The organism is Streptomyces sp. CY-1, assembly GCF_047218265.1.
Lineage (GTDB): Bacteria > Actinomycetota > Actinomycetes > Streptomycetales > Streptomycetaceae > Streptomyces > Streptomyces niphimycinicus.
In genome coordinates this window covers 11,141,859-11,256,012 of the sequence record NZ_CP178393.1, presented here as the reverse complement: position 1 = coordinate 11,256,012, position 114,154 = coordinate 11,141,859, and the positions used below count along the sequence as shown (strand labels likewise).

95 protein-coding genes and 12 pseudogenes (2 of these 107 only partly in view) are annotated in these 114,154 nt (G+C 69.9%); 53 read left to right on the top strand and 54 right to left on the bottom strand.

Going from position 1 to position 114,154, the window contains the following annotated elements; genetic code table 11:
• Together ACK1X7_RS47295 and ACK1X7_RS47290 are read right to left on the bottom strand one after the other, a co-directional pair.
• A pseudogene (locus ACK1X7_RS47295) lies at positions 1-52 on the bottom strand (serine hydrolase domain-containing protein); it reaches 1,068 nt to the left of the window's first position.
• A gap of 51 nt (positions 53-103) precedes the next feature.
• Positions 104-355, bottom strand: a complete 252-nt coding sequence (locus ACK1X7_RS47290; protein WP_413116772.1) for a hypothetical protein — start codon at positions 353-355, stop codon at positions 104-106.
• 78 nt (positions 356-433) lie between these two features.
• On the opposite strand from ACK1X7_RS47290, the pseudogene ACK1X7_RS47285 reads away from it, so the two are divergent.
• Together ACK1X7_RS47285 and ACK1X7_RS47280 are read left to right on the top strand one after the other, a co-directional pair.
• A pseudogene (locus ACK1X7_RS47285) lies at positions 434-1,197 on the top strand (creatininase family protein); the annotation flags it as partial.
• A 57-nt stretch (positions 1,198-1,254) separates the two neighbouring features.
• Positions 1,255-2,189: pseudogene (locus ACK1X7_RS47280) on the top strand (mandelate racemase/muconate lactonizing enzyme family protein).
• Here ACK1X7_RS47280 and ACK1X7_RS47275 read toward each other — a convergent pair.
• The 4 genes from ACK1X7_RS47275 to ACK1X7_RS47260 all read right to left on the bottom strand — a co-directional run bounded on the left by ACK1X7_RS47275 (position 2,147) and on the right by ACK1X7_RS47260 (position 6,705).
• On the bottom strand, positions 2,147-3,067 hold the full coding sequence (locus tag ACK1X7_RS47275) for a carbohydrate ABC transporter permease (RefSeq protein ID WP_385157806.1): 921 nt from the start codon (positions 3,065-3,067) through the stop codon (positions 2,147-2,149). The pseudogene ACK1X7_RS47280 and the gene ACK1X7_RS47275 sit on opposite strands and share 43 nt — an antisense overlap.
• Positions 3,064-4,050 (bottom strand): carbohydrate ABC transporter permease, encoded by a 987-nt coding sequence (locus ACK1X7_RS47270; protein WP_390792470.1) that lies wholly within the window; start codon positions 4,048-4,050, stop codon positions 3,064-3,066. The genes ACK1X7_RS47275 and ACK1X7_RS47270 overlap by 4 nt, the downstream gene beginning before the upstream one ends.
• A gap of 237 nt (positions 4,051-4,287) precedes the next feature.
• Entirely contained in the window at positions 4,288-5,532 is a 1,245-nt protein-coding gene (locus tag ACK1X7_RS47265; RefSeq protein ID WP_385158698.1) for a sugar ABC transporter substrate-binding protein, read from the bottom strand.
• 108 nt (positions 5,533-5,640) lie between these two features.
• A complete protein-coding gene (locus ACK1X7_RS47260) occupies positions 5,641-6,705 on the bottom strand; it encodes a LacI family DNA-binding transcriptional regulator (RefSeq protein ID WP_390792422.1) in 1,065 nt (354 codons plus the stop codon).
• A gap of 132 nt (positions 6,706-6,837) precedes the next feature.
• Here ACK1X7_RS47260 and ACK1X7_RS47255 point away from each other — a divergent pair, with 132 nt between their 5' ends.
• Complete coding sequence (locus ACK1X7_RS47255) at positions 6,838-8,991, top strand: glycogen debranching N-terminal domain-containing protein (RefSeq protein ID WP_413116771.1); 2,154 nt, start codon at positions 6,838-6,840, stop codon at positions 8,989-8,991.
• Positions 8,992-9,140: 149 nt separating this feature from the next.
• Here ACK1X7_RS47255 and ACK1X7_RS47250 read toward each other — a convergent pair whose 3' ends face one another.
• Positions 9,141-9,932 (bottom strand): class II aldolase/adducin family protein, encoded by a 792-nt coding sequence (locus tag ACK1X7_RS47250; protein ID WP_385153376.1) that lies wholly within the window; start codon positions 9,930-9,932, stop codon positions 9,141-9,143.
• 99 nt (positions 9,933-10,031) lie between these two features.
• On the bottom strand, positions 10,032-11,495 hold the full coding sequence (locus ACK1X7_RS47245; RefSeq protein ID WP_413116770.1) for a sodium:solute symporter: 1,464 nt from the start codon (positions 11,493-11,495) through the stop codon (positions 10,032-10,034).
• 298 nt (positions 11,496-11,793) lie between these two features.
• On the opposite strand from ACK1X7_RS47245, the gene ACK1X7_RS47240 reads away from it, so the two are divergent.
• A complete protein-coding gene (locus ACK1X7_RS47240) occupies positions 11,794-13,383 on the top strand; it encodes a PucR family transcriptional regulator (RefSeq protein ID WP_398158757.1) in 1,590 nt (529 codons plus the stop codon).
• A 70-nt stretch (positions 13,384-13,453) separates the two neighbouring features.
• Here ACK1X7_RS47240 and ACK1X7_RS47235 read toward each other — a convergent pair whose 3' ends face one another.
• The 5 genes from ACK1X7_RS47235 to ACK1X7_RS47215 form a co-directional block, all read right to left on the bottom strand.
• Positions 13,454-14,710, bottom strand: a complete 1,257-nt coding sequence (locus tag ACK1X7_RS47235) for an exo-beta-N-acetylmuramidase NamZ family protein (protein ID WP_390792418.1) — start codon at positions 14,708-14,710, stop codon at positions 13,454-13,456.
• A 94-nt stretch (positions 14,711-14,804) separates the two neighbouring features.
• On the bottom strand, positions 14,805-17,675 hold the full coding sequence (locus tag ACK1X7_RS47230; protein ID WP_413116769.1) for an FAD-binding and (Fe-S)-binding domain-containing protein: 2,871 nt from the start codon (positions 17,673-17,675) through the stop codon (positions 14,805-14,807).
• 24 nt (positions 17,676-17,699) lie between these two features.
• On the bottom strand, positions 17,700-18,869 hold the full coding sequence (locus tag ACK1X7_RS47225; protein ID WP_385153391.1) for an anhydro-N-acetylmuramic acid kinase: 1,170 nt from the start codon (positions 18,867-18,869) through the stop codon (positions 17,700-17,702).
• A gap of 136 nt (positions 18,870-19,005) precedes the next feature.
• Positions 19,006-20,571, bottom strand: a complete 1,566-nt coding sequence (locus ACK1X7_RS47220; RefSeq protein ID WP_385153394.1) for a sodium:solute symporter — start codon at positions 20,569-20,571, stop codon at positions 19,006-19,008.
• Between the two features lie 8 nt (positions 20,572-20,579).
• Positions 20,580-21,575, bottom strand: a complete 996-nt coding sequence (locus tag ACK1X7_RS47215; protein WP_390792416.1) for an N-acetylglucosamine kinase — start codon at positions 21,573-21,575, stop codon at positions 20,580-20,582.
• Between the two features lie 207 nt (positions 21,576-21,782).
• Between ACK1X7_RS47215 and ACK1X7_RS47210 the strand changes: the two genes are divergently transcribed.
• From ACK1X7_RS47210 to ACK1X7_RS47200, 3 genes are all read left to right on the top strand, one after another.
• On the top strand, positions 21,783-22,730 hold the full coding sequence (locus ACK1X7_RS47210) for a MurR/RpiR family transcriptional regulator (RefSeq protein ID WP_385154737.1): 948 nt from the start codon (positions 21,783-21,785) through the stop codon (positions 22,728-22,730).
• A 46-nt stretch (positions 22,731-22,776) separates the two neighbouring features.
• Positions 22,777-23,673: an N-acetylmuramic acid 6-phosphate etherase gene (gene murQ / locus ACK1X7_RS47205; protein WP_385154734.1), complete on the top strand. Its 897-nt coding sequence runs from the start codon at positions 22,777-22,779 to the stop codon at positions 23,671-23,673.
• Positions 23,674-23,974: 301 nt separating this feature from the next.
• The gene (locus tag ACK1X7_RS47200; protein WP_413116768.1) at positions 23,975-25,276 is read left to right on the top strand and encodes a serine hydrolase domain-containing protein; all 1,302 of its coding nucleotides are present in this window, start codon (positions 23,975-23,977) and stop codon (positions 25,274-25,276) included.
• Positions 25,277-25,322: 46 nt separating this feature from the next.
• Here ACK1X7_RS47200 and ACK1X7_RS47195 read toward each other — a convergent pair whose 3' ends face one another.
• Positions 25,323-27,041 (bottom strand): GAF domain-containing protein, encoded by a 1,719-nt coding sequence (locus ACK1X7_RS47195; protein WP_413116767.1) that lies wholly within the window; start codon positions 27,039-27,041, stop codon positions 25,323-25,325.
• A 1,042-nt stretch (positions 27,042-28,083) separates the two neighbouring features.
• On the opposite strand from ACK1X7_RS47195, the pseudogene ACK1X7_RS47190 reads away from it, so the two are divergent.
• Positions 28,084-28,221, top strand: a pseudogene (locus ACK1X7_RS47190) (hypothetical protein); the annotation flags it as partial.
• A 303-nt stretch (positions 28,222-28,524) separates the two neighbouring features.
• Here the strand turns inward: ACK1X7_RS47190 and ACK1X7_RS47185 are convergent.
• The 7 genes from ACK1X7_RS47185 to ACK1X7_RS47155 all read right to left on the bottom strand — a co-directional run bounded on the left by ACK1X7_RS47185 (position 28,525) and on the right by ACK1X7_RS47155 (position 34,218).
• On the bottom strand, positions 28,525-28,938 hold the full coding sequence (locus ACK1X7_RS47185) for a thioesterase family protein (protein ID WP_078647931.1): 414 nt from the start codon (positions 28,936-28,938) through the stop codon (positions 28,525-28,527).
• Positions 28,939-28,969: 31 nt separating this feature from the next.
• Positions 28,970-30,121 carry an acyl-CoA dehydrogenase family protein gene (locus ACK1X7_RS47180; RefSeq protein ID WP_390792414.1) on the bottom strand — a complete coding sequence of 384 codons (1,152 nt, stop codon included), beginning with the start codon at positions 30,119-30,121 and terminating at the stop codon, positions 28,970-28,972.
• 78 nt (positions 30,122-30,199) lie between these two features.
• Positions 30,200-31,480, bottom strand: a complete 1,281-nt coding sequence (locus tag ACK1X7_RS47175; protein ID WP_385154720.1) for an aminotransferase class III-fold pyridoxal phosphate-dependent enzyme — start codon at positions 31,478-31,480, stop codon at positions 30,200-30,202.
• Positions 31,481-31,615: 135 nt separating this feature from the next.
• Positions 31,616-32,596 (bottom strand): 3-oxoacyl-ACP synthase III family protein, encoded by a 981-nt coding sequence (locus ACK1X7_RS47170; RefSeq protein WP_390792413.1) that lies wholly within the window; start codon positions 32,594-32,596, stop codon positions 31,616-31,618.
• Positions 32,545-33,021 (bottom strand): beta-ketoacyl synthase N-terminal-like domain-containing protein, encoded by a 477-nt coding sequence (locus tag ACK1X7_RS47165; protein WP_413116766.1) that lies wholly within the window; start codon positions 33,019-33,021, stop codon positions 32,545-32,547. Before ACK1X7_RS47165 ends, ACK1X7_RS47170 begins: the two co-directional genes overlap by 52 nt.
• Before the next feature lie 486 nt (positions 33,022-33,507).
• Positions 33,508-33,798 (bottom strand): hypothetical protein, encoded by a 291-nt coding sequence (locus tag ACK1X7_RS47160; RefSeq protein WP_385157715.1) that lies wholly within the window; start codon positions 33,796-33,798, stop codon positions 33,508-33,510.
• A 207-nt stretch (positions 33,799-34,005) separates the two neighbouring features.
• Positions 34,006-34,218, bottom strand: a complete 213-nt coding sequence (locus tag ACK1X7_RS47155; protein WP_385157712.1) for a hypothetical protein — start codon at positions 34,216-34,218, stop codon at positions 34,006-34,008.
• A gap of 979 nt (positions 34,219-35,197) precedes the next feature.
• On the opposite strand from ACK1X7_RS47155, the gene ACK1X7_RS47150 reads away from it, so the two are divergent.
• The 11 genes and pseudogenes from ACK1X7_RS47150 to ACK1X7_RS47100 all read left to right on the top strand — a co-directional run bounded on the left by ACK1X7_RS47150 (position 35,198) and on the right by ACK1X7_RS47100 (position 49,390).
• The gene (locus ACK1X7_RS47150) at positions 35,198-36,592 is read left to right on the top strand and encodes a PucR family transcriptional regulator (protein WP_385157709.1); all 1,395 of its coding nucleotides are present in this window, start codon (positions 35,198-35,200) and stop codon (positions 36,590-36,592) included.
• A 613-nt stretch (positions 36,593-37,205) separates the two neighbouring features.
• Positions 37,206-37,462 (top strand): annotated as a pseudogene (locus ACK1X7_RS47145) (integrase); the annotation flags it as partial.
• Positions 37,463-37,580: 118 nt separating this feature from the next.
• Positions 37,581-38,272: pseudogene (locus ACK1X7_RS47140) on the top strand (integrase); the annotation flags it as partial.
• Positions 38,273-38,743: 471 nt separating this feature from the next.
• Positions 38,744-39,019 carry a beta-ketoacyl synthase N-terminal-like domain-containing protein gene (locus tag ACK1X7_RS47135; RefSeq protein WP_413116765.1) on the top strand — a complete coding sequence of 92 codons (276 nt, stop codon included), beginning with the start codon at positions 38,744-38,746 and terminating at the stop codon, positions 39,017-39,019.
• Positions 38,977-39,327 (top strand): hypothetical protein, encoded by a 351-nt coding sequence (locus tag ACK1X7_RS47130; RefSeq protein ID WP_413116966.1) that lies wholly within the window; start codon positions 38,977-38,979, stop codon positions 39,325-39,327. Before ACK1X7_RS47135 ends, ACK1X7_RS47130 begins: the two co-directional genes overlap by 43 nt.
• A gap of 193 nt (positions 39,328-39,520) precedes the next feature.
• The gene (locus ACK1X7_RS47125; RefSeq protein ID WP_385155774.1) at positions 39,521-40,558 is read left to right on the top strand and encodes a hypothetical protein; all 1,038 of its coding nucleotides are present in this window, start codon (positions 39,521-39,523) and stop codon (positions 40,556-40,558) included.
• Between the two features lie 719 nt (positions 40,559-41,277).
• On the top strand, positions 41,278-44,316 hold the full coding sequence (locus tag ACK1X7_RS47120) for an amino acid adenylation domain-containing protein (protein WP_385155771.1): 3,039 nt from the start codon (positions 41,278-41,280) through the stop codon (positions 44,314-44,316).
• 1 nt (position 44,317) lies between these two features.
• Positions 44,318-45,601, top strand: coding sequence for an ATP-grasp domain-containing protein (locus ACK1X7_RS47115; RefSeq protein WP_385155768.1), 1,284 nt, complete (start codon positions 44,318-44,320; stop codon positions 45,599-45,601).
• Positions 45,598-46,914 (top strand): ATP-grasp domain-containing protein, encoded by a 1,317-nt coding sequence (locus ACK1X7_RS47110; RefSeq protein WP_385155765.1) that lies wholly within the window; start codon positions 45,598-45,600, stop codon positions 46,912-46,914. The genes ACK1X7_RS47115 and ACK1X7_RS47110 overlap by 4 nt, the downstream gene beginning before the upstream one ends.
• The gene (locus tag ACK1X7_RS47105; RefSeq protein ID WP_385155762.1) at positions 46,911-48,215 is read left to right on the top strand and encodes an MFS transporter; all 1,305 of its coding nucleotides are present in this window, start codon (positions 46,911-46,913) and stop codon (positions 48,213-48,215) included. Before ACK1X7_RS47110 ends, ACK1X7_RS47105 begins: the two co-directional genes overlap by 4 nt.
• A gap of 5 nt (positions 48,216-48,220) precedes the next feature.
• Positions 48,221-49,390, top strand: a complete 1,170-nt coding sequence (locus tag ACK1X7_RS47100; protein WP_390792408.1) for a GNAT family N-acetyltransferase — start codon at positions 48,221-48,223, stop codon at positions 49,388-49,390.
• 283 nt (positions 49,391-49,673) lie between these two features.
• Here ACK1X7_RS47100 and ACK1X7_RS47095 read toward each other — a convergent pair whose 3' ends face one another.
• Positions 49,674-49,817, bottom strand: coding sequence for a hypothetical protein (locus ACK1X7_RS47095; protein WP_390792473.1), 144 nt, complete (start codon positions 49,815-49,817; stop codon positions 49,674-49,676).
• On the opposite strand from ACK1X7_RS47095, the pseudogene ACK1X7_RS47090 reads away from it, so the two are divergent.
• Positions 49,794-50,699, top strand: a pseudogene (locus ACK1X7_RS47090) (integrase core domain-containing protein). The gene ACK1X7_RS47095 and the pseudogene ACK1X7_RS47090 sit on opposite strands and share 24 nt — an antisense overlap.
• Positions 50,700-51,057: 358 nt before the next feature.
• Positions 51,058-51,257: pseudogene (locus ACK1X7_RS47085) on the top strand (helix-turn-helix domain-containing protein); the annotation flags it as partial.
• A gap of 4 nt (positions 51,258-51,261) precedes the next feature.
• Here the strand turns inward: ACK1X7_RS47085 and ACK1X7_RS47080 are convergent.
• Positions 51,262-52,233 (bottom strand): EamA family transporter, encoded by a 972-nt coding sequence (locus tag ACK1X7_RS47080; protein WP_390792407.1) that lies wholly within the window; start codon positions 52,231-52,233, stop codon positions 51,262-51,264.
• Positions 52,234-52,399: 166 nt separating this feature from the next.
• Between ACK1X7_RS47080 and ACK1X7_RS47075 the strand changes: the two genes are divergently transcribed.
• A complete protein-coding gene (locus ACK1X7_RS47075; RefSeq protein WP_078646839.1) occupies positions 52,400-52,954 on the top strand; it encodes a CGNR zinc finger domain-containing protein in 555 nt (184 codons plus the stop codon).
• A gap of 333 nt (positions 52,955-53,287) precedes the next feature.
• On the opposite strand, the gene ACK1X7_RS47070 is transcribed toward ACK1X7_RS47075, so the two are convergent.
• Positions 53,288-54,040: a reverse transcriptase domain-containing protein gene (locus ACK1X7_RS47070; RefSeq protein ID WP_413116965.1), complete on the bottom strand. Its 753-nt coding sequence runs from the start codon at positions 54,038-54,040 to the stop codon at positions 53,288-53,290.
• 1,006 nt (positions 54,041-55,046) lie between these two features.
• Between ACK1X7_RS47070 and ACK1X7_RS47065 the strand changes: the two genes are divergently transcribed.
• From ACK1X7_RS47065 to ACK1X7_RS47055, 3 genes are all read left to right on the top strand, one after another.
• Positions 55,047-55,544 (top strand): hypothetical protein, encoded by a 498-nt coding sequence (locus ACK1X7_RS47065; protein ID WP_256648075.1) that lies wholly within the window; start codon positions 55,047-55,049, stop codon positions 55,542-55,544.
• Positions 55,541-55,984, top strand: coding sequence for a pyridoxamine 5'-phosphate oxidase family protein (locus ACK1X7_RS47060; RefSeq protein ID WP_385153165.1), 444 nt, complete (start codon positions 55,541-55,543; stop codon positions 55,982-55,984). The genes ACK1X7_RS47065 and ACK1X7_RS47060 overlap by 4 nt, the downstream gene beginning before the upstream one ends.
• A gap of 177 nt (positions 55,985-56,161) precedes the next feature.
• Positions 56,162-56,617, top strand: a complete 456-nt coding sequence (locus ACK1X7_RS47055) for a cyclic nucleotide-binding domain-containing protein (protein ID WP_385153168.1) — start codon at positions 56,162-56,164, stop codon at positions 56,615-56,617.
• An 85-nt stretch (positions 56,618-56,702) separates the two neighbouring features.
• On the opposite strand, the gene ACK1X7_RS47050 is transcribed toward ACK1X7_RS47055, so the two are convergent.
• Positions 56,703-57,392 (bottom strand): response regulator, encoded by a 690-nt coding sequence (locus ACK1X7_RS47050; protein WP_078646836.1) that lies wholly within the window; start codon positions 57,390-57,392, stop codon positions 56,703-56,705.
• A gap of 168 nt (positions 57,393-57,560) precedes the next feature.
• On the bottom strand, positions 57,561-59,135 hold the full coding sequence (locus tag ACK1X7_RS47045) for an MFS transporter (protein ID WP_385153172.1): 1,575 nt from the start codon (positions 59,133-59,135) through the stop codon (positions 57,561-57,563).
• Positions 59,136-59,263: 128 nt separating this feature from the next.
• Here ACK1X7_RS47045 and ACK1X7_RS47040 point away from each other — a divergent pair, with 128 nt between their 5' ends.
• Positions 59,264-60,205, top strand: coding sequence for a LysR substrate-binding domain-containing protein (locus tag ACK1X7_RS47040; RefSeq protein ID WP_078646834.1), 942 nt, complete (start codon positions 59,264-59,266; stop codon positions 60,203-60,205).
• A gap of 110 nt (positions 60,206-60,315) precedes the next feature.
• Positions 60,316-61,176 carry a LysR family transcriptional regulator gene (locus tag ACK1X7_RS47035; protein WP_078646833.1) on the top strand — a complete coding sequence of 287 codons (861 nt, stop codon included), beginning with the start codon at positions 60,316-60,318 and terminating at the stop codon, positions 61,174-61,176.
• Between the two features lie 37 nt (positions 61,177-61,213).
• Here ACK1X7_RS47035 and ACK1X7_RS47030 read toward each other — a convergent pair whose 3' ends face one another.
• The gene (locus tag ACK1X7_RS47030) at positions 61,214-61,495 is read right to left on the bottom strand and encodes a TOBE domain-containing protein (RefSeq protein ID WP_413116964.1); all 282 of its coding nucleotides are present in this window, start codon (positions 61,493-61,495) and stop codon (positions 61,214-61,216) included.
• 10 nt (positions 61,496-61,505) lie between these two features.
• Between ACK1X7_RS47030 and ACK1X7_RS47025 the strand changes: the two genes are divergently transcribed.
• The 4 genes from ACK1X7_RS47025 (at position 61,506) to ACK1X7_RS47010 (ending at position 64,357) form a co-directional block, all read left to right on the top strand.
• On the top strand, positions 61,506-61,655 hold the full coding sequence (locus ACK1X7_RS47025) for a hypothetical protein (protein ID WP_413116764.1): 150 nt from the start codon (positions 61,506-61,508) through the stop codon (positions 61,653-61,655).
• Between the two features lie 135 nt (positions 61,656-61,790).
• Positions 61,791-62,678 (top strand): universal stress protein, encoded by an 888-nt coding sequence (locus tag ACK1X7_RS47020; RefSeq protein WP_385153180.1) that lies wholly within the window; start codon positions 61,791-61,793, stop codon positions 62,676-62,678.
• Between the two features lie 266 nt (positions 62,679-62,944).
• Entirely contained in the window at positions 62,945-63,820 is an 876-nt protein-coding gene (locus tag ACK1X7_RS47015) for a universal stress protein (protein WP_385153183.1), read from the top strand.
• 162 nt (positions 63,821-63,982) lie between these two features.
• Entirely contained in the window at positions 63,983-64,357 is a 375-nt protein-coding gene (locus ACK1X7_RS47010) for a hypothetical protein (RefSeq protein ID WP_413116763.1), read from the top strand.
• A 146-nt stretch (positions 64,358-64,503) separates the two neighbouring features.
• On the opposite strand, the gene ACK1X7_RS47005 is transcribed toward ACK1X7_RS47010, so the two are convergent.
• The 10 genes and pseudogenes from ACK1X7_RS47005 to ACK1X7_RS46960 form a co-directional block, all read right to left on the bottom strand.
• Complete coding sequence (locus ACK1X7_RS47005; protein WP_390792403.1) at positions 64,504-65,073, bottom strand: hypothetical protein; 570 nt, start codon at positions 65,071-65,073, stop codon at positions 64,504-64,506.
• Positions 65,074-65,133: 60 nt separating this feature from the next.
• On the bottom strand, positions 65,134-66,801 hold the full coding sequence (ctaD, locus tag ACK1X7_RS47000; protein ID WP_413116762.1) for a cytochrome c oxidase subunit I: 1,668 nt from the start codon (positions 66,799-66,801) through the stop codon (positions 65,134-65,136).
• A gap of 328 nt (positions 66,802-67,129) precedes the next feature.
• Positions 67,130-67,750, bottom strand: a complete 621-nt coding sequence (phnN, locus tag ACK1X7_RS46995) for a phosphonate metabolism protein/1,5-bisphosphokinase (PRPP-forming) PhnN (RefSeq protein ID WP_413116761.1) — start codon at positions 67,748-67,750, stop codon at positions 67,130-67,132.
• A complete protein-coding gene (locus tag ACK1X7_RS46990) occupies positions 67,747-68,922 on the bottom strand; it encodes an alpha-D-ribose 1-methylphosphonate 5-triphosphate diphosphatase (protein WP_390792400.1) in 1,176 nt (391 codons plus the stop codon). Before ACK1X7_RS46990 ends, phnN begins: the two co-directional genes overlap by 4 nt.
• Positions 68,919-69,632: a DUF1045 domain-containing protein gene (locus ACK1X7_RS46985; protein ID WP_390792399.1), complete on the bottom strand. Its 714-nt coding sequence runs from the start codon at positions 69,630-69,632 to the stop codon at positions 68,919-68,921. Before ACK1X7_RS46985 ends, ACK1X7_RS46990 begins: the two co-directional genes overlap by 4 nt.
• The gene (phnL, locus tag ACK1X7_RS46980) at positions 69,629-70,348 is read right to left on the bottom strand and encodes a phosphonate C-P lyase system protein PhnL (protein ID WP_385156112.1); all 720 of its coding nucleotides are present in this window, start codon (positions 70,346-70,348) and stop codon (positions 69,629-69,631) included. Before phnL ends, ACK1X7_RS46985 begins: the two co-directional genes overlap by 4 nt.
• 3 nt (positions 70,349-70,351) lie before the next feature.
• Positions 70,352-71,131: a phosphonate C-P lyase system protein PhnK gene (phnK, locus tag ACK1X7_RS46975; protein ID WP_398158775.1), complete on the bottom strand. Its 780-nt coding sequence runs from the start codon at positions 71,129-71,131 to the stop codon at positions 70,352-70,354.
• Complete coding sequence (locus ACK1X7_RS46970; protein ID WP_413116760.1) at positions 71,128-71,556, bottom strand: alpha-D-ribose 1-methylphosphonate 5-phosphate C-P-lyase PhnJ; 429 nt, start codon at positions 71,554-71,556, stop codon at positions 71,128-71,130. Before ACK1X7_RS46970 ends, phnK begins: the two co-directional genes overlap by 4 nt.
• A pseudogene (locus ACK1X7_RS46965) lies at positions 71,552-71,668 on the bottom strand (hypothetical protein); the annotation flags it as partial. The gene ACK1X7_RS46970 and the pseudogene ACK1X7_RS46965, both read right to left, overlap by 5 nt.
• A gap of 55 nt (positions 71,669-71,723) precedes the next feature.
• Positions 71,724-71,942 (bottom strand): annotated as a pseudogene (locus ACK1X7_RS46960) (phosphonate C-P lyase system protein PhnG); the annotation flags it as partial.
• Positions 71,943-72,034: 92 nt separating this feature from the next.
• Here ACK1X7_RS46960 and phnF point away from each other — a divergent pair.
• Positions 72,035-72,853, top strand: coding sequence for a phosphonate metabolism transcriptional regulator PhnF (gene phnF / locus ACK1X7_RS46955; protein ID WP_390792395.1), 819 nt, complete (start codon positions 72,035-72,037; stop codon positions 72,851-72,853).
• A 76-nt stretch (positions 72,854-72,929) separates the two neighbouring features.
• On the top strand, positions 72,930-73,790 hold the full coding sequence (locus tag ACK1X7_RS46950) for an endonuclease/exonuclease/phosphatase family protein (RefSeq protein ID WP_390792394.1): 861 nt from the start codon (positions 72,930-72,932) through the stop codon (positions 73,788-73,790).
• A gap of 133 nt (positions 73,791-73,923) precedes the next feature.
• Here ACK1X7_RS46950 and ACK1X7_RS46945 read toward each other — a convergent pair whose 3' ends face one another.
• The 11 genes from ACK1X7_RS46945 to ACK1X7_RS46895 all read right to left on the bottom strand — a co-directional run bounded on the left by ACK1X7_RS46945 (position 73,924) and on the right by ACK1X7_RS46895 (position 85,010).
• Complete coding sequence (locus tag ACK1X7_RS46945) at positions 73,924-74,802, bottom strand: MurR/RpiR family transcriptional regulator (protein ID WP_413116759.1); 879 nt, start codon at positions 74,800-74,802, stop codon at positions 73,924-73,926.
• A 2-nt stretch (positions 74,803-74,804) separates the two neighbouring features.
• Positions 74,805-76,016 carry an ABC transporter substrate-binding protein gene (locus ACK1X7_RS46940; protein ID WP_413116758.1) on the bottom strand — a complete coding sequence of 404 codons (1,212 nt, stop codon included), beginning with the start codon at positions 76,014-76,016 and terminating at the stop codon, positions 74,805-74,807.
• Complete coding sequence (locus ACK1X7_RS46935; RefSeq protein WP_398158778.1) at positions 75,974-76,438, bottom strand: YmdB family metallophosphoesterase; 465 nt, start codon at positions 76,436-76,438, stop codon at positions 75,974-75,976. Before ACK1X7_RS46935 ends, ACK1X7_RS46940 begins: the two co-directional genes overlap by 43 nt.
• A gap of 189 nt (positions 76,439-76,627) precedes the next feature.
• The gene (locus ACK1X7_RS46930; protein ID WP_385148482.1) at positions 76,628-77,839 is read right to left on the bottom strand and encodes an alpha/beta hydrolase; all 1,212 of its coding nucleotides are present in this window, start codon (positions 77,837-77,839) and stop codon (positions 76,628-76,630) included.
• A 206-nt stretch (positions 77,840-78,045) separates the two neighbouring features.
• Positions 78,046-78,969: a 2OG-Fe(II) oxygenase family protein gene (locus ACK1X7_RS46925; RefSeq protein WP_078646814.1), complete on the bottom strand. Its 924-nt coding sequence runs from the start codon at positions 78,967-78,969 to the stop codon at positions 78,046-78,048.
• The gene (locus tag ACK1X7_RS46920) at positions 78,966-79,859 is read right to left on the bottom strand and encodes a 2OG-Fe(II) oxygenase family protein (RefSeq protein WP_398158781.1); all 894 of its coding nucleotides are present in this window, start codon (positions 79,857-79,859) and stop codon (positions 78,966-78,968) included. Before ACK1X7_RS46920 ends, ACK1X7_RS46925 begins: the two co-directional genes overlap by 4 nt.
• A 52-nt stretch (positions 79,860-79,911) precedes the next feature.
• Complete coding sequence (locus ACK1X7_RS46915) at positions 79,912-80,853, bottom strand: 2OG-Fe(II) oxygenase family protein (protein WP_385148488.1); 942 nt, start codon at positions 80,851-80,853, stop codon at positions 79,912-79,914.
• Positions 80,850-82,367 (bottom strand): cytochrome P450, encoded by a 1,518-nt coding sequence (locus tag ACK1X7_RS46910; RefSeq protein ID WP_413116757.1) that lies wholly within the window; start codon positions 82,365-82,367, stop codon positions 80,850-80,852. The genes ACK1X7_RS46915 and ACK1X7_RS46910 overlap by 4 nt, the downstream gene beginning before the upstream one ends.
• A complete protein-coding gene (locus tag ACK1X7_RS46905; protein WP_385148494.1) occupies positions 82,364-83,257 on the bottom strand; it encodes a 2OG-Fe(II) oxygenase family protein in 894 nt (297 codons plus the stop codon). The genes ACK1X7_RS46910 and ACK1X7_RS46905 overlap by 4 nt, the downstream gene beginning before the upstream one ends.
• Before the next feature lie 11 nt (positions 83,258-83,268).
• On the bottom strand, positions 83,269-84,066 hold the full coding sequence (locus tag ACK1X7_RS46900) for a 2OG-Fe(II) oxygenase family protein (protein ID WP_385148497.1): 798 nt from the start codon (positions 84,064-84,066) through the stop codon (positions 83,269-83,271).
• Between the two features lie 197 nt (positions 84,067-84,263).
• The gene (locus ACK1X7_RS46895) at positions 84,264-85,010 is read right to left on the bottom strand and encodes a tRNA-dependent cyclodipeptide synthase (RefSeq protein WP_385148500.1); all 747 of its coding nucleotides are present in this window, start codon (positions 85,008-85,010) and stop codon (positions 84,264-84,266) included.
• A 795-nt stretch (positions 85,011-85,805) separates the two neighbouring features.
• Between ACK1X7_RS46895 and ACK1X7_RS46890 the strand changes: the two genes are divergently transcribed.
• The 3 genes from ACK1X7_RS46890 to ACK1X7_RS46880 all read left to right on the top strand — a co-directional run bounded on the left by ACK1X7_RS46890 (position 85,806) and on the right by ACK1X7_RS46880 (position 90,440).
• Positions 85,806-87,380, top strand: coding sequence for an MFS transporter (locus ACK1X7_RS46890; RefSeq protein ID WP_413116756.1), 1,575 nt, complete (start codon positions 85,806-85,808; stop codon positions 87,378-87,380).
• A 225-nt stretch (positions 87,381-87,605) separates the two neighbouring features.
• A complete protein-coding gene (locus ACK1X7_RS46885; protein ID WP_413116755.1) occupies positions 87,606-88,424 on the top strand; it encodes a 3-hydroxybutyrate dehydrogenase in 819 nt (272 codons plus the stop codon).
• An 81-nt stretch (positions 88,425-88,505) separates the two neighbouring features.
• The gene (locus ACK1X7_RS46880) at positions 88,506-90,440 is read left to right on the top strand and encodes a helix-turn-helix domain-containing protein (RefSeq protein WP_413116754.1); all 1,935 of its coding nucleotides are present in this window, start codon (positions 88,506-88,508) and stop codon (positions 90,438-90,440) included.
• Between the two features lie 58 nt (positions 90,441-90,498).
• Here the strand turns inward: ACK1X7_RS46880 and ACK1X7_RS46875 are convergent, their stop codons facing one another.
• Complete coding sequence (locus ACK1X7_RS46875; RefSeq protein WP_413116753.1) at positions 90,499-91,149, bottom strand: 3-oxoacid CoA-transferase subunit B; 651 nt, start codon at positions 91,147-91,149, stop codon at positions 90,499-90,501.
• A gap of 3 nt (positions 91,150-91,152) precedes the next feature.
• Entirely contained in the window at positions 91,153-91,914 is a 762-nt protein-coding gene (locus ACK1X7_RS46870) for a CoA transferase subunit A (RefSeq protein WP_413116752.1), read from the bottom strand.
• A 444-nt stretch (positions 91,915-92,358) separates the two neighbouring features.
• Between ACK1X7_RS46870 and ACK1X7_RS46865 the strand changes: the two genes are divergently transcribed.
• From ACK1X7_RS46865 to ACK1X7_RS46840, 6 genes are all read left to right on the top strand, one after another.
• Complete coding sequence (locus ACK1X7_RS46865; RefSeq protein WP_385148515.1) at positions 92,359-93,594, top strand: substrate-binding domain-containing protein; 1,236 nt, start codon at positions 92,359-92,361, stop codon at positions 93,592-93,594.
• Between the two features lie 4 nt (positions 93,595-93,598).
• Entirely contained in the window at positions 93,599-94,408 is an 810-nt protein-coding gene (locus ACK1X7_RS46860; RefSeq protein ID WP_385148517.1) for an ABC transporter ATP-binding protein, read from the top strand.
• Positions 94,405-95,208: an ABC transporter ATP-binding protein gene (locus ACK1X7_RS46855; protein WP_385148520.1), complete on the top strand. Its 804-nt coding sequence runs from the start codon at positions 94,405-94,407 to the stop codon at positions 95,206-95,208. Before ACK1X7_RS46860 ends, ACK1X7_RS46855 begins: the two co-directional genes overlap by 4 nt.
• Complete coding sequence (locus ACK1X7_RS46850; RefSeq protein WP_385148523.1) at positions 95,208-96,095, top strand: branched-chain amino acid ABC transporter permease; 888 nt, start codon at positions 95,208-95,210, stop codon at positions 96,093-96,095. Before ACK1X7_RS46855 ends, ACK1X7_RS46850 begins: the two co-directional genes overlap by 1 nt.
• Positions 96,092-97,225 carry a branched-chain amino acid ABC transporter permease gene (locus ACK1X7_RS46845; protein WP_385148526.1) on the top strand — a complete coding sequence of 378 codons (1,134 nt, stop codon included), beginning with the start codon at positions 96,092-96,094 and terminating at the stop codon, positions 97,223-97,225. Before ACK1X7_RS46850 ends, ACK1X7_RS46845 begins: the two co-directional genes overlap by 4 nt.
• A 541-nt stretch (positions 97,226-97,766) precedes the next feature.
• On the top strand, positions 97,767-98,063 hold the full coding sequence (locus tag ACK1X7_RS46840) for a hypothetical protein (RefSeq protein WP_385157435.1): 297 nt from the start codon (positions 97,767-97,769) through the stop codon (positions 98,061-98,063).
• Positions 98,064-98,575: 512 nt separating this feature from the next.
• On the opposite strand, the pseudogene ACK1X7_RS46835 reads toward ACK1X7_RS46840, so the two are convergent.
• Positions 98,576-98,713, bottom strand: a pseudogene (locus ACK1X7_RS46835) (ATP-binding cassette domain-containing protein); the annotation flags it as partial.
• Positions 98,714-99,630: 917 nt separating this feature from the next.
• Here ACK1X7_RS46835 and ACK1X7_RS46830 point away from each other — a divergent pair.
• The 8 genes from ACK1X7_RS46830 to ACK1X7_RS46795 all read left to right on the top strand — a co-directional run bounded on the left by ACK1X7_RS46830 (position 99,631) and on the right by ACK1X7_RS46795 (position 107,935).
• Positions 99,631-101,130, top strand: coding sequence for a PLP-dependent aminotransferase family protein (locus ACK1X7_RS46830; RefSeq protein ID WP_413116751.1), 1,500 nt, complete (start codon positions 99,631-99,633; stop codon positions 101,128-101,130).
• A gap of 20 nt (positions 101,131-101,150) precedes the next feature.
• On the top strand, positions 101,151-101,993 hold the full coding sequence (locus ACK1X7_RS46825) for a phytanoyl-CoA dioxygenase family protein (protein ID WP_385157429.1): 843 nt from the start codon (positions 101,151-101,153) through the stop codon (positions 101,991-101,993).
• On the top strand, positions 101,990-103,030 hold the full coding sequence (locus ACK1X7_RS46820) for a succinylglutamate desuccinylase/aspartoacylase family protein (RefSeq protein WP_390792385.1): 1,041 nt from the start codon (positions 101,990-101,992) through the stop codon (positions 103,028-103,030). The genes ACK1X7_RS46825 and ACK1X7_RS46820 overlap by 4 nt, the downstream gene beginning before the upstream one ends.
• 103 nt (positions 103,031-103,133) lie before the next feature.
• Positions 103,134-104,132: an ABC transporter ATP-binding protein gene (locus ACK1X7_RS46815; RefSeq protein ID WP_390792384.1), complete on the top strand. Its 999-nt coding sequence runs from the start codon at positions 103,134-103,136 to the stop codon at positions 104,130-104,132.
• A 53-nt stretch (positions 104,133-104,185) separates the two neighbouring features.
• A complete protein-coding gene (locus tag ACK1X7_RS46810; protein WP_159037973.1) occupies positions 104,186-105,043 on the top strand; it encodes a carbohydrate ABC transporter permease in 858 nt (285 codons plus the stop codon).
• Positions 105,040-105,855 carry a carbohydrate ABC transporter permease gene (locus ACK1X7_RS46805; protein WP_390792382.1) on the top strand — a complete coding sequence of 272 codons (816 nt, stop codon included), beginning with the start codon at positions 105,040-105,042 and terminating at the stop codon, positions 105,853-105,855. Before ACK1X7_RS46810 ends, ACK1X7_RS46805 begins: the two co-directional genes overlap by 4 nt.
• A gap of 41 nt (positions 105,856-105,896) precedes the next feature.
• Positions 105,897-107,162, top strand: a complete 1,266-nt coding sequence (locus ACK1X7_RS46800; protein WP_413116750.1) for an ABC transporter substrate-binding protein — start codon at positions 105,897-105,899, stop codon at positions 107,160-107,162.
• A gap of 143 nt (positions 107,163-107,305) precedes the next feature.
• Positions 107,306-107,935, top strand: a complete 630-nt coding sequence (locus ACK1X7_RS46795; protein WP_078646793.1) for a hypothetical protein — start codon at positions 107,306-107,308, stop codon at positions 107,933-107,935.
• Between the two features lie 216 nt (positions 107,936-108,151).
• Here the strand turns inward: ACK1X7_RS46795 and ACK1X7_RS46790 are convergent, their stop codons facing one another.
• The gene (locus ACK1X7_RS46790; RefSeq protein ID WP_413116749.1) at positions 108,152-109,375 is read right to left on the bottom strand and encodes a saccharopine dehydrogenase family protein; all 1,224 of its coding nucleotides are present in this window, start codon (positions 109,373-109,375) and stop codon (positions 108,152-108,154) included.
• Positions 109,376-109,508: 133 nt separating this feature from the next.
• On the opposite strand from ACK1X7_RS46790, the gene ACK1X7_RS46785 reads away from it, so the two are divergent.
• Both ACK1X7_RS46785 and ACK1X7_RS46780 read left to right on the top strand, forming a co-directional pair.
• The gene (locus ACK1X7_RS46785) at positions 109,509-110,228 is read left to right on the top strand and encodes a TetR/AcrR family transcriptional regulator (RefSeq protein WP_078646791.1); all 720 of its coding nucleotides are present in this window, start codon (positions 109,509-109,511) and stop codon (positions 110,226-110,228) included.
• 310 nt (positions 110,229-110,538) lie between these two features.
• Positions 110,539-111,243 (top strand): annotated as a pseudogene (locus ACK1X7_RS46780) (APC family permease); the annotation flags it as partial.
• 123 nt (positions 111,244-111,366) lie between these two features.
• Here ACK1X7_RS46780 and ACK1X7_RS46775 read toward each other — a convergent pair.
• On the bottom strand, positions 111,367-111,705 hold the full coding sequence (locus ACK1X7_RS46775) for a hypothetical protein (protein WP_413116748.1): 339 nt from the start codon (positions 111,703-111,705) through the stop codon (positions 111,367-111,369).
• A 567-nt stretch (positions 111,706-112,272) separates the two neighbouring features.
• On the opposite strand from ACK1X7_RS46775, the gene ACK1X7_RS46770 reads away from it, so the two are divergent.
• On the top strand, positions 112,273-112,917 hold the full coding sequence (locus ACK1X7_RS46770; RefSeq protein ID WP_390792377.1) for a hypothetical protein: 645 nt from the start codon (positions 112,273-112,275) through the stop codon (positions 112,915-112,917).
• A gap of 238 nt (positions 112,918-113,155) precedes the next feature.
• On the opposite strand, the gene ACK1X7_RS46765 is transcribed toward ACK1X7_RS46770, so the two are convergent.
• On the bottom strand, positions 113,156-114,154 hold the 3' end of the coding sequence (locus ACK1X7_RS46765; RefSeq protein WP_390792376.1) for an aminotransferase. 1,959 nt of this gene lie beyond the right edge of the window; 999 of the gene's 2,958 nt are visible here — the last part of the coding sequence; the start codon falls outside the window, past its right edge; its stop codon occupies positions 113,156-113,158.

Genomic DNA, 114,154 nt, shown 5'->3' with positions numbered 1-114,154 from the left:
CAGCCGCCAGGAGTGCCGTGAGGCGTGTCGGCCGGTCCGCCGGGGCGGGCAGGCCGTTCCCGTCCGTTCCGCCCCCTGTGGGCCCGGCCGCCCGCGGCCCCGCTCACTCCTGCCCCCGCACGATCCCCAGGGCCCCCACCCCGCCGCGCAACGCCGCCGACACCGTACCGGCGGCGGCCACCCGGACCGCGGTCAGCTCACGTCCCTCGAAGCACTCCCGGGCGGCTTGCCGCACCGCCGCGTCCACTCCGGCCGCCTCCGGCGCCGCCGGGTCGAAGCCGGCCGTGGTGCGCCGCAGCAGTTTTCCGGAGTGGTCGACCAGCGCCGCACGCACCTGTCCGGGCAGCACCTCCACCGCGCTCAGCAGCGGGCGCGACCGGGGGATCGGGCATCAGGCGGAGCCGGGGCGTCCGCCGTCGGGGCGAGTGCGGCCATGCACAGACTCTGCCACGCCATCAACCCAGGAGGTAGTACCACATTGCCGCAGCCGACCGAACTCACCTGGTGCGAGGCCCGGGCCGCGGGCGCGGATGCCATCGCCCTGCTGCCCATCGGCCCGCGGTAACAGCACGCCGCCCACCTGCCGATGGGCACCGACACGCTGCTGGTCACGGCGGTGGTGGACCGGGCGGCCGAGCTGCTGGCGGACGCCGGGCCACCGGTCGTACGGCTCCCCGCCCTGCCGTACGGGCACAGCCCACACCACCTCTTCGCGGCCGCGGTGTCACTGTCGGCGGGCCCCGGGCGGCGGTCCTCGCCGACATTCTGCGGTCCCTCACCGAGAGCGGCTTCCACCGCGTCGTGATCGTCAACGGCCACGGTGGCAATGACGAGATCATGCGCCTGGCGGTCAAGGAACACGCGCTGCGTGCCGAAGGCGCGTTCGCGGCCTGCTCCTGCTGGAGCCTCGGCGAGGCGCCGGAGGACCCCGGGCACGCCGGCCGCTACGAGACCTCACTCATGCTCGCCGCCCACCCGGACCTGGTCCGTACACCCATCGAGCCACACCGTCTCGCCGGTGCCCCGCCGCTCTTCAACCCCCCGCCGTACCCCGGCCTCACCGCCGAGCGGCACGGCGAGTGGGCACGGGTGGGCGGGATGACCGACGACCCGTCCACGGCTCGCCCCGACCCGGGCGAGCTGTCCACCCGCGCCACCGAACTGGGTCGGGCGATCCGGGCATTCGCCGAAGCAACGCCCGACCCCATCGGCACCAGCCCGTTCGCCCTGGAGTCCTTCCACCGCAAGCAGCACATGGTGCCGTTCTTCCACGGCTACCTCGGCTACGCCGCCATCGCCGCCCTGGACGTCGCCTGCTGGGACACCATGGGCAAGTCCACCGGCCACTCGCTCACCGACCTGCTAGGCGGGGCGGTACGCGGCACCATCCCGCTCACCGCACTCGTCACCCGCGCCGACGGCGCCACCCCGGAGGCCCTCGCCGAACACGCCACCCGGGTGGTGGCCGAGGGCGGCTTCCGGGCGGTCAAGCTCAAGGGCACCGGCGATGTGGACGGCGACGTCGCCAACCTCCGCGCGCTGCGTGCCGCGCTGCCGGAGACCGAGCTGCGCGTCGACCCCAACACCGCCTGGTCGAGGAGCTGGACCTGGAGTATCTGGAGGACCCGTGCCCCGGCATCGAGGGCATGAGCCAGGTGCGGACCAAGGTGCGCATCCCGCTGTGCACGAACATGTGTGCCGTCCGCTTCGAGGACTTCGCCCCGGCGGTACGGCTCGGCGCGGTGGACGTCGTCCACGGCGATGTCCACACGTGGGGCGGCATCGCACCGACCAAGGCCCTCACCGCCCCCTGCGAGACCTTCGGCCTCGGCATGAACCTGCACAGCGGCGGCGAACTCGGCATCGCCACCGCCGCCCATCTCGCCGTGGTCGCCAGCACTCCGTTGCTCAGCCGCGCCATCGACAGCATGTACTACCTGCACGCCGCTGACATCGCCGACCCGATCCCGCTCATCGACGGCCGCCGCGCCGTCCCGCAGGGCCCCGGGCCTGGGCGTGCGCGTCGACGAGGAGAACCTGCGGCACTACTCGGCGGTGAACGAACGGGAGGGCGATCTGACGGGATGACGTCTCCGCCGGGCCGAACGCGAGGCGCGGGATCGGGCAGGTCGCGAGCGGGGCGAAGCTACTCCTTGACCGCCCCCGAGTTCGCCCCCTGCACGAAGTAGCGCTGGAAGCAGAAGAACAGCGCCGCGACCGGCACGGTCGCCAGCAGGGCCGCCGCCAGCTTCAGCGGGTACTGCGTACCGCCGCCCAGCCCGCCCGAGACAAACCGCGCGAGCCCGGTCGTCAACGTCTCGTACTGGCCGGACTGCGTGGCCACCAGGAAGTGGGTGAACTCGTTCCACGAGCCCTGGAACGACAGGATCGTCAGGGTGATCAGCGCGGGCCGGGCCATCGGCAGCACCACCGACCAGAAGGTCCGGATCACCCCGGCGCCGTCCACCCGCGCGGCCTCCTCGACCTCCCGGGGGATGGACTCGAAGAACTGCTTCATGATGAAGATCCCGGCCGCGTCCACCATCAGCGGAAGGATCATGCCGGTGTAGGTGTCGAACAGCCCGAACGTGTTCAGCACCAGGAACTTCGGGATCAGCAGCGCCACCCCGGGCACCGCCATCACCCCGACGACGAAGCCGAACAGCAGCGAGCGGCCCCGGAAACGCAGCCGCGCCAGCGCGTACCCCGCCATCGAGTCGAACAGCACCCGCCCGGCGGTGACCAGGACCGCGATGAGGGTCGAGTTGCCCAGCCAGCGCAGGAACGGCACCCCGTCCCCGGCCTGGCTCAGCCCGAACAGACGCTGGTAGGCGGCGGTCGTCGGGGTGGTGGGCACCAGTCCGAGCGGATGCGCCGCCGCATCCGGGTCCGTCTTGAACCCGGTCACCAACTGGAGCGCGAACGGCAGCAGGTACAGCAGTGCGGCCCCCACCACCAGCGCGTATCCCAGCACCCGCAGCGGCAGCGGGAACCGGCCGAGCACCGGGCGCCCCCGCGCCGGGGCGGCGGCCCTGGCCTTGGGGGCAGCCGTGGCCGTGGCGTTCATCGATTCCTCCCGGGGCGGGGACCGCGCTCCCGCAGCGCCCAGCGCTGCAGGGCGGTGATGAGCAGGATCAGCGCGAGCAGGATGAAGGCGATGGCCGCGCCCTGCCCGAAGTCGGCGCCGTCGAAGGCCGTCGAGTACGACAGGAAGGCCGGCGTCAGCGTCGTGTTGCCCGGGGCGCCCTGGCCCATCACATACACCTGGTCGAAGACCTGCCAGGTGGCGATCGTCCCCAGGGTGAGGACGAGGAAGAGCACCGGCCGCAGTGCGGGCAGCGTGACGTGGCGCAGCATCTGGCGGCGGTTCACGCCCTCGATGGCGGCCGCCTCCTCCAGCTCGCGCGGGATGTCCTGGAGGGCCGCGAGGAAGATCAGCATGAAGGTGCCGGAGGTCGTCCACACGGCCAGCAGAATGATCGTGCACATCGCGACGGACGGACCGGACAGCCACTCGTACCAGGAAAGGCCCATGAAGGAGTGGTCGGCCAGCACACCCGGGGGGTGGTCGGGGTCGACGATCCCCAGGCCGCCGAGCAGCGTCGAGAGCACCCCGCGCGAGTCGGCGAACCAGTTCGGGCCCTTCACCCCGATCCAGGACAGCAGCGTGTTGACGGCACCGCTGCCCTGGAAGAGGAAGAGGAAGACGGTGGAGACCGCGATCGAGCTGGTGACCGACGGGAAGAAGAACGTGGTGCGCAGGGCGCCCCGGGCGCGCAGCAGCCGCTGGTTGACGATCAGCGCGAGCACCAGCGCGAGCCCGGTCTGCAGCGGCACGGTCAGCGCCACGTAGTAGACGTTGTTGCGCAGCGAGGTCGCGAAGAGGGTGCGGTCGAGGCCGTCCTCGGTGAGCAGCGCCCGGTAGTTGTCCAGGCCCACGAACTTCGCCTGCCCGGTGAACGGGTTGGACTGCCCGTCCCAGTCCAGCAGGCTGACCCACAGGGCCATCAGGATCGGCAGCACCAGGAACAGGCCGAGGATCAGCACCATGGGGCTGACGAACAGCCAGCCCCAGGCGCCTTCGCCGCGGCGGCGCCCCGCGGGCGGGGTGTTCGGGGTGCGGGGCGCCGCCTTGGGGCCGGACCCGCCGGGCGCGTCAGGTGCGCCCGGCGAGCCGGCCGTACGGGGGTCCCCGCCGACGGCCCCGGGGGCCGGGCGGGGACCGGACGACGCGCCACGGGGGAGGTGGCGCGCCGTGCGGTGGGTGGTGCGGAAGGGCATGACGGCTCAGTCGCCCTTCGCCATGGTCTGTTCGCCGTTGCGCTGCAGGTCGGCGAGGATCTTCTTCGGGTCCGTGGTGCGCAGCGACTGGAGTTCGGTGTTGAACTGGCTGAGCACCTTGTCGAACCCGGCGACGGTCACCGGGCCCTGCGCGTAGGTGTTGGCGTCGACCCAGGCCTTGGCGTCCGGCTCCTGCTTCGCGTACTCGGCGAGGGCGCTGGTGCGCGAGGGCATCACCCCGAATCCCTCGGCGAACTTCATCTGCCGCTCACCGGAGCTGAGGTACTTCACCAGGTCCACGGCCGCCGACCGGTGGGCGCTCTCGGCGGCCACGCCCCAGCAGTTGCTGAAGGCCAGCGTGGCCTTTCCGGCCGGTCCCGCGGGCAGCGGGACCACCTTGTACGGCACATCCGGGTAGTCGAGCTTCATGCCGCCGGTCAGCCAGTTGCCCTCGATGGTCATGGCGGCCTTGCCCTTGCCGAGGGCCTCGCCGCCCCAACTGGTGTCGAGCTGCTTTGCGTACTTCAGCGAGCCGGACCGCAGCAGCGACCTCACAAAGCCGAGCCCCTCGGCGTTCTTCGCGCTGTCGGCGGTCATCTTCGTCTGCTTCGCGTCGGTGATCCATCCGCCCGCCTGCTTCATGAAGACGCCGAGTCGCTGGTACTCGTCGCTGGTGACCAGGCCGGTGACCCCGTCGCCGGTGAGTTTCCCGGCGACCTTCCTCAGCTCGTCCCAGGAGGTGGGGTAGTCCTTCTCGGTCAGCCCCGCCTTCTTCCACAGGTCGGTGTTGATGGCGAGGGCGAGGGTGGAGGTGTCCTTGGGCAGGCACACCAGCTTCCCGTCGTAGGTGAAGGCGGTGCGCAACGGCTCGGCGAAGTCGTCCGTGTCCTTGATCTTGTCGCCGTACGGGTAGAGGGAACCGCCCTTGGCGTAGTTCGCGAACTGGTCGGAGTTGACGTAGAAGACGTCCGGCGGCCGGTGCCCCGCGAAGGACTGGGCCAACTGCTGGTTCATGTCCTTGGCGGCCTCGACGGTCACCTTGTTGCCGGACCGCTTCTCGTACGCGGCCGCGGCCTCCTTGACCGCCTTGGTCTCGGCGTCGCCCGAGGTGGCTATCAGGACCTTCAGATGCTGTTTGGCGCCGGTGTCCTGCTGCGTTTCCTTGTCGCCGCCGAAGCTCGACGAGCAGCCGGTGGCGGCCAGGAGCGCCGCGCAGGTGACGAGGGCGGCGGTGGCCGTGCGGGGGGCCATGATTCCTCCGTGGATTCGGGATGGTACGTGCGGCTCGAGGGGGGTGGAGGAGAGGTGATGTCCGGGGCGCGGCGCCTCACGGCGCCGGCGACAGGGAGCGACGGTGCGTCAGGGCGCCGGCGTGTCGGAACCGGGCGCCGGGGCGCTGTCGCGGATGACGAGGGACGGCTCCAGCAGGACGCGCTCCGGTGGCGCGGCCGGGTCGGCCATCCGGGCCAGCAGCAGCCGTACGCACTCCCTGCCGACCGCCTCCAGCGGCTGGGCGACCGTGGACAGGGAGGGCGAGAGGATCCCGGCGATCGGCGAGTCGTCGAAGCCGACCACGGCGACGTCCCGGCCCGGGACGGCGTTCCGCTCGCGCAGCGCGTGATAGCAGCCGAGCGCCAGCATGTCGCTGGCCGCGACCACGGCCGTGGCACCCGCGTCCAGTAAGGGCTTCACGGCGATCCGGGCCGCCTCGACGTCCCCGGCGCTCTCCGCGCGCCGTCCGCGCGTCGGGAGCCCGTGCCGGCGCATGGCCCGCTGCCAGCCCTCGGCACGGTCGTCACCGACGCCGGAGCCGCGCGGCCAGCCCAGGAAGGCGATCCTGCGGTGCCCGAGGGCGACCAGGTGATCCACGGCGGCGTCCGTGCCCGAGGCGCCGTCGACATCGGCCCAATCACCGATCTGCCGCCCCGACCACATCCGGCCGAAACCGACGAACGGTACGCCCCGCTTGGCCAGCCACGCCTGGCGCGGGTCCTGGCGGGCGGTGTTGCTGAGCACGAAGCCGTCGACGTCGTGTCGGCCGAGCAGCTCCTCGTACCCTTCCAGGCTCGGGCCGCCGGGCGGGCAGGCGAAGAGCAGCATCCGGTAGCCGGCCTCGTCGGCGGCCTGCGACAGGGCGTGCAGAAAACGGTCCATGACCGGGGCCGTGCCGCCGCCCGGAGCGGGCTGGATGCCGTAGCCGATCAGCTTGCTGGAGCGGGTGCGCAGGGTCTGCGCGGCACGGCTCGGGCGGTAGCCCATGTCGTCGATCGCCCCGCGGACCCGCTCCAGGGTCTCGGGGCGCAGCAGCTCCGGCGAGTTGATCGCGTTGGACACGGTCTGCGGGGAGACACCGGCCCGGCGGGCGACCATGGCGAGGGTCACCGGGCTGCCCTTGGGCGAGGGACTGCTGGTGGAGCGGGGCATACGGGTCTCCGGCGTACGAGGGTCTGAAGCTGGTCCTACGAAATTGATTTGAGCGTTCCAAAAGCATTGTCAGCGCTCTGAAGAGGCCGTTAGTGTCTTTGGATCGATCTAATGCTGAGAGGTTCTACTCCTTTGGACACCACTGTCAAGGCCCAGGACACCAACGAACCGGTCACGGCCTCCACTTCGGTGGCCGCGAACTTGCAGCCGTTCCTGCACGACGCGGTCGTCACGCTGTACGCGCCGAGCTTTGTGATCTCGCGCGCGGACGGACAGCTCCACGGGGGTGCGGATGGCTTCTACCACGGCGACGGCAGGGCGCTGTCCCACCTGACCGTCGCGGTGGAGTCGATCGACCTGGCCCCGGTCGGCGGCGGGCTCAGGGGGGCCGACCGGGCGGACTTCCGGGCGATCCTGCGCGGGCTCGGCGAGGTGACGCCCGACCCGGCGGTCGCCCTGGACCGCCGCCGCACCGTCGCCTCCGGGCGGTTGGAGGAGAGCTTCGAGGTCACCAACGCGGGCACCCGGCGGGTCGGTTTCCGGCTCACGGTCACGGCCGGCACGGACCTCGCCCTGATGGAGCGGGTGAAGTCGGGCCACGTCCTGGACCCGGTGCCGGCACGGGCCGAAGGCGCGGAAGGCGCCGAGGGCGGCGGTCTGGTGTGGTCCCGCGACGGGTTCACCGTACGCCTGGTCAGCGAGCCCGCGCCGGACGCCCTGGAGGCGCCGGAGGGCCGGCTGTCGTACGACGTGGAACTGGACCCCGGCGCTTCATGGACGGCGACGCTGCGCTGCACGGCGGCGTACGCGGACGGCGACCAGTTCCCGGCCGCCCCGGCGGACGCCGTGCCGTGGCGCGGCCCGGCCCTGCGCAGCGCGGACCGGCGCTTCGACCAGTGGCTGGACCAGTCGGTGGCCGACGCGGACCGGCTGCGCCTGATGGACCCCCGGTCCCCGGAGGGGCGCGCGGACGACGCGAGCAGGCCGGATCAGTTCCTGGCCGCCGGGGCTCCGTGGTTTCTGACCCTCTTCGGCCGTGACTCGTTGTGGGCCGCCCGCATGCTGCTCCCGCTCGGCACCGAGCTCGCGGCCGGTACGCTGCGCACGCTCGCCCGCCGCCAGGGGGCGGTGGCCGACCCCGCCACGGAGGAGCAGCCGGGGAAGATCCTGCACGAAGTGCGGCGCGGCACCCAGAACTTCACCGACACCTTCGCCGTGCCGCCGGTGTACTACGGCACGGTCGACGCGACCCCCCTGTGGATCACCCTGCTCCATGACGCCTGGCGCTGGGGTCTGGCCCCCGAGCAGGTGGAAGAGCTACTGCCGCACACCGAGTCGGCGCTCGCGTGGATACGCGACCAGGCGGCCGCGGCCGACGACGGCTTCCTCAGGTACGTCGACCGGACCGGACGGGGCCTGGCCAACCAGGGCTGGAAGGACTCCGGTGACGCCATCCGCCATCGCGACGGCCGGCTCGCCGACCCGCCGATCGCGCTGTGCGAGGTGCAGGCGTACGCGTACGAGGCGGCGCGGGGCGGAGCGGCGCTGCTGCGCGCTTTCGGGCGGCCGGGCGCGGACGCGTGGGAGGAATGGGCGGAGGCGCTCGCCACCCGCTTCCGGAAGCGCTTCTGGGTGGCGGACGCCCAGGGCCCGTACCCGGCGGTCGCGCTGGACCGTGACGGCCGGCCGGTGGACTCGGTCACCTCGGGCTTCGGGCACCTCCTCGGGACGGGCCTGCTGAACCAGGAGGAGAGCGCGGCGCTGGCGGCCCGGCTGACCGGCCCCGAACTCGACTCGGGCCACGGTCTGCGCACCCTGAGCAGCGACTCGGTGGGCTTCAACCCGTACGGCTACCACATCGGTTCCATCTGGCCGCACGACACCGCGATCGCGGTGCACGGCCTGGTCAGGGCCGGCTTCCCGGACGCGGCGGCGCCGCTGGCGGCGGGCCTGCTGACGGCGTCGGCGGGGTTCGCCGGACGCCTGCCCGAGCTGTTCGCCGGCCACGGCGCCGCGGCGGGCCCACACCCCGCCCCCTACCCCGCGTCCTGCCGCCCCCAGGCGTGGGCGGCCGCCTCCTCGGTCCAGGTGCTGCGCTCGGCACTCGGCCTGGAGGCGGACGTCCCGGGCGGCACGGTCACGGTGGCCCCCGCCTTCGCCGGTGCGTACGCACCGCTGACGGTGACGGGGCTCCAGGTGGGCGGTGCCCGGCTGGACATCACACTGGCGGCGGACGGAACGGTGCACGTGACGGCGCCGGAGGGGCTGACGGTGGTCTCGGCCTGACGCGGCGCTCCCGATGCCTCGGCGACGACCCCGTGCGGCGGCGAAACACCGAAGCGGGTCGCCCGGGCAACGTGACGAAACACGACAACGCCGCTGCCGCCGGAGGGGCTTCGGCAGCAGCTCTACGAGCTGTGCGTGAACCCGAGGCTTCAGTCCTTGTAGTCGGGGGCGATGCGCTCGACCATCCGGAGCAGTGCCGCCCAGGCGAGGTCGTACGCCTTGTCGTCCTGGAGGTCGGAGCTGTCGTCCTCGCCGGCCAGTTGGCGTGCGGTGAGTTCGCAGATGTCGGGGTGGGGGGTGATGAGCTCGGAGCCGGCGGCCGTGGCCGCGGTCTGTATCTCGCATGCCTTGTCGAGGTAGTACATGCGCAGGAAGGCTTGGGCGGGGGTTTCGCCGACGGTGAGCAGGCCGTGGTTGCGCAGGATCATCGCGGGGTGGTCGGCGAGGTCGGTGATGAGGCGGCGCTGTTCGGCGAGGTTGAGGGCGACGCCCTCGTAGTCGTGGTAGCCGACCCTGCCGTAGAACTCCATGGAGATCTGGTTGAGCGGGAGCAGACCGTCCTCCTGCGCGGCGACCGCACAGCCGGCCTTGGTGTGGGTGTGCAAGACGCAGTGGGCGTCGGGGCGGGCGGCGTGGATGGCGCTGTGGATGACGAAACCGGCCGGGTTGACGGGGTGCGGGGTGTCCTCGACGGGCCGGCCGGAGAGGTCGACCTTGACCAGGTTCGACGCGGTGATCTCCTCGAAGAGCAGGCCGTACGGGTTGATCAGGAAGTGGTGCTCGGGTCCGGGGAGCCGGACGGAGATATGCGTGAAGATCAGGTCGGTCATCCGGAAGTGGGCCACCAGGCGGTAGACGGCGGCGAGTTCGCGGCGCAGGCGGTGTTCCTCGTCGGAGGTGGTCTGGGCGGTGTGATCGGTGCGGAGTGTCACTTCGGTCATGAGTGCTCCTTCTGTCGTGGACCTGATGGCCAGCGGGGCCCCGGGCCGGTTTGCCCGGGGTCTGTGTCGGTGAGTGAGCTGCCGACGCCGTCGGTTTGATCAGGCCGCGCTGAATTCGGGGGTGCTGGTGGGCTCGCCTGCCAGGCGGCGGCGCCATGCCGCGACGACGGCTTCTTCGGTCGGCTTGGTCGCGAGGCTGACGGCCACATAGGCGATGAGGCTGGCGAGCAGGCCGTAGTAGACCGGTTCGTTGGCGAGGAGTCCGTCGATCACCATAAAAGTGATCACTGTGGCGCCGCCCGCGATCATCGAGGCCATGGCGCCGGGCAGGTTTCCGCGCCTCCAGATCAGGCCGCCGAGGATGGGTACGAGCAGGCCGCCGACGAGCAGGTTGTAGGCGACGGTGAGGGCCTCGATGACATCCCCGAGGAGGCAGGCGATGACCATGGAGGTCACGCCGAGGATCGCTATGGCCAGGCGGTTGGAGCCGATCTCGTCCTGGTCCTCCGGGCTGACGGGGGCCTCATGGCGGCCGCGGTGACGCAGCCGGGCCCAGATGTCATTGGTGGCGACGGTGGCGGAGGCGATCAGGGCGCCGCTGGCGGTGGACATCATCGCGGACAGGGCGGCGGCCAGGACCAGGCCCTTGATTCCGGTGGGCAGGGCGTGCTTGACGATGGTGGCGAATGCCTCGTCGGCGCTGGCCAGGTTGGGGTAGAGCACCTTGGTGGCCATGCCGATGAAGGCTCCGGCCAGGGCGTAGACGAGACAGTAGACGCCGGCGACGGTGCCGCCCCAGGCGGCAACCTTGTCGGTGCGGGCGGTGAAGACCCGCTGCCAGATGTCCTGCCCGATGAGCATGCCGAAGGTGTAGATCAGTACGAAGGTGAAGATGGCCTGTCCGCCGATGGAGGTCGGGGAGAGGTAGCCGTGCGGAAGACGGTCGGCCATAGCGGCGAATCCGCCGGCCTTGACCACCGCGATGGGCAGCAGCAGGACGAGGACGCCCATGCTCTTGACCACGAACTGGACCATGTCGGTGAGCGTGATGGACCACATGCCGCCGAGCGCCGAGTAGCCGACGACGATCGTGCCGCCGATGACGACCGCGACCCAGCGCGGGACGTCGAACAGGACGTCAAAGACGCTGGCGTAGGCGATGGTGGAGGTCACCACCAGCATGAGTGTGTAGATCCACATGACGATGCCGGAGACGATGCTGGCGGCGTCGCCGTAGCGCAGGGAGAGCATCTCGGCGACGGTGTAGACCCGCAGCCGGGCGATCCGGGCGGAAAAGAAGATACTCAGGGCCAGCAGCCCGAGTCCGATGGAGCAGACCATGGCGGCACCGGAGATGCCGTAGGTGTAGCCCAGGCGTACACCGCCGATGGTGGAGGCGCCGCCCAGGACGACGGCGGCCATCGTGCCGGTGTACATGAGGGGGCCCAGGCGTCTTCCGGCGACCAGGAAGTCGCTCTTGGAGGCGGCGCGTTTCTTGCCCCACCAGCCCACGCCGACGATGCCCAGCAGGTATCCGGCCATGACGAGGTAGTCGACGGTCATCAGGGTCCTCCGATTCGCCGCGGCCGGCGCCTGATACGCGAAGCCGTCAAAGGGGCTGAGGGGAAGGCAGTGGCTGCGCGCCAGGTGGGGAGGCCGGCGGCGCAGCGCTGAGGAGAAGAGAGAGGGAGGTAAGGGATGTGCACGTGGGCAAGGGCCGGGGGTGGTGCCCTGCTGGTTACACGACCGTAGCTACCGGTCGTCCTGTTGCAGAAGTGCGGGTTCTATCCAATATGGAGTCATCCGTTGGATAAAACCGGCGCTCCCGCGCAGTGCCGCCGGGCTGGGAGGATGCCTCCTCATGACCGAGACCGAGCAGCCGTCCGTTCCCCTCAGCGTGTTGCTGGCCGACCCGGAACTGGGCCTGCGCCAGGTCGCCGGACCGGCCGAGGACCGCCGTATCAGCACGGTCGGCACCACGGAGATCGAGGACCCCACGCCCTACCTCTTCGGCGGCGAACTCCTCCTGACCGCGGGCGTTCGCCTCCCGCGCTCCGCGGACGGTATCGACACCTACCTGCGGCGCGTCGTCGCCGCCGGGGTGGCCGCGCTGGGGTTCGGTGTCGCCCCTGTACACGAGGAGGTTCCACCCGAACTCGCCGCAGCCTGTGACCGCCACGGGCTGCCGCTCCTGCGGCTGCCGCCGGCCACACCGTTCGTGGCGGTCGGGCAGGCCACGTACGCCGCCATCGCCGAGGCCCGCAACCGTGAGCTGAGGGACATCTCCAAGGCTCAGTCGGCTCTCGCCTCCGCTGCCGCCCGTCCGGATGCGCTCCAGGCCGTGCTCACCCAGCTCAGCGCCCACACCGGGGCCTGGGCGGTGCTTTTCGACGCCCAGGGCAACGAGCTGTTCGGCGCCGGTCCTCGCCCCCCGGCTCCCGCACCGCGGCGCGTGCGCGACCTCGCCGTACGCACCCTCGCGCGCACCAGCCGACGTCACGCGGCGCACAGACCAGCTCCTCCCACGGCAGCAGCGGATCACCACGGAGGCATCCACCTGACCGTCCACACCCTGCCCGGCACCGACGGCGCCACCACGCCGCTGGCCCTTGCTCAGGCCACCACCACGGCCCCGACTCTGGTTCACCGCCACGTGACCAGTACGGCGACCGTCTTGCTGGCCCTGCTCACCAGCCCGCGGCATGCCCTGGGCACCGACACCCACAGCGTCGGCGCGCTGGTACGGCTGATGCTCGGGGCCACCCCCGCCCAGGTAGCCCCCGCCCTGGCCCCCGCCGGCCGAACGAGCGGCGAGCACTGGATCGTGGTCCACGGACGGCACGTCCCCAGACGCTCCACACCGGCACCGCCGACCGGTGACGATCCGGCCCAGCTCGCGACACTGGGCACCGCACTGGGCACGCCGTACCTGTACATCGACGGCCCCAGTCTGAGAGCGCTGATCCCCGGCGCACCGGACACCCGGCCCAGCGCCCCCGCACAGGCCGCCGACCTTGAGTGGATCCTGGGCTTCAGCGCGCCCGCGGCCGTCCCCGACCTGCCACAAGCCGACCGCCAGGCCGAACTGGCCCTCCAGCGCGCGATCGCCGCGGATACCCCCGCCGTCGTGCATTCCTCCGACCCGCTCAGCCTCGATGCGATCGTCGCGCCCGCCGACGCCCAAGAGCTCGCCCGGACCCGCTTCGCCCCGCTGGACCGAGCGGGCTCACCGGGCGCCACGGTCCTCCTGGACACCCTGCGGACCTGGCTGAACCTGCACGGCAGCTGGGACCGCGCCGCGGCGGCCCTGCGGGTGCACCGCAACACCGTGCGCCACCGCCTCGCCCGGGTCGCCGAACTCCTCGACGTCGACCTTCGGGACCCGGGCGTCCGCATGGAACTCTGGTTCGCCCTGCGCTGGCTGCCCGACGAGCATCGCACGCACCCTTGACCGGCGACGAGGCCTGTGCCGCGCCCTGATCGGGGGCCCAGCCAGGTCCTGGACCGGGGCGGCCGGGCTGTCAGCGGTAGTGGAGGTAGTGGCGGCGGACGCCGCGGAACACCGCCAGCTCACTCCGCCAGGCCGCCGCCACCTCGTCCGCCCCGGCGCCCGCGTCGATCATCGTGCGGACCCGCGTGCTGCCCGTCAGCCGGTCGATGCTGTGGTCGGGCCGCCAGGCGAAGTCGCTCCACACACGCTTCGCGGTCGCCAGGAGCGCCACTCCCGTGTGCACGGGGTCGTACACGTCGCGGTCGCGGACGTGGATCTGCACGCCGCCCACCGTCGTTCCCTGGAACTTCGAGAAGGTGGGGGCGAAGTACGCCTCACGGAACTCCACCCCCGGCAGGTCGAGGGCGTTCGCAGCCTCGGCCCACCGGGCGTCGATGCCCTCGGCCCCGAGCAGTTCGAAGGGACGGGCCGTGCCGCGCCCCTCCGACAGGTTGGTGCCCTCGAAGAGGCACGTCCCGGAGTAGACGAGGGCGGTGTCCGGTGTCGGCATGTTCGGGCTGGGAGGCACCCAGGGCAGACCGGAGGCGTCGTAGAAGTCCGAGCGCCGCCATCCGGTCATGGGCACCGTCTCCAGGTGCACCGGGGTCCGCAGGAACTCGCCGTTGAACAGCCGTGCCAGCTCCGCGACCGTCATGCCGTGCGCCTGGGCGATGGGCTGACGGCCGACGAAAGACGCGAACTCCTTGTGCAGCACGGGGCCGAGCGCGCTGCGTCCCGTCATCGGGTTGGGCCGGTCCAGGACCACGACGCGCTTGCCCGCGAGCTGTGCGGCCTCCATGCAGTCGTAGAGCGTCCAGATGTACGTGTAGAAGCGCGCGCCCACGTCCTGGATGTCGAACACCACGGTGTCGACGCCGGAGGCGGCGAAGATGTCGGCCAGCGGCCCGCCGTTTTTGAGATAGGTGTCGTACACCGGCAGGCCCGTCGCCGGGTCGTCGTAGCGGCCCTCCGATCCGCCCGCCTGCGCGGTTCCGCGGAAACCGTGCTCGGGTCCGAAGACGGCGACCAGGTTCACGCGGTCGTCCGCATGCATCACGTCGACGATGTGGCGTACGTCGCGGGTCACGCCCGTCGGGTTGGTGACGATGCCGACACGTTGGCCGTGGAGCGCTGCGTATCCGTCCTCGGCGAGGCGTTCGAAGCCGGTACGCAGCCGGTGGCCGTTGCCCCGAGCCGCGGCGGCCGGTGCGGCGGCGGCCGCGCCCGTGACCGTCAGGGCGCCCGCGGCGGAGCCGGCGGCCAGCAGATTGCGTCGGGACAGGTTCATGGGAGGAATCCGTTTCCTGAGGAGGGTCTGTTCGGGGATCAGGTGGGGCGGACGAAGGCCGCGTGGGCACGCGTCGCCGTCCGGCGCGTGGGGATCAGGCGGTGGCTTCGTCGAGGAGTTCCAGCACATGCCGGTAGGGGCGGCCTGTGGCACGGGTCATGCCCATCTCACAGGTGCGGTTGCAGGAGGCGTACGCGTCGTATGTCCCGGCGGTGATCTCGGCGGCCTGAGCCGCGGTGGCGACCGCTGTGACCTCCGGGTGGAGCAGACCCCGGTCCCCGGCGAAGGCGCAGCAGCCCCAGTTGTCGGGGACGGTGACCTCGTCGCCGACGGCCGCCGCCAGGGTGCGCAAGGCGCTCTCGATGCCCAGGTGCACGGTGGAGCAGGTGGGGTGCAGGGCGAGGGTGCGCAGGCGGCGGGGTTCGGGCAGGGCGGGGAGCAGGTGATCGACGGTGAAGACGACGCTGTCGACGAACTTCAGCGAGGCGAAACGGGCGCGGTCGGACTCCGGGAGCGCGTCGGGCAGTTGCTCCAGGCCGTGGGTGCAGGAGGAAGCGTCGCAGACCACGGGGAGTCTGCCGTGGCCGCTCGCCTCCCACAGCGCCTTCAGGGTGCGGGAGGCCATGGTCCGGTAACCGGTGGTGTAGCCCTTGGACTGCCAGGGAGTGCCGCAGCACAGTCCGGCCAGCTCGCCGGGCACGGTGATGGGAACGCCCGCTCGTTCGCACAACCGCAGGAAGGCGGCCGCCGAGCCCGCCGCCCCACCGGGGGCCGCCTCGGGAGCGAAGACGCTGCCGATGCAGGCGGCGAAGAACACCGCACGTGGCTCGGCCGGGCGCTGGGGAGCGGGACGGGCCGGGCCACCGCGGGGGATGTCGTCGGCCCAGGCGGGGACCAGCTCCCCCGCCCCGAGCCGGCGGGCCGCACCGGTGGCGGCGCGCAGTGCGGGGGTGGGGAGAGCGTGGGCGGTGTTCAGCGCGGCGCGCACGCCTTTGACCGCGGTCGCCCAGTGCCGGGCGGCGGCGTTCCCGGCACGTTGTGCGACGGCGCCGTGGCGTTCGGCGCGCAGGTGTTTCATGACCACGCCGGTGTCGATGGCGACCGGGCAGGCGGTGACGCACAGGCTGTCGGCGGCGCAGCTGTCGACAGCCGCGTAGGTGTAGTCGGTCTCCAGGACGCGGCGGCGTTCCTCGTCGCCGGCCACCGTGGCCAGCGCGATCTCCCGCTGGAGGGCGATGCGCTGACGGGGTGTCGTGGTGGCATCCGCGGTGGGGCAGACGGGCTCGCAGTAGCCGCACTCGACGCAGGCGTCGAGTGCGGGATCGACCTGCGGGACGCTCTTGAGGCTGCGCAGGTGGGCGGCCGGATCGTCCTCCAGGATCACGCCCGGGTTGAGCACGCCGTGCGGGTCACACAACCGCTTCAGCTCGCGCATGATGTCGTACAGGTCGTCGCCGTACTGGCGGCGGACGAAGGGGGCCATGGCGCGGCCGGTGCCGTGCTCGGCCTTCAGCGTGCCCCCGGCGTCCAGGACGAGATCGACCATATCGCCGGTGAACCGGGCGTAGCGCTCGATCTCCCGGGCGGAGTCGAAGTCCTGGGTGAGCATGAAGTGGAGGTTGCCGTCGCGGGCGTGGCCGAAGGTCACCGCGTCCTGGTAGCCGTGCCGGTCGAAGAGTCCGATGAGTCCCTCACAGGTGCGGGTCAGCCGTTCCATCGGCACCGCGATGTCCTCCAGGAGCGCTGTGGTTCCGGGACGGCGCGCACCCGCGACCGCGGTGTACAGGCCCTTGCGCAGGTGCCAGAGCCGGGCCCTGACGCGCGGGTCGCGGACGAGCGACGTACCGGTGACGGCGGGCAGGCGCTCCAGGACCGGCCGTGCGGCCGCCAGCGTCTCCCCCAGCGGTTCGGCGCCGTCCTCGGCGAACTCGACCAGCAGGGCCGCGTGCCGCTCCACGCGCAGACCGTGCAGTTCGTCGACCGGATGGGAGGACTGCTGCGCCACACGCAGTGATGCGGCGTCGAGGAGTTCGGCGGTGCGGGCTCCGGCGTCCAGCAGCGCCGGCAGGGCGTCGGTGGCCTCGGCGAGGTCGGGCAGTACCAGCAGGCCGGTGGCGGTGTGCGGCAGCAGGGGGACGGTGCGGAAGACCGCCTCCGCCACGAAGGCGAGGGTGCCCTCGCTGCCGATCACGAGGTGGGCGAGGATGTCGGCCGGATCGCTGTGGTCCACGAACGAATTGAGCCCGTAACCCAGGGTGTTCTTCATCGAGAACAGCCGCTCGATGACAGCACGGGAGGCGGCGGAGGCGCGGATGCGGTCGCGCAACCGCAGGAGCCCCGCGTGCAGTTCGGGCTCGCGGGCACGCAGTGCTTCGTCGGCGTCGGGGGCCGCGGTGTCGACCACGGTCCCGGACGGCAGCACGAACCGCAGGGACTCCATGGTGCGGTAGGCGTTGTCCTGGGTGCCGCAGTTCATGCCGCTGGAGTTGTTGGCGACCAGGCCGCCAATGGTGCAGGCGGACTCGCTGGCCGGGTCCGGGCCGAGCCGACGCCCGTACCGGGCGAGCCGCGCATTGGCCTGGCGCACCGTCAGGCCGGGTTGCAGCCGGATGCGCAGACCCTCGTCGAGGACCTCCGCGCCGCGCCAGTGACTGCGGACGTCCACGAGGATGCCATCACCGCTCGCCTGCCCCGCCAGGCTGGTGCCGCCCGAGCGCAGGGTGAGCGGCAGCCCGGCCGCGTCGGCCCCGGCCATCAGGGCGCCCACCTCGGCCGCCGACGCGGCGCGCACGACGGCCCGCGGCGTGAACAGGTACGGCGAGGCGTCGTGGGCGGCCGCGACCCTGCGCGGCACATCGGTCGTCACCCTGGACGGGTCGCTGACGCACGCGGCCAGAAGCTTGGCCAGGCGGGCGTCCCCTTCCGGGGCAGGCGGCGCGGGGACAGTCGGGGCGGAGGGAGTCATGGGTCCTCGATGCAAGGATGGGAGTCAGTGCGTGATGCGCAGCAGGCATGGCGGCTGCGCGGCGGGTTCGCACGGGCGCAGCGGCAGCAGGCCGGGCGTGATGCTGCCGAGGAGCGTGGCGCGGCGGGCTCCGGTGCCCGAGCGGAGCGTACCGGGCAGACCGTTGACGGTGAGGAAGCCGAGCACGGCGAAGGCCAGGGCCTCCTTGGCGTCGGAGGGCAGGCCCAGGGCGTCGCTGGGGCGGACCGGCACGCCCGGCAGTTCCTCGGTGATCATGTGCATCAGCACCGGGTTGCGGGCGCCGCCGCCGGAGACGACGAGTTCGGTGACGCCGTGCGTGCGGCAGGCGTCCGCGACGGTGGCGGCGGTGAGCCGGGTCAGGGTGGCCAGGACGTCCTCGGGCCGGGGCGTGGGCACGGCGTCGAGGGCCCTTCGCAGATAGGGCAGGTGGAAGTGCTCCTTACCGGTGCTCTTGGGCGCGGGCCTGCGGTAGTAGGGGTCGTTCAGCAGGTAGGCGAGCAGGTCGGGATCGGTTCGACCGGCGGCGGCCCTGCGGCCGTCCTCGTCGTAGGCGGCGGTGCCCGCGGTGAAGTGCCGTACGGCGGCGTCCAGAAGGGCATTCGCCGGCCCCGTGTCGAAGGCCAGGGGGTCGGTGCCGGGGGCGACGACGGTGACGTTGGCGATGCCGCCCAGGTTGAGTGCGGCGGGGGTGCCGGGCAGGCCGCGAAGGAGCAGTGTGTCGGTCATGGCGACCAGTGGGGCCCCTTGGCCACCGGCGGCGACGTCCCGGCTGCGCAGGTCGGAGACCACGGGAAGGCCGGTCGCTTCCGCGATCCAGGCCGGCTGGCCGAGTTGGAGGGTGCCGCGGACGGTGCCGTCCTCCACCCAGTGGTGCATGGTCTGGCCGTGCGAGACCACCAGGTCGGCGATGCCGTCGCACAGTTCGTGCAGGGCGTGTCGGGCGGCGTCGGCGAAGGCCTGGCCGATGCCGGTGTCCAGGGCGCAGACGGCCTGGACGGTGGTGGCCGCCGGCGGGAGGGTGGCGGCGATCAGGTCGCGCAGGTCGCCGGGGTAAGGCCGGGAAAGGTGACCGAGAGGCCGCAGGCGCAGAATGTCGCCGCCCAGGGTGAGGTCGGCGGCGGCTGCTTCGATGGCGTCGTAGGAGGTGCCCGACATCAGCCCGATCACGCGCATGGCGCCTCCTGTCCCACGTTCCGCCGCGCGGGCACGGTCGGCTGCGGTCGTTGCATGGCTTCTTCTCCCAAGGGGCTGTCGCTGTACAGGGTGCGGAGAGCGCGAGGCCCCCACACCCGGCCGGTCGCGTGCTCCGTCACTCCGGGCCGACGGTCGCCGCCGCACGGTCGGGTCCCGGCTGGTCGGCGCTCTCAGAGGCCCCGGCGGTCCCGGGAGCGCGGTGGAACAGGCTCATCAGGCCGCCGACGACCAGGGTGACCACCACGCCGATCGGGACCAGCCACTGGGCGGCGATCGCGGTGGGAACGGTGGTCCCGGCCACGGTGACGTCGATCTTCACCTCGCGCACGATGTAGGTCATGACCGCGACTGTCGCCACGAAGGCCACGATGGAGTCGACCTCGTTGGCGCGCCTGACGAGCCGTCCGAGGAGGAACGCGCCGAGGAGCGCGCCGTAGGTGTATCCCGCGATGGTCAGGCCCGTGAGATAGACGTTGCCGGTGCTGGTGCTGAAGGCGCAGGCGAACACCGCCATCAGCACTGCCCACACCAGTGTCATCACCCGGGCGAGCCTGAGCAGGAACTCCTCGGACGGCGCGCCGCGGAAGAAGCTGTGGATGATGTCGGCGACCGTCGAGTTCGACATCGAGTTCAGCGCCGAGGACAACGAGCCCATCGCCGCGCCGAGGATTCCGGCCACGATCAGGCCGGAGATCACCACGGGCAGGCCGTGGAGGATGAAGTCCGGGTACAGGTTGTCGGAGCTGGCCAGGCCCAGCTCCTTGACGCTCTTGCCCTGGTTGTACGACCACAGCAGGGCGCCGACCAGGGAGAACGCGGCGAACTGGACGGTGACGAAGACACCGGAGGCGATCATGGCCTTCTGGCCGTCGCGCAGGGTCCGGGTGGCCAGGATGCGCTGGACGATCAGCTGGTCGGAGCCGTGGCTGGCCATCGCGAAGATGGCACCGCCGACGATCGCGGTCGGCAGGGCGAACGGGCTGGTGAGGATGTGGGCGAGCCCGAAGTCGGTGTCGAACAGCTGGAACCTGCCGGCGTGCAGGGCGTCCGCGAATCCGGCACCACCGACGTGGCTGGACAGCACCGCGATGGCGAGGATCGCACCACCCAGGTAGAGACCCATCTGAATGGCGTCGGTCCAGATGACCGCCTTGATGCCGCCGAGGTAGGTGTAGACGACGGTGATCAGCGTGAGGACGACGATGATGACCCGGTAGCCGACGTGCAGTCCGAACTCATCGAGCAGCAGCTTGATCGGGAGCGCGGAGGCGAACAGCCTCACCCCCTCGGCCAGGAGTCGCGTGAAGACGAAGGTCACCGAGGCGAGCCCCTGCATCTTGAGCCCGAACCGGTCACGCAGGTACTGGTAGGCGCTGACGAACCCGCCACGCTTGTAGAGGGGGATGAGCACGGTGGCCACAACGACGCGGCCGATGACGTAGCCCAAGGCGAGTTCGACGTTGCCGAAGGCCTGGCCGCTGTAAGCGCCGCCGGGCACGCTGATGACCGTGAGCACGCTGGTCTCGGTGGCCACCACGGAGAACGAGACCGTCCACCACGGCACGTGGCTCTCACCGACGAAATAGTCCTTCGACGTCTTCTGCCGGCCGGCCAGCCGCAGTCCGATCACCGCGATGGCGACCAGATAGACGACGACCACTACGAGGTCGAGTTGGCGCACGCTCACTCCTAAACAGCGGCCGACGATGTCAACGGCGGGGTGGGGACGACGGGTGTCGCCCGCCTTACACGGGCGATGTGGGGTTCGTGCGGTGCCGACGCGTCCAGCGCCAGCAGGCCTGCGCCGTCCAGCGGGTCCCCGAGCGGGGACCGCAATTGGAGGGAGTGCGGGCAGTCGGTGAGCGCCGACCGCAGCGGACCGAGGAGCGGTTCGCCGAGGCCGGTGAGTCCGCCGGTGATGGTGACGGCGGGGGCGTCGCCGCCGATTCGGCGGGCGGCGGCGTGTACGGCCTCGGCGAGCGCTCTGGCGGCATCCCGGACGATCGCGGACGCCGTCGCGTCACCCTCGGCGGCCGCCCGTGCCACGTCCGGGGCGAAGGACGCGATGGTGCGGGCTTGGTTGCCGTCTCGGCTGACAGCCGAGGGCAGCCGATCGGGGTCGCCGAAGCGCTCGACGGCGGCGGCCAGCAACGCGGTGGCCGGTCCGCGCCCGTCGTGAGCACGCAGCGCGGCCCGCAATCCGGCGGCACCGATCCAGGCGCCGCCCCCTTCGTCACCGAGCCAGGGACCCCAGCCGTCGACCCGGGCGTACGCCCCGCCGTCCCCGATACCGACGGCGACGGAACCGGTGCCGATCGCGAGCACCACGCCCAGGCGACCGCCCAGGGCGCCCGCGTGAGCGGTGACGGCGTCGCTGGTGACGGCCACCTCATGCACGGGCAGGTCCTCCAGGAGTCGGACGGCCAGGGCGCGGGCCGCCTCCGGTGCGGCGGCCGCCCCCGCCGCACCGACGCAGACCGTGGCAGGCCGGAGCGAGGGCTCCCGTTCCAGGAGCGGCAGGACGGCGGCGCGCACGGCCGCACGGGCCGTCGCCAGTCCGTTTTCGGCGGCGAGCCCAGGAGCTCCGGGCACCTCCTGGGCGGTACGGGCGGGACCGGCACCGTCGGCCCGCACAACGGCACGGCAGCCGGTCTTGCCCAGGTCTACCGCTATCGCTGCTGTCATACGGCATGCCTTCGGTCGGTGGGGATCCGCCGCATCGGGCGGTCACGGAGTGGGTGGGTGACCGGCGCGGATCGCGGTCCAGCGAGTATCAGAAGGCCGACCTCCACATGTCAATAAGTAACCTCGCGAAATTCATTCCGTAAATTTTTGACCTCCCCGTTGCGGCGCGGTTAGCGTGTGGCCCAGCCACTCAGGAGGGAGCGACCCATGGCCCGCCGGGAAACACCCCGCACCGCCGCCCAGTCCGCGGAGGAAACCGCCCCCGCCGAGACCCTGGCGCGCATCCGCGCGGCACTTCCGTCCCTGGCCCCCGCGGAACGGCGGGTGGCCGACATCGCCCTGGCCGACCCGGCTCAGGCGTCGGAGCTGTCCATCAGCGCGCTCGGTAAACAGGCCGACACCTCGGTGGCCACGGTGACGCGCTTCTGCCGGGCCGTGGGGATCCCCAACTACCCGCAGCTGCGCCTCGCCCTGGCCGCCGCCGCGGCCCGCGAGCACGCTCTCGGTGGCGAGCGCCCCGTACCGGGCACCGACATCAGCGCCACGGACACACTCGGCGACATCGTCGGCAAGATCATCTACAACGAGGTGCGGGCCCTGGAGGACACCGGGGCCGGGCTCGACATCGGGGCGCTGGGCCGCGCCGTCACCGCTGTGGCCGGGGCTCGCCGCATCGACATATTCGGCGTCGGCGCCAGCGCCTTCGTCGGCCAGGACCTGCACCAGAAACTCCACCGCATCGGTCGCCTGGCCTTCGTCTGGACCGACCGGCACGCCGCCCTGACCGCCACGGCCCTCCTCGCGCCCGGCGACGTCGCCCTGGCCATCTCCCACTCCGGGGAGACCGAGGACACCGTCGAGCCCCTCCGGGCCGCCGCCGAACGCGGCGCCACCACCATCGCCCTCACCAACTTTCCGCGCTCCACCCTCGCGCAGAGTGCGGAAGTCGTGCTGACGACCTGCGCCCGGGAGACGCCCTTCCGCTCCGGGGCCACCGTCAGCCGCATCGCCCAACTCGCACTCGTCGACTGCCTGTTCGTCGGCGTCGCCCAGCGATCCTTTGACGCCACGACCACGGCCCTGGAGGAGACCTACGGGGCCGTCCAGCGTCGCCGGCGCCCGCAGGCACAGCGCCGCACCCCGGCCGACGACTGAACCCCTTTCGCCGGCCAACACCTTCCCCTGAAAGGATGCCTGCGCCGTGGACCTGAGCACACTCGGCACCGAGGCTCGCAACAAGCGGACCACCGAACTGGACCGCATGCCGGTCTCCGAACTGCTCTCGATCATGAACGCCGAGGATCAGACCGTCGCCCTCGCCGTCCGCGACGCCCTCCCGCAGATCGAGGCCGCCGTCGAGGCGGTCGCCGAATCCCTGCGGCGGGGCGGACGGCTCATCTACCTCGGTGCCGGTACCAGCGGCCGCATCGGACTGCTCGACGCCGTCGAGTGCCCCCCGACCTTCGGTACCTCCCCCGAGCAGGTCGTGGGCCTGCTCTCCGGCGGGCCGGGCGCCTTCGTCGTGGCGGTCGAGGGGGCTGAGGACGAACCCGCGAGGGCGGTCGACGACCTTGACAAGATCGGTGTGAACGACTGCGACACGGTCGTCGGACTCGCCGCCAGCGGCCGTACTCCCTACGTCGTCGGGGGCCTGAAGCACGCCGCCGCCCAGGGCGCCGTCACCGTGTCGGTCGCCTGCAACCGCGACACGGTGGTCAGCCGCTACGCCGATATCCCGATCGAGGTCCCCACCGGCCCCGAGGTTCTCACCGGATCGACCCGGCTCAAAGGCGGCACCGCCGAGAAGATGGTCTGCAACATGCTCTCGACCGCGTCGATGGTGCAGGTCGGCAAGGTTTACGGGAACCTCATGGTCGACGTCCGGGCCAGTAACGAAAAGCTCGTCGACCGGGCCCGACGCATCGTCGTCGAAGCCACCGGGACCGATGCCGACACCGCCGCCGGGGCGCTGCGAGCCGCCGACGGACATGCCAAGACGGCCATCGTCATGCTGCTCGCCCGCTGCACCGCCGAGGAGGCCGCCCGGCGCCTGAACCTGGCGCACGGCGACACGCGTACTGCCATAGGCCGCCCATGAGCTCGGCCGGCTTCAGCAGCGCCGACTGGCGCTCGCCCTGGACCAGGCCGGGAGTCGGCGGTACGCGGTGTACGTCCGCGGCGCTCGGGGTCCGTCGCGCGGTGTCGCGCCGGTCACGCAGCTGACCGTGGGGCACGGCAACCCCACCGGCCATGGGACACGCGGCCACAACCTCAGCCGTCCGGGTGTGTGTGTACGGCACATTGGCCCCATCCGCGACGTGTATGAACACTTGCCTCCGATGTTCCACGAGCCGCATCACAGACGTGGGCTGCGGCTCGATCACGAGGGGAGAGCCACGATGACCTTCAGGCCCATCGACAGCCACCACGTCCTGAGCCGCCGGTCCACGCTCACTGCGGCGGGGATCGCAGCCGTGAGCGCTCTCGGCGTGGATGGCGCGGAGGCGCGGTCGAGGCACCCGAGTACCTCCAGCCGCTCGGGCCTCGCACCGGAGGCCGAGCCGATCGCCGAGAACCTCCTCGACACCACCCCGGAGAACCAGGCCGCGACCTATCGGCACGTCGACCGCCAACGGCTCGCGATCCGTGCCATCCACACGGACCCGGCCCGAACCACCCCGCTCCCGCGCAACGGAACTTCGCTGAGCGATGTGTGCTACGTCTACAAGGGGACCAGGCGCACCGTCGAAAGCTTCGTCTCCGACAACCGGATCGCCGGTCTCCTGGTGCTCAAGGACGGCGCCATCGCCCACGAGCAGTACGCGATGGGCAACACCGAGACGACGCGGTGGACGTCGATGTCCATCGCCAAATCCGTCACCGCCACCCTGATCGGCGCGGCCCTGGCCGACGGCGCGATCGGCGGACTCGACGACCCGGTCCTGCGGTACGTCCCCGAGCTGAACGGCAGCGCCTACCGGGACAACACGATCCGCCAGTTGCTCCAGATGAGCTCGGGCGTCAAATGGATCGAAGCCGGCGCGAACGACCCCTATGGCGACAACGACATCGCGCGCATGTTCAAAGGGATATACGGCAAGCAGCGGGGCGCGGTCATGGAACTCATGCGGACCCGCCCGCGAGCGGCGGCACCCGGCAGCGTCTTCAACTACTCCACCGGCGAGGCCTACGTGCTCTCGGCCGTCGTCGCCAACGCGACGGGGAAGACGGCGAGCCACTACCTGTCGGAAAGGATCTGGCGCCCCCTCGGAATGGAAGCCGACGCGTACTGGATACTCGACGCGCCCGGGGGCCGGGAGATGGGTGGAAGCTGCATCCAGGCGACACTGCGCGACTACGGCCGCTTCGGGCAGTTCATCCTGACCGGCGGCGACGGAGTCGTGCCGAGGGGATGGCGGGACCGGGCAGGGCGGCCCGAATCGAGGATCACCGACTACGGCCGCCTGTACGAGGGATCCCCGTATGGCTACGGCTACCTGTGGTGGGCCATCCCGCCCGGGGTAGCCGGCGCGCGCGGCCCCGTCCCGACCTTCGTAGGGCTCGGGCACGGCGGGCAGAAGCTCTACATCAACCCCGCGGAGGGCGTCGTGGCCGTGCTGTGGAGCGCTCTGCGGCCCGGGGTCGACGTGGATCCGGAGTTCTTCGCACTACTGGACTCCGTCGTCCACGCACTGCGCTGAGCCCGGATGGAGCAGGCCCCGTCCTGCCCGAGGAGTGGCCCGGATGTCATGGGGTGGGGTGCAGCGGCGCGGTCCATTCCACGACGGTGCCCCTCGGCTCGTTCGGGCGGAGGGAGAAGGAGCCGCCCAGTTCCTCGGCGCGCTGCTGGAGGTTGGCCAGACCGCTTCGGCGGGTGACGGCCGGGGCGACGCCGTGGCCGTTGTCCGCCACCTTCAGCCGCAGCGCCGTGTCGGTGACCTCCACGCTGACGTCGACGGCGGTGGCATGGGCGTGCCGGGCCGCGTTGGACAGGGCCTCGCCGGCCACGGCCAGCATGTGCTCGGCATGCCCGGCGGGGACGTTGGTGTCCAGCAGGCCGGTCATGCGCAGCGCGGGCGGGAAGCCCAGGGCCTCGGCGGCCCTCTCCATGGCCGCCACCAGCCGGGCCCGCAGCCCTTCGCTCCGGGAGCGTTCCTGCTCGCCGAGCGAGTAGATGGTGGAGCGGATGACCTTGATGGTGTCGTCCAGGTCGTCCACCACCCGCTGGACCCGCGCACCCACCTGCGGCCGGTCGGCGAGCCGGCCGAGCGTGGACTGCAAGGTCAGCGCCCCGGCGAATAACCGCTGGATGACGAGGTCGTGCAGATCGCGGGCGATCCGGTCACGGTCGTTGAGGACCAGCATGCGATCGGCGTCCTGCCGGTGCTCGGCGACCTCGAGTGCCAGCGCCGCCTGGTTGCCGTACCCGATCACCATGTCGATGACGGCGTCGGTGAAGACCGGGCCGCCCGGCACGTTGGCCACCTGGAGCACGCCCCGCACATGCTCCCGGGTGCCGAGGGGGACGAGGAAGGCGGGGCCCAGATCCACGATCGCGGCGCTGCCACCGGTGGCCCGCGGATCGGCACTGACCGCGTCGCTGGTGATGGTCTCCCCGGAGGCGAAGACCTTCGCGGCCAGTGTGGCGGCGCCCAGTACCAGACCGCGCGCGTCCTCCGCGCGCGGTCCGGAGGTGGCCTCGATGACCAGCTCGCCGCTGTCGCCGACCGGGATGGCCAGGGTGACCAGGTACGCGCCGGCCATCTCGCGCAGGGTGTCGGTGAAGGACTCCAGCACCGCGGCGGGTTCGGTACCGGACAGCAGGCTACGGGTCAGCTCGTTGCTCGCCGCCAGCCACCGCTGCCGACGGCGGGCGTCGTCGTACAGCCGGGCGTTGTCGATCGCCACTCCGGCCGCCGCGGCCAGGGTGCGCAGCACCGCCTCGTCGTCGGCGTCGAACTCCGCGGCGCCCTGTTTGTCGGTCAGGTACAGGTTGCCGAAGACCTGCTCGCGCACCTTGATCGGGGCACCGAGGAAGCTGGTCATCGGCGGGTGCCCGGACGGGAAACCCACGGAAGAGGGATGCCGCGCCAGATCGGCCAGGCGCAGCGGCTCCGGGTGACGGATCAGCAGCCCCAGGATGCCCTCACCGCGCGGGTAGTGACCCATTTCCGCGATGGTCTCCTCGTCGATGCCGACGGTGAGGAACTGTTTGATCGTGCCTTCCTCGCCCAGCACGCCGAGCGCCCCGTACTTCGCGTCGACCAGACTGACGGCCGACTCCACGATGCGCTGCAGCACCACCTCCAGCTCCAAGTCGGAGCCGATCGCGAGCACCGCGTCCAGCAGCGTGTGGATGCGGTCGCGTGCCGCCCGAACCTGCGCCACCTGCTGCTGCAGGCCCTCCAGCAGCTCATCAAGACGCAACTGGGGCAAGGCCCCGGACACCGCGGTTTCGCGGGGCATTTGGCCGCACTCGTCCACCACAGATGCTCCCCTTTTCCGTCGCGCCGACCGACACCAGGATGCCCGACACACGGACACGGATCGACGGCACCCGAGGAGCAGCTCGGCAGCGCACATGCGGTTACGGCGCCGGGCGCATGCCGTCGGCCGGTCGACGGTGCCGGGGCGGAGTGCGCCTGGGGTGCGGGAACCCGGCGGGTGACCGCGTGGCGCGGACAGGGCGGTGGCCAGCAGAACGACGCCGGCGAACCGACGGCAAGCGTCCGGGCCGGTTCCGTCGCGCAGTTCGGCCGTGGGGCCCGTGCGCGACGTTCTGGTGCTGCCGGCGGATCGCTCGCGCGCCGCTCACCTGGTCCTCCGTAGGGGATTGGCGCGCGGTGTGCGTCCGGCCGCCCGGGAGTCAGGGCAGACGTGGCGAGCGGCCGGACGGTGACCGGTCCGGGCCGTGCGCGGCGCCCGCCACGGGGGACGGCGATGGAGACAGCCGAACGGGCGCTCGATGCGGTCGTACACGGGATACCTCCGGATCGGTCGGCATCCAGCGTCCGGCATCGGGCGGTCCCGGCGCTGCGGCCAATGAGCCCATCGATATGGGCCAAGGGTCCCCTCTTCCAAGTCCACTGGGAGCTGGACCGGTTGGGGTCGGCCGCCGCCCTGGTAGAGGATGCCGGCGGTCCAGCCGCCAGGCTTCGGGGCCGGACGGTGACCGCCCGGGAGTGCCTCACGCCTGCCACGGCCGTTGACATGGGAACACATGGCCGGACGGCCTGATCCCACGGTCCGTGGGCACTCCCGGGCGGTCAGAGGTAAGCCTCACCGCTCCGCAGCGGTCGGCGCCCGGGCCGAGCGGCCCTCGGGCGCCGCCCACTCGGCCCTGATCACCGCTCCGGAGGGGGCCGAAGCGGTCTCCCGGACAGGGACGTTCGGCCCCGGGCTCGGAGCGGGGCCGACGCCTAGCGTTCGTGCCCATGGAGAACGACAGGACTGCGCGCCCCTCGCGACGGCGCGCGGGGGCCGGCCGCCGGCCACCCGCAGACTCGTGGCGGGCGGCGGCCAGGACAGCCCGGACCACGTGTTCGCCGTCGTGACCCGGCCGCGCACCCCGCTGGAGTACCTGGCGGAGCTGTTCACCGCCGGGGACACGGATGTGGTCGCCGGGGTGCTGATGAAGCTGACCGCGCCGGCCTCACCCTGCCTTTCCACAACGGCCGCACCGAAGGTGTCAACACCCGCACCAAACGGATCATGATGCAGACGCACGGACGCGCCGGATTCGACCTCCTCCGCCACCGCATCCTGCTCCGCTGACAGGCACCCACCGTCACCACCGACTACGTGACAGACCCGAACATCGTACAGTCCCGGACCTTCTGGCACGAGGAACAGGTACGCGGGCGGCTCCGCGCGTGCTCGAGGGAAGGCCGGACCCGGACGGCCGGAGCCCGGACAGTAGGCGTGGGCCCGCCTCACTCCAGAAAGTGTGTCAGGCCGACCGGGCAGCAAGCTTTTCGATGAATTCTTCCCGATTGACGACGGCACGCCTGTGCACACCGCGCAGGACTGCGCCGTGGCTGTCGCGGCCTTCCACGGAGAAGGTGAGCTTCTTTCCGTCGATACCGGTCAGCGTGGCGGTAATGGTGACGGTGTCGCCAGTGAGCGTGGGGGCGAGATGCGCCGAGTCGTGGGCCAGCCCCACGGTCATCGCCGAGGCAAAGACCACGCTCTCGATCACCTTCATTGCGGTGATCTCGCTCAGCCACAAGAGGACCGGAGTGGACAGCACATCGAGGTCGTTACCCCAGTTCTTCGCGGAGTCTTCGGCGGTGACGGTGTGCGTCAGCGTGGCCGATGTGCCGACCAGTGCGGAGAATTCGGCTCCCAGAATGGGGGTGGACATCATGCTCCTTCGTTGTCGGTGGGACGTGGCGTCAGGCCGTGGCTGAGATAGCAAGTCTGCGCATCTGGTTGAAGACGTTCTTACGCTGCATCTCCGCGGTTCCGCCGGCGATTACGGTGCCCAGGGCATCCTTGAGGGCCCGAGCATGCGGACCCTCCATGTAGCCGAGGTGTCCGTAAACGCGCAGCGCGGTCTCGGTGCCGAGCTTCAGCGTCTCGCCGGCGTGGTACTTGGCGACGGAGCAGATCAAAGATGCCTGCGGTGAGTTCTGCATGAGCGCGTCCAGCGCGCCGTAGGAGACCCATCGCGTCGCTTCAATGGCGAACTTCGCGTCCGTGATGCGCCCTTGGACGTACTGGTGGTCAGCGATCGGCACCTTGAAGGCATGCCTGCGGGACGTGTAATCGAGCACCTCATCGAGCAGCGGGTCGAGGTAGGCGGCGGCCAGTACTCCATACAGCAGACGGTCCAAGGAGATGGTGTTGTAGATGGCCTCGATGCCGCCTCCGATAGCGCCGACTATGTTCTTCGCCTCCACCGCGACGCTGTCCAGCGCGATGGGGCCGGTGGGGCTCGTGCGGTTGCCCATCATGTCCTCGACCGGCCCCTGCTGAACGCCCCTGTCCTTCAGATCAACCATGAACAGGGTGATGTCGTGCTCCCCGTGCTCGGGAACACGGCCGAGGATCAGCGCCACATCCGCGACGGGGCCGTTCGTGATGTGATCCTTGTGGCCCGTCAGCAGGTAGCGGCCTTCCACTCGGGTGGCCGAGGTCGCGATACGGGTGACGTCCGACCCACCGGTGGTCTCGGTCAGGGCAGTCGCGCCGACATCTCCGCCGAGCAGTCGCGGAAGCCAGTAGCCCTTCTGCTCCTCATCACCGTAGATCAGCAGCGAGCGGATCAGCCCAGCCTGGGCCACCATGGAGAGGCAGAAACCAATGTCACGCCCACCTGAAGCGATACCTTCGAACGCGGCGACGAAGTCCCACCAAGTGCCGCCCTTTCCGCCCCACTCGACAGGAACTGCCAGCCGCCACATCCCGGCGTCGCTCAATTCCTGCCAGGAATCGCGGTCCAGGCGACCTTCCTTGGAGCACTCCTCGGCACGCTTGGCCACTGTTGCGGCAGCCAGATCCCGGAAGTGGGCACGCAGATTGATGTCAGAAAAGTGATGAATCATTGTGTTGTGTCCTTGTCGAGACGGGAGGACGTGCGGGGAGAGTAGGTCCGGCCTGCCGACCGGGTGCAGCGGTAGCGGTCAGCAACCCGAGCACAGCAGTTGACTCGCGTCGGCTACGGGTGCAGCGGGCGAGAGACGGGTCAGGGCGCGGTCAAGCCGCACGGCGAGCTCGTCCAGCTCGGTGTCAGTCGAGACCAGAGGAGGCGCCACCATGACCGACTCAAGGGCGGGCGTTACCCCTGACGGGTACAACAGCAAGCCCTCGCGACGGGCAGCCTCGACAAGGTCCAGGGACGTTCCCGGAAACCGCGAAGCATCGCTATGAACACCAAGGGCCATCTGCATCCCCACACCCCGGACATCGCTGATCACCCGGTGTCGCTGTCGCAGGCCCTGCAGAAGCTCGTGCAGACGCTCACCAGCCTCGGCGGCGTGTGCCGGGACATCATGGGCTTTCAGATATTCCACGACGGCCAGACCAGCGGCTGCGGACAGTGGCGTACCCGCCATGGTGTGCCCGAACAACAAAGTACCGAGCGGCTGCCCGGCGGCGTCGGCGACTTTGTCGGATGCCAAGAGCGCTGCGATCGGTGCGAATCCTGCGGAAATTCCCTTGCCCAGAACCATGACGTCAGGGGTGATGCCGGCGTGCTCGCACCCAAACCACCGACCGGTCCGCCCCAGGCCGGACATGACTTCGTCGGCGATGAGAAGGAACTGGTGCTGGTCGGCCAGTTCCCGCAGTCGGCGCAGGGTCTCCGGGGCAGTGGGGACTGCTCCGGAAGAGGCTCCGCCGACTGGTTCGATCATCACAGCGCTCAGGTTGGCCGGACCGATGCGCTCGATCGCTGCCTCCCAGTCGTGGACGTCGGCGCGCAGTGAGCCGTGCTTCGGCCGCACCCGCGAGACCGTGGCCTGATTGGCGAGCAGTGGCGTGAGGTCCTGTCGCCGTAGCGGATGCCCGGAGGCTGCCAGGGCGCCGGCGGTCATGCCGTGGTAGCTGGGTTCCTCCGTGAGGACCGTGCACTTGAACGGACGATATGCGCGGGCGTGTATAAGCGTTGCGAGGCGCAGCGCCATCTCGATGGCTTCCGAACCCGAGTTGCAGTATTCAACGTGTTTGAGATCACCCGGTGCGAGTTCCACCAACAGCTCCGTAAGCCGCATCAGCGGCTGGGAGCGGAACTGCGTCCGGTACGCGTAGCATGTCCGATCGATCTGCTCGTGCATACGGGAGGTGACTTCCGGCACGGAGTGCCCGAGATTGACGTTGATCGCGCCGGAGCAGCCGTCGAGATACTCGAGTCCTTCCTGGTCGTAGACGTACACACCTGTGGCATGACTGACAACGGGCAGCATGAATCGGATCCCTCACGTTCATTCCAGCCGGCACGGGGAGAAGGCCCAAGTTGAAGTGACTGTTTGTCCAGGGGAAGTGAAGGCAGTAGCAGACGCGCCAGAAGAGATAGTGACCGCGGCGGGCGGCTATGGCGGTCAGTACCAGGTCAGCACTGTGGCTGCTGCAGTCATGCCCCCGCCCACGGCCGCGAGGAGCACTCGCTCGCCACGTCGAAGCGGCCGATGGGCGTGATCGCGTGCGAGGGTCAGGGGAATAGAGGCTGCGGCCGTGTTGCCGAGCGTTGGCGCGGTTATCGCCAGCCGGTCTTGCTCGACGCCCATCGCCTCGGCGAGGCTGTGCACCAGACGGGTGTTTCCTTGATGGAACACGACCCGGTCGATGGCCTCGATGCTCATACCAGCCTGTTCCAGAGCTTGTTGAGCCGCCTTGGGGACGAATTGCAGCCCCCAGTCGCGGACCGCTCGCCCCTCCATACGGAAGAAGTGCTCGCCTGCCTGTAAGCGTTCAGCGGTGAGCGGTCGCCGGGTTCCCCCGGCCTCCACCCGCACGAGGGACGCAGCCTCGCCATCGGCGATCAGCGAAGCACCCTGGATGCCATAACCCTCGGGAACCCTGCCGAGCAGAACGGCACCTGCCCCATCACCGAAAAGGCTCACGGTGCGCCGGTCGGCGCGGTCCATGATGGACGAATACTTATCGGCGCCTATCACCAGGGCGTAGTCAGCGCCAACGCGCGTGGCCATCAGTGCCTCCGCGACGGTCAGTCCGTACAAGAAACCGGAGCACACCGCATTTACGTCGAATGAAGGCACCTGCTTCAGTCCAAGCCGGCGCTGCACAAAACTCGCCGTCGCCGGTTGCGGCTGGTCCGGGGTGGCCGTCGCCAGCACGAGAACCCCCACCGACTCGGCCACCCCAGGGTTTGTCAGTAGCGGCAGAGCCGCACGCGTGGCCAACTCCGACGTGGAAACATCCTCCTCAGCATAGCGCCGTTCGGCTATCCCCGTCCGCGATTCGATCCACCCCTCTTCGGTAACCGCCCATCGCCCGATCTGTTCGTTATTCACGACGAGAGGCGGGACATATCCGCCAATAGAAACGATCCCAATGGGCACAGATTCCTCCTCATACGTTTGCCAAGTGAGCACCCGGCGCACCCATGAAAGCCGCCCAGCCCCCTAAGGCCTCTGCGAAGGTCTTCGCCAGGTTCTCCGTGGCGGCGTCCAGAGCGGCATCGGTCCGCGCAGACAGAGGGAACAGTTGCCACGGACGGGTGCTGCCACCGGTCGGCGCCTTCGGCAGTTCCTCGACAATGGCGAAGGCATTGGTGTCGCTCCATCAGCGCGCGCTGGCCGCTCTTGACATGCCCAGGGTTCTTGGCCATTTCGGGATCGATGCCCGCATCGATCAACTCTTCCAGCGACCACGTGGTAATGCTCTCCGTGCCCGCCTTGAGATTCGACCAGTACTTTCCCGCATCACGAGCACCGGGAAGCCGACAATTGATGCCCACGATGGCGAACTTCTGGGTGCTGCTCATTTCTCTCCTGGTTCGACGTAGATGTGGGCACGGCGAAGTACCTCCCTCGGCGGGGCGCACTCAGTCGGTTAACGGCAGAAACAAGGTGCTGGTGCGGATGCTCAGATGCGGCGGGAGCAGATTATCCGGCAGGGCCGGCTGACCGTCGCCGCCTTTACGGAAGGGGTGACCGAATCAACCCCGCTTGGGTCCAAAGACTATCGGCCGCAGGTAGGCCGCGCCTCGTCCGGTGCGGCCAAATCCGCAACATCGACTTGTTCGGCCCAGCCAGCGGTAATCGGCCTTAGGCCGCAGAGTTGTGCGCCCGGTCGACTCTCCTGAGGAGTACACAAAATCGACTGGAACACTCGGCGAACGGTGTCCACAGACAGCGGGACACCGTTCTTCGGCACTTTTCGTGAAGTAAGTCAACGGGCTAGCGGATATGGCGTTCGAGGAGGCCAAGTCCGGCGCGTCCATAGTGCCGACGCTCGAGTATCCTAAAATTTACGTGAAATCTGCCGGGTGATCATGTTGTCCCGGCGCCGCCACGGGCTTGGGAGATGGCTTGAGCGGCACGACAGAGTTCATGGAGAAGTGGCCGGTGTTCGGCCGGTACGAGCAGGCGGCAGCCTGGGGGCTGGCCCAGTAGCCGTGTTCGTGGCCGATCGGGCGCTTCCAGCCGCAAACGCTGTGCAGCCGACGGGTGTTGTAGAAGTCGTTGTCCAGGTCGCGATCCGGATCCGGGCCTCGGCGCGGGTGGAAGGTGTGCTGGTGGACGTGCTCGGCCTTCAGCACGCTGTTCGAACGCCTCGCCGACGACGGTGCTGCCCCTATGGATGTCAAGCGGCGTCTCGGGCTGGTTCCGTGCGGTTTGCCGGGGTGGTTTTGGGCACCACGGGGCGGCCGTCTGCCCGGCCTGGTCAGCCTCCGCCGTCTGCGTACCTTCCGCGCGTCCAGGCCGAGCTCGGAGGTGATCTTCGCGATGCTGTTCGCCGAGACCCGTCAGCCGTGCCTCACCAGCCTCATCCGGATCTTCGGCGAGACGAAGGCGCCGCTGGAGGCGTCGAACTCCTCTTTCACCGCTTCGGTCGGATGCGAACCGTACTGGTTCGTCGGATGGTTCCAGAGCTCTTGGCCTGTCGTGCCCGAGCCGGTGTCCCGCGCCGGGATTCGCGGTCTCCATGTCTCAGCCGCCGCCTCATCGTGGTTGGTCACCGTGCCGCCTCGTCATCCGGGCGGAGGCACGCACAAACGCTCGCGCTAAAGGTGACGGCAACGCTGCGCTGCTCCTCTCACAGTTGCCGCAGATACTGTTCAGGTGCCCGCGTCAGGCTGTGGCCACAGCCTGGAGGACCCCGTCAACGAGCGCTGGCAGTGATCGCGGGGGTCGTCAACGCTGGGGCGTGCCGCGGCTCACGGTCGTGGCCCGAACGGCCTCTTCCTTGGCGCGTGTGTGTCGTGATGCCCCAACTGGTCGGGGCTTGCTGGTCACCGGTGTGGAGGAGGCCGGGAACCCCGGCGTGCCGCAGGCGGGCACGGAATGCAGCGCTGAGTCCCACGAGGCGCCCAATCGGCAACGGGGAATTGGGTACGCGCGCCCATGGCTCCTGCGCACCCGTATCGGGAGCGCTGCCCGTGATGTTCCGGGCATGGCGAACACGAGCATCTGGCTGAAAGTGCCATGAGGTGCACGTGATACGGGCGGGTGTACGATCAATTCCGCCACTGGCAGGGACGGCGCCCTGCTGCCGGCTTCACCGGATGGCAGCGCAAGCCCGGGTGCCGATACCGCGGCCTGACATCTGAGACCTCAAGACCGAGTCGACACCTGTGTCGACTTCCGTGACACAGAGCCGGGGCTGGGGCGAGGGGGACCTTCAGCACAACCTCCATCGACATCCTTACCAAACCGAACAGCCATGGCCTCCGGCATGTCTCCGGCAGTCGACCACCGGGCCTGCTGCCGTGCCGCCGAGGCGGGCAGCCGCGCCGGTGGCCGCCACGGTCGGCCGTGGAAGTTCGAATCAACTGTGCTGACAACAGTCGGTGTCGGCCTGCACCGGACCGTGCTAGAGAGACTCCACCTCGGCCTCCGCCAAGAAAAGCGCACCGTTTCTTCGGGGCGAACTCCCTCCGGGTGGCCATGGCTGAGGAGCTATCACCAGCACATCTCACACATGTCTAGGGGAAGAAGATGAGTCCCGCCGAAAACCGGGCCCCGGTATCACCACTGGTCTTCAGGCCTGCTGGGATACCCCTGCACGAAGACGACGCTCAGCCGACTGCGGCCGAGCCCAACACTCCCAGGGCCGGTGTCCGTGAGGGGAACGCCTGTCGGTCGGACGGAAAGCTGAGCGCTGCCGTCGATCTGCTGGAAGCCCGGATCGACAGAGTGGCGGCCACCATGGTCCGCGCCTACCGGACGGAGATCGCCGCCTACGGCGAGATCACCGATGAATCACTGCTGCAAGACATACTTCACGTCTGCTCGGACACGGTCCGCTGCTGCCTTGAGGCCATGCGGCGCGGGCGGCTGCGCGACGAGGAACTGATGTCACTGACGGAAGGAGCCAGGCGTCGCGCCACACAGGGCATCAATCGCGAAGCGGTGCTACGCGCGTATCGCGTCGGGGCACGGGTGCTGTGTGAGGAGATAGTGAGCACGCTCGCGGCCGACAGCGCCGTCGGCGAGCGGGACATCGGAGCGACGGCGGCATGGGTCCTGGAGTTCGCCGACCTGGTCTGCGTGGCGGCCGCTGCAGCCTACTCGGACGAGGTCGCGCGCATGGCCCGCGCCCCGGAGCGGTACCACCGTTCCCAGCTGCTCGACGCCGTACTCGCGGGCACCTGGACCGAGCGCCACCGGCAGACCGACACGTTCGCCGTCCCCCACTGTGTCGCCGTGGCGCAGATCCAGGCGACGGCGACCTTCGCCGACCTGGAGGGCATCGGGCGGGCCATGGTGAGCAAAGCGGGCGCGTCGTCTTGGACCGTACGGCATCGGACCGTCGTGGCGACGCTCGAAATACCCAACGGGACGAGCAGAGACCACCTTATCCGCCGGCTGAGGCCGCTGGTCACCGGTCAGGTGCTGGGCTTCGGACTGGGATACATGGCGGAAGGCGCCGCTCAGACGCGGCACAGTTACGCTGAAGCACTCGACGCGCTGCGCATCGGTATGGACACCGCGCCGCAACGCGGCGCACAACCCGTGTACGACTACAACGCACTGGCCCCGCTGATCGCCATGCTCGCCGAGCCGGACCGGGCACGGAGATTCGTCAGCGCCGCCCTGGAGCCGCTCTCGCCGATGATGGACCGTGACTGGGTACTGCCCACCATCGATGCGTACCTGTCGCGCTGGGGTCGGCTGAAAGAGGTCGCCTCCGCGCTGGGGGTGCATCAGAACACCGTGAAGTACCGGGTGGGCGAATTACGGCCGTTCGTCGATCTGACCGCTGGCGGCGACCGGACTGCGATGCTCCTGCTTGCGGTGCGTGTGCACGAGCACCTTGCCACCGTGCACGCCGAGCCCTCCTGCGGCGGGAGCGGGACGTCACCACTTCGCAACCCCGATCGATTAGCTTGAGCCCGGGGCGGAATCCCGGTAGCGGAGGAGAGCGGGCACCCAGAACACGCGAGTGCGCCTCTCCCGCTCGGTAAACGAGGCATGACCGCCCGGCGCATGACGGAAAACATCCTAAGAGAGCGCAGATGCCATCCCGACTGACGACCTTTCTTAATGATCAGGTAAAAATTCACCCACGACGAGGGAAATCGCACCCCGTCCGCATTCCGCTCGGTCGCCCCCGGCCAGCGGCTTCCCGTGCGGCCGCATCCCCCGAGAAGTACCGCGCGCCAACGATGACCTGACTGGCGAATAGAGCCAAGTTACCGTGGGGAACTTTGGCCCGCTGCGACGAGGTGCGATCGTCACACCAGCCGATACTGTTACGGCTGCGGATATCGAATTAGACAAACCCGTTCCAGCAGGCGGCACCCGACCGGCGTCGACCCAGCCCCCGATTCCCCGGTCACGCCGCCCAACCATTCGAAATCTCGAGAATCCGCACAGCAATCGCCGACCCCCGGTGCCGCTTCGACGTGGCGCCATCACCTTGCTCTTTCCGCGATGACGTCGATACTCGACGTCGGATCCGACAGGCATCTGGAGAGAAATGTGAAATTCTCAAAGATTCGCGCTGGGCACGCTGCTGAACTGGCACCGGCGTTTGGTGCGCTGGAAGTGGCGCCAGACGGCGGTCGGCCCCGGTCGGCCACCCTTGCCGGAAGAGACGGTCGTGCTCATCCAGCGCTTGGCGCGAGACAACCCGATCTGGGGTACGTCAGGATTCAAGGTGAGCTGCGGCGGCTCGGCCATCGGGTCGCCGCCGCCACGATCCGGCGCGTCCTGCGCCGCTCCGGTCTGCCGCCCGCACCGCAGCACGCCTCGCAGCAGTGCGGGTGCCGGTAAATCATCCACGCAGGTGAGAGCTTGATCAGAGATCTTCGACCTTGGCCGATGCTCACCCCGGCGTCTTCACCTGCACAAGGCCCCGACGGCATCATGGTCTGTCGTGCTGCCGCGCCTGGCCTATCTCGCGGCGACCAACACCCTGGCGTTCCTACCTCTCCTGCAGATGAGCGACAGAGACAAGGACATCGAGATCCTCGTGCTTCGGCACCAATTGCTTGTCCTGCAGCGCCAGGTCGGCAAGCCTGCCTTCACCGACATAGATCGCGCTGTCCTCGCCGGCCTGCTCCACCACCTGCCCAAAGACAGACTGCGGCACCTTCTGCTGCTGGTCCGCCCCGAGACGGTCATGCGCTGGCATCGCGAGCTGCTCAGGCGGCGCCATGCCGCAACCTGCATGCCCAAACGGCGTGGACGCCCACGCACCGTCCGATCGATCCGCGCCCTCGTCCTCCTCGCCTGCGATCTCTTCGAAGTCCGCACGCTGACCGGAGCGCGCCTGTACGCCTTCGCTGTCATCGAGCACACCACCAGGCACATCCGGATCCTCGCGCCACCGCACACCCCACCGCGGACTGGATCGTGCAGCTCGGACGCAACCTCCTCATCGACCTCGAAGACGCGGGCAGCAAGGCAAAGTTCCTGATCCGCGACCGCGACTCGAAGTTCACAACCGCCTTCGACACCCTGATGACCGACGCCGGTCTCAACGAACACCGCCCGCACAGAGCCCTGCAACGAGCCGCTCCCTGCCGCCCGCTACTCACACCCATCACGCAACAAGCCCAGCTTGCCTGAACTGCGCGGATGATTTGTCGGCACCCACACTCCTCGAACGCCGTATCCGCTAGCCCATTGACTTACTTCACGAAAAGTGCCGAAGAACGGTGTCCCGCTGTCTGTGGACACCGTTCGCCGAGTGTTCCAGTCGATTTTGTGTACTCCTCAGGAGAGTCGACCGGGCGCACAACTCTGCGGCCGAAAGCCGATTACCGCTGGCTGGGCCGAACAAGTCGATGTTGCGGATTTGGCCGCACCGGACGAGGCGCGGCCTACCTGCGGCCGATAGTCTTTGGACCCAAGCGGGGTTGATTCGGTCACCCCTTCCGTAAAGGCGGCGACGGTCAGCCGGCCCTGCCGGATAATCTGCTCCCGCCGCATCTGAGCATCCGCACCAGCACCTTGTTTCTGCCGTTAACCGACTGAGTGCGCCCCGCCGAGGGAGGTACTTCGCCGTGCCCACATCTACGTCGAACCAGGAGAGAAATGAGCAGCACCCAGAAGTTCGCCATCGTGGGCATCAATTGTCGGCTTCCCGGTGCTCGTGATGCGGGAAAGTACTGGTCGAATCTCAAGGCGGGCACGGAGAGCATTACCACGTGGTCGCTGGAAGAGTTGAGGGCGGGATCTACTCCAAGTCCGGCCACCGCCGACCGTTCGACCACGAAGCCGACGGCACCATCGTGGGAGACCCGATCGAGGTCACCGCGCTCGGCGAGATGTTCGCCGCGCACGGCGTCACCCCCGAGTCCCGCAGCCTGATCAGCTCGGCCAAGGGCAACATCGGCCACATGGGCCCGGCCGCAGGCGTCGAGCCGCGCTCCGTACAGCGAGCCGCAGACCTCGCAGATCGGCCAGGTGCTTGTCGCGTACCTCTGCGGGGAGCCCTGTCTGCGCGCGTAGCGCGTCCTTCGTACTGTGAGGCACCCAAACCAGCGCCGCGTAGATCCGTATGCACACCTGATCGAGTTCGGGCAGCAAGGATTTCCCCCGTGTATCCCCTGCCACATGCCGTCTCCGCGGTATGCACGTGTACACGGAAAAGATCACAGACGCGCACCAGATGCTGAGGCCGGAGCGAGATGTTCCGCATGTGTCTTGCGGAACTCCGGCAGTACGGCTCAACAGGGCAGCCTGTGCACGGGCCGGTTGTTGCCGTCCACTTGCTGCCACCCGCGGACTCTGGCCGGGGTCACGCCGCCCCTTCCAGAGTCCGCCAATGTCATCCGGCCCTTTTGCAGTCCGCACTCGACGGAGGAACATATGACGACCGCGCCCGCAGGCAGCACCGCCAGCGTGTCCACCGACTGGCGGATCACACCGGAATTCGTCTTCACCGACGAGGAGTCCGCGGCGCTCGCCGAGGCAATCGGGACGGTGATGGCCAATCCGTACCGCCTCTACGACGCCCACGCGTTCCAGATCGGCCGACTGATCGAGGACGGCGTCGTACCCGAGCGCTTCCGCTCGTATGTATCCGGCCTCGCGGGCCGTGACCGGCACAAGGAGCCAGCCGTCGTCCTGAAGAACGTCCCCTACGACCGCGACGTACCGGTCTTCGACTTCGACGAGCCCGTGAAGTCGAAGTACGAGCTGAAGCGGACCTTCGTCGCGGAGGGCTTCCTCGCCCTCTTCGCCCAACTCGCGGGCACCCCGCCGATCGGATACTTGAACATCAACGACGGCGACGTCTTTCAGGACATCTACCCCAAGCGCTCCATGCAGTCGACCCAGTCGCAGAAGGCGCTCGACACGATCCACTTCCACAAGGACCTGGCCAACCACTTCGTCCGCCCCGACCAGGTGTACATGGTGGGCATGCGCAGCAACCCGGAGAACGAGGTGTACACCTCCTTCGTCCGCAACATCGACGTCATCGGGGCCTTCACCGAGGAGGAACTGGAACTGCTGCGCAGCCCGCAGTTCTACACGCCTTTCGATGACCTGACCGTGATGGGCGGCACCCTGGAGCTGGGCGAGGCCGACCGTCACCCGATCATCGGCGGCGAGGACGACCTGCGCTACTTCGAGAACCGCACGATCGGCGTGACCGACGCCGCCCGGGCGATCGTGCCCAAGGTCTCCGCGACCCTGCACGCCCTCAAGCAGCGCGTGTTCATCGAGCCCGGCGACTTCGTGATCACGTACAACAACCACACCGTGCACGCCAAGGAGGTGGTGAAGGTGCGCAAGCCGGAGGAGCTGTGCAGCCGGTGGATCATCAAGACGGTCAACGTCGACGATCTGGAGCCGCACGTCCAGCACTTCATGCCGGGCACCCGTCACCTCGTGAATGGCTGACACCCCCGCCCGATCATGGTGTGCGCCGCACGGCGGCTGCGTGTGCGACTTCCTGCTGCACGACGCCGACGGGACCCGTGCGGTCCCGCCGGCGGCCACCTCGGTCGCCGCGCTCCCCCGTGCGGCGTGCCCTCCGCTGGTCCTGGGGCCCGGGACGCTGGACGGGCCCGCCGTGGGGCACTCGTCGCCCTCGCGCAGACCGAGGTGCTGCCGGTGATCGCCCTCGGCGTGATCCCGCCGTTGCTGCGCCCCTGCCATCCACTGCTGCTCGGGCGGCCGACGTCGGAACCGGGACCGGCCGGACTTTCCCTCCAAGGCGCGGACGTGATCATCTGGGTGGACGGTCCGGCCGAGGTCCGCACCTGTGTGCGGGCGCTGGCGGTCCTGCTCACCGTACACTCACGGAGCGCGGGCGCGGACCGGACGAACTGGTTGGCCGACATCACAAGTTGGCGGCTCCTCCGGAGGAAGGCTGATGCCGCCGCGCCGGGCGGGACACGCCTGTCGGCGGCGCCGGTGCTGGACGCAGGCACGCGCGAGGAACCGGCCGCGCTCCCCCGGCCGCCGGAGCGGCCGCACCGTACGCCACCGGGCGGGAGCTGCCCCCGCAGCAACCCCCACACCGCACCGCGGCACTTCCCGCACTCGCTGTTTCCCACGACTCGCCGCCTGCCCGCGGGCCCCGTCGACTGTTCCGATCCCCGTGACAGGGAGTAACCATGCCGACCCCGAATCTCGCCACCCTGGTCGAAACGGCCGCCCGTACCCACTCCGGGGCCATCGCGATGGAAGACGCCGGACGCACCCGCGGCTACGGGGAGCTGCTGTCGGACGCGCGGGCCATCGCCGCCGACATCGTCGCCGCCCGGGTGCGCTCCGTCGCGGTCACCGGGGAGCGGAGCGCCGCGCTGATCACCGCCGTGGTGGCCACTGTCCTGGCCGACGTCCGTCTGGTGCTCATCGACCCGGCGCTGCCCGAGGCACGGCGGACCGCGATGGTGAAGGAGAGCGGCGCGGAACTGGTGTTGACGGCCGAGCCGGGCGACGGCGGCATCTCGGCCGGACCGGCACCCGGTGCCAGCCCCGCTGGAGCCGAGGCCCGCCCCGGCTACATCTTCTTCACCTCCGGCACCACCTCCACCCCCAAGGCGGTCGACGGGCGGTGGGCCGGTATCGCACACTTCACCACCTGGCAGCGGGACACCTTCGGTATCGGCCCCGGCGACCGCTTCGCCCAGCTCACCGGCCTGTCCTTCGACGTCGTCCTGCGGGACCTGTTCACCCCGCTGGTCTCGGGCGCCACCATCTGCGTCCCGCCGCGTGACGTGGCCACCGCCGTCGGCGGCGTGCCCCGCTGGCTGGAGACGGCCGGAATCACCGTCGTCCACACCGTGCCGTCGCTCGCCGCCCGCTGGACCTCGGTCCCGCGGGACGGCCGGGCCGCCGGCGACGCGCTACGGTTGACCTTCTTCGCGGGCGAGCCGCTGCCTGCGGCCGCCGTCACCGGATGGCGCGAGCGGTTCGGCGCCACACAGGTCGTCAACCTCTACGGACCCACGGAGACCACCCTGGCCAAGTTCTGGCAGGACGTCACCGAGCCCGTGCCCGGGGTCCAGCCGGTCGGCCGGCCGTTGCCCGGCACCCACGCGGCCCTGGTCGACGGCGAGGTCTGGATCAGCACCCCGTACTCCACACGCGGGTATCTCAACGCCCCCGGCGAGCAGGCCGATCGCTTCGTCGGCCCGCCCGCCGGGACCGCCGACGCCGTCTTCGGTGAGGAGCCGGCCGACGCTGGCGCCGGGGCCGTCTGGTACCGCACCGGCGACCTTGGCCGGCTCGGCGAGCACGGCGAGCTCCACCTCTTGGGCCGCTCCGACTTCCAGGTCAAGATCGACGGCAACCGGGTCGAGCCCGAGGGCATCGCCGCCGCGCTGCGCGAGCACCCGGCCGTGCGTAACGCCGTCGTTGTCGCCCACCGGCGTTCCGACGGCGCGGTGCGCCTGGTGTGCCACTACGCGGCGGACGCCGGCGACGGGGACGAGGCGGAGCTACATCGCTGGGCTGGTGAACGGCTGCCTGCGGCCCACATCCCGTCCACTCTGTACCGGCTCGACGAGCTGCCCCTCACCGCCAACGGGAAGGTGGACCGGACCTCCCTGCCCGAGCCCCGCGCGCCAGGCACCGATGTACCCGACGAGGGCCGGGACGGCCTCACCCAGTCGGTCACCGAGGTCTTCCGCTCCGTGCTGCCCGACGCGCCCGACCGCTCCGACGCCGACTTCTTCCAGCACGGCGGCTCGTCGCTCGACGCGGCCGATCTGTCCGTGCGGCTGCTCGCCGCGACGGGTCGGCGGCTGGAGATGAGCGAGATCTACCATCTGCGCACCGCGCGTGCGATGGCCGAGGCACTCCGCGACCGCCCCTTGGACAGCCAGGGCGGCATCCCGCGCGGCACCCACCCGGACCGCACCGGACTCTCCCCGCAGCAACGCCGCTACCGCAGCGTCTATCTGCCCAGGGTCAACCGCTCGTGGAGCAACATGCCCGCCCTGTTCGCGCTCCCCGACGGTACCGGCGCCGCCGCCGTCGAGCAGGCGCTGCGGACCGTGATCGACCGGCATGAGAGCCTGCGGGCCGGCTTCACCCCCGCCGGCACCTCGGCGGACCCCGAAGCGCCACCGGCCCTCCATCAAGTCTTTACCCCGGCACACGCGTTGACCTTCGCCGTGAAGACCGTCGATCTGCGCACCCTGCCGGAGAGCGAGCAGAGCGCACGGATGGAGGAGCTGCGGATCGCGGAGGCGAACACCCCGATCGAGATCGGCCGGGCCCCGCTCTTCCGGGCCACGCTGTTGCTGCACCAGGGGGACCGGGCGACGCTGCTCTGGAACGTCCACCACATGGTCTCGGACGGGTACAGCCAGCGCCTGCTGCACCAGGAGCTGACCCATCTGCTCGGCGGCGTGCCGGAGCGCCTGCCGGAGCTGCCCATCGGCTACCGCGACTACATCGCCTGGCGCGAGCGGCTCGCCACCGATCCCGGTGCCTGCGAACCCCACCGCCGGTACTGGCAGGAGGTGTTCGCCGAGCCGTACGAGCGGCCGCTGCTCCCGGCCCGTGCCGAGACCGAGGACGCGGCGCGGGGCATCGCCCACCAGTTCCCGGTGCCGGACGATCTGCGCGCCGAGGTGGCCGCCTTCTGCCGCGAGCACGGCACCACGGCGTTTTCCGTCTACTTCGCCGCGTACACGCTGATGGCGCACGACCTCTACGAGCGCGACGACCTGGTGATCGGGACCCCGGCCGCCGGCCGCACCCGGCCCGAGTTCCAGAACCTGATCGGAAACTTCATCTCGCTGGTCGGCATCCGGAACCGGCGCGACGGGGCCGTCGGCTTCCCCGCGCTCGTCCGTGCGCTCCAGGAGGGCACGGTGCGGGCGATGGAGCACCAGGACTACCAGTACGACGAGGTCATGGCCGACATCGGCGCCGCGCCGGACGACGACCGCTTCCCGCTCACCACGGTCTTCATCTCTCTGGTGGAGGTCCCCGCCGGCCAGGCCCCGGGCCTTCGGACGCCGTCCCACCGCGACCTGGGCTGCGAGGTCAAGTTCGACCTGATGGGCTATCTGCGGCGGGCCGGCGACATGGTCGCCCTCGACCTGCACACCCGTCAGGGGCTGCTCTCGGCGGACCGGCTGGAAGCCCTGGCCGCGACGTTCCTGAACCACCTCCGCACCGGCCTCAAGGAGGACTGACATGACGCACGCCGTCCTGGTCTGCTCCGCAGTGCGCATCCCGTCGCCCCGTCTGCTGGACCATCCGCTGATCGACCGGCTCAGCGTCGTCACCGAGCACGGGCACGCCGCCCGCTACCCCGAGGGTGTCGCCGTCGAGACCGTCGGCTCCATCCGTGACGTCGACGAGGTGCTGGCCGCCGCCTGGCGCATCGCCGGCCGGTACCCGATCGACGGGGTACTCGCCCCGTACGAGGTGGGGCTGCCCGCCGCCGGGTACGTGCGCACTGTCCTCGGTCTGGCCGGGCCGGGCCTCCACACCGTCACGCTCTTCACCAACAAGCACGTGATGAAGCAGCGGCTCTCCCGGGCCGGTCTCGACCTGATGCCGTTCGCCGGTGCCCACAGCGATGCGCAGGTCCGGGCCCGCGCCGAGGAGTTCGGCTGGCCCGTTGTGGTCAAGCCCGCCTACGGCGGCGGCAGCAAGGATGTCGCCGTCGTCGCGGACGCCGCCGAACTGGACGCCTGGCTCGCTGCCGACGGCGGCCTCCGGCCCGACAACCCCACCGCCGTCGTCGAACGGCCGGCGAAGATCCTCACCGAGTACCACTGCGACGGTGTCGTGGCCGACGGCGAGGTGCGGTTCGTCGTCACCTCGTGCTACCTCGAACCCGTCCTCGGCAGCATCGGGCAGGGCTACGGCTCGTACCAACTGCCGCCCGACCACCCAGGGCACCTGGCAGTGGCCGAGCTGCATGCCACCGCCGTCGCGGCACTCGGGCTGCGGTCCGGTGTGACCCACCTGGAGGTCTTCGCCACCCCGGACGGGCTGCGCGTCTCCGAGATCGCCTGTCGCCCCGGCGGCGGCGCGATCCCCGCCGCCATCGAGCTGCGGCACGGCGTGAACATACTCGACGCGTGCGTCCGCACCTCACTGGGCCTGCCCGCGTTCCCGGACAGCGCCCCGGCCCCCACGCATCCCGACGCCCGCTACCTGGGGCACTGTGGACTGGCGCTGCGGCCCGGCGTCATCACCGAGATGACCTCGGAGCAGGAACTGGCCCAGCTCCCCGGCGTCCTCCGTGCCGGTCTGCTCCACGAGGTCGGCGACGAGATCGCCGGACACATCTACTCCGCCTCGGCGGCCGGTTACGTACACGTGGGTGCCGACACCGAGCAGGAGGTACGTGACCGGCTCGCGGCGGTCCGTGCCCGTTACCGGATTCGAACCCGCCCAGCGGGCGCCCTGACGGAACCCCGTGTGGCCGAATCCCGGGCGGCCTCACTCCAGGAGCCCTCCTCATGAGCGCCGCTCCGCCCCACGGCCTCCACGGTGTCACCCACGTTATGGTCGGCTACAGCGCCCATCTGATGGCGGAGGTGGACCGGCTGTTGCCCGCCGCGAGCGTGCTGATCGTGGAGGAGCCGCATGTCATCAAGGCCCGTGACGTACACCGGGCCACGGCCGAGTACCCCTGCGTCGCCGGGGTGCTCGCCGCCGCCACCCAGGACGAGGCGCGGGCCCACGCGCTCGCCGGGAGCGTGCCGCGCCCGCCGGACGTGCGCGCGGTGGTGCCGGCCCTCGAGTATGGAGTGGTCGCCGCCGCCACCCTCGCCACCGCCTGGGGGCTGCCCGGCGGCGGTGCCGGGGCCGCCCGCATCCTGCGCAACAAGCTGGAGCTGCGCCGCGCCGCCGCCCGCCGGGGCATCACCCAGCCGGAGTTCGCCGAGGCCACCGGACCCGCCGACGTCGATGCCCTGCGCGCCCGGTTCGACGGCATCTGTGTCCTCAAGCCAGCCAACCGCCAGGCAAGTCTGGGGGTGGTGTTGCTCGGCCCCGGGGACGACACCGAGGCGGCCTGGCGGCACACCGTCGCGGCCGACGAGCCCCGGCTGCGCGTGCACTACGCCGACGCCGCCCAGTACCTGGTCGAGCAGCGTCTGCACGGCCCCGAGGTCAGTGTGGAGGCCCTGGTCCACGACGGCGTCATCGGCTTCCTCAACGTCACCGCCAAGCAGGTGCTGCCCGGCCGCTATCCGGTCGAGCTGGGCCACACCGTGCCCGCCCCCGCCGACGAGCCGGGCGGGGCGGCGCGAGAGGCGCTGAGCGTCGCGATGGCCGAACTCGTCGACGCCATCGGCTTCTCCACCGGCATCCTGCACGCGGAGTGGGTGCTTACCAGCGACCGTCCGCATCTGATCGAGTGCGCGGGCCGCCTCCCCGGCGACCACATCCCCGCCCTCATCGACCTGGCGTACGGCGGCGACGGGCTGATGGCCGACCTCTTTGCTCTTCTCGCAGGGGATGGACCGCGCCCGGCGCGCGTCGCCCGGCGGGGCGCCGCGATCCGCTTCCTGCCCACTCCCGAGCCGGACGTGCCGGAGGCCGTGGTGCGGTCCGTCATCGGCATCACAGAAGCCGAACGGCTCGACGGCGTACGGGACGTGGTGGTGACCCTAGTGGAGGGCGCCCCGGTGAACGAGGTGACCAACTCCTGGCAGCGGGGCGGGCACGTCGTCGCCACCGGCACCACGCCGTCCGAGGCGGCCCGTACGGCGGAGCGTGCGGCGGCGCTGGTCGCCATCACGGTCGGCCCGCGCACCGGGGGCGGGCAATGAGCGGAGCAGAGCCGAAGAGGGACGGTTCCGGTGTGGTCCGCCGTGTCGTACGGGAGTATCTGCCGGGCAGCCATGCGGGCCGGGTCTTCGCCTCCTCCACGCTGTTGAGCGCGTTCGGCACCGGTCTGTTTCTGGCCGGGTCCGCGGTGTTCTTCACCCGTCAGGCCGGGCTCAGCGCCGCCCAACTCGGTGCGGGGCTCTCCATTGCCGCCGCCGTCGGCCTGGTCGCCCTGCTACCGCTGGGGGCGGTGGCCGACCGGGCCGGCGCCCGTCCGACCTTGGTTGGCGCGCTGCTCTGGCGGGCCCTGTGCTTTGTCGCCCTCGCCTTCGTCCAGGGGCCGATCGCGTTCACCGTCGCCGCCGCCTGCCAGGCGGCCGCCCAGAACATCACCGGCCCCGTCACCCAGGCCCTGGTCGGCACCCTCTCCGAGGAGGGGGACCGGACCCGGATGATGGCCGTGGTGCGGACCGTGCGCAACATCGGTTTCTCACTCGGCGCGCTAGCCGCCGCACCGCTGCTGCTCACGGACAGCACCTGGCTCAATCGCGGCGTGCTGCTGGGTAACGCGCTCGCCTTCGTCGCCTCCGCCGTGCTGCTGGCCCGACTGCGGCTCGCTGCGCCAGCCCGGGCGGTCACGGTACGCAACCCACTTGCCGCCTTCGGCGCTGTCCGCGACTGGCGCTATCTCTGCCTCACCGCCCTTAACTCGGTCCTCGCCCTGCACATGACGCTGCTGGCGGTGGGGCTGCCGCTCTGGGTGACCCGGCACGAGGGGGCTCCGGACGCCCTCGTCCCCGTCATGATCTTCGTCAACACCGTGCTGGCGGTGGCCTTCCAGGTGCCGTTCGCACGGCGCGTCACCGATCCCCGCAGTGGCGCCCATGCCTTGCGGTGGACGGGGCTCGCCCTCGCCGGATGCGCCGCGCTGCTCGCCGTGCCCGCCGCGGCCCCGCCCGCCGTCGCGATCGGCGCCGTGCTGTTCGCCTGCGTCGCGCTCACGGCCGGCGAACTCTGGCAAGCCGCCGGAGGCTGGGAACTCTCCTACGCCTACGCCCCCGAGGACCACCGGAACGTCTATCTGTCGCTGTTCAGCCTCGGCAACTCGGCACAGGACATGGCCGGTCCGCTGCTCGTCGCGGCGGTGGTGCTGCCCCTAGGCGCCCTCGGCTGGTTCATGCTCGCCGCACTCTTCGTCGTCGCGGCGCTGCTGGCGAGCCTGGTCGTCCCGCTGCTCGACCGCCGTCCCTCGCCCGGCACCCCCACCGCTGAGGCGGCGGCCACCACCCCCACCCCAGGATGACCGCCATGACGACCCCGTACGCTCCCGCCCAGCTTCCGCACACCGTGCGCGCTGCGGACACTCCCGGCGAACTTCCGACCTGGCAACGGCTCGCTGCCGACGCGTCGTTCTACTGCGGCATTGACTGGCTGGAGTTCAGCGACACCGACCACATCGCGCGCGCTCGCTACTTCACGGCGCACACGCCGACGGGAGATCCGTCCGCCGGCCTGATCGCCCACTGGTCACCCCAGGAGAACAACGAACGGTACGTCCCGGAACGGGTGCTCCCCACGCCTTTGGCCGACAAGGCGCTGATCATCGGCGGGCGGCGCGGTTACCTCAGCGGCCCGCTCCTCGCCCCAGGCCTCTCCGCCGCCGCACAGGGCGGCGCCCTCGACACGTTGCTGGAGGCGGCCACCGCCTGGTGCCCTCAGGCCGAGGGCCGCTGGTGGTGGCCCTACCTGACGACCGACAGCGCCACCACCGTCCGCGCCGCGCTGACCGCCGCCGGACGGGGGCCGGTCGCCGCCCAACTGCTCAGCGCCGACTGCGTGATCGCCGTCCCCGAGGGCGGCCTCGACGCGCACATCGCCGCCCTTCCGACCAAGCAGCGTCGTACCAACGCCCGTCGCGAGCTGCGGGCCTTCGCCGAGAGTGGCCTGCGTATCGTCCGTACGACGCTTGCCGGGCACGCCGACGCACTGGGCCCGCTCCTTGCCAACGTCCAGCAGCGGTACGGCCACGACCACAGCGCCGAGCAGATGACGTCTCTGCTGCGGCGGCAGGCCGAGCATCTTCAGGATGCTTCCGTGGTCTTCCTGTGCCTCGCGCCCGGCGACGACCGGCCGGTAGGTTTCTGCCTCGCCTACCGGCACGGCCGTGAACTGGCCGTCCGCCTCGTCGGATTCGACTACGACCGCCTGCCGGGCGCGGCCGAGTACGCGCATCTCGCCGTCTACGAGCCGGTCCGATACTGTCAGGAGCACGATCTGGAGCGCGTCGAACTCGGCATGGAGTCCTTCGAGGCCAAGTGCCGCAGAGGCGCGGCCGTCCGCCCGCTCTGGGCCCTGCACCCCGTGGGTGCCGCCCCCGACCCGGAGGCCCAGGCGGCCCGGTGCGACACCGTCGCGGCCGCTCTGCCCGCCCGCGAGGGCGCCCACTTCCGAGCCGAGATGGACAAGGCCTTCACCTGACCGCCCCGGGAAAGGCCCTGGGCGATATGAATGCGCAAATCCGGGACTCGATGCGCATTCACTACGGTCCGTTGCCGCCGTTCTCGATCTCTTGCGGTGTTTTCGGATCAGAGTACGCGGGGGTCCGTACCGTCCAGAGCATGACAGTACGGAGCTCGGGCAGCGCGCGTCGTACGCGCAAAGTTCCAACGGCATCAATCCGGTACGAGGATTGCGGGTGCCGGTACATCATCCACGCAGGTCGGGAGACTGATCGCGGATCTCCGGCAACGCCCTTGCCTTCCTACGCCTCCTGCCGATGAGCGACAGAGACAAGGACATCGAGATCCTCGTACTCCGGCACCAACTGCTCGTCCTCCAGCGCCAGGCCGGCAGACCGACCCTCACCGACAGCGACCACGCCATCCTCGCCGGTCTGCTCCACCACCTCCCCAAAGACAGACTGCGACACCTGCTGCTGGTCCGCCCCGGCACAGCTTGCGCTGGCATCGCAACCTGCTCAGGCGACGCCATGCAACGACCTGCGTACCCAAGCGACGCGGACGCCCACGTACCACCCGGTCGATCCGCGCCCTGATCCTGCGCCTGGCCAGCGAGAATGCCTCGTGGGGACAGCGCCGGATCCACGGCGAACTCGCGGCGCTGGGGATCAGGGTCGCCGCCTCCACGGTCTGGGAGATCCTCCGCGAGCATGGCGTCCCGCCCGCACCCGCACGGCAGAGCACCACCTGGGCCGACTTTCTCCGCAGCCGGACCAAGGCTCTTCTCGCCTGCGATCTGTTCGAAGTCCGCACTCTGACGGGGGCGCGCCTGTACGTCTTCGCCGTCACCGAGCACACCATCCGTCGCATCCGCATCCTCGGCGCCACCGCACACCCCACCGCCTCATGGGCCACTCAGCAGGCCCGGCAGTCTCTGTAGCAACTCGGCGATCGAGCCGCCGAATTCACTCACCACATCCGCGACCGGGACGCGAAGTTCACCGCCACCTTCGACTCCGTGTTCGCCAGTGAGGACATCACCGTGGCCAAGATCCCTCCACGCAGCCCAAACTGCAACCCACACGCAGAACGCTTCATCCGCTCAGCACGGGCACGAGCACACCGACCGTGTCCTGCTCGTCGACCGTGGCCACGCCGAGAAGACCCCCCACGACTACGCACACCACTTCAACAGCCACCGACCGCACCAAGGCCGTGACCAACCGGCGCCCAGCGACAATCCGAACGTCATCCCCCTGCCTTCAGCCCGGATCAAACGCCGACAAGCCGTCGCATGCCTCACCAACGAGTACCACCGAGCCAACTGACCATGAGAAAAATCCCAGCTCACAGCCAGTGAAGCCGTTCTGAAGCGCTACGGGCGGTGCCAGGTCAGCAGTGTGCCGGGGGTGACCAGCCGATGGCGGCGCAAGGCGGATGGCAGGTGCCGGGCGAGAGCGGAGAGCACGGCACGATCAGCCCATGAGAGCCGCGGCCGCACTACTTGCCGGCGAAGCACAGCGACCTCATGACGAAGCGCGAGGATCTCGGCGTTGTTCGCGGCGGCCGACCGGCCCAGCAAAAGAAGGCAGCCCAGTCGCAGACCCACGATCAGTGATCACGCCCATAGGTGGACGATCACGAAGCCCCAGGTCAAAGGCCGTACAGCAATAAAGACACCCTTCAGGAAATCGTGTGCCGGTGATCGCCCATCTGGTACAGGCCGACGAGGACACCGTCCGGGACGTGATCCACCGTTTCAACGAGATCGGCCTGGCTGCTTGGACCCTCGGTGGGCGGGAGGCCCACCGCAGGCTCGTGCTGGGCGGGACGGAAACATCCCGACCGGCTGCCGACCACCTACCACCGCCCCCGTACAGCGGGGGAACCTCAGTCCGTCGGGTTGTGCTGCGCGGGGGTCGGCTTGGAACTGTCGGAACGCTGCAGGAACACCACGGCAGTCACCAGCACCGCTGCCCCGGCCGTTTGTACCAGGGTGATCGTCTGGCCTAGCCAGGCCCAGGCCAGCACGGCGCCGAAGAGCGGTTCAAGGGAGATGGTGACTGCGCCGGCTTGTGCCCCGACGCGGGCCGTGCCCCAGGCGTAGAGCAGGAACGGCACGAGCGTGCCGAATACGCCGATAACGAAGGCGCCGACCAGTAGCACCGGGCGGTGGAACAGTTCGGGCATCCCTCGGTAGCTCTGGAAGAGCAGCCACGCTCCGCTGGCCACTACGAAGGCCCAGGTGTTTGCTCTCAACGCTCCACAGGCCCGGGTCGCATGGCTACCGAAGCAGGAGAACGCGGCTATGCCCGCCGCAGTGAGCAGGCCGAAGCCGAGGCCCGGCAGGTCGATCTTGCCCAGCGAGGTGGTCGGCAGCTCTACGACGCAGGCCACACCGGCGAGAGCGGCGACCAGCCCGGCGATCACTCGGGCTGACGGCGCCCGACGGGTGGACACGAGCACCGACAGGACGACGAGCGCGGGGGCAAGGTTCTGAAGTACGAGCGCCACCGCCACGGGCAGCCGCTGGATGGCGAGAAACAACCCGGCGTTGGCTACCGAGATCGACAATCCGAAGCCGACTACCAGTCGCCAGGGCACGGGGATGCGTTCTCGTTGGGCGGACGTCGGCGGTGACCTGCGGGCAAGAAGAAGGGCGGCGAGACCGGCGAGGGTGATCCAGGTGCGGACCGCGACGGCCTCCAGAGGGTCCGCACCCTGTGCGAATAGTTTGCCGGCGAAAGTTCCCCCCAGCCCCCACAGTGCGGCCGCGAGGACCACTGCGAGCATGCCTGTCTGCCGTAATGGCGATCCGCGCAGTTGGCCCAGGCGGCCGGGATGCTCGTTGTGTTCCTTCATGTGAGACACATCTGCACTCCGAGGATTCGCCGGGAACCAGAACTCGCCGGGGGCTCGATCATGACCCCAAGTGCCGGACGCCCAGGGGGCGAGGGGCGTCATCACTTCCAGGGGGTAACCTACAAAGCGATTAGCCGGTTAGTCAAACAGTCGGCAGGAGGTACTGGTGAAACGACAAGAGGCCCCACAGCCCTTGGAACTCGTTCGACAGTTCGTCAACACATTCGACTTGGAGAGGCACACGGACAGCTTGGAGACGGTGGAACTAGCCCGCGCCTGGCTGACGAACCACGGGGTCATCGGCGAACTCACCATCGTGGACGAGCCGGTCAGGCAACGGATCGTCGACTTCCGAGAGGCGTTGCGCTCCCTCGCCCGTGCCAACTCGGCACCCGACGACCGGGTAGACCAGGCCGCGCTGCGAGCGCTGGAGGACGCCATCCAAGACTCGGGCGTGCACCTTGGCTTCCACACCGACGGAAGGCCCGACCTGGTCCCTGAGGCGGACACCGGTATCGAGGGTGCACTCGGGCGCTATATGGCGATCGTAGGGCTCGCCGCCTTCGATGGTTCTTGGCGCCGGCTGAAGATCTGCCTCGCCCATGACTGCCAGTGGGCGTTCTACGACCACTCCAAGAACCGGTCGGGCACATGGTGCCAGATGTCCGAGTGCGGCAACCGCTCCAAAGTCCGGGCGTACCGCGCCCGTCACGCCGACTGAGCGCACCTGACAAGTGAAGCTTCCCCTTGCGATTGGACACCTGGAGACTGGGACATGAGGTTCCAGAAGAAGTAGTGCCAGGTGGGTAGTCAGTACTCGAAGCGGCATTCGGGACCGTGTCGACCAGGGTGCGGCGCGGTAGCTGGTAGAGGGTGAGCAGGGCCCACATTTCCTGCTCGACGCCGACCGGGTCGTGCGAGCGCAGGACACGTCCGTGCAGGATGGTGTGGGGCAAGGCGTAGTAGGCGCTCTCGTGTTGTCGAGTAGGTGCGGCGCATTGCTGCGCCGTACCCCCCCCTCAGAACCGGACGGGCGGCGTTAACCGCATCCGGCTCAAGCAGGCCCTGAAGGCCCACGGGCAGCCAGATTTACCGGTTCACGGCTGCCGCGCCGGCGGTGGCAGTGGACGTGAATCAGTCGGAAGGCGACACGATCGTCCGGCTGACCTGCGTCCGGGGTGAGGGTGAGCGCGTTGCCGCGCACCGCCGTCCGGGTCGCCCGTGGCCACTGCTCCCATTCCTGGGGGCTTTGCGGCTCCTGGTCGGCATGCAGGAGAAGGCTTCCGCATAGAGGACACCGACCGTGCTGCCCCTGAAGCAGGGTGAACGACGTGTGTTCGTACGAGCCGCGCCGGTCAGCGTCCTTGCGGTACACCACGCGCGTCTTGTCCGGATGTAATTCCAGACCGACTTGCGCCACCCTTGCAGCCAAGGCATCCCGCACCCGGTGGGCCCGCCCTTCACTACGGCAGTGAACCACCGCATCGTCGCAGTACCGCTCGAACGGGACGCCCGGGAACTCCCGGGCCATCCACATATCGAACGCGTAGTGCAAGAAGAGGTTCGCCAACAGCGGGAAAATAGCCGACCCCTGGGGTGTCCCCCGGGTCCGCGCCACTGTCGCGCCGTCCCGCATCCGCATCGGGGCTTTCAGCCACCGCTGCACATACAGCAAAATCCACTTCCTGCCCGTGTGCCGCTCGACCGCCCGCATCACCAGGTCGTGATCCACGCTGTCGAAGAACGCCTTGATATCCAGGTCAACGACCCAGTTTGTCCTCCAGCAGCGTTCCCGGCATGCCGCCACCGCCTCCAACGCGGGCCGCTTCGGGCGGTAGCCCTAGGAGTCGGGATGGAACACTGGTTCCACCCTGTCCTCCAGATACATGGCCACCACCGTCTGGGCTATCCGGTCCTCAACAGTGGGCACTGCCAGGATTCTGACACCACGACCCCGGATTTGGGGATCTCGACGGCTTTCACCGGCGGCGGGAAGTAGCTCCCGGACGACAACCCGTTCCATAGCTTGTACAGGTTGTTCTGCGCGTCTTTGTCGAACTCCTCGACCGAGACGCCGTCCACGCATCGCGGCGAGGCGTTCCCACGTTCCACACCAACGCCTGAATCCGGGCTCGCGCCACCTTCATGCCGGACACCACCAGGGCAGTAAGCAGGTAGCCCCCTGGCTTATCGCGGGGCAACAACTGAGCCCCGTTTTTGATGTGGTCCATGCGCTTTCGACACTTCATCAGTGGTGGCTGTTCTGGCCTGTCCCGGCTTTGTCGGGGCCGCTCTCACCCTCGCCGGCATCTCCCGGGTCCGGTTGCCCCCAGCTTCATCACCCTGCTGCGACAGGGATGACGGCGACGGTCTCTCACCTCCGCACGAGTTCACAGCGCCGCACGGCGCACTGACACCACCCTCCAGGGCATCCGATCGACAGGGGGGGAACAGTCATGCCGGACCCGAAGGCCGGAGGCCCCGTTGCGGAGCCACGAAAACGGTAACGGGGGGACGGCGCTCTCCGCCGCAGCCGGGGTCCGTCGTGTGGATCGGGCCGGTACATCGATCGTGCCGGTGGCCCGGTGTTCCCTAGTAGGGCCGAACTTCCTTGCTGCCAGGGCCCGTCGGGCCGAGTGGATATGAGGCTCGACCCTTCACGCGCGGACCGACGGAAACCAGAGCGGCGTCGGCTTCCCCTCCGCAAGGACCGACCGGCTCTTTCCTCGTTCCGCTCGGCTCTGGCGCGCCGCGCCCGAGCCCGGAGACGATCAAGCGGACCAGCGGGCGGTGAGGAGAAAGGACGGTCGAGGATGATCGCTGTCGTGGGGCATCCCGATCTCAGCGCGTCGACACTCGTGCTGGTGGAGGAGGAACTGCGTGCGCGGCTGGTCGAGTTCGCCCGGGCGGGCAGAGCCGGTCTGGTCCGCGCCGGAAAAGGGTTGCCGACGGCCTTCGGGAGGGCCGCCCGCAGGGCCGGGCTGGCCCTGGTGACGGTCCTGCCGTCGCGGAACGGCGTGCCCACGCAGTTGGCCGAGCTCGACCGCGGGGCCGCCGGCGAACTGCTGCTGCTGTCCGAGCAGGTGCGGCTGGTGGAGTACGACCCCGGCGACCGCGGCTCGTGCGTGACCGCGGACGAGAGCATGCTGCGTCACTGCGCCCGCGTGCTGGCGGTATGGGACGGCTCGCCGTCCAACGGCCGGGACGTCACGGCGCATCTGGTGGCCTACGCGCGCAGTCACGGGGTCGATGTCGAGGTGATCTGGCCGCGGGGGGCCAGGCACGGGACCGTTCGCCGGGAACCGTCATGACCGTTCAGCCTCTTCCCCCCGTTCCGGGCACCCGTATGGTCGGGCTGGACCGGAAGGAATCGCTCACGCTGCTGACGGGCGTGTCCATGGGGCGGGTGGGCTTCACCCACCAGGCGCTCCCGGTGATCCGGCCGGTCAACCACCTCGTGAACGACGACGGCGACATCGTCATCCGCACCCACGCCGGTGCCGCGCTCCTGGCCACCGCGTCGGCGTCCGAGGTGGTGGTGTACGAGGCCGACCAGATCGACGAGACCACGCACACCGGCTGGAGCGTGATGGTCACCGGCACCGCGTGCCGCGTCACGGATCCGCGGACGCTCTCCCGCTACCGCACCGAGCTGACGCCCTGGATCAACACGGAGATGGAGCACGTGGTCCGCATCCGTGCCGAGTTCGTGACCGGCTACCGGCTGGAGACGACGGGCTCGCACGAGTAGCGGCGTCACAAGTCGTCGCTCCGCGCGGGTTTCGCGGACCGCACCGGCGCGTGGCGAGGCCGAGCCCGCGACGGGGCCGGGTGGCCCGCTGTACGGACCCGATGGCCCCTCGTCCGGGTCCGGCCGCTGCCGGACACTGGAGGCGGCAGATTTCAGACCCCGTCCGGAAGGCAGGTCATGAACACCCCCACCATGCTGCGCGCACTGCCCGCCGATCACCGGCGACGGCTCATGCGCCTCCCCCGGGAGGTGTCCTTCCCGCAGGGAACGCGCCTCTTCGACGAAGGTGCCCGCGCGGACCGGTTCTGGATCCTTCGCACCGGCTCGGTCGAGCTCGACACGCAGGTGCCCGGTCGGCGCACCGCAGTCATCGAGACTCTGGGTGCCAACGAACTCGTCGGCTGGTCCTGGCTGTTCGCACCGCATGTGTGGCATCTGGGCGGCACGGCGACAACACCCGTGCGGGCCTACGAATTCGATGCCACGGCTATCCGCTCCATGTGCCAGGACGACCCGGCTCTCGGCCAGGCCGTCACCCAGTGGGTCGGCGAGGTGCTCGCCCACCGGCTGCGTTGTGCCAGGACCCGGCTGCTGGACGGCTACGCCCCGTACGGCGCCGACAGCGCCGTCTGAGCGGGCGGAAGGCGGCGAAGGAGAGCGCGAGGGAGTGCGCGGAGGAAGTCCGTCGGGATGTCGTGGCGTCCTCCGGCCCCGGTCTTCAGCGCCCTTCCCGCCGCCGTCGGTCCTGTGCCTGGGTGGCGATGACCGCGGCCTGGATGCGACGTTCCACGCCGAGCTTGGCCAGCAGACGGGAGATGTGGTTCTTCACCGTCTTCTCGGCCAGGTACAGCCGCCGGCCGATCTGGCGGTTGGTCAGCCCCTCGCCGATCAGGGCCAGGATCTCGCGCTCCCGTTGCGTCAGGCCGGGCAGACCGTCGGGCTCCTCCTGCCGCTGACCTCCGCGCAGCCGGGCCATCAGCCGGGTGGCGGCGCTCGGGTCGAGCAGGGACTGGCCGTCGGCCAGGGTGCGTACCGCGGAGACCAGGTCCGAGCCCTGGATCTGCTTCAGGACGTATCCGGAGGCGCCCGCCATGATCGAGTCCAGCAGGGCCTCCTCCTCGTCGAAGGAGGTCAGCATCAGGCAGACGAGCTCGGGCATGCGCGAGCGCAACTCCCGGCACACGGACACGCCGTCACCGTCGGGCAGCCGAACGTCGAGAACGGCCACCCGCGGTCGCAGCGCGGGGACGCGGACCAGGGCCTGCTCCACCGTCCCGGCCTCACCGACCACGCTGATGTCCGGCTCGTCGTCGAGCAGGTCGCGCACACCACGCCGTACCACCTCGTGGTCGTCCAGCAGGAAGACCCGAGTGGGGTTGCCGGGGCCGGGCCGCTCGCTGTCCGCCATGGATTGCTCCCTGTAGGTTCCGCTTTCCGCCGGTGCCCGATCGCGTCGGGATCGGGCACCGAACCGAGATCCTTCTCGTATTCGGGCCGGAGGACCAGGGCCGGTCGGCCCCATTCCGCCCGCGGTGCCGCGCCGGCCGAGGTGTGGCAGAGGCCGTCGGGGCCGGCGTCAGTCCGTGGCCGGGAAGCGGCGCGGCGCCAGGAACAGCAGGACCAGGAAGGCCAGCGCCGCCGCGCAGCCCGCGCCCAGGTACACGGTGCGGACGGCGTCCGAGACGGCCCGACGGGCCGCCTCCGGCGCGGTCCCGGCGTGGAGCGCCCGGGTCACCGAATCGAGGTCGCCCATGCCCACGAGCCGCGCCGACAGCACCCCGTTGACGATCGCGCCGAAAACCGACGCGCCGATCGTCTGGCCGGTCTGGCGGCAGAAGAGGACGGAGGCGGTGGCCGTACCCCGCTCCGTCCACCCCACCGTCGACTGGACGCCGACCATGAGCGGGAGCTGGAACAGTCCGAGCGCGGCGCCCAGCAGCAGCATCAGGGCCGTTGGCTGCCATGCCTGGCCCGGGTACGGCAGGAGGGGGAAGGCGAACAGGAGCAGCGTGGCCGCGCCGATGCCGAGCATCGCGGTGTTGCGGATGCCGATTCGCCGGTAGACGTGCCGGCTGAAGGACGCCGAGACGGGCCAGCTGAGCGTCCACACGGACAGGACGAATCCGGCGGCCACCGGTCCCAGGCCGAGAACCGACTGGGCGTACGTCGGGAGGAAGAGGCTGGGGGCGACCGTCAGCAGGCCCAGCGCGCCGAGGGCGAGGTTGACGGCGGCGATGGGGCGGCGGCGCCACACCCAGCCCGGCATGATGGGTTCGCGGGCCCGCCGTTCGACGACGACCACGAGCGCGGCGAGCCCGAGTCCGGTGGTGAACAGGGCGAGGGACGGGACTGACAGCCACGGCCAGGCCACTCCGCCCTGGACCAGCGCGCCGAGCAGCACTCCCCCGCACGCGAAGACCGCGCACGCGCCCGCCCAGTCGATGGGCGGCCGGTCGGCCGGCCGGTGGTCGGTCTCGTGGAGGTGGCGGACGACGAGCCACAGCACCACCACGCCGACCGGCAGGTTGACCAGGAAGATCCAACGCCAGTCGGCGTACGCGGCGAGGAGACCGCCGAGAGCCGGGCCGGCGATCGCCGACACCGCCCAGACCGAGGAGAGTCGTGCCTGGATCTTGGGTCGCTCCGCCAGGGGGTAGAGGTCGGCGGCGAGCGTCTGCACCGTGGCCTGGAGGGCACCACCGCCGAGTCCTTGTACGACGCGGAAGGCGATCAGCGCCACCATGCTCCAGGCAGTGGCGCACAGCAGGGAGCCGAGCAGGAAAATGGCCGCGCCCACGATGAGCACCGGTTTGCGACCGAAGGTGTCCGACAACTTGCCGTAGACGGGCAGGGAGACCGTCACGGCGAGCAGGTAGCCGGAGAACAGCCACGAGAACGCGGAGAAGCCGCTGAGGTCGCCGACGATCTGCGGAACGGCGGTGGAGACGACGGTGGAGTCGAGCGCCGCCAGCGCCATGGCCAGCATGAGAGCGACGGCGACGGCGCCCCGCTTCCTGGGCGGGGTGTGCTCCGTCGCCTTGTCGCATACCGCGGGCCGGGTGCTGCCCGTCCCGGGGTCTTCTGGCCTTCGTGGGGTGAGTGGTGTCGGCCGGGTGTGGCGATGCCCGCGTCCGTCGGCCGCCCTGGTCATCGTGGAACGCCTCCTTCATTGGCCGGGTCTGCGTTGCCATCGTTGTGACCCCCACGCCAATTTAGGAAGCGAATTGATCCAATAATTCTTATTGTGAATCGTGATGAGACTGCCTAGCATCGGAGCCCATGGTCTTTCCTCCGGAGCAGGTGCGAACATTTCTGGCCGTGGCGCAGTCCCTGAGTTTCACTCAGGCCGCGGCGGCGCTGGGTCTTGGGCAACCCACGGTGAGTCAGCACATCCGCAAGCTGGAGCAGGCGGCGGGTCGGCCGCTGCTGGTCCGGGACACTCGCAGCGTGGTGCTGACCGTCGACGGGGAAGCCATGGTCGGCTTCGCCCGTTCCATCCTCGCCGCACACGCCCAGGCCGCGGACTACTTCACCGGCACAGGGGTGCGGGGCCGGTTGCGCTTCGGAGTGACCGACGATCTCGCGTTGACCCAAGTGCCGCGGATCCTACGGGATTTCCGGCACCTCAACCCCGGTGTCACGTTGGACCTCACCGTCTCCCAAGGGGTGCATCTGCAGCGCAGAGTGGAATCCGGCCACGTGGACGTCGCCTTCGTCAAGACGAACGCCGGAGACGGGCGAGGGCGGCTGGTGCGCCGGGACCGGCTGGTCTGGGCAGCCGCCGAGGGAACCGGCCTGCGGTGGGACGAGGAACAGCCGGTGCCGCTCATCGTGTACCAGGCGCCCAGTCCCAGCCGGGATCTGGCCGTGCAGGCGTTGGAGCAGGCGGGCATCAAGCACCGCGTGGTCTGCACGGCGCGCGGGGTCAACGCCGTCCTCGCCGCCACCCGTGCCGGGCTCGGCCTCGCGAGCTTTGTCCGCAGCCTGCTGCCGAGCGACCTGGTCGAGCTCCCCGGCAGCGCCGGCCTGCCCGAACTCGGCGAACTCGACCTCGTCCTGCTGACCAACCCGCACGCCCCAGCCGAACCCGTCGAGGCGCTGACCACCGCCATCCTCGCGCACACCGACCGCATCCGCTCCATCCACGGCACCCGCCGCTGGCCGGCCGAGCCGGGGCGTGCGGGGGCCTCGGGAGCAGTTCGTCCGGAGAGAACGGGATGAGGCCGCGCCGCCTCGCCGAGCGTGCCGTGCTCGAAACCCATCGTCCCGGTTGCCAAGCACCCAGCGGCGCAGAGGGAACGCATGGCTGCCACCTTTTATACACTTGGCGTATGAATGTTGAGCTCCGGGATCTGCGCTGGTTCCTGGTCCTCGCCGAAGAGGAACACTTCTCTCGCGCCGCGGCCAGGTGCCGGGTCACCCAGCCCACGCTGACCCGTTCGCTCGCCCGGCTGGAAGCGGCGCTGGGCGTTCGCCTGGTCGACCGCACCACCCGGAGTGTGAGCCTGACCGAAGCCGGACACCGCCTCCATGCCGAAATGGGCTCACTGCTCCCGCAGGTGGACTCCGCCCTGCGCTCGCTGAGCTCCCAGCGGACACTGCGCCTGGGCTTCACCTGGCTGCTGCCCAGCGGCCTGGCGCGGCACCTCATCACCGAATTCGAGCAGGCGACCGGGGGAAGAGTCGAACTCGTACGCAGGGACGAGCGCACGGCCGGCGTCGTCACCGGACACACCGACGCCGCGGTCCTCCACGGCGCACCCCCGTCCGGCGATCGCCTGCGCATCGTCGAGCTCGGCGCCGAGGACCGCGTGGCGGCCGTCGGCCTCCGCCACCCGCTCGCTCGCCGCAGGCGTCTGCACTGGGCGGAACTCGCCGACCACGCCCTCGTGGTCAACAAGCTCAGCGGCACCGTCGGCCCCGCCATGTGGCCGGCCGGGGCACGGCCCGAGGTGGCCGTCACCTGCCGCACGTACGACGAATGGATCGAGATGGTCGCGGCCGACCGGGGCGTCGGAGTCCTCCCGGAATCCGCGCGCACCCACCCACACCCCGACGTCCGCTACATCGCCATCGCCGACGCGCCGCCCGTACCCCTGGTCCTCGTCCGCCCCACCCGCGTTCCCCACCCCCTCACCGACCATCTGGAGCGCATCGCCCTCGCCGCCGCCGAACGCCCCGGCCGGCCCTGAGGGGACTTGGGCCGAGCCCACCAGGAGCCGGTCCGGATCAGGCCGCTTCCGCGAACACCGGTACGGGGCGGATCGTCACCCGCACCGGTGATCCGGGAGAGAGGCGGGCGGCTTCCGCCTTCGGGATCTGGGCGAGCATCAGGTCCTGGTCCGGGAGCTGGATCCGCACCCGGCACGGCGATCCGAGGAAACTCGCGGAGAGGACCCGCCCGATCGGTGCGCCCCCATCCTTCCCTTCATCCCCATGGTCGGATCGCTTCTGCTGCTCGGTCTCACGGGGAACCTTCCTCGTTCCCCCCGCGATCGGCGGTCTCGGCATCCACATCGCCATGCTCATCGGAGCGACGATCACCGCCTTGGGCCTGGTCGTGAGCGTCATATGGGCCCCGGAGACCAAGGACCGCCCGCGCTCCGGGACCTCCGCGCCAGACGGCTCGCTGCCCCGCGACCAGCCCACACCGGTGACCCAGCCGTTCTGACCTGCCTGAGCCGTGCCCGACCACGCACGGGCACGGGATGGGGCCGGTCGGCCGCGCTCAGGGGACCTGGGGCCCATCCCGCCGCCCCGTCCCCGTCGAGAGGGTGGAAGCGCGTCCCAGAAGGAGGTCCGCACCATGCCCGGTACTGTCACCGTCGGCCTGGACGGTTCACCCGAGAGCCTCGCCGCGGCGGACTGGGCGGCCCGCGAGGCCCAGCGCCGCGGGCTGCCGCTGAGCCTCGTCCACGCGCTGGACTGGCACTCGTTCACCTACGCGCCGCTCACCGGAGTCGAGTCGCTGGCCCGATGGGCCGAGCGCCTGCCGAGCGATACCGCGGCGCGGCTGCGACGCGACCACCCGGGGTTACGGATCGTCCATGAGCAGGTCGCCCGTGAACCGGTGCCGTCGCTGCTGGCGGCCGCCGAGAACGCCGAGTTGCTGGTGCTCGGTTCACGGAGGTTGGGCAGGGTCACCGGGATTCTGGTCGGCTCCGTCGCGCTGTCGGTCGTGGCCCGCGCCGAGCTCCCCGTCGTCCTGGTACGGACCGGCGGGGCCGAGCGGGGCGACCACCGGGCCGGACCGGCCGCCACCGCCTCTCCGGCCCTCGCACGCCGCGATGTCGTATTGGGGCTCGACCTCCGGCGGCCGGCCGCTCCGGTGCTGGAGTTCGCGTTCGACGCCGCCGCCCGCCGGGCGGCGACACTGCGCGTCATCCACGGATGGAGCCCGCCCCCCGCCTCCGGCCGCCCGGTCCCCTCAGCCACCGGAGCTTCGGCTCAGGTCGCGAGCGAGCCGGCTGACGTACTCCGCCCGTGGCGGGCGAGGTTCCCCGGCGTCGAGGTGAGCGAGCACGCCGTGGTCGGCAGCTCCGCGGGGCACTTGGCGGACGCGTCGGCCCACGCCGCCCTGGTGGTCGTCGGCCGCTTCACCCAGGGCCCGCGGCCCGGCCCGCGCCTCGGGCCGGTCACCCACTCCGTACTGCACCACTCCTCCGCGCCGGTGGCAGTGATCGCGCACGGCTGACCCCCGTCGAGAGGCAGCCGCGCAGCCGACGCCTTTCCCGGCCGTCCTTCGCAGGGAGACCGTCCATGTACAGAGCGATGCCGCGTACCGTCCTCGCCTCCGCCCCACTGACACCGGCTCCGAGCACACCGCGGACGCGGGGGCGGCTCATTTGGGGCGCCGGGGAGCACCCCGCCTGCATCCATCCGCCCGACGACCGTCGGGTGATGAATCTCCCCGGCGCGGGACAACCGCTGCCCACCCCCTCACGCACGGAGGTACATGTGATGTTCCGCCCCGTCGTCGTCGGACTCGACGGCTCCCCCGAGAGTTTCACCGCGGCCAACTGGGCGGCCCACGAGGCCCAGCGCCGCCAACTGCCACTGAGCCTGGTGCACGCCTGGCTCCGGCGGACCGGCGAGCTGCCCGCCCCGGACAGCGAGGACACCGTGAGGCACTGGGCGCGGCGCATCCTGCGCGACGCCGAGAAGGAACTGAGCGGCCGCTATCCGGATCTTCCACTCACCGCCGAGCACGTGCCCACCACGGCCGTCACAGCGCTGCTGGAGCGGGCGGAGGGCGCCGAGATGCTGGTGCTCGGCTCGCGTGGGCTCAGCGCCCTCACCGGCTTCCTGCTCGGCTCCGTCGGCCAGCAGGTCCTCGCCCGGGCGACGTGCCCGGTGGTGATGGTGCGGGCGAACGAACGGTCCGCCGCCGAGCGGCCGGGCGACGAGGTCGTCGTCGCGCTCCAGAACCTCAAGGAGGCCCCCGCGCCGCTGCTGGACTTCGCCTTCGCCGCGGCGTCCGCGCGCGGGGCGACGTTGCGGGCCGTGCACGTCTGCAAGCTGCCGTCGTCCGACTACGGGTACGGCCTCGGCGCGGCACCCGTCGGCTATCTGAACGGTGATCTGGAGGGCCGGGTGAACCGGAACCTGGAAAGGGCCCTGGAACCGTGGCGGGAGAAGTACCCGCGGGTGACGGTGGAACGCACGATCGATCTCGCGTTCGTGGCCGGGGCCGTGCTGCGGGCCACCGCCGAGGCCGGGCTGCTGGTGGTCGGCCGTCGAACACACCGTTCCGTCCCGGGTACCCACATCGGCCCGGTCACGCACGCGGTGCTCCACCACTCCACCGTTCCGGTGGCCGTCGTACCGCACGACTGAAAGCCGGCTCCCCGCGCCGACCGGGCCTTCGGCCTCGCTCTCGCTCTCGCTCTCGGTGGGCCGGGTACACCACCCCGCCCACCGGGACCGATCGGCCCTGGGCCCCGCCCCGCCGCCGGGGAGATCCAAAACCGCTGTCAACGGCACAAGGAGCGATCGAACATGACTCTCAGGACCACCGATGAGGACGCGGCCGTGACGGTACGCGCCGAGGACGGCGTCGATGAGGAGACGCTCGGCTACGCGCGGGCCAAGGTCGACGCGGTCCTGGCCCGGCCGGGGCTGCCCGTGGTCACCGGCGAGGTGAGGATCGCCAAGGCGGCGGCCCCGCACATCGAGCGCCCCTGGTCGGCCACGGCCAACCTCCGGGTGGGTCGAGCCGTCGTGGTCGTCCACGCGCGGGAAGCCACCGGCCGGGAGGTCGCCGACCGGTTGCAGGACCGGATGCGCCGCCAGGGGAACCAGGCCGTGCACAGCGGGCGCGCGGCCCGCGGGCCGGTGGCGCCGCCGTGGCGCGGAGGACGTGCGGCGGGCTGAGGACCTCGTTTGCGAGAGCCCGGCCGGTACGGCTCGGATGGATCCGGCCGGTGGACCGCACCGGCCCGGTTCCGGGACCGTGACGAGGGCCCGCTCCGGGCCCTCGTCACGTCCACGCGCTCGGTCTCATCGACGGTCCCGGACCTCTACGGCCGGATCGACCCCGTCGGCGCCTTGCCACGGCGCACGGCGTGTCCCCGGGCCGTGTCGGCGATGGCGAGGACGAGGAACAGGCTGACGACGCCCGCCGCGGTCAACGCCGCCGCAGCCGTGCGGCCCGGGTTCGCCTGTCCCGTCCACAGGACCGCGACAGCCACCGCGGTCGCCACGATGAGTCCGGGCAGCAGCCACACCAGGAAAGCGCGGCGCCGCGAGGAGGCGGACCGGTCCGGGGGCCCATAGCCCCAGGCCGCCCAATGTCTTTCGGTCTCCCGGAGTTCACGTGCTCGGTGGACGCGGGACCGGGCGGCCAGCGCCGTGGCCGTGGCCGCGCCCGTCGCGGCCACGGCGCCGATGACGCTCCAGGGCACCGGGGTGAGAAGCAGCGGCGCGAGAAGCGCGACCGTACCCCAGCCGGTGAGGCATCCGGCCGCCGCGATCCGCCGGGACAGCGGTCGGTCGTCTCGGGCCCGTATGTCCGCCACCGCGGGCAGGGACCAGACGCACCCGCCGACGCAGGACACCGCGGCAGCCAGCGCGAGGACGGCATGGGACATGGCACTCTCCTCCATCGGACATCTGGACATCGGCAAGGGCGTCGGACCGTGGCGGTCCGCTCACCGCCGCGCCGCCTCGAGCTCGTGGATCTCCGGATGGTGCAGATCGAAGGCCGGGGATTCACTGCGTATCCGGGGCAGCCGCGTGAAGTTGTGCCGTGGTGGAGGGCACGAGGTGGCCCACTCCAGGGAGCGTCCGTATCCCCACGGATCGTCAACCTCGACCTTCTTGCCGTACCTGGCGGTCTTCCAGATGTTGTAGAAGAACGGCAGGACCGAAAGACCGAGCAGGAACGAACCGATGGACGACAGCGTGTTGAGAGCGGTGAAGCCATCGGCCGCCAGGTAATCGGCATACCGGCGGGGCATTCCCTCGGCCCCCAGCCAGTGCTGCACAAGGAAGGTGAGGTGAAATCCGACGGTGAGGGTCCAGAAGGTGATCTTTCCAAGTCGTTCGTCGAGCATCTTTCCGGTGAACTTCGGCCACCAGAAGTGGAATCCGGCGAACATCGCATAGACGACGGTGCCGAACAGCGTGTAGTGGAAGTGCGCGACGACGAAGTAGGAGTCCGATACATGGAAGTCCATCGGCGGCGACGCCAGGATCACACCGGTCAGACCGCCGAAGGTGAAAGTGATCAGGAAGCCGGTGACCCAGAGCATAGGCGTCTCGAAGGACAGTGACCCCTTCCACATCGTCCCGATCCAGTTGAAGAACTTGATGCCGGTGGGAACCGCGATGAGGAACGTCATGAACGAGAAGAACGGCAGCAGCACACCACCGGTGACATACATATGGTGGGCCCACACCGTGACCGAGAGACCGGCGATCGAGATCGTCGCGGCGATCAGCGAGACATAACCGAACATCGGCTTGCGCGAGAACACCGGGACGACCTCGGAGACGATGCCGAAGAACGGCAGCGCGAGGACGTAGACCTCGGGATGTCCGAAGAACCAGAACAGATGCTGCCACAACAAGGCGCCACCATTGGCCGGGTCGAAGATATGCGATCCGAACTTGCGGTCGCACTCCAGCGCGAGGAGCGCCGCGGCCAGCACCGGGAAGACAAGCAGAATCAACACCGAGGTCAGCAGCACGTTCCAGGTGAAGATGGACATCCGGAACATCGTCATGCCCGGAGCGCGCATGCAGGTGATGGTGGTGATGAAGTTGACCGCGCCCAAGATGGAGCCGAAGCCGGAGAGCGTAACGCCCATGATCCACATGTCGGAGCCGACACCGGGTGAATGGATGGCGTCCGACAGGGGCGCATACAGAAACCAGCCGAAGTCGGCGGCTCCCTGCGGGGTGAGGAATCCAGCCGCGGCGATCAGCGAGCCGAACAGGAACAGCCAGTAGGAGAGCATGTTCAGACGAGGAAAGGCCACGTCCGGGGCCCCGATATGAAGCGGCATAATCCAGTTGGCGAACCCGGTGAACAGAGGCATCGCGAAGAGCAGCAGCATGACCGAGCCATGCATCGTGAATGCCTGGTTGTACTGCTCGTTGGACATGATCTGGGTTCCCGGGCGCGCCAATTCGGCCCGCATGACCAGCGCCATCAGGCCGCCGACGAGGAAGAAGGCGAAAGCCGAGACCAGGTACAGCGTCCCGATCCTTTTGTGATCGGTGGTCGTCAGCCATTCCACCAGCGGATGCCTGCGCGGCGGCGGGGAGTCCGCTCCGGGAGCAGTTCCCCTCAGGTGGTTCCCCTTGGTACTCATTCCGTCCACCGAGCCGCGCCCTCCGCTTCTTTGATCAGTGCTGAGACAGCCGGAAGGGCAACACGCGAAATCGCCGCTCCTCCCGGATCACAACATGATCATCGGTTGGGCCAGTGGCCGCACAGGGCCGAAGAGTCCAGTGGCAGGGTCGAAGGTCCCTGATTGCCGACGGTTCGGTCGGAGCGGCCCGAATCCAGCGGAGGGTGCTCCGACCATCGTGCGGCTTCGGTCAGTAGAGATCTGACCATGCCGTTCGCCGACCATCAGCATCGCTGCGCCGACCGCGCCGAGAATCAGAGCTCATAGCAGTCGAGCAGATCGACCGCGTTCAGCGTGCCGGCACCGCGCCCGATCCGTAGACCGACGCGGAGACGGCAGCCGACCCGGAGGTGCGGCCCGGCGCCGTCCGGATGACGCGCAGCAGTGCGGCGGCGCCCTCCGCGATGGTTCCGTCGTTACGGATCTCCGCGTCCACCGCGTAGTCGCGGGCGGGGTCGGGGCGGCGGAGCCGTCGGGCGATGTCGTCCGCGTCCTCCCGGCCCCTGGTCCGCAGTCGGCTCGCCCGGACGGCTTCGGAGACCGTGACGCGGACGACGACAAGGTGCTCGTAGCGTGCCGCCAGTTCGCCGAGCACGGCTCGGGACACGTTCACGACGACGGAGCGTCCGCCCCTGATGTCGTCGTCGATCTCGACCGGGATCCCGTACCGCAGGCCGTGTGCGTTCCACTCGATCGCGAAGTGGCCCGCCTCGGAGGCGATCCGGAATTCTCGCGCGGACCTGGGGAGGTGGTTTTCACCCGGTCCGGGTGCACGCGTGATGTGCCGCCGCGGCAGGGAAACGTCCGGACCCGCATGGCGTCGGCTCTCCGCGATGAGCGCGTCCTTGCCGACGCCGCTCGCACCGGCGACCGCGACGAACACGCCCGGGCCGATTTTCTGCGTGGTCATGCGACGCGCACCCCCTGCCGGTACACGGTGCGGACGATCGGCACGCTCAGCCCCGCCGGGTGCTCCGGGGTGCCGGGCAGCGCGTGCGTGCGGACACGGACCAGATCACCGCGCTTGCCGACGGTGATGTCGCCCCGGTCGTCCAGACCGACGGCCTTGGCGGGGTTGGAGCTGATCAGCTTGACGGCGTCCTCAAGACGGATCGTCCCGTCCGCGACGAGTTGGAAGGCGGCCTGCACGGGGCTGGAGGGCACGTAGTCGGACGAGAGGACGTGGAGCAGTCCTCGTTCGAGCAGCGCCGACGCGGCGACATTCCCGGACTGGCTGCCGCCGCGCACGATGTTCGGCGCGCCCATGACGACTGACAGGCCGTGGGCGACGGCGGACTCGGCAGCCACGATCGTGGTGGGGAACTCGGCGATGCGCGCTCCGAGTCGGACGGACTCCGCCACGTGCTCGGTCGTCGCGTCGTCGTGCGCCGCGAGGGCGATGCCGCGCCGGCGCGCCGCCTCGGCGACGGCGTGGCGGTTCCGGTCGGCGTGGAGGCTCGCGTTGTGCAGGAGTTCGACGGCGTAGGCGTCGATGTTGCTCTCGGACACGAGTCCCTTGCCGATGTAGTACTTCTTGAACTCGGCGAGGTCATGGAACTGGCGCTGGCCGGGGGTGTGGTCCATCAGCGACGCCAGTCGCACGAGCGGGTGGTCCGCGAACTCCTCGAACCGGTCCAGGCAGTCCTCGGCGGACACCTCGCATCGGAGGTGGATCGCATGGTCGGCCCGGAACGCTCCGGCCGCCGCCGCGGTGGTGATCGCGTCCATCAGCAGCCGGGCCGAGCGGGTCACCGTCTCGCGGTTGCTCGGCTCCGATCCGAGCCGGACCGCGTCGAGAACGGTGGTGGCACCGGCGGCCGTCATCTGAGCGTCGTGCGCGAGCACTGCGGGCATCGCCTCCCAGTGCACGCCGGGCCGGGGACGGAGGTGGTACTCGACGTGGTCGGTGTGCAATTCGACGATGCCGGGCAGCAGGTAGTCGCCGTCGAGGTCCTCGCCCGCCGCCACGATGCCCGTGCCGATGTCGGCGATACGGCCGTCCCGGACGGCCACCGAGCCGAGGATGACCTCATCGCCGAGCACCACGCGGGCATTGGTCAGAACGAGTTCGTCGTGGGTCATCGGGAGCCCTCCAGCGGGTGGAGTGAGTGGATGCGGAACGGGGCGCCGGGTTCGTTTTCCACGAAGAGGGCGAGCGCGCCGAGGGTGACGTCGCGGTCGAGGCAGTCGCGGAACCAGTGCCGCAGTGTCTGTCCGACCTGGTCCTGCCGGTCGTCCGGCACGCGGTCGGTGAGGGTGAGGTGGAACCGGAACTCGTCGAGCACGTAGGGGTATCCGAGTTCGGTGAGCAGGGTGCGCTGGCGTTCCGTGAGCGTGTGTGGTTTTCGCCGCGCGAGCTCCTCGGGTGTCGCCGGTGCCCGGAAGTGATCCAGTTCGGTCACGACGGACGCGGCGAGCGCGTTCAGGGCCGGGGCGTCCTCGCCGGGGGTGAGCGCGTAGAACCGGCTGATGCGGCTGATCGTGAGCCGTGGAATCGTGACCCGCGCGGTCGATGCGGCCAGTCGTGCGGTGGCGGTGGCGACGTCGGCGACGGTGTGTCCGGGGGCGAGGCGGAAGGGTGGTTTGAGGGTGCCGTGGAAGCCGTACCGGCGCGCGTCGTGAGTGATCCGGTCGACGGCCGGGCGTGTCCACCCTTCCGGCACGCCCTGGGGGGTGGCGCGGCCGGTGACGCTTCGCCCGAGCCAGGATTCCGCGCGCTCGCGCAGAAGCATCCCTGTGGCGTCGGTGTTTCCCATGCCTGGTGCGGCGTAGATCGCGTACCGGTGACTCACGCCGCCACCTTGCTCATCGGGGTGAAGTCCTCGACCGGCACGACGCGGTCCGCGACGGTCTCGCGGACCTCCGCGTCGTGGAAGATGCCGAGCATCGCGGTGCCCGCTTCGAGCTTCTCGGCGATCAGCTCCACGACCACGCGGCGGTTGCGGGCGTCGAGGGAGGCGGTGGGCTCGTCCAGGAGCAGCATCGGCAGGTCGGCGATGAAGCCGTGCGCGATGTTGACCCGCTGCTGCTCGCCACCGGAGAACGTCGCCGGCGGAAGCCCCCACAGGCGGTCCGGAATACCGAGGCGGGACAGCAGCTCGGCGGCGCGCTCGCCCGCCTCCGTGGCGTCGGCGCCCCGCGCGACGAGCGGTTCTGCGACGACTTCGAGGGCTGACACACGGGGCACACAGCGCAGGAACTGGCTGACGTATCCCATCGCGTGGCGACGGGCGGCGAGGATCTCTCTGGGGTTCGCGGTCGCGATGTCGACGTCGATGTTCCCGGCGCGAAGGAGCACACTGCCGCGATCGACGGCGTAGTTGCCGTACACCATCTTCAGGATCGAGCTTTTGCCGGCGCCCGACGCGCCGCCGAGGACGACGCACTCCCCGGAGCTCACGTCGAAGTCGAGCCCGCGCAGCACGGCGAGTCGCTGCCCGCCCTGCAGATGCATGGTGAAGGTCTTGTCCAGGCCGGAGACGGCGAGGGTCGGCTGGTCGGTGGTCACGGGTCACCCTTGCAGGATTGAGGAGACGAGCAGCTGTGTGTACGGGGCCTGCGGATCGTCCAGCACCCGGTCGGTCAGGCCGGACTCGATGACCCGGCCGTCCTTCATGACCAGAGTTCGATGAGAGATCAGGCGGGCGACGGCGAGGTCGTGCGTGACGATGATGACGGCCAGTTCCAGATCGCTGACGAGCGAACGGATGAGGTCGAGCAGGCGTGCCTGCACGGAAACGTCCAGGCCGCTGGTCGGCTCGTCCATGAACACAAGGCGCGGCGAGACGACGAGGTTCCTGGCGATCTGCAGCCGCTGCCGCATACCACCGGAGAACGCGGCAGGGGTGTCGTCGACCCGGTCCCGGGGGATCTCGACGCGTTCGAGCCAGTCAGTCGCTTCCGCGCGGATGCGCCCGTAGTGGCGCCATCCGTTGGCCATCAGCGGCTCACCGACGTTGCCGCCGGCGCTGACCCGCATGCGGAGCCCGTCCGCCGCGTTCTGGTGCACGAAGCCCCACTCGCTGCGCCAGAGCCGGCGCACCGCGCTTTCGCTGAGCTCCGCGAGGTTCGCGACGTCACCGTCGTCAAGCCGGTATCGGATGCTGCCCTCGCTGGTGTCCAGGCGCTGCGAGAGGGTGCCGAGCAAGGTGGACTTGCCGGACCCGGATTCGCCGACGACCGCGAGCACCTCGCCCGGCCACAGGTCGAAGTCGACGCCGCGACAGCCGAACCGGTCGCCGTATCGATGGCTGACGTTTCGCACTTCCAGGAGCGGACGCTCGTCGCTCATGTGGCGGCCTCTTCGTTGTCGGCGCGAGCGGCCGTCCGCTCGCAATGGTCGCTGTCCGAGCAGGCGTACATGGCGCCGCCGGCGTTGTCGGTGATGATCTGGTCCAGATACACGCCGGTGGACCCGCAGATCGCGCACGGCTGGTCGAAGTTCTGCGGTTCGAACGGATAGTCCTCGAACCCGAGGCTTTCGACGTCGGTGTGCGGCGGGATGGCGTAGATGCGCTTCTCACGGCCGGCGCCGAAGATGTGCAGCGCCTGGCTCTGGTGGAGCTTGGAGTTGTCGAAGCTCGGCGTCGGCGACGGCGCCATCAGGTACCGATCGTTCACCAGCACCGGGTAGTCGTATGTCTTGGCGATGTGAGAAGTCGACCTTGGTGCTGCGCGCTTCGGCTTGTCGGGCGTCGTCGTGGGACGCCTGGCCACGCTCCAGCGGCGCGACGACGTCGTTGAGCACCTGTGCGCGCAGCTTCTCGTCCGCCAACAGACCGTCGAACGCCGCCGCGAACCAGGCGTGCTCGAAGTCGGTCCCGAGCACGTACGCACTGCCGACGGTGGCCGCCGCGAGCGGGCCGCCGTGAAAGCCGTACTGTGGCGCGGGTCACCGTCGCCTCACCGAGGTTGAACCGGTCCCCGCCGGCGCCCACCCGGCCGCGGACCATGACCAGCCCCGCTTCGGGGCCGCGGATCCCCTCGATCTCGGGGGGCGCTTCCCAGGCGCCCCAGGCGTCGGCGAGCTGACGGGCCGACGCCCGCGCAAGGGTCCGCATCCACCGCCTTCGCGCCGCGTGGGTCGCAGTCGGAGTCGTCACTCGAACCTCCAAATTTGTCCAGCTCTTTGGATGAATCGACCGTAACGAGGCTCCGGCAGATTCATCTAGTTAGCTGGATGACTATCGGATGGATGCGAGATGAACTCGCGATCGGGTTGTCCGCGGGGTCATGGGCAGGCGGGTACTGTTCGGTCACCATGCCTCATGCGACACGTTCCGCCACCGGTTACTCGACGTGGCGCCTCATCGCCGACCAACTCCGCAGCGAGATCGTCGACGGCTCGTTCCCGCCCGAAGTGAAACTGCCGACCGAGGGTGAGCTCGCCGACCGATTCGGCGTGCACCGCAACACCGTGCGGCAGTCCGTCGCGGCTCTCGCCGCCGAGGGCCTGGTGGCGACGCGCCAGGGCAGCGGCACGTTCGTCGTCCCGCACCCACTCCTGGTGCACCGGATCAGCCTGCGCACGCGCCTCAGCGAGAGCGGCCGGCCGGGCGCGACGTCACACCGGCCGATCGCCGCGGAGATCGTGGCAAGCCCACCGCACGAAGTAGCCACCCGGCTGCGGCTCGACGGACGGCCCGCGCTGCGGGTCGAGACGGTCGCCGACGTGAACGGGAGCACGGTCGCGCGGTCGACCGCCTGGTTTGACGTCGCCCTGACGCCGGACCTCGACATCCACCTGCGGCAGACCCGATCCATCACCAAGGCGCTTCGCGCGGTCGGCATCGACGACTACGTCCGCACCTGGAGCGCGGTCAGTTCCCGCATCGCGAACGGGACCGAAACCGAGGACATGAACCTTCCGGCGGGATCGATCGTCCTTGTCGTGCGGTCCGTCAACACGCTTGTCGACCGCACGCCGCTGCAGTACACGAACACGCGCTTCCGGGCCGATCGCGTTGAGCTCGACATCGATTTCGACGCGTTCAAGGACGTCGGCGGACACTGACGAAAGGGTTGAATTTACTTCCGCTGTTCAGTCACGAATGGAAGATGGTTCACCGAAGGGTCCTACGGTCGCGGCCATGTCCAAGAAAATGAACCTCCGCGTGCTCACCCTCAACATCTGGCTGGATCCGCGGGACCGTGAGAAGCGGGACTCCCTTCTGCTCGAGGGGCTGCGCACCTTCGACGCCGACATCGTGTTCCTTCAGGAGGTGGTGCGCACCTCGGAGCGTGACGCGTTCAAGCTCGTGTCCGGCAACTCGCCCCTCCACTGGCACCACGCCTCCGACTACACCCAGGCGGGCTGGCCCGCGTGGGGCACCGCCGTCGGCACCCGCTGGGCACCGAAGAGCATCGACGTGCACCGGCTCCCGGCTGAGGACGGACCGTATGTGTGGGAGGCCGTTCTGCCTCTCCCGATCGGTGTGGACATGCTCTTCCTCGGCGCCCGGCCGAGCTTCAAGTTCACCCGCGAGGCGGCCCGCGTCGAGCAGGCGTTGTTCATCACCGAACTCGAGGAGAAGCGACGCCAGGCGGCGCCGACGATCCTCGCCGGCGACTTCGACGCGGCTCCCGACCAGGACTGCATCCGCTTCTACACCGGCAAGTCCGCGATCAACGGCCGCAGCGCGGCGTTCCGCGACAGCTGGGCGATCGCCGGGGACGGCACTCCCGGGTACACCTGGACGACCGACAGCCCATGGGTGGCACGCAGCGTCGTCGACGCCCAGGGCATCGTCCCGAACCACTGGGTCCAGGAGCCGCACCATCGCCGCATCGACTACGTGTTCGCCGGCTCGACGGAGAACCACCTCGAGGTGGAGAGCGTGATCAACAGCAGCAAGGTGGTGTTCAACGAGTACCCGACCGCCAGCGACCACTACGGCGTGCTCACCGAGTTCGAGTTCAACGCGCTGGACAAGCCCACCGCGTGGGCGTAGGCGTCAAGCGCCGACCGCGGCGCGGTTCCCCGTGTCCCCGGGGGCCGCGCCGTTTCGCCCACGGTCCCGACGCACGGCGCACGAAAAACCCGCTCCCGCTGCCCGGCACCGGCCGGGCAGCGGGAGCGGGCGGTCAGATCCGGTGCGTCTCTTCGGCGCGCGCGGACAGCGCCGCGCCGCGCAGGGTGCGTTCGGCGTTCTCCGCGGTCACCGCGGAGTAGAGCGCGTCCAGGACCGCGAGATGGACGAACCGGCTCATCATCGCCTCGATCTGGAACCGGGTCTCGCCGGAACCCGCGACGAGGGCCACCGACGAGGCCGCGACCAGCGGTGAGCGGTAGAAGCTCGTCACCGCGACGACCGTCGCGCCGACATCACGGGCCGCTTCCGCCGCGGCCACCGTCTCGCGCGTTCTGCCGGTGTGGCTGATCGCCAGGCATACGTCGCCCCCGGTGAGCATCGACGCGCAGATGTGCTGCGAGATCGGGTCCGCGGGATTCTCGATCGGCAGGCCGGCGCTGCGGAACCGCAGGGCGGTGTCCATCGCCAACGGCGCGGACGGGCCGGCCGAGACCAGCACGATCCGCCGCGCGGCGTCGAGCGCGTGGACCGCGCGCTCGAACTCCTTCGGGTCGATGCTCGATTCCGCCGCCGCGATCGACCGGGACGTCGACTGGAACACCGACGCGATGATCGCGCTCGGTGTTCCGTCCTGCGCGACGTCGTGATCACCTGCGCCGACCGGCGCCTCCGCCGCGAGCTGCAGCTTGAACTCGTGGAACCCCTTGAGCCCGAGGTCCTTGCAGAACCGCACCACGCTGCCCACGGAGCTTCGCGACACCGTGGCGAGGTCGGTGACCGTCATGCGGACGACTCCCGCGGGATTGGTGAGAACGACGTTCGCGACGGCTGTCTGGGTGGGTGACATCGATGGGGAGAGCGCCCGTATCCGTGCGATGAGCGTGCCGCGATCGTGGCTCGTGTGCGGCGCCGATGTCAGGTCAGCGGACATGGTCACATCCAAGCACTGTCGGCACTGGACGCGCCATCGCCGCAATCGGTTCGGTTCGATTCACGGCTTCGCATCGGTCTGTTCCAGCGTGCGGGTCCCGGTTGGCCGGCCGCGTCCGGACCGGGTGCCGCGTTCGGTGCGAGCCAGGGGTTCGCGGACACCAGGGTCGGGTGTACGGGTGTTCCCCCCGGAAGAGGACCTGCTCGGTGGGACCGGCCTCGACGATGCGCCCCCGTTCCATCACCACGATGGTGTCGGAGAGATGGGAGATCACCGCCAGGTCGTGCGAAACGACGACGAGGCCGAGCGGACGCCGCGTGGTCAGCGTGAGCGGAGCGAGCGGCATCGCGCTGATGTCGGAGGACGACACCGGGCTGACCAACGGAACGATGATGAACGCGTATGCGAAGGAACTTCCGTCGATCCCGCTGACCGGGCGCCGCACTGGAGGAGACGGTCTTCAGCCGGTCGGACAGCGCCTTCAGCCCCGGCATGTCCGGCGTCGTCGGCAGGGTCCCCCAGAAGTTGGCGTTGTTGCCCGATGTCGGGTCGCCGTAGATGTAGCCACCGAGGTAGGTCCGGGTGTTTTCGTAGTAGCCGATCCAGCGGGTGAACAGACCCCAGTCGCCCTGTTTGAGACGGTCGCCGACCTGGGTGAAAGTCGTGTTCTCGATCTCGAGCCGGATGCCGATGGCCTTGAGCTGCTGCTGCACGACCTGTGCGACGAGCGGCACCTGCCACGCGGAGTCGGTGACGGTGACGAGCGGGACGGAGCACCCGTTCTCACACTTGGTGCCCTTGAGCTTCTCCTTCGCCGCGATGATGTCCCGCTTGGTGGCCTTGGCGTTCGGCGAGTCGTTGTCCTGATTCCACGGGATGCCGTAGAGCGGCCGTCCGACGCGCTCGCCGCCGAGCGCCGAGGCGGCGATCTGCTGACGGTTGACGGCGAGCGAGATCGCCTGGCGGACGCGCTTGTCACCGGCGACGGGGTCGGTGATGACAAAGTTGACCTTCTTTACCTTGCGCGGTGCGGTGTCGTAGTAGTTGGGGTTCGCCGAGAGGGTGAACTTGCCGTTGGTCGTGTCGAGGGTGTCGAGCTTGAACCGGCCGGCCGAGACCGGGTGTTTCCAGAAGCTGTCGCCCTTCGCGATGCCCGACGCCGGAAGGATGATCATCTCCGGCGTCGACAGGGCGGCCGGCTCCAGGCGTCCCACAGGTCGGTCGGCTCCGGCGCCAGGCACCCCTTGCCCACCGCGCCGGGGCTCAGCAGGTTCACCACCGTCACGGTCTTGCCGCCCTCACCGATGGTCAGGACCCCCTTCCCGCGCGTCTCCCGCACGTTCAGAGGGCGGACGACCTGCGGGTACGCGAACGACTCCGCGACCTCGGGACCGTCCCACGAGTGGTTCCCGCCGGTGATGACATCGGCACCACCCGCGATGAGGGCATCCAGCTCCTTCCGGGTGGTCCCGAATCCGTTCTGCGGCAACGGGCCGGTGACGGCCGCGTTCTCCGCGTTCACCACGATCCAGTCGAGCTCGTACTCGGCACGCAGTTCCGGCAGGCGGGCACCGAGCCACGCGGCCGCTTCGGGGCCGACAACATCTCCCACGGTCATTACACGCATCTGTTCCATGAGGCGACCGTAGAGCTCTGGTGGAAAACAGTTCACTCCAGTTGATGAACGAAGGATGAATCATCCACTGGCTTCAATCTGGAACTTCCTTCACCGACTCATGCCGCCGTCGAGCGGATGACAAGAGCGACCATCAGGACGACCACCCCACTCGTCGTCGAGCAGTGCCGCACGGCATTGGCAACGTGGTCACCGTAGCGATCCGCGTCCGGCCAGCGCATCGAACCAGCGCGCCACCTGCGGTGCCGACACCACGAAGGACCCGAAGTGGTCCACCTCGCCCTGGTTCACGACGGGAGCGGGTGCCTGGTGAGCGGCGAGCTGGAGCGCGCAACTGCGCGCGTTCCCGATCGGCACGTCGGTGTCGGCCGCCCCCGCGTACAGCCGCACCGGGGCGTCCGGCTTCCAGTCGCAGGTGTGATCGGCCGAGCGCATGGCGTCCAGCAGCGGGCCGGCCGGGTGCTGCAGCCGGTCGTAGAAGGCGGGCGTGAGCAACTGCTTGACCGAGGGGGCGAGGCCCTTGATCACGTCCTCCTCGTCGTGCCTTCCGTCGAAGAGCGACTCCACGCGGCTCGCGTACGGCGCCCGGAAGACCTCGCCGGGGTCCTTGTAGAAGTGATGCAGCCGGTTCTGGGCGACCAGCCAGTACGAGATGTAGAAGACGCCGCTGATGTCGTTGATCCGACCGTCGAACAGGGCCGGGACCTCCTGGCCCTCCAGGTCGTACGGCCCGCTCACCGGGGCCAGCGCCTTCAGCCGGAAGTGCTGGTCCGCGCCCCCGTCCAGCGCCCGGCCGAGCGCCATCGCGACCTGGCCGCCCTGCGAGAAGCCGGTCGCGTAGACGTCACCGGTGAGCGGACGGCCGAGCCGGTCCGCGACCGCGCGGGCGGCGCGCAGCATGTCGACGGAGGCGGTGACGGCGGAGCGGGTGTCCATGTACGGGTGCGGGCCCGGCCCCTCACCGAGCCCCAGATAGTCGGGCGCGGCCACCGCACGCCCGGCCGAGGCGTTCAGATACGACGGCACACGGCCGAAGTCCTCGCTCGCGGAGGGCGCGTAGGTGCGCTTGACCATGGTGCCATGCGTGTCCGAGACGAGGTCGAGCTGCTGGGTTCCGCCCTTGGGAAGGGTGAGGAGCCCGGTCGCGGTCGTGGGTTGCCCATATGGGTCCACGGTCCGGTACGTCAGCCGGTACGCCCGTACGCCGTACCGCACCGGATCGGTCGCGATGTCCCTCTCGGCCAGGAATTCCCTGACCTGCCCCGCGTCACGGTCGGCGACCGGGGCGACGGAGACGACGGTGCCCCGGTGGGCGGTGTCGCGCTCCGCCGCCGTGGCGACCGGCGCGACGGCCAATCCGGCGAGGAGCATGGCCGCCGCTGCGGAGAGCCGCTTCCGCATCGGCCAACTTGTCTGTTCGTCTGGGGTTTTGCACCTCTCATCACTCATGTCGGAGACGTTACGGACTCACTGTTCGCATCGACATCCGAGACGCCCCCGTGTCCATGGTGCACTCAAGGCCACCATGGACAAGAGCCCGTCCCGGGCAAGCCCGGCGGCGTCTCGCGCCCCCGGCGCACCGACCGCGAGCCGGGTGACGGCCGGGATCAGTACAGTCCGGTCGTGTCGTGCCGGTAGGTGTTGTCCAGGATGTCGTCGAGGAAGTCCCCGAAGCCCGTCTCCAACTGGAGACCGGTCCGCGGATCGTAGGTGAAGAGGCCGGGGCAGACACTGTTGTCGAGGCTGCTGTCGACGAAGAGCGCGTAGGAGAAGCGATCCGGCTTCGCCCCGTCGTGGCACGTCTGGCGCACCACCCGGTGAGCGACCGCGGCCACCGGCGTGGTGGTCGATCGGGTCAGAATCTCCATCGCACAGCCGAAGTTGACGATGAAGGTGCCCGGTATCGGGTCGATCGCGTACCAGTCACCGTCCCGGTCCACCTCGAGCCCGGCCTCGGTGGAGCGCAGGACCGTCACCCAGCCCGAGTCCTTGTGGATGTTCAGGCCGCGGGCGGCCACTTCCGGCCGGAAGTGGTTGAAGGTGAGGGTGTGGGTGCCCTGCGGGGTGAGGCTGTGCCCGGTGGCCTCGTGCCAGAGTTCACACGGTAGGTCGAGACGGGCGAGCACCGCGCGCTGGATGTCCAGCGCGAAGTCGCGCATGGCCTCGGCCTGTCGCGCCAGCGCGACCGGGTAGACCCTGTTCCACCAGGTGCTCGTCAGGAAGAACTGTTCGGTCTGGTCGGCGTCGCGGCAGAAGTAGCCCTGGCGCGGGCCCAGTTGTTCCGATGTCCACCCGCGGTAGCCCCGGTAGGGGTCCGTATGCCCTCTCGGGGCGGGGAGGTAGAAGCCGCGGGCGAACCGGTCTCCGGCGGACAGATCCAGGCCGGCGGGCCGCTTCACGTAGAAGAAGCCGTCCTCCAGCGCACGTCGCAATCCGTCCTCGGCGGTGAAGACGAGGCCGCCGTGTCGCAGTTCAGCCAGCTGCCAGCCCTGTCGTGAGGCGGTCCGCGCCTGTTCCCACGCCGTGTTCATACGCGGGAGTGGAACTCGTAGCCGAGCTTGCCCGCCTTCTCCACCGAGAACGCGCGGAAGTCCTGGAACCTCCGCAGCCTCCCTTCCGTGTCGTACTGGTAGAGGAACATGTCGTACCGCGGTCCCATGTAGATCGTGAACGAGGACCGGTCCGGGGTGTCGGCGTCGGAGGGAAGTTCGGGCACGCGGTGGTAGACGGCGGTCACGGGTCGCGGCAGCTTCCTGGTCAGGACGCGGAAGGCGTCGCCGAGGTTGACGGTGAAGTGCCCCGCCCGTTCGCGGACGGGCGTCCAACGGCCCTCGTGCAGGATCTCGTAGCCGGGCTGATCCGTGCAGATCGTGGTGATGAACCCGCTGTCGGAGTGCTCGACGATCCCGGCGCGGTCGCTCAGGCCCGTGCGGTAGTGATTGACCGTGGTGTAGCACAGGCCGGTGTCCTGACGGGCGCCACCGGTGACGAGCTCCCGGTCCTCCTCGGGTATCCCCGCCGCGTCGAAGACTCCGTAGAGGGTGTCCAGAGTCAGCTCCCGCATCCTCCGGAGCACGGCCGTCACCTCGTCGGGCAGATACCGCCGCCACAGGAAGCTCTCCAGTTGCAACTGCTCCACCTGGTCGGGCCGGTCCTCGTAGCCCAGCTTGGACTCGGGGTGACCGTGTTCGCGGTGGCCGCGATGGCGGTCGCCGGGTTCGCCGGTGGCGGGCTGGTAGAAGGTGCGGCAGAAGGCCAGGCCCGCGCTCACGTCGAGGTCCTCGGGAACGGCCAGGTTGAACGCGCCGAGGCGGAGGGCCTGGTCCGCGTCGCCCGGCGAGGCGAACCGCAGTCTGCCCGCTTCCACTGTCGCCGCGGGGAGGGTGAGGTGGGTTTCTTCCTCAACGACATCCGTCGTCATGCTGGGACTCTCCCATCGTGGTTTGGTCACTACCGTGGTGGCCGCGGCGCGCTCACAGCGCGGCGTCGTTGTCGTAGGTCCGGTTCACCTCCTGCGTGGCGAAGTCGGCGACAGACTGAACAGGACACGCCGTGCCGTTCTCCAGGCGGTAGACGGTGCCGTCGAGGCCGGAGTCCAGGAAGGTCACGTACGAGGTCCGGTCGGGTCGGCCGGGGGCCCGCTCGGTGGCGACCACGCCGTGGATATTGGCGCGCACGGGCGTGGGCAGGGCCGCGGTGAGCACTTCCAGGGAGCTGCCGAAGTTCACGATGAAGTGCCCCGGCGCGGGGTTGATGGCGCTCAGCTTCCCTTCGACGAGTGCGAGCAGACCGGGTTCGACGGACCGGAGCACGGTCACCCATCCGGAGTCGCGGTGGAACTTGCAGCCTCGGGTGGCTTTGTGTGAACGGAAGTGGTTGAACGCGAGCATCTGGTGGCCCCGGTGGTCGGTGAGCCCGCTGGAGATCTCGCCCCACATCTGTGGGGCGATCTCCAGGTGGCGGAAGACCGCCCGCAGCACGGCGATGCCGAGGTCGGCCATCCCGCGCCCGAGCGCGGCGACCTCGGCAGGCAGCAGTGGCCAGTTCGCCTGCTCGATGTAGAAGTTCTCCCACTGGTCGTGCTCGCGGTCGAAGTAGCCCTGGTAGGCACCGGGGACGTGGACGTTCCGGAAGCCGCGGTAGCGGTCGAGGGCGTCGCCGCACCGGTCCTGGTGGAAGTGCGCCGCGAATCGGTCGCCGGGCCCGGTGTCGAGGCCGTCGGGGATACGCAGCAGGAAGAAGCCCTGGCCCAGGGCCCGGTCGAACCCTCCTTCGCGGTCGAAGACCAGGTCCTCGCCGTGGAGCCAGGACCGTTCGAGCGAGATCGGCGGGTGGGCGGCGAGGGCCTCCCGCTCGCCGGGCATCGAGGGCAGGGCAACCGGTGGGCGGGCCGTCACGGGGTTGAAAGTCGTCATCGGCTCGGCTCCCTCGGTGTGCCGGTGTCGCGGTGGATGGTGATCGTTCCGGGCCGTGCGGGGCGGGGCATGGAAGCGTGGCGCTTCAGCCGGAGGTCGACACCCTGTGTACTGACCGTGTAGTGGCCGTACAGCTCGGAGAGGACGAGGGCCTGCATCCGCACGGAGAAGAGGCGGCCAGGGCATTTACGCGGGTTCCGCTCGGCGTTGATCATGCTGAAAGAGTTGATCTCGTAGCGCCCCCGGGAGAGCAGGGACGAAACCGTTTCACGATCGGAGCGGACGATGGCCTGGATGTTGGCGGGGGCGAAGCGGCACGGCTCCGGGAAGACCGCCGGATCGCGGTTGGCCTGCCGCCGGTCCAGCCACAGCATGGTGCCCGGCGGAACGGTCGCCCGCGCTCCCCGGTGGTGCAGGGTGAAGGGCTCGGTCGTGCGGCGCCACAGGGCGCTGGGGTTGCTGCCGCCCAGTCGTACCGCTTCCAGGACCGCGAGGTCGATCACGGACGGGGACGATCCGCCGCGCGGGCACCGGCGGTCGCCACCGCCGTTCCGTGCCTCCGCCACAATGGCGGTCCTGACCTTCGGTGTGCTCTCCACATAGCCCAGTGCCCACATCAGGCTCAGCGCCGTGGTGTCGTACGTCGCCACGATGATCGTGCCGAGTTCCTTGATCTGCGCCGGGTCCAGAGCGGCGACGCCACCGCGTGTGAAGGGACGTCCCCACAGCGCGAAGTATCGCCGGATCAGGTTGGAGTCAGGAGCCTCGGCGAGGGACTCGAAGTTGGCCGTCAGCAGATCGCGCACGAATGGGACGATGACGTCGAACTCCCGCATCGCCCGTGGGTTGTCGTTGCTGATGACATCGGAGGCGAGGTCGAAGAAGCCACGGACCACGTGGCCGTACTCCGCCGAGCGCAGGTATTCCGGCAGAGGCCGCTGGGTGAGGTCGAGAACGCCGGGGATCATGCTGTCCACGTACGCCGTCAGGGACAGCGTGAAGTCGTCGAGCGGGATCTCCTGCCCCGCCCTCCGGCACAGGTGGTCGGCCGTGTGCCGCCGGACGGCGGGCTCGAGGCGCTCCACGAACTTGGCGCTGCCGAGGGAGCGTTCGACCGCCGCCCGCTTCCCCGGGCGATCCGGGTGGTCGTGGGGCATGGAGCCCATGAAGTCGCCGAACAACTCGCGGTTGGCGTCGGTGGAAGGTGCCAGGGCATCGTCGCCGGCCAGAGGTACGTTGGTGATCTGGTAAAGGGCGAGTCGCTGCCCCATCCAGAACGTGCACAGGCCGCCGTTTTCCTCGGCGAGGGCGCTGATGCCGGATGCGCGGAAGTAGTGCGAGGCGGGTTCCCCCCGTACCACGGTCGTCTGGTGGAATGCCGGGGCGTGGCCGTGCAGCCGACTGGGGCCCGGATGATGGGCCAGCACTCCTGGGAATGGCGCGCCGGGCGGGTCCGGCAGGGCCACGGTCGTAGCCCTGCGGACGGCGTGGCGGTCGTCGGCCGAGGTGGTCACGACCGCTCACCCCTGCCCGCGCCGACGGACCGGGCGATCCCGAAGTCGGTGTGCCGGTCGGACCAGGTGTGTTCGTTGAACTCTCGCAGGAAGTCCTCGGAGCTGCGCACCGCCGCGGCGGAACCGTCCCGGCGGACCTGGTAGAGATTCCCGGTGGCGGGCGGGTTGGCGAAGGCCGCGAACGAGAAGCGGTCGGCCGCTCCGGGTTCCGGGGTGCACTGCCGGACCCGGTGCAGGATGGCGTGCACCGGCCGGCTCAGGGCGGCGGTGAGCAACTCGAACGCCCCACCGAAGTTCACCACGAAGTGGCCGGACACTGGATCGATGGGTACCCAGACGTCGTTCACAAAGGCTTCGAGGCCCGGCTCCTCGTTGTAGAGGACGGTCACGAATCCGGTGTCCTTGTGCGGCGCGCAGCCCAGTTGGGCCCGATCGGAGCGGTAGTGGTTGGCCGCGAACCAGTGTGTGCCCCGTCCATCGACGGCCCCGCCGGTGATCTCGCTCCACAGGTGCGTGGCGATGCCCAGGTCGGCCATCGCGCACCGCATCACCAGCAGCGTGAGTTCGCTTATCCGCTCGGTCATGGCGATGAGTTCCGGGGGGAAGTGGCGGCGGCGTCCGGGGCCGTCGATGAGCACATGCTCGGTCTGGAAGTGCTCCCGGTCGAAGTAGACCCCCTCCAGCGCCCGGAAGCCCCGATAGGGCCGGGTCGCCTCGGGGCCGTCCTCGGGAGCGCGGTAGAACTCCCGGCACAGGGTGATACCGGGCCCGGGGTCGAACCCGGCGGGTACGGCGAGCAGGAAGCAGCCGTCCGCGAGCGCCTTGGACAGGCCGTCCTCGGTGCCGAACGCGAGGCCCGTCCCCCGCACCGACGCACGTTGGAGTGTCATCGCCCCGGTGGTCATTCGCGGTCACCCTTCCCGGTGGTGCGGGCGGACGCGTTCGGGGCCTCGGTACCGGCGTAGATCTCGTAGTCGTTCTCGTCGATGAGCTCACGCGACCCGCAGACGCGTACCAGGCCGGCGCCCTGGACGTAGCGGTAGATGCCCTGGTCCTGACCGGGCAGACAGCCGCTGGAGGCGAAGTGCCCATAGCTCGACCGGTCCTCCCGCTGGCGCGCGACCCGGTGCATGATCGCCGCGACGGGTGTGTCGCCGGCCGAGGTGAGGATTTCCATGGCCAGGCCGAAGTTGATGACGAAACAGTCCGGGTCGGCCGGCACGACCTCCCAGTGGTCGCCGCGGGCGACCTCCAGACCTGGGGACGTGGTCCGCAGGATGGTGAGGTAGCCGTCGTCCTTGTGGGAGCTGAGGCCGATGTCCTCGTGGGCGGGCCGGTAGTGATTGAACGTCAGGTGGTACGCGCCCTCGGACCGCGAGCAGCCGCCGGTCGCCCGCGCCCAGTCCTGCTCGGGTATGCCCACGTGGCGCAGCACGGAGCACAGCACCTGCTCCGACAGCCGAGTGAGCGCCTCGCCGAGGGCGGCGATCTCTCGCGGATAGTCAGTGGCCCAGAAGCGCCGTTCCAGAAGGAACTGCTCGATCTGGTTGATCCGCTGGTGGAAGCCGAGCAGCGGGTCCCCGAAGCGGTCGCTGCCGAGGGTGCGGAACCGGCCGTACGGGGCGGTGGACGGCCCGCGGTAGAACTGCTCGGCGAACGCGTCACCGGCCGAAACGTCGATCTCGGCAGGGATCTCCAAGAAGAAGACTCCGTCACGGAATGCCTGATCCCGCGCACCGGAATCCACGAAGGACAGCTCCCCGCTCGACATCCTGGCTTTTTCGAGACGCGCTTCGCCGAAGGCCGAAAGACCAGGCGAACGCTTCGCGTAGACGTCCTTGTATATCTTCCCCCGGCGTATCTCCGGAGCCAGTGCACGAGGCGTTGTTTCCATGCTCACCGGCCTTTCAGATGGAGGGACACGACGACGAGATCACGTAGCTCTTCCGGTGCTCCCGGATGTTCCCCTCTCGCTATCTCGGAGAGCGTACTGAAGGATCCTGGATACACCATGACCGGAAGTCCCTGCCGCTTGAGACAGGCGAAGATGGAGAATTCTTCCAGGAAGTACTCACTGGACGCCCTGATACGGTTTTCCCACTCGGCCCCACTGATTCCATGAGAGCGCTTGCGGTGATAGGCGCGGCCGAACGACTCCACCGACGAGCGAAACATCTCGTCCTTGGCGAAGAACGTCCGCAACTCGTCGTGGAACTCGGCGAACTCACGACAGCGCTGCACATCACTGCAGTTCAGGAAGGTGAAGTCGGTCGATGCGCCATACTCTTCAAATACCGTCCGTTCGCTTTCGACGAACTGCCGACCGAGTTCCAGTGCCTGCTCCAGGGCCTCTTCTGGCGCCATTCCACAGGTCGATTCCAGCGTGAGCCGATGAATGCTGTCACCGATGAGCACGGTGCAGCGGACGAATCTCCGGGAGATCCACTTGACCATGCCCGCGAGTTTCGCGGTGGTGAAGTTGCTGTTCTCGAGGCTGACACCGAGAAAGCATGTGTCGTGCCGCTCGAAAGTGGTTCTGCTGGTTGCTGGGGAGACCGATGCTATTTCTGCCTTGTAGCGCGTCCTGCGCGTCGGCTCCACCTGTCGACGGGGGGAAGAGATCACTTGCGTGTCCAACACCATTGCATCCGCCTGAGTTCGTCGCTAAGTGCAGGGATCACTCTCGGCTTCTCTTTGGGATGTACGCGCAGCCTGACATGGCCCAGGAAAGTGGGCATGTCTCCGAGACCTCCACGGATCGCACCCGGAGGCCGCTCAAAATTGTTAGCAGGCGGCCACGGAGTCGGCCAATGGCAGGGCACTGAATTCGGCCTGATGACTCATCAACTCTCGTCCCCAAAGGAAATACGCAGGTCACGGCGGGGTCATGGGCACAGGCATGGCGGGGCGCGGGGCGCGGCGGCGGCCTCGCCGCGCCGGGAGTGGGCACGCGCGTGACACCACCCCGTGCCAAGCGCATATGACAGGCGATGAACTGGGCTTTTGCCGTACGAGTGGCGGACGCACGACGACATGCCACCGGGCGGCAGAGCGCACGGGGAACCCGGCGAGCGAGCGGGCCAGGACCGCGTCGGTGATGGCTGAACACCTCACATGGCATCCGTATCGGCTTCCGCGTCCGCCGGAACGAGGTTGGCAAGCGGTTCGGTGTCGGTTACGGTGAGTTCCTCAGCCGCTCGGCGAGCGGCGGGCCCGCGTTGCCCGCCCCATGCGATGCGGCGTTCTGCGGCGTCTCCATGGACGTCTCCACTCTTGCGGGTCTCGCATCCCCCTCCTCGAGCAGCGGCGCCCCCTGTCCAGGGGCGACTTCTGGCTGCGCCCTCCCCCTCCGCCAACAGCACCGCAACCGCCGCACAGCCGTGCGGATGTTCCCAACGATGCTGCCGCCGCAGCGTGAGGAAGGAGGCCGGGGTCGCAGTGACATCGACACCCACCACCAGACGATGGGCCCTGCTGGCCATGTCCGTGGGCGTGTTCTGCATCCAGCTCGACGCGTTCGCCCTGAACCTGGCCCTGCCGCAGATCGGCCGCGATCTCCACGCCGGAGGCGCCGGCCTGCAATGGGTGACCAGCGCGTATCTGCTGTCCACCGGGACCCTCATGCTGGGTGCCGGACGCCTCGGCGACCTGTTCGGACGGCGACGCCTGCTGATCCTGGGCCTCGCCGTCTTCGGCGCGTCGTCCCTGGTCTGCGCGCTCGCCCCGACGCTGCACGTCCTGGTCGGCGCCCGGGTGGCCCAGGGGGCGGGGGCCGCGATGGTCATGCCGGTGGGTCTGTCCCTGCTGACGAACGTCTACCCCAGCGAACTGCGAGGCCGAGCCACCGGCCGGGCGCTGGGCATCGGCGGAATCGCCACCGCCTGCGGCCCGTTCATCGGCAGTGCCCTCACCGACGCGGTGTCCTGGAGGGCGGTGTTCTGGCTCAACGTCCCCTTCGCCGCGCTGGGCGCGGCATGGGCCTCGCGTACCGCCGAGAGCTATGACACCAGCGCGCTCCGGAGGGTCGACTGGCGCGGGCTGGCCACCGCGACAGCCGCGCTCGTCACCCTTGCCGTCGTCGTCGATCGCGGCCGCCACTGGCAGTGGCCCGTCATCCTGGCCGGCCTGGCCGCCGCGGCGGCCCTGCTGACCTGGTTCGTACGGCATGAACGGGTGGCGGCGAGCCCGCTGGTCGAGCTCACGCTCTTCCGCAACGGGCCCTACGTGGCGCTGACGCTCGCCGGGGCCGTCGCCAACACCGCGACGGTCATGTTCCTGTTCGTCGTGCCCCTGACGCTCCAGGGGCAGTGGGACCTGTCCGTCGCCGTGGCGGGCATCGCCTTCCTCGCCCCGGCACTGGCCATGGCACTCGCCGGTCCGATCGCCGGCCGTGTGCCACCACCCGCCGCGGTACGCGTGATGACCATCTGCCTCGGCGCGGAAGCCGTCGTCCTCGCGTGCCTGGCCTGGTCCTCATCGCTCGGTGTGTATCTGGTCGCGGCCACCGTGGGCGGAGTGGTTCTCGGGATGGCCAACTCACTGACCCTCGTCGCCACCCAGGGTGTGATCAGACCGGAGCGGGCCGGGGAGGCGTCCGGAGTCACCAAGACGGTCATCACGGTGGCGGCGGGCCTCGGTGTTGCCCTGGCCGGGGCCGTCGCCGACCAGAAACGCGGCGTGGGTTCGGAAGCGGCCTCCGACACCGCATTGCAGATCACCGCCCTGGGATGCATGGCCACCTGTGTGATCCTCGCCGTGTGGCTCGGGGCCCATGAGCGACGGCGACGGGATGCGTGTCCCGCGGACCACGAGACCGCGTCCGAGGAGCGCCGTCGTGGCGCGGGCTCCCTCGCGGTCCGCCCCGCACGCGCAGAGCGCGCGGGGCCCGCGTCCCACGAAAAGAAGACGCGCATGGCCGGCGCCGCGATGGGGCGGCTGCGCCGGCCGGTCCGGCGCGCGGTGAAGGTGGCGCTCGGACACCGACGCGGGGACCGGTCCACGCGGTCGGAGTGATCAAGGTAGCCCTCGCCCGACGTGTGAGCCGAGCGGGGCAGTGTGGTGAAAGCCTTGGACAGGGGGTCGGAACGTGCCCTGCCGGCGAAACCGGGCACATGGCCGCGTCAGGCCGCCACACCGCAACGTGCGCGCTCCCCGTGTGGGACGTGGCCACCCTGACCGCTTCGAACGTGGCGTCCCGCACCATGTCCGGGGGTGGGCCCGCTGCCTACCGTGACGGCCATGGACACCACCCGCACCACCGAGGGCGACGCTGCCCGGCACGCCGGCCTTGACGCATCCGTCGTCCCCGCAAGCCAGTTCCTGAAAGGGCGCAGCGCCCTGGTGACCGGCGCGGCGAGTGGCATCGGACGGGCTTGTGCCGTCGCCCTCGCCGACGCCGGGGCCTTCGTGTACGTCGTCGATCTGGCCAAGGAAGCCGCCGAGCGGGTGGCCGAGGAGATCGGCGGCAGCCCCTGCGTGACCGACCTCTCCGACCCGACTGCCATCGACGCCCTCCCCACCGCCATCGACATCGTCGTCAACAATGCCGGGCTCCAGCACGTCGCGCCGCTGCACGAGTTCCCACCGGACCGTTTCGCCCTCATCCAGAAGATCATGGTCGAGGCGCCGTTCCATATCATCCGGCGCGCCCTTCCCCACATGTACGCGCGGGGGTGGGGCCGCATCGTGAACCTCTCCTCCGTACACGGCCTGCGGGCCTCGGCCTTCAAAGGCGCCTATGTGACCGCCAAGCACGCGATGGAAGGGCTGAGCAAGGTGGCCGCCCTGGAGGGGGCGCCCCATGGTGTCACGTCGAACTGCGTGAACCCCGGGTACGTCCGCACCCCCTTGGTCGAGGCCCAGCTCGCCGACCAGGCCCGCTCGCACGGCATCGCGGAGTCGGAAGTACTGGAGAAGATCATGCTGGAGCGCAGCGCCATCAAACGCCTCATCGAGCCGGAGGAGGTCGCCTCCGCGGTGCTGTGGCTGTGTTCCGAGAGCGCCGGCTTCGTCACCGGCGCCTCGCTGCCCCTGGACGGTGGCTGGACCGCGCACTGACCGTCCCGTGACCCGAATCGCCATGCCTGCGGGTGCGGGCGGATCGAGCCGCGCGCACCCGCCCTCCCCGAGGTTCGTTCCATGTCGCAGACCACTGTGCTTTCCACCGCCCTACGACACCTGATGGAGTTACTGGCCACGGACGCCTCCGCCGAACAGTTGACGGCGGTGGCCTCGCGCGCCCGCGCCGACGGCATCGACGACCACGAGCTCAAAGAGATCGACCGGGCCGTCTCCACCGCCCTCGGGGTCAGGCGGGTGCTCCATCGCCAACGCCGCCGCGAAGCCGAACTCACGGCGCTGTTCGACACCGCCGGCGATCTGGCCGCCCTGCGTGACCTCGACGCGGTACTGCACTCGATCGTGCGGCGCGCCAGAACCCTGTTGGGGACGGACACCGCCTACCTCACCCTGGTGGACGAGGCCGCCCAGGACACCTTTATGCGGGTCACCGACGGCTCGGTCTCTCTCGCCTTTCAACAGCTCAGGCTCAAGCTGGGCGAGGGCCTGGGCGGGCTGGTGGCCCAGACCATGCGTCCCTACGCATCCCCGGACTACCGCAGAGACGAACGGTTCCAGCACACCCAGACCATCGACCATGGAGTCCTGGACGAAGGTCTCGTCGCCATCCTCGGCGTGCCGCTGCTCCTCGGCTCGGGCCAGGCCGGCGATCACCATGTCATCGGTGTCCTGTTCGCGGCCGACCGCGGCCCCCGCGGCTTCTCCCCGGACGAGGTGGCCCTGCTCAGCTCGCTCGCCGCGCACGCCGCCATCGCGATCGACACCGCCAGGGCGCTCGCCGATGCCAAGAACGCCGCGGCGGAACTCATCGAGGCCAACGCCGTCATCCAGGAACACGCGGCATCCACGCAGCGCGCCGCGGAAGCGCACGACCGGCTGACCGACCTCGTACTGCGCGGCTCGGAGGTATCCGAAGTGGCCGCCGCGGTGGCTGAGTTCCTCGGCGGCCGACTGACCATCTTCGACCCGCGCGGCGACGTGCTGGCCCAAGCGGGCGGCGAAGCGGGAGCCTGTCCGCCGGATCCCGACGCACTTCTGAGAGCCGTCACCCGTGCCCGTGCCGAGGGCCGCTCCGTCCGCGACGGCGAGTGCTGGTACTGCGCCGTCCTGGCCGGACAGGAGCTGCTGGGGAGCCTCGCCTTCCGCGGGCGCCCGGACCTCGACGGCCCCGACCGCCGGCTGTTCGAGCGCACCGGCACCATCACCGCACTGCTCCTGCTGCTGCGCCGTACCGTCGTCGAAACCGAGAACCGCGTGCGCGGCGAACTGCTCACCGACCTCTTGGAGGGAGCGGGCCGCGATCCGGCGCTCCTCGCCGAGCGCGGGCACCGGCTCGGTGTGGACCTGACCCGGCCGCACCTGATGCTGGTCGCCGAGGCCGAGACGCAGTCGGACGGCAGGCTGACTGCCTGGGCCCAGCAGTACCTCTTCGGCCGCGAGGGCCTGTGCTGCGAGTATGAGCAGCACGTGGTCATGCTGGTCCCCGACGACGGAACAGCGCCCGGTCACGCCGCCCGGGCCGCCGCCGAACATCTCTCCCAAGGGCTCGGTACACCCGTCAGCGTGGTCGCCACGGGACCGTGCCAGGGGCTGGCGGCCCTGCCCGGCTTCTATGCCGAGGGCCGCCGCTGTCTGGGCGCCATGCGCGTGCTGGGCCTCACCGGTGATGGTGCCTGTGCCGCGGATCTGGGCTTCCTCGGTGTTCTCCTGGGCAAGGAACAGGACACCGGAAGCTTCGTCAACAGGGTCTTGGGCCCCGTCCTGGAGTGGGACGAACGCAGGGGAACCGAACTGGTCAGGACGCTTCAGGCGTATTTCGCCGTGAAGGGCAGCCACATTCGGGCCAAGGATCTGCTACATGTCCACGTCAACACCGTGGTGCAGCGGATCGAGCGGATCGCCGCGCTCCTGGGGCAGGACTGGGACCACCCGGAACGCGCGCTGGAGATCCAGCTCGCGCTGCGGATCCACCTTGTTTCCCAGGCCTGCCCGTAGCGGTCCTCACTCCGTGGAAACTCGCGGGACGGATCGCCGGATCCGGCCCCGCACGGGATCACAGAGCCGTGATATCGGCCGGGACGCGCAACTCGGGCACGGTGACCGCCTGTACGTCGTCCACGCCGACGCCGGGCGCGAGTTCGACCAGGGTGAGGCCCTCGGCCGTCACGTCGATGACGGCGAGGTCCGTGATGACGCGGTTGACCACGCCGCGCCCCGTGGCGGGCAGGGCCAACTCGTCGACGATCTTCGAGGTGCCGTCCTTCGCGGTGTGCTCCATGACGACGATCAGGCGGCGGGCCCCGTGCACCAGGTCCATGGCCCCACCCATCCCCTTGACCATCTTCCCGGGGATCATCCAGTTCGCCAGGTCACCTCGGGCCGAGACCTGCATGGCGCCCAACACGGACACGTCGATGCGCCCGGCGCGGATCATGCCGAAAGAGAAGGCGGAGTCGAAGCACGCGGCGCCCTTCCGCAGCGTGACCGTCTCCTTGCCCGCGTTGATCAGGTCCGGATCCTCCGTGCCGTCCACCGGGTAGGGGCCGACCCCCAGGACGCCGTTCTCGGAATGCAGCACGACGTGGATGTCGGCCGGGAGGTGGTTGGGGATGAGTGTGGGAAGACCGATGCCCAGGTTGACGTACTGTCCGTCCCGCAGTTCACGGGCGGCGCGGGCGGCGAGTTGGTCGCGGTCGAGTGCCATGGATCATGCCTCCTGGGCTGCGGGTCGGACGGTGCGGCGCTCGACGCGCTTGTCGACGGGGTCCGCGGCGACGATCCGGTCGACGTACACGCCGGGGAGGTGTACGGCATCCGGGTCGAGCTCCCCCGCCTCCACGATGCGCTCGGCCTCCACCAAGGTGGTCCGGCCCGCCATCGCACACAGCGGGTTGAAGTTCCGGGCGGCGCTGTGGAACACGCAATTGCCGTGCCGATCCGCGACCTCCGCACGCACCAGCGCGAAGTCGGCCGTGATGGACTCCTCCAGCAGATACCTGCGGCCACCGAAGTCCCTGCCCTCCTTGGGCGGGGAGGCTACGGCCACGCTGCCGTCGGCGGCGTACCGCCACGGCAGGCCCCCCTCCTCGACCTGGGTTCCCACGCCCGCCGGGGTGAAGAAGGCCGGGATCCCGCTGCCGCCGGCACGCAGCCGCTCGGCCAGGGTGCCCTGTGGGGTGAGCTCCACCTCCAGCTCACCGGAGAGGTACTGCCGCGCGAACTCCTTGTTCTCGCCCACGTACGACGACGTCATCCGGGCGATCCGGCCGGCCCGCAGCAGCAGACCGAGGCCCCAGTCGTCCACACCACAGTTGTTGGACACCACCCGCAGCCCCGCCGTCTCCGTCCGGGCCAGCGCGGCGATCAGCGTCGACGGGATCCCGCACAGCCCGAAACCTCCGACGGCGAGAGTCGCCCCGCCCGGGATGTCGGCCACGGCGTCCGCGGCCGAATCCACCACCTTGTCCATGTCGTCTCTCCGAATTTCTCCGCCCGGGATTCATTGGTTTCCTGACGGGATGTCCGGCGACCCGGCCCGGGGTCTGGTTCCCCTCACCTTTCACCGCGGGAGGGCCCGGCGGGTATGTAGTCCGCCACCATGGCCCTGACGATCCGCATAGTGATCAGCACCGCGCCGGTCGGCCCCGGGGCCTCGTAGCGTCCGGGCGGCGGCCACAACGGAGACCGGGTGGTCTCCACCTCGCGGCACCGGTCGTTCCGGCCATGTGTGCCGGCCCCATGACGGTGCCTCCAGGATCGGCGGTCGGCACCATGCCGTCGGTCGCGGGGCCCTCCTATCGTTCCGGCAACCACTCACCGCGCTTCCGCCGTCGGGTATGCGGGTGACGCCATCAAGGAAGAGGGCGGACCCCGCGGCGGCGGGTGGGCGGCACACCGTCAGGAGCCGGTCATCATGCGTTGCAGCACCACGGACACCGTGCGAAGCAGATCTGTTCGCGCACTCACCCTGATCGCCGTCGGTGCCCTGGTCGCGGGCTGCTCCTCGGCCGGCACCGCCGGCACCGCGGCCGGCGGCTCCGACGGCAAGACCGCTCCCGTACGGGTGGGTCTGGTCTACTCCCGCAGCGGGCTGCTCGCCGCCTACGGCAAACAGTACGAGGAGGGCTTCAAGGCAGGCCTGGCCTACGCGACGCACAGGACGAACAAGGTCGGCGGCCACCCGATCGAGGTCACCGAGCAGGACGACGCGGGCGACCCGGCGAAGGCCGTGGCCGCGGCCAAAACCCTCGCCGGCAAGGGGTACAAGATCATCACCGGCACCACCGACTCGGGCGTGGCGCTGCAGATGGCGCCGCTGGCCGCCCAGAACAAGGTGCTCTACGTCAGTGGCCCCGCGGCCACCGACGCCGTCACGGGCGTCAACGCCTACACCTTCCGCTCCGGCCGGCAGTCCTACCAGGACATCCTCACCGCCGGGACGATGCTCGGCGACGCCAAGGGCAAGAAGGTCACCGTGCTCGCCCAGAACTCCGCGTTCGGACAGGCCAACGTGGCCGCGGTGAAGACCGTCCTCGGCGGGAGGGGCGCGAGGGTCGACTCGGTGCTGGCCCCGCCCAGCGCCACCGACCTCACCCCCTTCGCCCGCCAGGCCAAGGCCCGCAAGCCGGACCTGGTGTTCGTCGCCTGGGCCGGTGCCACCGCCCCCGCCCTGTGGACCGCGCTGAATCAGCAGGGCGTACTGGATTCGAGCAAGGTCGTCACCGGACTGGCCGGCACCGCCTCGTACCCGATCTTCGGCGCGGCGGGTTCCAAGGTCTCCTTCCTCGCCCACTACTTCCCGGGCGCCGGCGGCGGCAACCCGGTGGAGAAGGCGATGCTCGACAGCATCACCAAGGCCGGTGGCGCCCCCGACCTGTTCAGCCCCGACGGCTTCACCGCCGCCCAGATGATCGTGCACGCGATCGAGTCCGGCAGCGCGACCGACACCACTGCCATGGTCAAGGCGCTGGAAGGCTGGAGCTTCGACGGGCCCAAGGGCAAGGAGCGGATCCGCGCCGCGGACCACGCCCTGCTGCAGCCGATGTTCACGGCCAAGCTGAAGGGCACGGGCAGCGCCGCTGAACCAGAGCTGGTCGACAGCGCCCCGATGGCAACGGTCGCTCCCCCGGTGAAGAAGGCGGCGGGCTGAGCAGATGACCTCCTCGAACCTGACGTCGAGCGCCCCGGGGACCGCGGCCGCCGGGGAGCCCCCCACCTCCCCGGCGCCGGTCCTCAGACTGCGCGGCATCGGCTGGACGGTCGGCGGCGCGACCATCGTCGACTCGGTCTCCTTCGACCTCCACGAAGGAGAGTTCCTGGCCTTCATCGGCCCCAACGGCGCAGGCAAGACCTCCCTGTTCAATCTGGTCAGCGGCATCACTCCCGTTTCCCGGGGCACGATCGAGCTCGACGGCGCCGACGTCACGAACGAGGCCGCCTACGTACGGGCCCGGCGCGGTCTCGGGCGTACCTTCCAGACCTCCAGCCTGTGGCCGGGCATGACGGTCGCCGATCATGTGCGGCTGGCCGCCCAGGCCGCCGAGGGCGGCGCGTACCGGATCTGGCGCCGCGCCGACCCGTACCCGGAGCTGGTCGCCAAGGTGCTGGCACGCACCGAACTCGCGCACCGCGCGGACACCGCCGCCGACACCCTCTCGCACGGCGAGAAACGCAAGCTGGAACTCGCGGTGCTGCTCGTCGGCGAACCCCGGCTGATGCTGCTCGACGAGCCCATGGCGGGCGTGAGCGCCGAGGAAGTGCCCGCCCTCACCGAACTCATCCGCTCGCTGCACCACGAGGAGGGGCGCACCGTGCTCATGGTCGAGCACCACATGGACGTCCTGCTGGGTCTGGCCGACCGGCTCGCCGTGATGCACCACGGCACGCTGCTGGCCCTGGACACCCCCCAGGTCGTGATGGCCGACCCGACCGTGCAGCAGGCCTATCTCGGGGAGGAGCTGTGAGCACGAGCCCGGCGCCGCTGCTGACGGTGCGCGACCTGCGGGTCGTGATCGGGGACAGCCACCTCCTGCACGGCGTCGACCTGGACGTCGCCGCCCGTGGCACCACCGCGCTCCTGGGCCGCAACGGCTCCGGCAAGACCACCACCGTACGCGGAATCCTCGGCCTCGTACCGCGCACCGGCAGCGTGCTGCTGAGCGGCGAGGAGACGGTGCGACTGGCCACCCACGCCCTGGTCCGCCGTGGCATCGGCTACGCCCCCGAGGACCGCGGCGTCTTCGCCACTCTCACCGTCGCCGAGAACCTGCGGCTCGCCGAGCGGCCCGGCGCCGGCCAACCGGCCTACGATCTGGTATACGAACTCTTCCCCGAGCTCAGGCAGCGTGCCCGGCAGGCCGCCGGCACCCTCTCCGGCGGCCAGCAGCAGATGGTCGCCATCGCCCGCACCCTGCTCAACGGCAACCGATTGATCATCGCCGACGAGCCCACCAAGGGCCTGGCACCCAAAGTGGTCACCGAGGTCGCACAGGTGCTGGAGCGCGCCGCAGAGGCGGTGCCCGTCCTGCTGGTGGAGCAGAACCTCGCCGTGGTGCGCCGCCTCGCCCGGCACTGCGTCGTGCTCGCCGACGGCCGCACCACGCACCGGGGCCCCGCCGCCGAACTGCTCGCGGACGCGGGCGCGGCTCGTCGGCTGCTCGGTGTCGGACGGGCGGGCCACGACGGCGCCGGCCCCGCACCGGCCGGCGCGTCCGCGGGTCCCGCGACCCACCCCGCCACCAGGACCGAAGAAGCGGAGGTCTGATGTCCACCGTAGTCCTGCTCGCCCTCACCGGGCTCGGCCTGGGCGCGCTGTACTTCCTGGTCGCCTCGGGCCTCTCGTTGATCTTCGGCCTGATGGACGTGCTCAACTTCGCCCACGGGGCCCTGATGTCCGTCGGCGCCTACGGCACCTGGTGGGCCGCCTCCGGCCACGTCCCCGGCGCCGGGCCCGGCGGCGCCGGCTTCGCCCTCGCGGTCGTCTTCGGCACCGCGGTCGGCACCGTCGCCGCGGTTCTGCTCGAACTCGCCGTCATCCGCCCGCTCTACGCCCGCCCCCGCGAGCAGATCCTGGCCACCGTCGGCGTGGGCCTGGCCGTTCCCGCGTTGCTCTCCGCGATCTGGGGCGCTGACGCCCGGCCCTTCCCCGGACCCGAAGCGCTGTCCGGAACCGTCGGCCTGCTGGGCGCCGACGTGCCGCTCAACCGCCTGGCGCTGATCGCCGCCGCCCTGGTGGTACTGGCCGCTCTCAGGGTGTTCCTGGGCCGGACCCGGCACGGTCTGGTCGTCCGCGCGGGCGTGGAGGACCGGGCCATGGTCACCGCGCTCGGCATCGACGTGCGCAAAGCCTTCACCCTGGTCTTCGCCATCGGCGGAGCGGCAGCGGCCCTCGGCGGCGCGATCGGCGGTCTCTATTTCGGCTCGGTCGACCCCGAACAGGGCACCTCGCTGCTGATCTTCGCCTTCGTGGTCGTCGTCATGGGCGGCATGGGCTCGCTCACCGGTGCCGCGCTGGCCTCGGTCGCCGTGGGCCTCGTCCAGCAGTTCGCCAACTACTACACCACCGCCGGACTCGGCGACCTCGCCGTCGTCGTCCTGCTCGCCGCCCTGCTGCTCGTCCGGCCGCGTGGGCTGACCGGGAGACTCGCATGACCATCGCCACCCGGCCGCGCGGTGAGACCCGCGCGCCGGACCGATCCCCTGTCACCCGGTCCGAAAGGTTCAGGCGAGCCACCCGCTGGTGGCCGGCGCTGCCGCTGGTGGTCCTGTTCCTCGTCCCCTACAGCGCGCTGCCCCTGCCCGGCCTGCTGGACGGACCGATCGGCAGCCCAGGCAACCTCCAACTGCTGTCCCTGTGCCTGGTATTCGGAGCCCTGGCCACCGGCTACGACCTGCTGCTCGGCCGCACCGGGCTGCTGTCGTTCGGCCACGCGCTCTACTTCGCCGCGGGCACCTACGTCACCAACACCATCATGCTGGAGGCGGGGCTGCCCTTCGCCGTCTCCGCGCTGCTCGGCCTGGTCTCCGGGGTGGCGCTGTCCGCACTGCTGGGCGCGGTCAGCCTGCGGGTGACGGGCATCGGCTTCTCCATGGTGACCCTCGCCTTCGCGCAGGCCGCCTCGATCCTCGTACAACGCGATCCGGGCGGCGTCACGGGTGGCGAGGAAGGCAGGGCCGCCCCCGCGGGCAAGCTGCCCGCCGCACTGGTCGGCATCGAGCACACCGCCAACCTGTACTGGGTCGCCCTGGCCTACCTCGTCGTCGTGCTGCTCGTCGTCCAATGCGCGGTCCGCTCACCCACCGGCCGGGTCTGGGAGGGCATCAAGGAGAACGAGCGCCGGGTCGAAGTTCTGGGGCTGCGCCCCTACGGCTTCAAGCTGACCGCGTTCGTCCTGGCCGGCACCCTGGCCGCGCTCGGCGGCATCGTCCACCTGCTGCTGACCGGCGGCGCCACCCCGCAGACCACCACCTCCGACTTCACCCTCTCCCTGCTGGTGATGGTGGTACTGGGCGGCTCCGGCACCCGATGGGGTCCCCTGGCCGGCGGCATCCTCTACACCTGGGCCGACCACCGGCTCGGCGACCTGTCGGGTTCCGGTGCTGTCACCGGGTTGCCCGCCGTGCTGCGAGTGCCACTGTCGCAGCCGCTGTTCCTGCTCGGCGCGCTGTTCGTCGCGGTGATCTACCTGCTGCCCGGCGGCCTGGTCCGGCTGCCGGCTCGGCTGCGCGCGGCGCGCACCTCGCGCGCCGCCACCGGCGGCAAGGCGGTCCGCACTCCATGAGCCCCGTCCCGCGAGGGGTCTTCCAGCAACGGTCCCGCTGAGGCGGCGACGAACCTGTCCACGTCATGGTCCTCATCCGGCAGCTCGCCGAGGAAGCCGAACTCGACGGCGCACCACACCCGCCGTCGCGGTCGAGCATGCCCGGGGCCCACGGACAGCATGTGGCCTCGGCGATCGCTATCGAGCCTGTGACGGGCCGGGCGCCGACGGACGGTGCCAGGCTCGGGGCAGTGGCCGCCTGAAGTGCCCGGCGCGTACGGCCGGTCGTGACGCCCGGGCCGCCCCCGTGTCATGGCCGATCCGCCCACACCATGGGTACGCGAGCCACGTCGGCCACCGTTTTCCTGGCCGCCCCTCCCATGTCGCGGTCGGCCGCCCGGTCGTACGGTCCGCTTACAGCAAGCCGGTATGTCAGCCGGCCGGTGCGTCAGCGCCACGCACCGGCCGGCGGGACCGGCCCGGCCGGTCCCGTGAAGTGGCATGGCAGGGCGCCGTACAGCGTCCGTACTCCCTCCACTCCCCCACTCGATGGAGCTGCCCCATGCGTTTCGTCACCGTGCGCAGAGTCTTCAGACGCACTGCTCTGGCCGCCGCGCTCGACTCCACCGGCGCCGCGTCCTCGCCGGTCACCGCGACGACGACCAGCGCCGAGCCGGCACCCACGTGCTACACCGACAACAACTACGACCAGGTCAAGGCCGGCCGCGCCCACCAGAGCCTCGGTCACACGTATGCCAACGGTTCCAACCACAACCTCGGTCTGTACAACCTCGCCGTTATCCACACTCTCGAGGAGACTTCCCCGGGCTACTTCGTCCTCGCCGACTCCGGCTGCTGACCTTGGAGCACGACGCGGCATGCGACCCGATCACGAGGGAAGAGCCGCGATGACCTTCAGCCACATCGACCGAACGCTTCGTCGCCGATCACCGGATCGCTGGTCTCCCGGTGCTCAAGGACAGCGCCATCGCCCATGAGCAGTACACGATGGGCAACGGGCTGGAACACTCCATCGGCTGGTGCGGGCCGCTGCACCATGGGCGGGGCACCCGGTCGCTGCGGTCGGCCGCCAAGGCCGGTAGCAGGGCTCAGGCGACCCGACCGACGTGGAGGGGGCACTCTGGGCACCTGCACCGCGGGGCTGCCGCACAACACCGGGGATGCGCCCAGATCGCTGTCACCGTCGGGGGGCGGTTCCTCCGTGCGGTCCGGGATCAGGCGTCTGCCGCGAACACCGGTGCAGGGTGGATCGTCACCCGCACCGGCGATCCGGGGAGAGCAGCGGGCAGATTCCGCTTTCGGGAGCTGCGCGAGCACTGGTTCCTCGAGCTGAATACGGCGGATCCCGGCCCGCAGTTGGGCGCGTACCTTGGCGTCCAGTGCCGACAGCGGCTCGTCCAGCAGCACCTCGGGCTGGACGGCCAGGGCGCGGGCCAGGGCCACGCGCTGCTGTTGTCCTCCGGAGAGCTGGTGCGGATAGTGGACCGCGTGGCCGGGACCATTCCGTGCCCGTCGGCCGCGCCCGGATTGAGCAGCACCGTGCATCCGTTCTGGCTCGTTCCGACGGCGACGAGTTCGCGTCCGTAGCCGGCAAGATGCTCGCCGAGCGCCGGCACGGGGAACAGTCGCTTTCCGCGCAGCGACCGCAGCAGAATTCCCGGTGCGGTGTTCGGAGCTCATGGCAGGGCCTTGATCGTGGTCGGCTGGCACCGTGCGGTGCGGCCTGGAGCCGTTTGGGTCGTGAGGTCGGGGTAGGGCCGCCCGCGGAGTGTTCCCGACTGGGCGACGGCAAGGCCGAACTGCTGAGGGCTGGGCGACGCCCGTCCTCTGGACGAGCTCGGTCACCGAGCCACGCACGACCGCTTCGGGGTCGCTGGGGATCAGCTCGATGACCCGCTTGTCCGTGGCACCAAGGTTGGGCAGCGCGACTTGAGCGCGGGTGACGAACTCGCCGCTGACCAGGACGGCTTGGCCGTAACCACGGAACCTCATTTCACGGCGACGTGAGCGGGAAGCATTGGATCATCCATCCCAAGTCTCAGGATGATCAGGATAGTTCATCCATCAGTAATTCGAGGTTGGTTCACACGCCATCCCCGGCTCCGAGGCTGTCACAGCCAGCTCAGGTCAGCGGCAGCTCGAACGGCCCTGAGCCGCTCGGCCACACAGAGCGGCGGCTCCGAACCCGGAGTGGCACCTGATGAAGGAGAGAACGATTCCTGCCACACCACTCACCCTGATCGCGGTCATCGACGGCCTCCGGCCGACCGCTCTGAGCGCTTCAACGGCCCGGGTTCGGCCCCGAGGACGAAGTCCGCGGTCCCGCTCCCCCGGCGCCCGGACCGGAATCGGCGTCGACGACCAGCGCTGAGGCGATCCAACGGGTCGACCGGGCCATACGCACCTTGCACAGCCTGATCATCACGATGCGGGCCGATCCGACCGACCAGTCCGAGCCCGCGGACACACCGGCCCGCGCCCTGCGCGCACGGACCTCCGGCACCCGGCCGTTCAGCGGCGTGCACGGCACTCTCCACCCTTCCGACATGCGCATTCCGCTGGTCCTGCACGGGTCGGCCTTCACGTCCCGCACCCGGCGCGCCGAACCCGCAGGACCGGTCGACGCCGCCGCCACCGGTTACAAGATCGTCACCGGAGCGGCACTTGACGACGTCGACGGCCGTGTCCTGACCGAGTCACTGCGCGAGGTCACCGACAGCCCTCGGTTTCACCGTCACCCGACCTCAAGGAGCCAACCCTCCGTGACGACGCCCATCACCTCCGACCACAACCCCGACGACCTGCGCCGCCGTGAGGACCCCGTCTTCATGAGCGGCAACCTGCCGCCCGACGTCCCGGAGGTGTTCGACACACAGTACGGAGCCGCCCTCGACGCCGTCCTCACAGGGCGGTCGCCATCGCGCCTGATCGGCGCCCACCAGTACCGTGGCTCCGACCGTGATCGGGCCGCCGGTGCCGCGTTCACCGCGCGGCGCCTGGGGGCTGCGCCGGCCCCGGAGCGGGTCGTCGTCGCCAACGGCACCCAGAGCATCCTCACCCAACTGCTCTCGCGGCTGGTTCCCCGCGGTGGGGTGCTGGCCGTCGAGGAACTGACCTACCCGACGATCCGCACGTTCGTGTCGATGCTCGGCATCGGCCTCGCTCCCGTGGCGATGGACGGCGAGGGGATCGATCCGGACGCGTTCGAGCGCATCTGCCGGACCCAACGCCCCGCCGCTCTCTACACCATGCCGACGCTACAGAACCCCACCACCGGCACCATGGGCGGCGACCGCCGCCGGGCGATCGCCGAGGTGTGCCGCCGGCACGGTGTGTCCGTGATCGAGGACGACATCTACAGCCTCCTTCCCACAGACGCGCCCCGGCCGCTGTCGGCGTACCTGCCGGAGCTGTCCTGGTACGTGCTCGGCACCGCCAAGAGCATCGCGGCCGGACTGAAGGTCGCCTACGTCGTCGCACCGGACGAGGAGTCCGCCAAGGCTCGGTTCTGGCCCGGCGTCCGCAGCACCTACTGGATGGTCGCGCCGATCAACGCGGCCGTGACGACCCGCCTCGTCGAGGACGACGGGGCCACCGCGATCATCGACGCGGTCCGGGCCGAGACCCGCGCCCGCCACGAACTGGTGACGGCCGCGCTGTCCGGAATCGGCCACCGCACGACCCCCGAGTCGCTGCACGTCTGGCTGCCCGTCCCCCCGGGCCGCACCGCTGCCGACTTCGCGTCCGCCACGCTCGCCGCGGGCGCGTCCATCGGCACCAGCGGCACCTTCTACGTCGGTGCCGACACCGCCCCCGAGACGGTCCGGATCGGTGTCGGCGCACCGCCCGACCGTGGCGCCCTGCAGCGCGGCCTCACCGCAGTCCGCCACGCCTATCACCAGTGATCACCGAGGAGACGCGGAAGATGCCCAAGATACTCACCGACGCACAGGCCCAGGGGTACCGGACCGACGGCTACGTGTGTCCGATCCGCGCGTTCGACGCCGAGGTCGCGGCCGGCTACCGCGACCGGATGGACCGGCTCGAGGCCGGCGATCCCGGTCTGTGGGCGCGCGCCAAGGTCAAGCCCCACCTCCTCATGACGTGGCTCAACGAGCTCATGCGCGAGCCGCGGATTCTCGATGCCGTCGAGGACGTACTCGGCCCCGACATCCTGGCCTGGGCGACCGGACACTTCGACAAGAAGCCGCATGATCCGGGCTTCCTCGCCTGGCACCAGGACGCCACCTACTGGGGGCTGTCCGAGCCCAGCGTCGTCACCGCCTGGGTGGCACTGACCCCGAGCACCCGGCAGAACGGCTGCATGCGCGTCGTCCCCGGAACCCACACCGAGGGCCAGCTTCGGCACACCGACACCTTCGCCACCGGCAACATGGCCAGCCGTGGCCAGGAGATCCAGGTCGACGTCGACGAGACGGCCGCGGTCGACCTCGAACTGCAGCCGGGCGAGTTCTCGCTGCACCACACGATGCTGGTGCACGGCTCCCTGCCGAACACATCGGATGTGCGGCGTTGCGGGATCACCATCCGATACGTCGCCGCCCATGTCCGGCAGACCACGGGCTTCCAGGACAGCGCCACGTTGGTCCGCGGCACCGACCGCCACGGTCACTTCCGCCCGGAACCACGGCCGGCGGGTGACTTCGACCCGACCGCGTCCGCCTTCTACGACGAGGTCGTCGGCGAGGCCCAGCGGCGCAAGGCGGCCATCGCCGCGCAGGCCGACTCCGCGGGGAGCGAGCGATGACATCCGCGCGCACCCGGATCTTCACCGACATCGACCTGGACGCCGAGGGCGAGTCGCGTGGCTACTTGCGGCTTCCGCTCGCCGTGCACACCACGTCCGACGGCGACGCCGGCTACGGCTACACGGGAATCCCCATCGTGTCGCTGCGCAACGGCGACGGCCCCACCGTGCTGCTCATGGCCGGCAACCACGGCAACGAGTACGAGGGCCAGGTGGTGGTGATGCGGCTGCTGCAGCGGCTGCGAGCCGCCGACCTCACCGGCCAACTCATCGTCCTGCCGGCCGCCAACGCGCCCGCCGTGGCGGCGGACCGGCGGACCTCCCCGCTCGACGGGGGCAATCTCAACCGGAACTTCCCGGGCCGGCCCGACGGCCAACCCACGGAAATGATCGCCCACTTCATCGAGACCCACCTCCTGCCCCGCGCGCAGTACGCCTTCGATCTGCACTCGGGCGGCAAATCCATCGAGTACCTCCCCGTCGCCGTGGTCGCACGGTCGGACGACTCGGACCGGTTCGCCGCCTCGCTGGACATGTTGAAGGCGTTCGGCATGCCGACCTCGATGATCATCGACCATTCCACGGGCGGTGACGCCGCGCTGATCGGCGCCTGCCGGCGCGTGGGCGTATCCCACCTGTCAACCGAGCTGGGCGGTGGCGCGTCGGTCGGCCGCGAGGAGGTCCGGCTCGCCGAACACGGCGTGCTGCGGCTGTTGCACCACGTCGGTCTGTTGCGTGCGCCGCTCACCACCGAACCGCCCGCCACGACGACGATGCTGCACCGGACCCCGGCCCACGAGTACATCTACGCCGGCTCCACCGAACGCGGGCTGTTCGAACCGCTGGTGTCGCTGGGGGATTCGGTCCACCGCGATCAGGTCGTCGGGCTGATCCGCTACACCACCGCGCCGTGGAGGGAGCCCGACCCGGTGGTGTCCGCCAGCGAAGGCGTCGTCCTCGCGCGGCGCGTCCCCGCACGCACGGGGCTGGGGGACTGCGTGTTCGTGCTGGGCCGACCGTGGAAGGGCGGGGCGTGACATGCGGCTGAAGTCACCGGCCGGAACCACCGGCCGGACCGCGTCCACGGCGCATTCGGCGGCCGCCGGGAACACCGCGGCGCCAGCGCCGTCGGAGGTGCGGGTGTCCGCGGCTGTGAAGAGGTTCGACCGCTCCGAGACCGCCGCCCTCGGCCACGTCGACCTCACCATTCCCGCCGGATCCATCACCGTGCTGCTCGGCCCGAGCGGCTGTGGCAAGACCACTCTGCTGCGCTGCGTCGCCGGTCTCGAGACGCTCACATCGGGCCGGATCGAGATCGGCGGCGCCGACGTCACCGACGTCGCCGCCGAGGACCGCGGTGTCGCGATGGTCTTCCAGAACTACGCCCTGTATCCGAACAAGACCGTCCTCGGCAATATCGAGTTCCCGCTGCGGATGCGGCGGGTGGACCGAGTGGACCGCCGCGAGCGCGCCCTGCGGGCAGCCGAACTGATGCGCCTGGACGAGCTGCTCGACCGCAGGCCGAACGAGCTGTCCGGCGGGCAGCGACAGCGGGTCGGTATCGGCCGGGCCCTGGTCCGCGACCCCGCGGTGCTGGTCATGGACGAGCCCTTCTCGAACCTCGACGCGGCTCTGCGGGACACCATGCGAACCGAGCTTGTCACGCTGCAGCGACGCCTCGGCATGACGGTCGTGTTCGTCACCCACGACCAGGTCGAGGCCCTCGCCCTCGCGGACCAGTTGGTCGTGATGCGCGCGGGGCGCGTCGAACAGGCGGGACCGCCCGAGGAGGTCTACGGCACCCCGGCGACGACCTTCGTGGCCACCTTCCTGGACGGGATGAACATCTTCGCCGCCGAAGGCCCGTTCGCGGCCTGCTCACCGCCCAAGGCAACCACCGTCGGATGCCGGCCGGACCACCTGAGGGTCGGCACGGGCGACGCGGCCGACATCGATCTGCGCGGTCAGGTCCTGATGACCGAGTTGCGCGGACGCGATCGGCTCATCCACCTCGACATCGGCGGCCAGCGCGCCCGGATGCGGGTACCGGCGGACACCCGGCCTAGCGGGGAGATCACGCTGCACGTGCGGCGATCCGATCTGCACCACTTCGCAGCCGACGGGATGCGCCGGTCATGACACCACTGCTCGAGGCCTCGGCCCGGACGCGACTGCGGACGCCGCGGCGGTATGTGCCGGCGCTGCTGGTGACGCCTGCCGCGACCTTCCTCATGGTCTTCTTCATCGTGCCGCTGAGCATGGTGGCGGTACTGACCCTGTTCGACTACCAGCCGCTCACCCGCTCGGTCAGCTTTGTCGGACTGCGGAACTGGCACCGCATCCTGACCTCCCCCGAATTGCGGCAGGCGACTGTCAACACCCTGCTGTACGCCGTGATGACGGTACCGGTGATCGTCGGCGTGAGTCTGCTCGCGGCGCTCGGCATCCACGCCCTGCCGCGCTGGGGGGCGCTATGGCGCACGGTGTACTTTCTGCCGACGATCGCGACGATGGCGGCGATGTCGGTGGTGTGGCGCTGGCTGTTCTACCCCGGCGCGGGTCCGGTCGACGCCACGATCGGACGACTGACCGGTGCCACCGACTGGCTGCACTCCACCACGCTCGCGCTGCCGGCCATCGCCGTGATCGGTAGCTGGGCGGGTATCGGCTCGTCGATGGTGATGTTCCTCGCCGGCCTGACCAGCGTGCCGCAGCACCTGCACGAGGCCGGCCGACTGGACGGTGCCGGTCCCTGGCACAGGTTCTGGCACATCACCTGGCCGGCGCTCGGACCGTCGACCATGTTCGCCCTGATCATCGCCACCCGCGACGCGCTCCGCGTCTTCGACCAGGTGCACGTGATGACCGACGGCGGACCGCTGGGATCGACCGAGACCCTGGCGGACCTGCAATGGCGGTACGGCGTCAGCTACCTGGACATCGGCAGCGGCTCGATCGTCAACACCGTCCTCCTCGGCCTCGTCGTCGTCACCGTTGCCGCGCAGTACCTCGCGGGCGGACGCCGACTTGAGCGAGCGGGTGCGCGATGAACAAGACGAATCGGCGGGTCCTCGGTGTTCACGTGGCGGTCGCGGCCGGTGGCGTGATCATGCTCGGACCCTTTGTGCTGATGCTGGCGGGCGCGTTCCTCGCGGGCAACCCACTCAGCGGGGAGCTGAGCCCGCGCATCACGCTGGACCATTTTCGGGACGCCTGGGCCGCGTTGGACTGGCCGCGGGTGTACGGCACCAGCGTGCTGGTGACCGGGGCGATCTTCATCGCCCAGGTTGTGACGTCGCTGCCGATCGCGTACGCGTTGGCGCGCTGGGAGTTCCGCGGCCGGAGGCCGACGTTCAAGGTGGTACTGGTCTGTCTGGTCATTCCCCCACAGGTGACCGCGATCCCGATCTACTTCCTGATGTCGGGCCTCGGCCTGCTCGACAGCTACTCAGCGTTGATCCTGCCGAGCGTCGGCAGCGGGTTCTGCATCTATCTGTTCCGCCAGTTCATCCTCGCCATCCCGGTGAGCATGTTCGACGCCGCCCGGCTGGACGGGGTCGGGCCGGTGGCGATGCTGTGGCGGGTGGTGTTCCCGCACGTCCGTCCGGCGCTGGTAGCCGCCGGTGTGTTCAGCGTCGTCTCGCACTGGAACGACCTGTACTGGCCGTCGGTCATGCTGACCACCGACCACGTCGCGACTGTTCCGTACGCGGTGGCCGGGGTCTCCGGCCCGGACAGCACGGTGCCGCTGAGCGTGCAACTGGCGGTCGCCGCGCTGGCGGCGCTGCCCCTGCTCATCTGCTTCGTCCTGGTCCAGCGGCACCTCGTCCGCGGACTCGTCCTCACCGCCGACGGCGAATAGCCATGGCCCACTTCCCGTACCCACGCAAGGACAGCACAGCCATGACCAGCATCGTCTCCCGACGGACACTGCTGCTGGCCGCGGGTGCCGCCGCGGTCACTGCCGGCTGCGGCCGCGAGACATCCGGCACCCTGAGGTTCCTCGTTCCGAGCGGCCCCCGCGCGCAGGCCGTCGAAGCCACTCTCGGAAAGGACTTCACCCGGCGCACCGGCGTCCCCCTCGAGATTCAGCTCAGCGGCGGAGGCGGCAACTGGCAGGACATCGACGGCCGGCTCGCCACCGCGTTCGCCGCCGGCACTCCGCCGACGATGGCGATGGTGGGCGCCAACGCCGTCCTCACCTATGCCGCGGCGGGACTGCTGCAACCTCTGGAACCGCTGATGGTGAAGGGCGATTTCCGGCCTGACGAGTACATCAAGCCGTTCCGGCGGGTGAACCAGTACCACGGGCGTACCGCCGCCGCCCTCTACAGCCTCGGCGTGATGGTGTTCTCGTACAACGCGGACGCCTTCCGCAAGGCCGGACTCGACCCCGACCGGCCGCCGACCACCTGGAGCGAGATGCGGTCCGCCGCCGCAGCCGTCGTCGGCAAACGGGCCGCGCGCTACGGGGCACTGCATTCCTACAACGCGGATTCCAACTGGACGTTCGAGAACTTCATAGGCTGGGCGGGCGGATCCATGATGGACACACGGCGACGGCGCGTCACCTTCGCCGACCAGCCGGGCGTCGACGTGCTGACCTACTGGCGCGGCTTGATCGCCGACAAGCTCAGCACACCGACCACCACCCTGGAGATGGACGACGCCTTCCTCCGCGGAGACGCCGCCATGGTCTTCGGCCCGTCGACCAAACCGGTGCGCTACGCCGAGGAGGCGTCGTTCGACTGCCGGACGGCCGTGGTCCCCATCCCCGACGGTGGCACCCGGCGGCTGCCGCCGGGCGGGGGATCGCTGGTCATCTTCACCAAAGACAAGAGGGAACAGCAGGCGGCCTGGAAGGTCATCCAGGCACTCATCAGCGCCGCCGGACAAACCGAGCTGTGCGAGAGCACCGGCGAGATACCCGTCAATACGCAGGCCACCGACGCGCGGCACCTCGGCCCCGTCATCCACAAGCAGCCCTACCGCCGACCGGCGCTCGACTCCGTCCCGGAGCTCGCACAACGCTTCCAGTTTCCCGGCCTGCGGGCCGTACAGATCAACGACCTGCTGCAGCAGAACATCTACGCCGCCCTCGCGGGCGCGAAGGAACCGCGGCAAGCGCTCAGCGACGCGGCGAGCCGGGCCGAAGCCCTCCTCCCCTGAACCGATTCCTGTCCGCTCCCCCAGCAAGGAAGGCACCACTGTGCCGATGCCCGCAACCCGAAAGTCATCGCCACCCGAACCGGACGAAGCCACCCGCCCCACTCCGCGAGCGATCGCTGCCCGTAGTACGGCGGAGGCATGAGATGGCCGACCGACGCGACATCGACTGGGCGAAAGTGCCGTACCGGGGACTCACCGACAGGTCACGGCCCGAACCCGTTGAGCTGGCGGCGGTCGTGGCCGACCTGCCTGCCGGACTGCAGAACCGGCTCGCCGAGCGGGTGGACCGGCTGGGCTACGTCAACGGGTTCCTGGCCGTGGGCCTGCACCAGCCGGGCGCCGTCCTAGCACTGCTGGAAATGACCGAGCAGCTCAAAGCGGCGATTGATCCCGGCCACGTGCTGATCGTGGCCCTCGCCACGCATCACGCCCTCGGCAACGAGTACGAGCTTGCTCAGTACCTGGACGTGGCCCGCAATCATGGCATGAGCGAGGCGTGGATCCACGCGGCACAGGGCCGTGCCGTCGGTGGCCTCAACCCCACCGAGGAAGCGGTGCGCAGGCTGACACTCACCGTGGTGTTCGCCTCGCCTCCCAGACCCGCTCTGACCGCGGCGGGCGCGCACCTCGACGACCGCGCGCTGGTCGCGGTCGTCCACCTGGCCGCGCGGTTCGTCGCCACCTCACGCATCAGCCACGCACTGAGCCTGCGGCCTATGACCGGGCATTCCCCCACGTCCGACGACAACGCCCAGAAGGCGACGGATGCATGACCAGCGGGACCGAGTCGACCGGCCGTTGGTTCGCCGACGGCACCGCACGCCTCCGTCGCGCGGCGCCCCCGAGCGCGGCGCGTCGTCGCACTGGTCAGCCCCGGTGACGCACTGGAGTTGCGGGAGACGCGGGCCGTCTGCGTGAGAGGCAGACCGAGGGTGTCGCACCGGGGGCGCTTGCGGAACGACGGCGTGTTCGCGCGGCCTGTGTAGAGATCATCCCTGCTCGCGCAGGCCCCAAGGGGCGCCGTACTCGGTGAGCAGGTCGAGGAACGGGCGGGGCGGCAGGGCTTCGGGACCGAGAACGCCCTTGCCGGACCAGGCGCCGGTGGCGAGGAGTTCGAGGGCGATGACCGGGTTCATAGCGGTCTGCCAGACGACAGCCTGTGAGCCGTACTCGCGCATCGTCCACTGATTGTCGACCACGTGGTACAGGTACACCTCGCGGGACTCACCGTCCTTGGTGCCCTTGACCCAGGTGCCGGCGCATGTCTTGCCGGTCATCCGGTCGCCGAGGGTGGCGGGGTCGGGCAGGCAGGCGGCGACCACGTCACGCGGCGAGACCCTCACCGGTCCGTGCTCGCCGGGCACTGAGACCTTGGTGGTCGAGTCCAGGCCCAGTTCGTGCAGGATCTTCAGCTTCGCGATGAAGTCATCGCCCAGTCCGTACTTGAACGTCACGCGCCGCGCGTCCACCCAGCGAGGGATCAGCAGCACCTCCTCGTGCTCGACGTTTACGCACTCCACCGGCCCGATGCCCTCGGGGAAGTCGAAAACCTCCGGTTCGCTGAACGGTGCGGTGGTGAACCAGCCGCGTTCCTTCTCGTAGACCACCGGCGGATTCAGGCACTCCTCGATGGTGGTCCAGATGCTGAAAGAGGGTGCGAAGTCGTAGCCCTCGACCGTGAGGTTCGCGCCGTCGCGCACGCCGATCTCCTCGATCTCGTCGAAGAGCTCGTCCGCGGCGTACCGCGCGAAGACGTCCGACAGACCCGACTCCACGCCCATGCCGACCAGGGCCAGGCGCTCCGACTCCACCCAGCGGTCCGCCAGCTCGAACTGCCTGTCGCCCAGCTTCACCCCGCACTCCTCGAACGGCCGCGAGGGGTGCGGAACGGACAGTGACATCGCCATGTCCAGGTAGTGTGCTCCGGCCGCGAGGGCCGCGTTGAACAACGGCATCACGAACCGTGGATCGGTCGCGTTGAACAGGACGTCGCATCGGTGCTCGGTGAGCGCGGCCCGCACCGCGTTCTCGTCCGAAGCGTCCAGGCGCACCGCGCTGAACCGGTCGCCGTGCTCCTTCAGCGCGGCGACGGCCGCTTCGGCGCGGGAGAGGTCGTAGTCGGCCACGACCATGTGGGTCAGGAATTCCCTGCGTGCCGCGATCCGGGTGGCGGCAGTGCCGACGCCGCCCGCGCCGACGAGAAGTACTCGCATGTCAGTGACCCTTCTTCTCTTCCGGGAGCAGGACGCCTCCGGATTGCCCCTGATGCAACGGCACGGGGCGTTGTAAGGTCAACCACGTTGGCATAAGCCAGCCGTGCCGGCGATGGTGGAGGAGGGTGAGGGGATGCCGAAGCGGGTGGTGCCCGAAGAGGCGCGGCGCAGGCGCAGGCCGACGCGACAGGGCGTGGTGTTGTCCGAGACGCTCATCGTGCAAGCCGCGCTGCGGATGCTGCGCGAGCACGGCAGTGCCGGCCTGACCGCCCGGCGCCTGGGAGCCGCGCTGGGTGCGGACCCGAGCACCCTTTACCGCTACTTCGCGGGGATGGACGATCTGGCCCGGGCCATCGGCGACGAGCTGATGGGCCGGGCCTTGGACAGGTGGACGGCCACCGGTGACTGGCGGGCCGACTTGCGCACCCTCGGGCTCGCCCTCCACTCCTCCTATCTCGCACACCCGCAGGCCGCCGTGCTCACAGCCAGCCGGGTCAGCGGACGTCCGCGAGAGATCGCGGTCGACGAGACAATCCTCGGCATTCTGCGCGGGGCGGGCCTGCCCGATCCCGCCGCGGTCCGCTTCTACCAGGCGTTCATCGACCTCGCCTTGGCCTTCGCCGCGCTCGACGCGGGGGAGCTGGCACTCTCCGCGGAGGCCCGCACACGGGACGAGGAGATGTGGGACTCCACCTACGCCCGGCTGCCGGCCACGACCCACCCGAACATCGCCACCACCGCCCGCCTGCTCGCCGCCCGGATGCTGCACAGCGCCTACCCGGTGGTCCTTGACACCTTGCTGGACGGCATCGCCGCCGAACTGGCTGCCGCAGGTGCCCGAGCGACTGACTGACCCCGGTTCATGCCTTTTTGACATATCCGGTGGAGTTCTGGCCTCTTCGGGCTGGTTCTGGCAGATGCTTATGCCAACGACATTGACCTTCAGGTTCCCAGGGCGTTTTCTCTTCGGAACCGCGAGGTTACGGCGTCACGTAACGCGCCCGGGCCGGGCTGTCGGCCCCGCCCGTCCCAAGGCATGGACACGAGCGACGCCCTTGCGTCATCGGCGTCATCCCTCGGGGCCGCCCACTACGGACATTCCGGTTGTCCCAGTGCGACCTGGCCGCTGGGGACGCCCGAGGACATCCAGAAAGAGGGATCACATGGCCGAGGACAGTGCGCGAGGGACTCCCGAGGCGCCCAAGCCGACGCCCGGGCTCAATCCGAACGCGATCGGGTTTCTCGACTCTGTCGCCATTGGTCTGAACGCGACCTCACCCACGTACTCGCTGGCAGCCGTCATCGGTCCCATCGCGGCGTTCGTCGGGGTCAACGTACCCGGCGTGATGCTGGCCTCCTTCGTTCCGATGCTGCTGATCGCGTCCGCGTTCTACTACCTCAACCGGGTCGACCCGGACTGCGGCACCACCTTCTCCTGGGTGTCGAGGATCCTCGGCCCGACCACAGGCTGGCTGGGCGGCTGGGCCGTCGCCATGACCGGAGTGATGGTCGTCGGCTCGCTCGCCGAGGTGGGGACGCGTTTCGGCCTACTGGCCACGGGGCTCGACGGCTGGGCCGAGAACACCTGGGTCCTGCGCTCCTTGACGGTGCTGGTCATCCTGGCGATGTCCGCCCTGTGCGTCCGAAGCACCGAGGCCTCCGCCCGGCTGCAGAACGTGCTGACGCTGCTGCAAGTGGCCGGGCTGCTGGTCTTCGCGGCCGTGGCCCTCTACCGCGTCCACGCAGGCACCAGCACCCTGCATGCCGTCCACCCGTCCCTGGGCTGGCTGAACCCCTTCGGCGCGGGCGGTGCGCCACTCACCTCAGGACTCCTGCTCGGCGTCTTCACGTTCTGGGGCTGGGAGACGGTCCGCTCGGGCTGTCGGCGCTGGAAACGGCGTGGTCGACCGGGAAGCCGGGCACCCGTCCGTCGTCGGTGAGGACGTCGCCGCGCGGGTAGAGCGCCAGCTCGTCGAAGGTTTTCGCCGTCTTCAGTCGAGGGTGCGGGTGATGGGCTCTCCGAAGACACCGGGGTGTGCCCCGCTGGAGTAACCTGCGGCGGTCTGCAGGGCGCTGTTGGTCAGGCCGTCCACGGCCAGGGCGGGTTCCCAGGTCTTGCGGACCGTGTCGCTCTCGGAGGCGGTGACCGCGGCGCCGCGGGCGAGGCCGGTGGTGGAGGTGGCGGAGTCGCGCAGGTCGATCTCGCCGAGCTGGAGCCGCCGGCCGCGGCGGCGGAAGTCCTCGGCCAGGGGCAGGCCGAGCCGGGTGATGACGTCCAGCCGTACGTAACGGGCAGTGGTCCGGGGCAGTTTGACGACGGCCGGGGCCACCGATCGCCTGCTCAGCCGCCAGGCGGGATGGGTGATCCAGTCCGCGCCCCAGTCCGACCGCCTGGTCAGACCGGTCTCGAAGACGGCCGCCCCGCTCCACCCGGAGGGCCGGTGCCCGCGTCGCGGTCCGCAACTTCGTGCTCCGCGCCTCCGGGGCCTCCTTTGACGTCAACGCCGACGGGCCCGCCCGCGTCGAGGTGCTCGTGCGGGGCCGCCGCTCCCGCGGGCGGAACGTGCCCGCCGGCCGCGGCCACGTCGAACGGTGAAGCACCGGCCGGATTCCCTCTCATAACGTCTGCCTGACGCGCTGCCACCTCTCCGCAACACCGAATGACCGGAATGACCGGGAGCCGATCCCATACTCGGCCGCCTGTCGTATGGGGCCCGCGCACATGCCGCCACGTGCGCTCCCTGACTAACGTGCAGGAGCCGGAGCATGAGGTGCGGACAAGGCCGTGCAAGCCGAGGACGGCCGCTGTCCGCCGCCGTCGGCACCTCCATCCGAACCAGGGTGGGGGTTTCGCATGTCACCCGGCTCTCGTTCCCCCCCACACATCAGGAGTCGCCATGTCGCTGCTCTCCAGAACGAGCCGTCGGACACAAATCGCACTGGCCTCAGCGGTCCTCGGCGGTATCGCTCTCATGGGCGTGCCGGCCGGCCCGTCGTTTGCCGCCGCTCCCCCGGTATCCGCCACGTCCAGCGTCTCGGTATCTGGTCACGCCCAGGCGGCGCCCGTCACCCGGGCCGAGGTGCTCCGCCACGCGGCCACCTGGCTGACCGCCGACAACGGTTCGCAAGTGCCTTACAGCCAGACCTCGGTGTGGTCCGACGGCTATCGCCAGGACTGCTCCGGGTACGTCTCCATGACCCTCGGGTTGTGGAAGCCGGGGCCCAACACAGTAGAACTGGCCGGCAACCGCGACCTCACCACACCGATCAGCCTGGATGATCTACAACCCGGTGACCTGCTGATCGACGCCGCGGGCAACAGCAACACGCGCCACGTGGTCATCTTCGAAAGCTGGACGGATTCCTCCCGGACCGCCTACAGCGCGTTCGAACAACGCGGCGGCCACGGCACGGATCACCGCGTCCTCACCTATGGGCTGGGCGCAGGCAGTGAGTACAAGCCGTACCGCGCAGTGAACGTCACCGACTCCGAGATCCTGGACGATCCGTCGCGGGGTCGGCCGCATCCTGGCCAACGCTGAAGAGCGGGAGCAGCACGGGCGCGAACGTGGCCACTGCTCAATACGTGCTCGGGTGGGTCCGAATGGCGGGGCGCACGCCCCTGGGACGCCTCCTTGGAGCGGGCCTGTACTGCCTGCACCAGTGACCTCATCGGCCCTTATCTCTGGACGAGAGCGACCGCCAGACCGATCCCGGTCCGGCGGTCCGCCTCATCCGCGACCGCCTCTCCCCCCTCACAAGGCATCGCTCCAACAGCGGTCAGCGGCGGTGGCCGAGTTGGGTGAGGGCCCGCTCCAGCATGTCGGTGAAGAAGTCGGCCGCGGCGGCGTCGATGCACAGCGGCGGCTTGATCTTGAGGATGTTGAGGTGGTCTCCGGTGGGCTGGACGATCACGCCGAGGTCGAGCATGCGGTCGCAGAGTTCGGCGGTCTCTTCCGTGGCGGGTTCCAAGGTGGCGTGGTCCCGGATGAGTTCCAGGCCGAGGTAGAGGCCCGAGCCGTGGACGGCGCCGATGATGTCGTGGTGGCCGGCCAGTGCCTGGAGCCGGCTCTTGAGACGGCCGCCCACGCGCACCGCGTTGCCCTGGAGGTCCTCCTCGCGCAGGGTGTCCAGGACGGTGAGGCCCACAACGCTGGAGACCGGGCTGCCACCGGTGGATGAGAAGAAGTAGCCCTGGTCACGGTAGCGGTCGGCGACCTCCTTGGACGTGATGACGGCGCCGAGGGGGTGGCCGTTGCCCATGGCCTTGGCCACACAGACGACGTCCGGGACGACCTGTTGCTGTTCGAAGCCCCAGAACCAATGGCCCAGTCGGCCGTAGCCGACCTGGACCTCATCGGCGACGGCCAGGCCGCTGTGGCGGCGGACCGCGGCGTACACCTCGGCGAGGTAGCCCTCGGGCAGGGCCACGCCCCCGGCGTTGCCGTAGAAGGTCTCGCTGAGGAAGGCCCCTGGCGGGCGGCCGGAAGCGGCGAGATCGTCGATCGTCGCGGCCGCCTCGGGTCCGTAGCGCACCACGTCCGCCCCGCGGTGCCGACCGCGGTAGGAGTTGGGCGAATCCACGGTGTGGACCCAGCTTGGGCGGGTGGCCAGGGCGTTGGGGTTGTCCTGCAGCGAGGTGGAGACCGCGTCGGAGGCGTACGTCCAGCCGTGATACGCCTCGCGCAGCGCGACGACATCGAGCTGCCCGGAGGCGCCGACGGCCAGCCGGATGCCCAGATCGACCGCCTCCGAGCCCGAGTTGACCAGGAACACCGT

Coding starts and splice junctions, on each gene's coding strand:
- ACK1X7_RS47275 (WP_385157806.1), bottom strand. CDS start 3,067: ATGAACGCCACGGCCACGGCTGCCCCCAAGGCCAGGGCCGCCGCCCCG.
- ACK1X7_RS47270 (WP_390792470.1), bottom strand. CDS start 4,050: ATGGTGCTGATCCTCGGCCTGTTCCTGGTGCTGCCGATCCTGATGGCC.
- ACK1X7_RS47265 (WP_385158698.1), bottom strand. CDS start 5,532: ATGGCCCCCCGCACGGCCACCGCCGCCCTCGTCACCTGCGCGGCGCTC.
- ACK1X7_RS47260 (WP_390792422.1), bottom strand. CDS start 6,705: ATGCCCCGCTCCACCAGCAGTCCCTCGCCCAAGGGCAGCCCGGTGACC.
- ACK1X7_RS47250 (WP_385153376.1), bottom strand. CDS start 9,932: ATGACCGAAGTGACACTCCGCACCGATCACACCGCCCAGACCACCTCC.
- ACK1X7_RS47245 (WP_413116770.1), bottom strand. CDS start 11,495: ATGACCGTCGACTACCTCGTCATGGCCGGATACCTGCTGGGCATCGTC.
- ACK1X7_RS47240 (WP_398158757.1), top strand. CDS start 11,794: ATGACCGAGACCGAGCAGCCGTCCGTTCCCCTCAGCGTGTTGCTGGCC.
- ACK1X7_RS47235 (WP_390792418.1), bottom strand. CDS start 14,710: ATGAACCTGTCCCGACGCAATCTGCTGGCCGCCGGCTCCGCCGCGGGC.
- ACK1X7_RS47230 (WP_413116769.1), bottom strand. CDS start 17,675: ATGACTCCCTCCGCCCCGACTGTCCCCGCGCCGCCTGCCCCGGAAGGG.
- ACK1X7_RS47225 (WP_385153391.1), bottom strand. CDS start 18,869: ATGCGCGTGATCGGGCTGATGTCGGGCACCTCCTACGACGCCATCGAA.
- ACK1X7_RS47215 (WP_390792416.1), bottom strand. CDS start 21,575: ATGACAGCAGCGATAGCGGTAGACCTGGGCAAGACCGGCTGCCGTGCC.
- ACK1X7_RS47210 (WP_385154737.1), top strand. CDS start 21,783: ATGGCCCGCCGGGAAACACCCCGCACCGCCGCCCAGTCCGCGGAGGAA.
- ACK1X7_RS47200 (WP_413116768.1), top strand. CDS start 23,975: ATGACCTTCAGGCCCATCGACAGCCACCACGTCCTGAGCCGCCGGTCC.
- ACK1X7_RS47195 (WP_413116767.1), bottom strand. CDS start 27,041: ATGCCCCGCGAAACCGCGGTGTCCGGGGCCTTGCCCCAGTTGCGTCTT.
- ACK1X7_RS47185 (WP_078647931.1), bottom strand. CDS start 28,938: ATGTCCACCCCCATTCTGGGAGCCGAATTCTCCGCACTGGTCGGCACA.
- ACK1X7_RS47180 (WP_390792414.1), bottom strand. CDS start 30,121: ATGATTCATCACTTTTCTGACATCAATCTGCGTGCCCACTTCCGGGAT.
- ACK1X7_RS47175 (WP_385154720.1), bottom strand. CDS start 31,480: ATGCTGCCCGTTGTCAGTCATGCCACAGGTGTGTACGTCTACGACCAG.
- ACK1X7_RS47165 (WP_413116766.1), bottom strand. CDS start 33,021: ATGAGCAGCACCCAGAAGTTCGCCATCGTGGGCATCAATTGTCGGCTT.
- ACK1X7_RS47150 (WP_385157709.1), top strand. CDS start 35,198: ATGAGTCCCGCCGAAAACCGGGCCCCGGTATCACCACTGGTCTTCAGG.
- ACK1X7_RS47135 (WP_413116765.1), top strand. CDS start 38,744: ATGAGCAGCACCCAGAAGTTCGCCATCGTGGGCATCAATTGTCGGCTT.
- ACK1X7_RS47130 (WP_413116966.1), top strand. CDS start 38,977: ATGTTCGCCGCGCACGGCGTCACCCCCGAGTCCCGCAGCCTGATCAGC.
- ACK1X7_RS47125 (WP_385155774.1), top strand. CDS start 39,521: ATGACGACCGCGCCCGCAGGCAGCACCGCCAGCGTGTCCACCGACTGG.
- ACK1X7_RS47120 (WP_385155771.1), top strand. CDS start 41,278: ATGCCGACCCCGAATCTCGCCACCCTGGTCGAAACGGCCGCCCGTACC.
- ACK1X7_RS47115 (WP_385155768.1), top strand. CDS start 44,318: ATGACGCACGCCGTCCTGGTCTGCTCCGCAGTGCGCATCCCGTCGCCC.
- ACK1X7_RS47110 (WP_385155765.1), top strand. CDS start 45,598: ATGAGCGCCGCTCCGCCCCACGGCCTCCACGGTGTCACCCACGTTATG.
- ACK1X7_RS47105 (WP_385155762.1), top strand. CDS start 46,911: ATGAGCGGAGCAGAGCCGAAGAGGGACGGTTCCGGTGTGGTCCGCCGT.
- ACK1X7_RS47100 (WP_390792408.1), top strand. CDS start 48,221: ATGACGACCCCGTACGCTCCCGCCCAGCTTCCGCACACCGTGCGCGCT.
- ACK1X7_RS47080 (WP_390792407.1), bottom strand. CDS start 52,233: ATGAAGGAACACAACGAGCATCCCGGCCGCCTGGGCCAACTGCGCGGA.
- ACK1X7_RS47065 (WP_256648075.1), top strand. CDS start 55,047: ATGATCGCTGTCGTGGGGCATCCCGATCTCAGCGCGTCGACACTCGTG.
- ACK1X7_RS47060 (WP_385153165.1), top strand. CDS start 55,541: ATGACCGTTCAGCCTCTTCCCCCCGTTCCGGGCACCCGTATGGTCGGG.
- ACK1X7_RS47055 (WP_385153168.1), top strand. CDS start 56,162: ATGAACACCCCCACCATGCTGCGCGCACTGCCCGCCGATCACCGGCGA.
- ACK1X7_RS47050 (WP_078646836.1), bottom strand. CDS start 57,392: ATGGCGGACAGCGAGCGGCCCGGCCCCGGCAACCCCACTCGGGTCTTC.
- ACK1X7_RS47045 (WP_385153172.1), bottom strand. CDS start 59,135: ATGACCAGGGCGGCCGACGGACGCGGGCATCGCCACACCCGGCCGACA.
- ACK1X7_RS47040 (WP_078646834.1), top strand. CDS start 59,264: ATGGTCTTTCCTCCGGAGCAGGTGCGAACATTTCTGGCCGTGGCGCAG.
- ACK1X7_RS47035 (WP_078646833.1), top strand. CDS start 60,316: ATGAATGTTGAGCTCCGGGATCTGCGCTGGTTCCTGGTCCTCGCCGAA.
- ACK1X7_RS47030 (WP_413116964.1), bottom strand. CDS start 61,495: ATGCCGAGACCGCCGATCGCGGGGGGAACGAGGAAGGTTCCCCGTGAG.
- ACK1X7_RS47025 (WP_413116764.1), top strand. CDS start 61,506: ATGCTCATCGGAGCGACGATCACCGCCTTGGGCCTGGTCGTGAGCGTC.
- ACK1X7_RS47020 (WP_385153180.1), top strand. CDS start 61,791: ATGCCCGGTACTGTCACCGTCGGCCTGGACGGTTCACCCGAGAGCCTC.
- ACK1X7_RS47015 (WP_385153183.1), top strand. CDS start 62,945: ATGTTCCGCCCCGTCGTCGTCGGACTCGACGGCTCCCCCGAGAGTTTC.
- ACK1X7_RS47010 (WP_413116763.1), top strand. CDS start 63,983: ATGACTCTCAGGACCACCGATGAGGACGCGGCCGTGACGGTACGCGCC.
- ACK1X7_RS47005 (WP_390792403.1), bottom strand. CDS start 65,073: ATGTCCCATGCCGTCCTCGCGCTGGCTGCCGCGGTGTCCTGCGTCGGC.
- ctaD (WP_413116762.1), bottom strand. CDS start 66,801: ATGAGTACCAAGGGGAACCACCTGAGGGGAACTGCTCCCGGAGCGGAC.
- phnN (WP_413116761.1), bottom strand. CDS start 67,750: ATGACCACGCAGAAAATCGGCCCGGGCGTGTTCGTCGCGGTCGCCGGT.
- ACK1X7_RS46990 (WP_390792400.1), bottom strand. CDS start 68,922: ATGACCCACGACGAACTCGTTCTGACCAATGCCCGCGTGGTGCTCGGC.
- phnK (WP_398158775.1), bottom strand. CDS start 71,131: ATGAGCGACGAGCGTCCGCTCCTGGAAGTGCGAAACGTCAGCCATCGA.
- phnF (WP_390792395.1), top strand. CDS start 72,035: ATGCGAGATGAACTCGCGATCGGGTTGTCCGCGGGGTCATGGGCAGGC.
- ACK1X7_RS46950 (WP_390792394.1), top strand. CDS start 72,930: ATGTCCAAGAAAATGAACCTCCGCGTGCTCACCCTCAACATCTGGCTG.
- ACK1X7_RS46945 (WP_413116759.1), bottom strand. CDS start 74,802: ATGTCCGCTGACCTGACATCGGCGCCGCACACGAGCCACGATCGCGGC.
- ACK1X7_RS46935 (WP_398158778.1), bottom strand. CDS start 76,438: ATGGAACAGATGCGTGTAATGACCGTGGGAGATGTTGTCGGCCCCGAA.
- ACK1X7_RS46930 (WP_385148482.1), bottom strand. CDS start 77,839: ATGCGGAAGCGGCTCTCCGCAGCGGCGGCCATGCTCCTCGCCGGATTG.
- ACK1X7_RS46925 (WP_078646814.1), bottom strand. CDS start 78,969: ATGAACACGGCGTGGGAACAGGCGCGGACCGCCTCACGACAGGGCTGG.
- ACK1X7_RS46920 (WP_398158781.1), bottom strand. CDS start 79,859: ATGACGACGGATGTCGTTGAGGAAGAAACCCACCTCACCCTCCCCGCG.
- ACK1X7_RS46915 (WP_385148488.1), bottom strand. CDS start 80,853: ATGACGACTTTCAACCCCGTGACGGCCCGCCCACCGGTTGCCCTGCCC.
- ACK1X7_RS46905 (WP_385148494.1), bottom strand. CDS start 83,257: ATGACACTCCAACGTGCGTCGGTGCGGGGGACGGGCCTCGCGTTCGGC.
- ACK1X7_RS46895 (WP_385148500.1), bottom strand. CDS start 85,010: ATGGTGTTGGACACGCAAGTGATCTCTTCCCCCCGTCGACAGGTGGAG.
- ACK1X7_RS46885 (WP_413116755.1), top strand. CDS start 87,606: ATGGACACCACCCGCACCACCGAGGGCGACGCTGCCCGGCACGCCGGC.
- ACK1X7_RS46880 (WP_413116754.1), top strand. CDS start 88,506: ATGTCGCAGACCACTGTGCTTTCCACCGCCCTACGACACCTGATGGAG.
- ACK1X7_RS46875 (WP_413116753.1), bottom strand. CDS start 91,149: ATGGCACTCGACCGCGACCAACTCGCCGCCCGCGCCGCCCGTGAACTG.
- ACK1X7_RS46870 (WP_413116752.1), bottom strand. CDS start 91,914: ATGGACAAGGTGGTGGATTCGGCCGCGGACGCCGTGGCCGACATCCCG.
- ACK1X7_RS46865 (WP_385148515.1), top strand. CDS start 92,359: ATGCGTTGCAGCACCACGGACACCGTGCGAAGCAGATCTGTTCGCGCA.
- ACK1X7_RS46860 (WP_385148517.1), top strand. CDS start 93,599: ATGACCTCCTCGAACCTGACGTCGAGCGCCCCGGGGACCGCGGCCGCC.
- ACK1X7_RS46850 (WP_385148523.1), top strand. CDS start 95,208: ATGTCCACCGTAGTCCTGCTCGCCCTCACCGGGCTCGGCCTGGGCGCG.
- ACK1X7_RS46845 (WP_385148526.1), top strand. CDS start 96,092: ATGACCATCGCCACCCGGCCGCGCGGTGAGACCCGCGCGCCGGACCGA.
- ACK1X7_RS46840 (WP_385157435.1), top strand. CDS start 97,767: ATGCGTTTCGTCACCGTGCGCAGAGTCTTCAGACGCACTGCTCTGGCC.
- ACK1X7_RS46825 (WP_385157429.1), top strand. CDS start 101,151: ATGCCCAAGATACTCACCGACGCACAGGCCCAGGGGTACCGGACCGAC.
- ACK1X7_RS46820 (WP_390792385.1), top strand. CDS start 101,990: ATGACATCCGCGCGCACCCGGATCTTCACCGACATCGACCTGGACGCC.
- ACK1X7_RS46805 (WP_390792382.1), top strand. CDS start 105,040: ATGAACAAGACGAATCGGCGGGTCCTCGGTGTTCACGTGGCGGTCGCG.
- ACK1X7_RS46800 (WP_413116750.1), top strand. CDS start 105,897: ATGACCAGCATCGTCTCCCGACGGACACTGCTGCTGGCCGCGGGTGCC.
- ACK1X7_RS46795 (WP_078646793.1), top strand. CDS start 107,306: ATGGCCGACCGACGCGACATCGACTGGGCGAAAGTGCCGTACCGGGGA.
- ACK1X7_RS46790 (WP_413116749.1), bottom strand. CDS start 109,375: ATGCGAGTACTTCTCGTCGGCGCGGGCGGCGTCGGCACTGCCGCCACC.
- ACK1X7_RS46785 (WP_078646791.1), top strand. CDS start 109,509: ATGCCGAAGCGGGTGGTGCCCGAAGAGGCGCGGCGCAGGCGCAGGCCG.
- ACK1X7_RS46770 (WP_390792377.1), top strand. CDS start 112,273: ATGTCGCTGCTCTCCAGAACGAGCCGTCGGACACAAATCGCACTGGCC.